Here is a 115,343-nt window from a genome sequence, read left to right on the forward strand (position 1 = left end):
GAGCTGATCAAAAATTATCCCGGCTTAAGCAAAAACTAGTGCTGTTGACAAATCATGCCTGTCGCTCTGAAATATTCCCTGCTTTCTCTTTCGTCAACTCGTAGCAAATAAATACCTTAGCGGCATGCGGTATCCTATATTTCTTTTGCTGACCTTATTAATCATCAGCTATGTATCGGCTCAAAATAACAATTCGTTCTATATCATAAGCAGTTCCAAAGTTTATGATATGCCCAGTACAAAAGGTAAAGCTATCGGAGTATATGCCAGAGGTGGAGTAGCCACAGAACTGAAAAAATTTAACAATGGCTGGAGCGAGATACTGGTAGAGAATGGAGATAAAGCTTATATCCCCTCGCGGTTCCTGGCTGCAAGCCTTAATGCAAGAGACAACTATGAACCAGACCCGGATGATTTCGTTTTACCGGGTGAAGCTGATGCGGAATACGGAAGCCCCCATTTATTTATAACCGCAGCAAGCGTAAAAGCGAGGGCTCTGTTCGCCAAAAATAAGCCCGTGGCTAAAATATATCGTACGAATGAACCTGTTCCGGTAAGTTATCTCCCTTATGACTCTAATAGGTTGGTAAAAATAGGTGGCGGTGTATTTGCGGGCGACCGCTCGGCCTGGCTTTTTACACAAAGACGATTCCTGGGACGTAAACTAAATTTTGAAAAAACAGTAAGTGAGTATAATACACTACCCAAAACAGATACGGCGAAAAGAAAAATGCTGGCCGAAAGAATTTATGAAATGAGCTGGCGTGATAACAAAAGTAATAATTTACAAGGCATCCGGCTGTTTAGAAATCACCAGAAAGAGACCGGCAATAACCAGCTATATCAACAGCTGGCATTTGATGAGTTTTTACTGAAAGCCACACAGGAAGCGGAGCAACAAAAGTCTACAGCTTTTGACGAATCTCCTATAAGGTTCACCATTTCGGGTAAAATGCTGCCTGCGCATTTTACTGAAAAAGATATATTAGACATTCCGCTTTCCCGGAAGATCATTACCAATGGAACCGGCTACCCCGAGTGCGGCGTTGAAGTAACTAAAGAGTATGCTTTCGACCATTTTAAAGTATATCATAGTCAAACTGAAACACTCACTTATTTTCCGCAAATCAGGTTTCATCAAAAAGAGATAGCTATCACCATTGCCGGATTTGTGATTGACGGAGACACCACAGAAGAAACGTTCCTGAAAAAGCTGGGGAAGTTTGTGACCTACGATTGGCTGGATAAGCCACATGTTTACTATATCAGCGGGGACGGCGATGCCCTGGCGCTCACTTTTAAAAACGGGAAGGCTGTGCTTTATGAATATTGGTTTTATTGCTGAGATAAGCTAATTGTGCGTGAAGACACGCGCAGAGCTTAAGGTTGCGGCGCCCATCTTTCTAGTTCCCAGACTTCATGGTGATAATCTGCAGTTGCCTGAATGATCATTCACTGGTACTCCTTAGATCAAAATTTTAACTAAGTATTTTCCCCGGCGTATTTCTGTCAGTGCCTCTCACCGGTGGTAGGCCTATTTGTTTGCTTACTTCGGTCCAAAAAAACGCTTTGCAGCATCTTTCGTTCTCCACCTTGCTGATAAAAGTATATATACCAATTTATCGTTTATATGCTTTTATTGTAATAAGTAAAAGTATGCTATCTTCAGGATCTTAACCGCTACATGAAATGAAAATCCGATTAATTGCCTTGTTATTGATTTTTTGCAACCTGGCTTTTGGGCAAAAAAAATTTTCTCATAAGGAACTGTTTGAAGACTTAGCGTTTTTTGGCAACCTTTTAATTAATAATGATCCGATATCAACTATAGAAGAAAAACAGGCAAGCGCAGCTTCCTTGGAAAAAGCGCTTAACAGTTTCGATAAGACGAACCTAACTACTGCAGAATTCATTAAATATTTAAGAGGCCTGAAATCTCTCACCAAATACGACATGCATGCCGGCATATCTTTTACCGACACGATCCCTCCAACAAATTTATTCCCCTTACCCGTAATTGCGATAGACAAAAAATTGTTTGTTAATGCAGAGAATGACCTGATACCGTTTGGAAGTAACATTCGCAGCATAAATGGTATTAGCACCAGCGAAATTCTATACCAGCTTACCGGAGGTGATACTACAAATACATTCAAATTAGAGAAGTTGGTGAATGATTTTTTCTACCTGTATTACCTGTTTTTGGGAAATCCTGAGCAGTTTGTTATCGAATACTCTTTAAGTAATGACAATGAATCGAAAACAATAACTGTTAAAGGAGTTTCGGTATTTGAATACCTGGAAACGGATGCCAGGAAAATATTTCCGTTACATCGCGACTTTGTGTTTACACAGTATTATCCGGAGATAAGCACTTATTATTTGAGTCTCAACTCTTTTCTCTGGCCCGCTGTTAATGATACAAAACTAACTACCAATCCTTTCCAACATTTTTTCGACAGTTTGTTTATCGACATAAAAAATAAACAGGTGCGCAATCTGATAATTGATCTCAAATACAATCCGGGAGGGGATATAAGCGTACCACCTTTATTGTTTTCCTATTTCATAGATAGTAGCCTCGCTATAAATGGTACTTTTAAATACCCGGCTTTCATCCCCTTTCAAAACCTGGTTGCCATTAATAATATACCAATTGCCGATAGTTTAGCCAGGACAACGCTAAATAAGTATCAACACCATAGCATTATTGAGGGCGAATATGCGAAAGGCACCACGGTGCAGAAGCTATTTCCCAGCCCTAATAAATCAATGGAAATCTATACGTCCTCATAGGTGGGACTACTGCTTCTGCATCAGTAGATTTCACAGCATTAATAAAAGCTTATAACAAAGGAATGCTTATCGGGGAAAGTGTTGGCAGCTCCATACACAATACTACTGCAGGCCTCATTCTCACCTATCGGCTACCTCACACCAAATTAGAAATTAATACTCCTATTGTAAATTTGGATTTTAGTGGTGAAATCATCAAAAAACTCCCGGAAAAATATATTAGTCCCGACCTAAAATTTCCAATTGAACTCAGGTACAAATACTTTCTCCAAAAAAAGGATGTCGACCTTGAAGAAACACTCCGGCTTATACGACAAAGACAGTCAGAGGAGAGCAACTGATTCGCACCGTATCACTTACAGCAATGATTTTTCATCACCCGCGTTGACGCGTGTCCGCACGCGTCTTCTATTTACAATAACTGATTCGTCTGCTTCACTACGCCCATCACAAAAGTGCTCTGTACATGCCCCACATTCTCTACCTGGCTGAGCTTGTTTACATGAAAATCGTAATAGGTTTCCATATCTTCAGTCAGCACTTTCAGCAAAAAATCAAACTCGCCTGAGATACTGTAGCACTCCAGCACCTCGTTCATTGCAAGAATGGACTTGATGAATTTGGAGCCGGCAATCTTATTATGTTCTCTTAACGATACATGGCAAATTACCATCAGCTTTTTGCCCAGCTTTGCAGCATCCAATATAGTGGTGTAGTGAGATATAATACCCGACTGCTCCAGCCGCTTCACGCGCTCGTGTACCGGCGTGGTGCTTAAATGAACGGCATCGGCTATTTCTTTGACCGTTACCCTCCCATTTTGTTGCAACATCCGGAGTATGTCCAGGTCTTTGCCATCCAATGTCACCGACAAACCAGTTGGTTTTTCTTTTGCATATTTATTTACCGCCATAAAACAGTATTTTATGCTATCAAAGATAATTTATAAATCATTTTATCCTTAAATATTAATTTTAACCTATTGTTTTATCCTGTGAACTACCTTTGCATCTCCTGTTCATGAGCCTTTACCGGCAAATATGAACTTTTATTCATCTCAAATTATAAACAATATATATGTCTACAGTTACAAAAACTCAGATTGACTTCGACCTGAAATACAAGGTTGCTGATATTTCACTGGCTGAATGGGGCCGTAAGGAAATTCGCCTTGCTGAAGCTGAAATGCCGGGCCTGATGAGCATCCGTAGTGAGTACGCGGCCTCTCAGCCTTTAAAAGGAGCACGTATTGCCGGTTGCCTGCACATGACTATTCAAACCGCCGTTTTAATTGAAACGCTGATTGCATTAGGTGCTGAAGTAAAATGGAGCTCCTGCAATATTTTCTCTACACAGGATCATGCTGCTGCTGCTATCGCCGCTGCAGGTATTGGAGTATTCGCCTGGAAAGGTCAAACACAGGCTGAGGCTGACTGGTGCATTGAACAAACTTTATTTTTCGGCGCTGCCGACCGCCCCTTAAATATGATTCTTGATGATGGTGGTGATTTGACCAATATGGTATTAGACACTTATCCTGAACTGGTACAGCATGTAAAAGGTATCAGTGAAGAAACAACTACAGGCGTTCACCGTTTATATGAGCGCGTTGCAAAAGGCACTTTACCTGTTCCTTCTATCAACGTTAACGACTCTGTTACCAAATCTAAGTTCGACAACAAATATGGCTGTAAAGAATCTTTAGTTGATTCCATCCGCCGCGCGACAGATGTGATGCTGGCTGGTAAAATTGCAGTTGTAGGTGGTTACGGTGATGTAGGTAAGGGCTCTGCAGCTTCTTTGGCTGGTGCCGGTTGCCGTGTTATTGTAACCGAGATCGACCCAATTTGTGCTTTACAGGCTGCTATGGACGGTTTTGAAGTGAAGAAAATGATTGATGCGGTGAAAGAAGCGGATATCATCGTAACCGCTTCGGGTTGCCGCGACCTGATCACCGGCGAACATTTTAAGGCAATGAAAGACAAAGCAATCGTTTGTAATATCGGTCACTTTGATATTGAAATTGATGTTGCCTGGTTAAATGATAACTATGGCAATACCAAAGACACGATCAAACCACAGGTAGATATTTATAATGTAGATGGCAAAGACATTATCCTGTTGGCTGAAGGTCGCCTGGTAAACCTGGGCTGTGCTACGGGGCACCCCAGCTTTGTAATGAGTAACTCCTTCACTAACCAGACTTTGGCTCAAATTGAACTGTGGACTAACCACGACAAGTATGAGAACAATGTATACGTGCTGCCTAAGCATCTGGATGAAAAGGTTGCCCGTTTACACCTTGCTAAAATTGGTGTAGAGCTGGATATACTAACTGATAAGCAGTCTTCCTATTTAGGTATTCCTGTAGAAGGACCCTTTAAGCCTGAGTTATACAGATATTAAGAAAAGTTTTTTTCATATAGCTTACAAAACCGTCTCAAAAATGAGGCGGTTTTTATTTTGTTGATAAACTATGATTTGCAAAAAATAGTCAGTAATTTATACATAATCTTTTGTTGAGATTTCAATCCGCTCATCATTTTTAAAGAAAAATTAAACCCTAGTTATATACCAGTTATCCTTTCGGGGGCCAACTTGCCATTTCAATCACATTAAAATAATATTTAAATTAAATACAATTATATATAATAACACAAGTTGCTTGTTGTCAATTTATTAAACGACATATTTTTTGTTATTACATTGTTATTCTAATGAAATTTTAATCTGTAACGGGGTAAAAAATGTTGTCTATTTTGTACCTTTATAATATAAATGAAATTGCGTTATCTATATATCGTTGCTTCTTTCCTTTTATCGGTATTCGTATCGAAAGAGGTGATAGCTGATGTGCGCCTTATTCATGATACACAAAAAGAAATCTGTGACAATTGCGAGTCCAGGAGCAGCGAAAAAAGCGCTGAAGAAAGAGGCTTCGAGCAGGAACAGAAATTGCTGGCTATCAATCCATCTCTCCCATTGCCAGTAGTAAGCCATCTTTTTGATAAAATAGTCTATAAAGCTCCCTATATACCTGCCATCGAACTTGGTATTCTGACACCACCTCCCAAATTTGTTGCTTAGACTTCTTATCACCCCCAGGTGGTATCTCCGACTTCTGCGGTATATAAGTATACTGCTTCCATCCATTTTTAGAAAAATAGTACATCCATAAAAGGGATTAGTACTCTACATATATTAACTACTATAAACCTATAATTATGAAAAAAGTAATTATCGCTTTCACAGCTATTTTATTCTCTGCTTCAGCAGCTTTTGCCCAGGTAACAGATCCTCAGAAAATGATCAAACTAGGCTCTGATGCACATTTCATAAATGAATTAAATCTTGAAAAAGGGAAAGAATATGGCTTCCTGGCAAAAGATCTTCAGGAATTATATCCTTCATTGGTAAAAGAAAAGAGAATCAGTGAGCGTTTTGGTAAAAACGCATATCGCACCAAAGTGATTAAAGTAATTGATGAAAAAGAGTTAATTCCTGCGATGGTAGCTTCTATCAAAAAACAAAATATTGAGATCCAGGATTTGAAGAAAAAAATGATTACTATCGAAAGTAAAATGTAGTCAGTATAAAAAATAATACAGTCTCTCAAAAGGCCGCCTTATGGCGGTCTTTTTATTTGCCTGCAACTTTTTAAAACGGTAGTACGTCAAGTAATTAAAAATGATACTTTTATGAAAGCCCTGTTATTTTTATTCCTCCCCCTGGTAATGGTTGGTTGCACCAAAAACAAACTGGCCAAATTTAATACCCGCATTGTAGGCAGCTGGCAGCTGGTAGAGGTTAATACCTTTGGATTAGGTAGCAGCCATATTGTGTTCAATGGCGGAAATTTTACTTTCAATAGCGATAATACGGCGAGTTATTACGACCGGAATAATAACACCTACTATGGCTCCTGGTATATTGATGCCTATATGTATACAGATGATGAAGGAGATTCGGAAACTGATTTTATATTAAGTGTAGATGTAAAAGATGGCAGCAAAATGAAATTCGACCGTTTCGAAATTCCCCGTTTTGGCAATTCAAACAGATTTAAAGCTAAAGTAAGAAACGGGCTGAACGTGGTTACTTATGTTTTTGAACGCAGGTAAACTTAGAAGGATCATACCAGGAAACCTGCTTGCTTTTACTGCCGGCTACCCAAAAGAAAATTCTACCGGTTGCTGTAGTCCCGATAGCTACATATTAAGCGTATCGGCTTTCAACTTTCTCTGAGACGTTGGATATATACGTTTCATACAGAGAGAAGTTGCCAGGCAGTGTACCAGTTGTAAGCTTTTGCGCGGGCAATGGCAAGCAAAACATACAGATTTACCTATAGCCACAGCTTTCCTTTCTTCGGGTATCTATTAAATATTGAATCTTCCAGCCAGATGTCAGTCGCACCAGCTGAAAGGAATTGACCCCGCAATGACTGAATTTGCCTTTGTAATAAAAAGAGTAGGGCGTCCAGACGCTGGCTAAATCTCCGTCGATTTGAATAGCTTCAAACTTTATTCTTTCATCCGCATTCCCCTTAGCTTCTTTGCTTATAAATGCAGCGAAATCATTTGCATGGCTGGAGCGAATTATGAGTGTATTGGAAGGCGACTTGATTATGGTTTGTAGTATTGCACTATCTGCGAAACAGGCTGTAAGCTGCTTTGCGTCTGCGTTACGCATGGCATCAAAAAGGTTGTTGATCAGCCGGATAACCGAATCCCGGCTGTCCTGCGCGTTTATTAAACAAGAATTGAATATAAACAGCACTAAAAACCAGTATTTCATGTGTATGCTTTTTATTAATTGGGGGGCACATACCCGCCTGACCGGACGGGCAGGGAATTTCGCAGTAAGAAAATACTCATTATACCCGGTATCAAAATAAATATTTCCTTATGCTACATTTCTCCGTTCATTTTGTTAAAGATCTGCCATAAAAGGTACAATTGGCATTAAATTCCCGTCTAATAAAAGATGTTGTATTTTATGCAATTTCTCTTATCTATTAATCTTTATTAAAAATACGAAAGATGAAAAATTTAACACACATAGGCTGCCTTCTTATATTGTCGATTCTCGCTTTTTCATCCTGCGCCTCGCAAAAAACGGTAACAGCTACCGAGCAAGACTATGCAGCGCTGATCAATAACCGCAGGTTTACCTTTGTGGCCCGTACCGTAATCCCTACGGAAGATAGCCGGTTTAATCCCCGGTTCATGTTTCCCAACGGCAATAATCTTTACCAGCTTACGTCGGGCTACGATGTGAAGATCACTCCTGATTCTGTCACGGCCTACCTGCCTTTTTTCGGCAGATCGTTTACCGCTCCCCTTGACCCTACAAAAGGAGGCATTCAGTTTACGTCTACCGATTTCGATTATAAGCAGTCCATCAAAAAAAAGAATTACCAGATCACCATCACACCCAAGGATAACCGTGACATCAGGAACCTGCTTCTCACGGTTACGCCCTCCGGCTATGCATACCTCCAGGTGTTGAGTATGAATAAAACCCCGATTTCATTTAATGGTGTTATTGAAAAAGATCAATAAATGAAGGTTTTATAAACACCTGTTAGTAACTCTAGCCACCCCCATCCACCTCATAAAAATAAAAGGTTGTAAGTTTGCCGGATGGTTGATTTAGATAAAAAGCAGGTTCGTATTGCGGTTTTAGATTTGAATGCAGGATATCCCAACCAGGGAATGAGGTGTATTAATGAGATCGTACACAGCTGGGCCGAACAAAAAAACTATTCAATTATTTACGATGTTTTTGACGTGCGGGTTAAAAACGAATTGCCCGATCTCTCTTATGATGTATATATATCAAGCGGGGGCCCTGGTGATCCGCTGAGTACCCGGTTTGACGACTGGGATATTAACTGGAACCGTTGGTTTAGCGACGTCCTGCGTTGGAACGACAATCCGTCCAGTAACACCAAAAAGTTTGTTTTTTTGATTTGTCATTCGTTTCAAATGGCCTGCCGCCATTTTAATGCCGGGTTGCTCTGTAAAAGGAAGTCAACATCGTTTGGGGTATTTCCTATGCATGTAATGCCTGAGGCCATTGGCGATCCGGTGTTCAAGAACTTAAAAAATCCTTTTTTCGGTGTGGATAGCCGGGATTTTCAGTTAATACAACCGAACCTCGACCTGTTGCACGATATGGGCGCCTATATTACCTGTATTGAAAAAGAACGTCCTCATGTACCTTATGAACGCGCGGTGATGGGCATCCGTTTCAGCGAATATGTTTTTGGTACCCAGTTTCATCCTGAAGCAGATGCTACCGGTATGAGCCAGCATTTTCAAAACGAAGAAAAGCGTGAGATGGTGATTAAAAACCATGGGGAGGCTAAACTGACCATTATGCTGGAGCACCTGGAAGATCCGGATAAAATTCACTGGACCAATAAGAACCTGATCCCTAATTTTCTAAATGAGGCCTATAGCCATTTGATGGTGGAAGAATTGATGGAAGCGTAACTAAGCAGAAGTTAATAAAAACAAAAAAACTCCTGAAATTTCAGGAGTTTCCTTATCTGCAATATCATTAACTACTCAACACCAATAAATTCAGTCTCATATAGGCTCAACCAATTACTGGGTTCTATTCCCCATTTCGAATTAACAGATATTCTTAACCAATAGAATATAGTACCCGGAACTCCCGCACTTGACAACATTACCTGTGCTTTGTTTGAACCAGCGGGGGTTGGCGTAATGGTGCAAGGAATGACAGGATCGGCGTTCCAAAGATAAGGCCCGGTTAATCCTAAAGAATGTGTACTCATACCCGGCGCCAGGTTTTTGAACCTGGAACCAAAGCCATCATAACAAGGCCAATATCCAATCAGGTTAGTATATTTTGGATGTTTTGAAAGATCTTTTAAGCATAGATTGTTGCGCACTTCTTCATCCGTTAAAGCCGTGTTGAAGATTTCAAAGTCAGCAACATTAAATGTCATAGCCCCAAATCCGGTATCATCGCCCCACCCTATCATTAGTGGGTCTGAAGAGCTAATAGAACCAGGGTTAGCGCCCAGGTTCCGGGTACCATTATCGTCCTGAATTCTTACACCGTCCATAAACCTTTTGACCCATTTACTACCGGCACTATCATAAATTACTGCAGTAACGGTATGCCAGCTATTATCGAATAAATTGGGAGTTGTTACCTGTAATCGCTTTTCACTGGTGTTGCTGCCTCTTATCGAAAAGCACCAGGAGCCACCACTATTGGTAAACATAGTCCATCCTACTTGTGTAAACCGGGTGGTTTTACCCATAAAATGCGGCCAGTTAAAAGGTCCGCTTCCCTTAATTTTTATTTGAATAGTTTGACTACCTGTACCAATATCATAAACCCTCCCATCTGCAACTGTTGCCTTTACTGTATTGCCGTCTCTGCCGTTAATGACAACGGAACTGTAGTCTGCTTTTACAAATTCGGTAGATTGCATTTTTTCATGGTAGTAAATAGCCGGTACCATTATTTCTTCATCGCTATTGCCTCCATATGCATTGCCCTTACCGCCATGCGTACCGGTAACAATAACCAACCAATCTTCTTCTTTGTTATATAGGGGCCTTGCCTTCAGGGCTGTCATTATATCATTAATATAAGTATCTATTTTAAGTACAGCGGCTTTATAACCATTATCAGAAGCAGAAAAAGCGCCCGCTTTGCCGGCAATACTCGCTCCGTTGAAGTGAGCTACCAATAAGTCATCATCGTTGTTTTTTACCGCAGCCACAACTGAATCCTTAGTCGCCGCATCATTTTGGGTGGCTACTTTAAAGGATGCTTCCGGTGTTAGTGACGAAAGCATTTCGGGCCAGTCGGATACAATGCGACTTTGAAGATCAGGCCGGGCTGATCGTATTATAAAATAAAAAAGACTTGGATAATTGGTTCCTACCTGGCCTTCTTCAGGTTGTTCCAAAGACTCGAAGGTACTGTCCCTTACCATGTGCTTTGCAAAGCTCACACCTGATAACAGTGTTTTCCAACTGGCAGCGTCAGTGGTAACTGCATCATCTACCGCATTTACCAGGGTATATTTGCTTTTTTGCAACATACCATTCAATGCAGGCAGGTTCAGCGCTTTAAACTCCTTCCCCGAAAGTCCGTCAATACCTATAAGTAATACTTTCCTTTTCCCTACTACCGCTGCGGTAGAATCATCCTCAAAGTAAGGAGGCGGATCTGCATACTTTTTACAGGAGCTTAGAAAAAAAAGCGTACCTATAATCGCCAAAAGAGGTAAATATATTTTTATCATCGGAACTAAATTGTTTGTAATTTTTTATTTAAACACTGCAAATTCGGCAAGGGCACAATTAGGATTATCCCGAATATCTTCTGCATTATATTTTAATCTTAAATACCTTGCTTTAACAGGCGATGAAAAATTAAATGTCTGAAACCCGTTTATCTCTGCCAACGCAAACGGACTACCCGGCGTTTCGGTCCAGTTCGTTTTGTCATTGCTCACTTCAATATGCACTCTGACAGCAGGCCTTGATACGCCTTGCCTATGTGCATATTTAAATCCGGCAATCGTAATGGGTAACCTGGTAATAGTACTTAAATCCATATCAATTGTATGGGGCGGTTGCCCGGTTCCCCCAGACCATTGGCTATGCCAGAAAGTATTTAAATCGCCATCAATAATGGAAGAGGCTAAACCATTGGGTGGGCCTTCGCCCGTTTTTTCTTCAGAGCTAACGGCGATAACGGACCAGGCATTGCTTGCGAATGGATCTATAAAAGTATTACCGCCGGTTTGGGTGTATGGATTATACTTCCAGATTTCCTGTAACATTACGGGGTAGTTTTTAGCGGCTACCCGATCCATAGCGGTAGAACTTAAAGTAATTCCCCACTGACGGAAAAATAACTGCCAATCCATACGTGTATAATCCGACACCGTTTCATAGACAAAATCATGTTTGGCTAATGTAGTAGACGAAGGTCTTACTGCCCTGCGACTTCTCTTATATAGTTCGGTCATAATGCCCCATCCATCTTTCTGACCCGGATATCCCCAATCCGCAGGAATTTTGTCGAACATCTGCAGAAACGGCACTAACCGCGCAAAAGGATTATCGCTAATTAAAGGATCGGAACTGTTGTCAAAATCTTTAGAGTTTGATGAAGCCGCGAACTGTAAAGCAGGTCCAACAGTTTCCTGCAACGCCGGGTGTTTGGCAGGCCAGGTACCTAAACCTAAATCGCTCATACGTTTAGCAAGTTTAAAAATAAAAAGGTTATTGGTTGTTTCTCCTAAAGTAGACCAGCTCCAATAATTTCCCTGTTGGAAATTATGACCAATTTCATGGTATAATCCCCATACGTCTGAACTCCTTAAATTGACAATATCTGTTATAGTTGTTTGCCAGTAAGTATCATTTATAGCCATTATCGGAAACCCGGCGTGCCCGTAACCCGCAGAAATGTTCACATCCAATACGATCCGATATGGAAGTTGAGGCGACTTGTCTTCAGGTGATAAAGGGTTTTCTTCCAGGCCCGTCCAACCATAAAAATCTTCTTTAATTCCTCTGTCCCACTCCGTCATTAACACCTGAGGATCAGCAACAGGATAACGAACAATATAATCTCTTCTTACTGTAAAAATCATGTATTTACTTCTGAGTTCCAGATATGGAACACAGGAAGCAGCGACCTTTTGCTTCCATTGTACCGGATCGGTAACACCCAAAACGAAGTCAGGCGATTCTACGACATTATCAAAAGTTATGGATACCGGTGAAGTTCGGGGACTGCTTGGAAGAATATAAATATGTCCGCCGTAAAGATTGCGGACCTCATTTTTTCCCGGGATTAATTTAGTTTGAGAATAAATAACCGGATCACGCTGCGCATTTTCGATATGCCCTACATTGTCGGTCCATGCACCAACCTGTGCCACAAGATCATAAACACCTTCGGGAACAGTAATAGTAACCAGCTCTCCGGGAGCCGCATAAAACCCGGTACTGAACTGGGGCCTGGGTAGCACGCTTATACGCAGATCTTCCGACTTTACATAAAACAAATCTAAATTGATCGTTTTCGTAACCCTGGGTTCTTCTATGCAAACCAAACCGGGGAAAATAGACGCCTGCAGGTATTTAGATTTGTCAACGGCTCCTCGTGAAGTGTCCACCGCGACATGAGTAGAGTCTACTCCCTTGTCTAATTCGGATGCATCCAGCAGGTAGCCAAAATCACTTTTTTTGCCGCAAGAAGCAAATATTGCAATACTCAGGGTTATTGCTACTGCTTTATTTACCTTATTTAATAATTTCATATACCTATTTGATTTTATTGACAGGGGCAGAAGATCATTCCATATTATTGTACTCACATGATCAGCCTTTGTCATACCAGTTATCGTTTTATTCATTTTTTATTCAGCCAGATCAACGTATTTAGGCACCCAGGACTGACCATCAAGGCTCCAGTCCGAGTTAATTGTATGCCCCATCCACAGGTATACCTGCGTAGCCACATCAACACCACCTGGTACCGTCCTGTAAGCAACATCATCCACTAAAGGGCATGCATTAGGCGTAACTTCACTAAAAGAGATAATACTGGGATTGGTAAAGTATAAATGATTGGCCCCGGTCGTATAGTCTCTTAAAAACGGATTACCTGAATCATCATATTCTACTGTAGTGCTTGGCCAGAAGCCCACCAAAGAAGCATCCGTTAAATCGGCATCTGTACGGCAGTAGTTATTCGCAATTTCGGCATCGGTAAGCGCCCTGTTGTAAATGCGGATATCGGTTATCGTCATTTGTATATCACCACCGTTAGAGCCATCCCTCCATCCTACAGCAAAAGGTGAAGTAGTATTCAAATCCCTGGCTCCCACATTGGTGGTAGCATTTTTTGCGCCATCGGTATAAACGGTTATATTCCTTGCGGTTCCGCCGCCCTGTCTTACCACCAAATTCAAATTATGCCAATTATTGTCGGAAACTTTGGTACCTCTTGCCTGTGTATTACCACCGGATCCGTTAGCGCCGTTGAAGTTAGCCTGCCAATCCGTTCCTTCCAGGAAAAACACCCATCCATGATCACCGGCACCGGTTGCAAATGCTCTTCTTTTACCAAGGAACGAAGGATAATTAAAATTTCCCGACGGGATCTTCACCTTACATTGTACCGAGAAATCACCCGTCGTTCCGAAATTATACTTCGCCGCGTCTTTCACCTCTGCATAGCGGCGGCTGGTGCCGGTTACATTACCAATACGGTACGAATTGGTAGTTCCATAGTAAGGGAAAACGGACGGCTTTTGCTTATTATTGTAAGCAAATCTTGGGTTGGCCATTATTAAAAAGCTATTATGTCTGCCATCGTCAAAGGCCGACCAGGGTTTGGCAACAGGATTATAAGGTGTACTGTTGCCTTTCGGAGAAGCGATCACAACGATCCAGTCTTCGTTTGGCGCGTTGCTCCTAGCCTTCAAAGCAGTTAATATTTCCCCAACATACTGGTCAATTTGAAGCACCGCATTTCTATAAGTTGCAGAACTAGCTAAATAGGCATCGGTCATACCAGCCTGATCTGCCGCAGTAAACTGTACATACAAAAATGATGGATTGCCGGAATTCAATTCGCTCAAAGCTGCGTCTTTCGCTGCGGCATCAGAACTGACCATTTTTTTTTCTGTAGCATCTGCAGCCATTATGTTCACAACATCAGCAGATGAAGAAATAGCTACGGTTCTTGAACCGGGAGAAAGTTCCTTTAATTTGGAAAAAATAGTGGCATACTGGTCGAAATTATTATTAGTTACATTAGTGATAACCCCATGCTTACCCGGGTTAACTCCCGTGAGCATGGTAGCCACGCCCGCCTCATTACTTACAGTAGTTATATTTTCGGTAGTATTAATGGCATCCCAGGAAAAAATAGAATTTTCCGATAAATCGGTCATCACCGGAGGAGCTATTTGTTTTACCTCAGACCCCTTGCCTCCGTCCATAACAATCATTAGAACCTTACGCACTTTAGCTTGCGGGTTGGCTGCATTCTCGGGACTGTCAAGTGCATTATTTGCTGTTTTATTGCAGGCATTAAAAACAAGTGTAACTGTCAATGCAAGCAACAAGAAGCCAGAAATATTCTTATTTTCTCTAAAAAAACTGGTCATCTTACTCATTTTAAATCTCTTAATTATTGTTTAATACAATTTTTACGATGTTGCCCACTTCTCTATTATCAAACCTGTCAAAGTTTCCAACTAAGTAAAGGGCTGTAGCGCCAAAAACATCTTTTTCTGCATGACCATATATCCTGCCTCTGAATAATCCGGTATTATTATACCCGCCGGCTAAAGTGCCATCCTGGTTCAGGATAGCAAACCCCGAGCGAACGATATTGTCATATTTTACAAAAGTTCCACTAATAATAAACCTGCCGTCGTTCAATTGAGCACAATAGGTGGGCACTCCGTCGGCCATTGGTTTGATTAAAACATCAGTATCTAATGAGCCGTCTTCTTTTACTACGGCGACCCCATTTACGGCAACCCCGTTATAAAGTTTAAAGTTTCCGGTAATCACCAACCGCTCTGTATTGACATTATAAGTTATTTTATACACCGGCCCATCGGTACTGCCAGAAAATGCATTGCTGATTAAACCGGTAGCGGGATCAATGCAAACTAATCTGGATGCCGGTTTTCCATGAAATGTAGTAAATGTTCCTCCTAATACTATTTGTCCTTCGTACAATTGAGCAGATGTTATTACACTGCCATTTGCTCCCGCAAAGCTTTTCTTGGTTGTGTAATCATAATTAAAGGTGGAATCGAAATTTCCCAGTTCGTCCATTTTTGTTAATCCTAATGATGTAATCACATCCAGCTGCAAGCTTCCAACCGTGCTGTTTGGATAATAAATAGAAGAGTACGTATTGTAATTTCCTACTGTAATATATTTACCGTCTGTATCCTCATAGGTATTTAAAACGCCGCCCGGATTACCTCCATTGATTGCCGATCCTGCTTTGAAACTATTCTGAGGTTTGGTTTCGGGATCAGGATTTGCTACTTCATAGTTCGAAAAATCTAAAGTACGATTCGTTAAAAAGCGGGCTACACCGTTTACATTACTCATTGTGTCATAGGTCGAAAAATTCCCGGAGACCAGGTACATCCCATTATCAAGTATCTTTATATCATTTACAGCACCATTCAAACCTAATTTTCCCATCACAAACTGGCTTTCAGCTGCCAGTGCTTTACCCGTATTGTCTATCACCTGGATATTTTTTGTAATGTTGGTAGCTACAATGGTATTGCCGTATTCATCAAAATTTCCATAAATTAAATAATTCCCATCTGGCCTGGCTGTGATGCCGTTAATAGAAGCGAAAGAAGGGCTTCCATTACTTAAAGCCTTATTAGATCCGATGCCGGCAAGAAAATCATCAGCTATTTGAGTATTGCCACGTACTGTAATACCGGGTCCGTAATAAATTTGTCCATCATCGAAAACCACGGATGCGCTTCCCGAGCTCGCATTTACAGGAACCCTAACCGAAATATAAGTATCAGTAACTTCCTGAATACCGGCTTCCATCTGGTTAATATAAAACTTGTACCGACCCTGAGGCACAGCCTTTAACCCGGAAATGCCATATTTTACGATCGTGCCCTCGGACACGACAGAAGGCTGCGGAGCATCGGTTCCGAAACTAATGTCAACTTTAGCGTTTGGCTGATAGATATCCGTAGTGGAAAAATTGGTTTTCTGACAGGATAACACAAACATAGTGCAAACCGTTATTACCAGTAACCCAATGCAACTCCTACCATATTGATTTGAATTAACCATCTTATTTATTTACAGATTGTAAAAAACTAATTATTATAAATTAAATCGTTAGCAAAATCAAGTGATCTGAAACCAAACTCATGAATATCAAATTGAAGTGCATGAATATAACCATTAGATGCCTTGATGTTAGAAGATGCGACAAATGCAGACCACCATGTAGTATAATCTCTCGGCGTAGCGCTATTTACCAGCGAGATAAGCAAATACCTGTATCCAGCATATTTTACACCGTTTGCATCAGTAAAATTTACGCCCACATTCATGGGAACACCATCGTAAGAGGCATACATCTGGCCAGAATAAGCCGATAGATTACCAATATCGATTTGAGGATAATCGGATAAACTTTTGGATCCTTTAAAAACATATCTGGATAAATATTTTCTCCATATTTCAGGTTTAACATCCGTTATTTTGGTAATAACCGGTTTACCGGCGAAAGGAATAAGTAAATTCGTTATTTCCAATGTTCTCCTGATGCTGGAATCAGCCGGAGCAAAAAAAGTAACCTCCTCGCTACTGAGAACTGTTTCCATACCTGCATATTTTATCACGTCAACCAATTGGGCAAATACATCGGGCCTGGACTCCAGGTACTGCATTATGGTACCCTTGTAGGTTCCATCTTCGGTACCGCCATCTATGTAATAACCTTTTTTATTACATGCAGACAGTAATAGCAAAAAAGCTGCAGTGATAGTATAAATTCTTAATGCCTTCATCTCTATTAATTTCTTTATGATATTTTATAACCAGTAGCTGTTTAGTGTAATACCCGGATTATTAATACGGTTATCAGGATCTATAGGCCAGGTCCACGCACCTGCATTAAACTGACTTACCGAACAGTGATAACCAAACTTATAATTGAGGTTAATAATACGTTTCGTTCTTACTACATCGTACCAATACTGCCCCTCGCCCATGAACTCCCGGCAGCGTTCTAAAAATATTTGTTCTTTCAAATCGTCACCATCAGCGGTAATATTAGGAGCAATAGCCCTGGCTCTTACTATATTTAATTTTGTACGTGCTTTTTCATATTCGCCCAATTCGGCCAGTGCTTCAGCCTGTAGCAAATAAGCATCAGAAAGCCGGAAGACGGTTTGATTATCATCAGGGTTCACATCCTCTGCCTGGTCGTTCGCATATACGTTAGCAAATTTTAGCATCAGGAATTTATTTCCCCCGTCGTATAAATACTCTTCGTCGTACCAAGTAGATTTCCTGTTATCGCCTACCTCTCTCGGGAAAACAGCTTCCATAAAATCGGTTTCGTAAGACATATAACTATTGGTAATTCTAAAATTTTTATACGGCGCATACAATACATTATCAGAAAATGCTGACCACCCAAAACTTTCGCCATAGTTCACATTCTGAGGAATTTCAAAAAGCCCTTCCCTTGTTCTTCCTTTAAATATTTCCTTGGTACGACTAAGCGGCAACAATGCATAAGCTCCGTTATTCTGATCAAGCTCGGTCCCCAGATTGTCTACATTTCGATAATAGGCATCCTTATTAGTTCCATCAAAACAAGCCAGCCACATATTGATGTGCATCATTAAAACAATTGCCGAACCTTTCATTGACCTCACTGCTACATGTGCGGGATTGGAGTAAGTCCAGGGCAACCCGCTTTTGGCCTTTTCCATATCGTTTAAAAGATTCTTTAAAACCGCCACTTTATCCATCCGGGTAAGATCTCCGGTAAAATAAGGTTCGGTATAATATGGAACATCTCCCCATAATCTCACCATAAAAAAATAGCAGATATTTCTTATAAAAATGGCTTCTCCTATATACCTTGCCTTATCAGTTTCAGAAAGGGAAGGGTCGGAAATATCGGGTATCACATCAATCGCAATATTTGCCGATGCAATTGCTTTAAAGAACCGATCCCATTGTGTAAATCTTTTAATGTTAAATAAGTTCTGATAATCGGGCGATCCGCCATTTACAAGAGACCTGATATTATTATTAGCAAGCAGGTCAAAATAAGTACGGTTGCTGCCGGTACTTGGGTTTCGCTGAATGGGAGCGCCGCGCATATCGCCACTCCAGGCAAAAAACGGGAACTCATCTGTTCCGGGAGCAGCAGTCATATCCGCTCTAAACACCGCAGAACGGAATAGTGAATAAAGTCCGTTAATATAGCCCTCAACATCATCCTTATTACGCCAAAAATTATTACCCGACAAATTACTGGGAGGATCGAGGCTCAAAAACTTTTTACACCCGACAGGAATCGTTACTATCAGAAACAATGTTATTATGTATATAAAACGCTTCATGAGTTTAAATTTAAAATTGAACACTAACACCAAAAGAAAACTGTTTAGCATTGGGATACCCATTAGACACATCACGTCCTAAAGCAGACACCTGTTCCGGATTAGCTCCTGTGTATTTAGTTAAAATAAGGAGGTTGTAAGCGCTGAAACTAAGCCTCAAAGACGACATCCCATATCTTGAAATCACATTCATCGGCACATTATATAAGAGCGTAACATCGCCTAACTTCCAGTAAGAACCATTTTCTAAAAACATCGTTTGATTGGTTCTAAAACTTCCCAGGGAATTGGCTCTTCTAAAATCGAAAGGATTCGGAAAATCGGCTCCTGCCGTACCATTACTAAGATCACCTGAGTGGGTAGGCTTCCAGTAGTTATAGTCAGCAATCGACAACATTGCAGAAGGAGTCAGAGGTTTTGTATAAGCCTGAAATCTTTGCGCTGCCGCCATATTAATTACATCACGACCAATAAAATACTGGATACCAAATCTCAGCGTAAAATCATGCACTATTAAATTGGAATTAATACCACCAAAAAGCCTGGGTTCGGGATTTCCTAATGGCACAAGGTCTTTTTCGTCTATTATATAATCTCCGTTCACGTCCGTCCATATCGGGTCTCCGGCTTTAAAGTATAAGCCCTGACTGTTGCCAAACTGTTTTCTTAACCCGGTGGCAGGATTAACAGGAACATCGGCGTCACTCGCGTAAACCCCTTCCGTACGGTACATTAAATTAGAGAACTGGTTTCTGCCTAAACGCAATACAACGGGAACCTCTGAGTTGGCATCATTAAAGTCGCTGATAACATATTCTCTTAGCCCATCTGGCAACTGGGCCATAACTGTTCTATTAATAGATGCATTGGCGCTAAGTGTCCACTTAATTTTAGGTAAATCTATTGGTCTGCCGGTGAGGGAAAAGGAGTGACTATATTTAGCAAGGCTGCCGTCGACAGTTTTTAGCCTTGTAAAACCGTTAGTATTGTTTAATGATATATCTAACGTTAAATTGTCAACAGTTTGATATTTGTAAAGATACTCGATAGTCAGGCGGTTTTGAAAAAGCCCAAGTTCGGCTGTGAAACTTGTAGTAGTGTTTTCTTCAGCTAAAAAGTTAACATTAGGTATGGTTTCGAAGTCAAGCAGATAGGTGGGATCATTGTTAAACCTTGAGCCAAAAACGTATTTTCCATATACATCAAAAATGCTGCCGTTGGGTTTAATGGTTTGCCCCCAGCTACCCTTTAAGGAAGCAGTAGTAAGCCACTCGGACCAGTTTTGAGCAAATTTTTCATTATGGATATTCCATCGGGCTGCCACAGAAGGGCTTACCTGGGCTCCCTGATTAGGACCGTTAATAGAAGTTCTATCCGTACGATAACTCGCATCAAAAACATACTTTTTATCAAAATTATAGCTACCATAGACTCCATACCCATGAATTCGTTCATCCCGTATGTTGTTTAATGTACCTCCTTTAGTGAAAGTAGCATTGTAACCAAAACCACCCTCTATTTGATCGCTTGGGGTTTGAACAATTTGTACGGCTTCTGCCCTCGAACTGGTGGCATTAACTTCATTAAAAGCCGATAAACTAAAAGTGTGTCTTTCTATTATTTTGTTCCAGGCCAGTTGGGTTCGGTTATTAAAGTCTTTGTCCCTGTCGTTATATAGATAGCCATAATTAGATCCCCCTCTTAAAAATGCCGGGGTAAAAAAGTCCATAACACCAGTTGCAAACCGATAGCTAAACAAATTAGACACACGCAAACCTTCAATAAACTCATAGCTGATATCAAAGCTGGATAGTAAACTCTTAGATGTGTTTTCACTTTTAATATACCCGTTAGCAATAGCTGCCGACTGGTCGGAGTATTGAGAAGGTTTAGGGAAAAGCGAACTTAAGTTAGACAAGCCGGCTAAATCACCCAGGGTAGCCCCTGTACTTGACCCCGTTTGAGTTTCTCCAAACTGGCCGTTCAGAGACATCGCCATTCTGAATTTGTCTACTGGAATATATTCGGCAAACATGGACAAACCATACCTTGAAAATCCAGTATTTCTTACTATATTTTTATCATCATAATAAGTGATATTCGTTTTATAATTAAAAGACCTGGCGCCACCCAAAATGCTGAGATTATGGTTTTGGCTCCAGGTTGGGGCTACTACATAATCCTGCCAGTTAGTAGAATTATTGAAATACGGGTTCAAACTATCCGACAAAAAGGAAGAAGAGTTTACTAAAGCTTTTGACACTTCAGCCGAAGCCGTATCGTAATTAAGAATCGTGTTAATACGCGTCCAGCGTTCCTCTGCCCCTCCTACCGTTTTCCTCATCGGCGGCGGAATCTTATAAGTCAGGTTACCAGAGTATTGAATTCTAGGCACTTTAGACTTTCCACGTTTAGTAGTAACTATAATTACCCCGTAAGCGGCTCTTGCTCCATATAAAGATGCCGCAGCGGCGTCTTGTAGTACTTCTATCTGCTCAATATCTTCCGGTGGTATTAAGGATAAGGGGTTAATACCCGCGCCTCCTGACTGAAATCCATACTCATATTTTGAATTAACATCAACCTGCACACCATCAATAATAAATAACGGCGAGGTGGGCGATAGAAAACCATCACTACTGATATTAATAGAGGAGCTACCGTTTAATGTAATAGTTGGACCGGCCCCAGGGCTAGATAAATTATTCTGTATATTTAAACCGGCTACTTTACCTTGTAATAAGGATACCACGTTATTAACAGGAATATCCTGTAAAGCTTCTCCTTTTACCACAGTACTGGCGCCAGTTTGCAACTCCTTATTTCTTTTAGTAAAGCCTTGCACCACTACATCCTCCTCGACCTTGCCTTTATTTAACGCTAATGTAACTTCCAAAATACTATCGGCCGCCGACACTTTATGAGTATAGGCCAGAAATTGAATATGAGTAAATTCTATTACAGTTCCTGCAGGTATTGTAATACTGAATGATCCGGTATTACTAGTTACAGCTAAATTCACCTTCGAATCTTTGTTGGTAACGGATACCCCCGATTGAGGATCACCCAATTCATTTTTGACTACCCCCTTGACCGTTACACGATTCTGCGCGTAGGTTGTAGCAGTTATTATCAAAACAAATAGTACACTTGTCAGATATTTTAACCTTCCCGCAGCATGTTGTTTAGTTACTTGCATGTTACACCTCATTATTCAATGTTATTCGTTTGAAAACTTTGGATTGTCTGTTACAAATTGGAATAGTACTTCCCAATTACCTGATTCATATATGGCGAATGGAAATCTAATTATTGCAGTCTCAATTACTCCTCCAAACCCTATTCTTTCATAACTAAAAGTCACTACTGCTCTATCTCCGTCTGTAGTAGTATACTCCGTTTTGATTTTTACTAAAGGAATAGGATAAAGCACATCATAAGTTACCCCGGTGCTTGTTATTACCGGATTAAAGCCATGTACGAGATTGTTCCAATTTGTTTTAGAGAACTTATCAGGGTTAATTAATTGACCATTTTTATCTAAAAAACGAAAGGTAATTTTGCTGTCATTGCTTCCTTCCATTCTTTTCATAGAAATCATTAAGTCTCCTGATGACATATAGCGGTTGGTACTATCTCCTTTTACATTTAATAAGGATGCAGCAAATACGCCGGGTGAAAGCTCATGGCCATTGGCAGCATCCCTGTTAGAGGGTTCTGTTGGACGTTCTCGATAAGGCATTAATTTTAAATCCCTGAAAAAACGCCGACCTCCTGAACTGGAAACTTCTATATCAAATAAATAACCGGAATCAGGTAAAGCCCTGATAAAATTAGAACGTGCTGTATTCCACACAATAATATCTCCGGAATATTGAGCTACTTCCAATACAGGCCTGTTTTGAACTTCCTGCTTAGCTTTCAATTCTTCAAGGGAGGTTTCCTTTCCGGTATAAGCGTTTTTCCAAACCGTAACCGGCAAAACGGACTGCAGCTCCGGTGCAGGCTCACCGTTTCTACGCCTTATATTTCTAATCTGGAACGTTGCCGGATAGGTTGTAGTTCCCTTGAAAAATGCGCTGTACGAATTATTGCGACCAAGCACCGGCTCGAACAACTCTTGAGTATACTGAGAATCTTCGCCTATATTTTCACGCTCTTCGGGAAAATATTTATCGCAGCCCCAGCCTAGTCCTATCAAAATCAATAGAACAACGATTTGCGGTCTAAGAATATTTTTACTGCTTTTCATCATAATACAAAGTGTTTGAGTTTCTATCTTTTGTTCACAGCTCTGATAAATGTGCTTCCAAAACCAAAATCATGGCCGGAGGTCAAAAGGTTTATTACCGCATTATCTGCAGAAATATCGATGGTAGAGGTTTGTGTTGTGATCCAATACCTGGTAAATATGGATCTGTTTCTATCGCTAAAATTTATAAGCTTAGGGCCACCGGCAACATACCCATTTGCATTCGTGAATAAGAGTTTCATGTTCATAGAATATCCGTACTTTATGGTTTCAACGTCTATTCCATCAGATAAAGAAGAATATAAATCGCTGCTTTTTATTTTACTCCGTATCATATACTTGCATAAAACGCTATCCAATACGTCCACATCAACAGAGTTAATATCTGCAAGGGGCATTTGCGGAACAGAATCCATCCTGGCCTGATTAATATTGAGGAAGGCCAGTTCAAAGCTTCTGTTATTAGCAGCAAACAATGTAATGTTCCCGGTTTTAAGGGTATCCTCTAAACCCGGAACGCGGCTGATTGCTTTTAACAAAGAGTCGTATACGCCTGTTTGAGATTGAAGATACTCATACGCATTCCCACGAAAATTAATTTCAGGCGCTTTCGCACTTTTATAGGTGTTGTCTATTTTAGTACAGCCCCCTATAGCAAATACTATTAAAGACACTATAATTGCATTTAGTTTCATTTAAATTCTATTTATCTTCAGAAATTATGCTTTAGTAAATATGTGTACGACCAGCGATTTACCGACCTAACCAGTAACTATTTTGAACTAATGTGGTGTTATTGTTCAATACTTCCTGCGCAAGCGGCCAGTAAATACCATCACGGGTAAGGAGTTCGTTAAAAGAGGCGTTATTTTTTAATAAGCGATTTTCTCTTACTAAGTCATACCAGTGCCATCCCTCTCCTACAAGCTCCCTTCTCCTTTCCTTAAAAATCTCTTTAATTATTTCTTCAGGATCAGTAGAAGTGCCTAATACATTATCCAGCCCCCGAGAAGTGCGTACACTATTGAGCAATGTAGTTGCATCCGTATACTTACCTAATACGGTTAATGCTTCTGCCCGCAATAGTTTGATTTCTTCCAGGCGCGTAAATACCAACGAAGAGGTAAATTGAGCAAACATGCCGGTTGCAGCGCCATCATCTACTATCCTTATCTTTTTGAATACGGGAATTTCTGCATTGTAGTTTTCAAAATAATTAGTTAGCAAAGACCCTTCTTCTGTCGCAGTTGGGTCTACACCAAATCTTTCGTCCTTACCGTTGGTATGGGCGAACATGTCTACAATTGCCGTTTTAGGTATATAAAGATCTGGCAACAATTTAGACATAGGAAAGGACGGCGTATTAGCCAGCGTTAACTGCTCTATATGTCCGTTAAAAGTAGCTTCGCCATCTTGCTTAATAAACGAAAAAGAAAATATAGGATAGATATCGGTGCCATTTGTTCCCCTGTTAAAGAGGCCGGAATTCGAAGAAGATACCATGGTATTGGTAGATACGGTAGCTATTCTGCTTTTGGAATAGTTGTTCATGATAAACTCCGTATAAATAGCCGCATTTACGTAATCTTCTTTCCAGGCAGAAATATGCGCTAATATGGAATAAGCGGCAATCCGGCTAAAGGGCCTTCCTCCCCATTCGGCCTGGGAATAATCATAATAATTATTAGGGAATTTAAAATCTTCCCCGGATACAGAGTATAAATAAGGTAGATTGGAAGCAACAGCAATAAGTTCGCTCTCAGCAAAACTCAACACGGCATTTTTGTCAGTGCGTGTGATTTCCGGAAAATTTTGTCCTTCGCCCGAAGTAGTGATCAATGGGACATCGCCCCATATACGCACCATATAAAAATAAGCAAATGCTCTTAAAGCTCTTGCCTGGGCTATATCCAAATTCAGATAAGACTCTGTATATCTTGCATCGGCAAGGCAACCTGCTACGTTTTCAATAAATACATTGCTGGCATTTATCATTGCATAAAATTTCCTCCAGTTGCTTGCCTCATCAATTAAACGGTACGATGCATTAAGCTGTCCGTCAATTACGGCCTTTAAATCGGGTCTTGTTACAGCCTTAAAATCACCGCTGCGTAACTCGCCATATATCCAGTGCGCATTATTGTTAGCCACTGCAGCACGAAATAACCCATATAGACCAATAAGCCCGCCACGTGCATCGTCATAGGAGTCCCAACTGGCGGCTTCGGTAGCTACACGGGTAGAATCGACATCTAATTTTTTATTGCAAGACCAACTGCCGGCCATTATTGCCGCCCAAATAAACAGGCAAATGATTCGTTGTATATATTTTTTTGAGGAAACCATTTTTTTCATTTTACAGTTGGTTAAAAATCAAGCTTAAGTCCTACAATTACCGATTTGGGCAAAGGCAATCCATCGCCCCGGTAATAACCGTTGTAATTGACCAATTCCGGATCGTCGCCATTAAATTTTGTAAACGTCAGTAAGTTGGTGCCGGTTACGTAAAGCAGGCTTCTTTTAAAGGCTTTACCTCTCAGCATTTTAGAAAAATCGTAGCCCAGGGAAAGCGACCTTAATTTTAGAAAAGAAAGATTTTCAAGAAAGATGTCCTGGTCTGACCTATATGGAGAGGTATTGCTCCAAACGTTGTACACCGGGTAGATGCTTAAATCCTGTTTTTTCTCCCAATAGGTAATTTCCTTTACGGAGTTGATATCCTGTACAGCCTCGGAATTAATAAAATCCATCCTTTTGGAAGCGTAATAATTTAGTGCTTTGTGCCCAAGTGCGTAGTACAATTGTACATCCAGCGTAAAGGATTTTAAAGCTATTGAAGTACCAAGCCCCCCTGAAATTTTGGGCATGTAATTACCTTTTAGTACTTTATCTTCATTATCAATTGTGTTATCGCTGTTTACATCAACCCATTTGGCATCACCTACCTTTACCGGCACTCCCCGTACCGTAAGGCCTGCGGGAATCTCACTGGTGTTATTATAAATTCCTGCATTTTGCAATATCCAAAACTGATCGGCGGCCTCCCCTACTTTTAGTTTATTATCCCCGATGACAATTTCGTCAAACCCGCCGGGCAATGCTTTTAACACATTCTTATTATAATTGGCATTCCAGCTAATGTCCCAATACAAATCGCTTGCTTTGCTCCTAACCAAATTAGCTTTAACTGTCAGGTCAACTCCTTTATTGTTTACATGTAACCCCGATTTATAGGCACTGATGTAGCCCCATTCGGCGGCAACAGGAACGGGGAATAACCCGTTTTTATCATCTTTATTATATATATCTAATCCAATCGTTAGCCGGTCCTGCATAAAACCGATCATTGCCCCTACTTGCAACTTATCTACATATGACCAGGGAATGTCATATCCAACCCACCCTGTTGTGTAAGGCCTGGACAAACCGGCAATACCGGCATAGGATCCTATAGTGGGCTCATTGCCCCAGCCAAGATCCACACGATATTGAGGTCCGGCCTGATACCTGTCATCCGAAAATGTTTTACCGAGTCTGCTCCATGCAGCATTTAAAGAGAAAGCAGAAAAGCCATCCCTCTCTTTCATTAAATGATTTTTGATATCCCAGTTTGCTCCCGCACCATATCCTGTAAACCATTTGTGTGTTACCGGCATGGCTGAAGAACCATCTCTACGAATCAATGCATTAACTGATAAAATATCGCTAAGTTCGTACGTAGCATTTCCTCCTAAAGAAAACAGGGCGGTTCTCATTTTGCTGGGGAAATAATGAACAACTACAGGGGGTTCCAAATAATCTCCGGCATTCCTATCTCCGTTCACGATTACCGACTTGATAAAATCATTAGGCGTATTATAGGCGTATGCATAGTTATAACGGTATATATCACTATTAAAACTTTGCAACACACCTAATTTCAAACGCTGATCATTTGAAAAATCAAAGGAATAATCAAGAGAATGATTGGTAATTAGCCGCTGATTATAGCCAAAATAAGCGGACGTAAAATTATTTGTTTCCAAAAGCGTACTGGGCCAAAAAACATCTCTTAACCCTTCATTATAGTCGAACCCTATTTTTCCCAGATAATGGAATCCTTTTAAGGAAGCTTCCAATGCTAAATAGCCTTCCAGTGCATTGTTAGCATTCTTATCAATAGTAATTCTCTTATCAAATTGGGACAAGTAAGCTGAATACATGTCTTTATTAGGCGTAAGCGGATTGGCCAGGTCTGGGATATAACGCTGCTCAGCCAGCCGATCTCTTATACTACGGTTTCTCTGACGTTCCAAACGATTATAGGAGATCATACTTGATACCATTAGCCATTCCAAAGGAGCTACATTCAGCATAAAATTGGCTCCGTACTTGGAAATGGAGGTATTGTCGGCGCTATTGGCATTTTTTGCCATACTTCCAAAAAATCTGTAATTAGCTCTATCTGTTCCCGCGCTAATTCCAAAGTTGGCATTATACAAAGCAGCCGTTTTGTAATATTCATCAGTCCAGTTAGCGGCCCCATAGTAGTCGTTATTGGTTGAATCCCGTAGGTATTGAGGGTAGTTTAGCGCATCATTCAATGTGCCATACTTGTTATAAAACTGTTGTCTGAACTGGTTTTCATAACTTGCGTTAATGGGTGTAACCCGGTTTGCCGCTACTATTCCATAATAGGAATTGATAGATAAATCGAAAGAAGAACTTTTTTTGGTAGTGATCCAAATAGCGCCGTTTGAAGCAATAGGCCCCAAAGACGCCAATTCAAGTGGATTCTTAAGTATTTCTATAGATTCAATGTTGTCAGCGTCTACTATTGTCATCAAATTAGTAGCCGGTCCGATACGGTTAAAATCGTATTTCTGAATATCATAAGCAAAAGGATTATCTGTGAGCAGCGGTAATCCATTTACATAAACTGCCGGTTGCTGATCATATAAATACTTCTTGTTCAGCAGGGGAGCAGACAAACCGTGAATAAACACATTTTGAGCTACGCCTGGTTCCCCGGTTGGCTCTTGTATATATGTTCCTGCAGCATTTCCCTTAATATATTGCTGAACGGATATATACGGGTTTCTGGTAACATTATCTAAAATTAATTTATTATTAGCTGAAGAAACTTTAGCGTACTTAATACCAATAGTCGGTGTTAAGATCAAAGAATCGACGGTTGAAGATGTATCGCTGGTATCTCTTGTCTGAGCGCTAGCCCCTATCGAGCAGCCAATAAGAAATAATTGAAAAATAATATTTCCTAGTAAACCTATACCTTTTACTATTCTCATCTAGTTAATTGTTTTTAGTTTATTCGTACGCCGGCAATTGTTAAATTTTCAGCCCTGATATTTTTTAACATTTGTATAAAAGGCGCTGGAAACTTCGTTAGAAACTATACAGCCAATGCTAAGCTATCTGGTCTTGAATGTAAATGTATAGACTAAAAATGCGTAAAATAATGCGCAACCGTATGCGCAAAATTTAACAATTTAATATTGTGGCAATACGAGGACGTTGAGCAAAAACGTTTCAGTTGTTAATTTTTTGCTTCAAAATACGCAGTTCTTTGGGGTAATAATTGTTGATTCTATTGGGCAGCACATTCATCCATCCTAAGGCATGATTGTTATAGGTAGCGAGTTGCCAGCCGCTGGTCCAGCCGGTATTTTCTATGGTATTTTTTTGAAGATAAGAAATAGATTCGGAGAGCTGTAATTCAGTGCGACCAATTGCTTCCCCTACCATTCTGCTCATAGCCAATGCATGATCCGGAATTAGCTTTTTATGGGCCAGCTCTCCCAATAAAGTACCGGAATAAATAATTCTCAGATGTTGTAATATGAGATCAAAGTCTCCAAACAAAGCAGCAGGCCATGCATATATTTTATCATTCACCTGTATCAACTCGTTGTTATCAGGGTTAGCCCATGCAGCAACCAATGGCGATAATTGTTTTGTTGCAGCCTTTATTGCATGTCTGTTTTTGTTCTTGTAAATATCGCCTTCATGGAGTTGGAAAGCGGCTAAAAAAAATCCTTCACCTTTTGCAAGATGCGGCCAGAAACGATAGCCCCTATTTCCTGATGAGGTTACAGCTTCAGTTATATGCCAATCATCCTGTATCTTGAAGGAGATATTAGATAAAGCAAACTCACTGGTCAACCAGTCAGCAATATCTTCATCTTCCTGTTGAGAATAAGAGCAGGTGGAATAGATTAGCACACCGCCTTCTTTGAGCGCCGGCAGCACATCGGCTAAAATCCTTTGCTGACGCTGGCTACAGAGCACCACGTTATTTTCGCTCCACTCATCAATGGCTTCTTCATCTCTGCGAAACAAACCGCTGCCGCTACAGGGAGCATCTACCAAGATCACATCAAAATATCCTTTCAGCTTTGAAAAATCTTTGGGATCATTATTCGTAACAACCACACTGCTACTACCCCACTTTACGATATTATCTTTTAGTATGTTAACGCGTTGCCTGATCACCTCATTGCTCACCAGCAAACTTCCTGGAGATAGAAGCGATTGCAGGTGGGTTGATTTGCCGCCAGGCGCTGCACAAAGATCTAAGACACGTAAAGGATTCGACACATCAACAGACTGTTGTAGTGCCTGCTCCAGAAACATACTGCTGGCCTCCTGTACATAGTAAGTGCCAGCATGAAATAAAGGGTCAAAAGTAAAGGATGGCCGTTCAGACAAATAGTATCCGTTGCTGGTCCATGGTATCGGCATGCAATTGATATCTCTGTCGTTAAACGATTGCAAAACAACTTCCGGCTTTGCAGGATTTAATCTTATAGAAGTAACAGGTATATCAGCATTATGTATGTCTACAAATTGCTGTTCATTAAAGCCGGGCAGTCCCTGTAAAGACTGTATTAAAGCGGAAGGTAATTGCACCCCGCAAAAATAAACAAAGCACGACAAAACTTTATTTGACCGGGCTTTAATATTTTGTACAGAAAAAGAATGAGACGGCTATAGCCTACTACACCCGCACAGTAAAACTCTGTTTTTCTTTGAACTCTTTTCTGAAGCTAACGATGCCGATATAAAACAGATCTATATCGCAGGATACGGCTTCATGTTGAACGATATTTTTCCAGGCTGTTTCCATTCCCTTGCTCCAATGTATATCATCAAAAACCAAAAGCGTGTCATTGTGTACGTGGGGCAGCAGTTGCTGAAAATACCTTTCAGTAGGCTCCTGACGATGATTGCCGTCGATAAAAGCCAGATCAATACGTTGATTCGTACCTAATACATCATCCAGCGTGGAATCGAAATTCCCACGCACCAATTCTATATTCCGAATATGAAGCTGCCGAAAATTATCCAGTGCTTTGTCAGCTACGCTGGATGCGCCTTCCATAGTAATCACTTTTGCTGAGGGATTGCCCAAAGCTAAATAGCTGCTGGTAATACCTAATGATGTTCCCAGCTCAAGTATCGTTTGTGGCTGGTAAAATTTTGCCATCCGGTATAATAACTGTCCGAACTTTTTTGGCTTTGCTGCATTTTTTGCAATAGAGCTAACAGTTCTTCTATCAGAGGATGTAGCTGATGAGCCGGCTCCCATATCTTCAATCAGCAATTCAGTGGAATCGGAGAGCAATTGCTTTCTGAGCTGCTCTACTTTTTCATATGCTTCATACTTCGTAAAATCATTCATCACTTTCGTGATAAACTCATATACAAAAGGAGAATGCATACCATGTCCCTTACTGTTGGCAGCATGAACATAATACTTAAAATACTTAGCGGCAGCTTGTAAAGGAGAATAAACCATGGGAAATAATTTTGATATTGGATACTGGATGCTGGATATTGGATGACCGGTGATGGATCGTACATCACACTCCGTAGATAGAGCTGGGTGACAAATAACGGACGACGGGTAAAGAACTACTTCCTGCTCCCTGTTCACTTCCGCTCCCACACTTCATAAGTGTAATCAAAAGCATGTTTATCGTCTGCCTTATTTTGAATCGAGCTCACCAGCTTCCATTCTTTTTCTTCAATTACGGGGAAATGGGTATCGCCCTCTATCACCGTATCAACACGTGTCAGATAAATCCTGTTAGCTTTGGGATAATACATTTTATATATTTCTCCCCCGCCTATGACCATCAGTTCTTTTACATCGGCTTCTTTCATCATAAATGCTACATCTTTCACACTGTTTAAAACAATGGCGCCATCGATCTTTAATCCCTTTTGATTACTCAACACGATATTCTTTCTACCGGGCAACGGTCTCTTAAAGCTTTCAAAAGTTTTGCGCCCCATTACAACCGGCATTCCCCAGGTAACATTTTTAAAATGCTTCATGTCATCCGGTAAACTCCATACCAGGCGGTTGTCTTTGCCGATTACATTGTTATTAGATGCTGCCACTACTAATGAAATAATCATAAGAATATAGAATTTTGAATGTAGAATGTAAAATGTATAACGTAAGATGCAAGGAGTATTATTTATTATTTGAATTCCTTTTAGCAGTCTCTCTGCTTGCAGTAAAGATAGCAACGAGTTCGTTACATTCCTTAAACGCCGGCAATAGAATATCGTTCACAATTACAGGTTTTTCTATAATTATTCTCAGATTAATCTTTGTTTCCCGCAACTCTTTCAAAAGTACTCCCATTTTATGTATGAAGTCAGCCTTTGACTCTGCAGCTTGTACCTCTCCATACAATAGAGCAGGTGCCGTTCCGCTTTTACATAATTGATGCGCTAAATTGCTCCCTGTTTTAGTAAATGGCAGGAGGTCGCACACATTAAGCATCATGATTGCAAACTAAACCAGCCTGCCCTCAAGATTATATACTCGTTCCATAACCGGATGTACTTCCGTTGACATTTCATATTTAACATTCTTCATTTCATTCATACTATACCGCAACAGGTGCCTTTATAGCAGGATGACTCTGATAATTTTCCAGTTTGAAATCATCATACTGAAAACCAAAAATATCCTTTACTTCAGGATTGATCTTCATCACAGGTAACGGGTAAGGTTCGCGACTCAATTGTAAATTTACCTGTTCGATATGATTATTGTAAATGTGGACGTCGCCAAAAGTATGTATAAAGTCTCCCGGCTCTAAGTCGCAAACCTGAGCTACCATCATAGTTAACAATGCGTAGGACGCAATATTGAACGGCACTCCCAGGAAAACATCAGCACTACGTTGATATAACTGGCAGCTCAACTTTCCGTCAGCCACATAAAACTGGAATAAGGTATGGCAGGGCATCAACGCCATCTCCGGCAATTCGCCTACATTCCATGCACTCACTATTAAGCGGCGACTATCAGGCGTCTTTTTGATCTGGCTGATCAGGTCGGCAATCTGGTCGATTACTTTTCCATCTTTTCCCTCCCAGCTGCGCCATTGTTTGCCATACACAGGCCCCAGCTCACCTTCTTCATTTGCCCATTCGTCCCAAATACGTACGCTATGCTCTTTCAAATAAGCGATATTGGTCTCGCCTTTTAAAAACCAAAGTAATTCATGTATAATACTTTTCAGGTGAACTCTTTTCGTTGTCACCAGCGGAAAGCCTTTTTGCAGGTCAAAACGCAGCTGGTATCCGAAAGTGCTGATCGTACCTGTGCCGGTACGATCCGTTTTCTGCGTACCGTTATCCAGGATATGGTGAAGTAAATTTAAATACTGTTGCATAGTGCAAGATAGTTAATAATCCCTTCCATAAAAATCCCGCCGGTGGTATGTGCGAAACGGGTTAATTTAAAAAAGGCCTGAAACTTGCATTATTCAGATGATTTACTTTTAGCGGTATATTAATTTGTTTTCCCTTTAAACAACATTGATTATCATTGCTGTTACAAGTTGTATACCTTTACCACAAGTCAGAAATCAATCATAATGAAAGCTCAGAATTATAAAAATCACATCAGATATTATCCTGCACATCATTTTGTGTTTTACCCGGTGGCGCTGATACTCTCCTTCGTGGCAGGATACAAGGCTATTAAGGCTGAAGGGGAACTTCAATCCATCTGGCTATTTATTTTGCTGCTATTGATACTCATTATCTGGGTTTCATTTATGTTGCGCCAGCATTACGCGCTGACCCTGCAAAACCGGCTGGTTCGCCTTGAACTGCGCCATAAATATTCGATGCTTACCGGAAAGGATTTTGAACCGATCGAATCAAAATTATCTTTCGGACAAATTGCTGCACTTCGTTTTGCCCCGGATGAAGAATTAGTGCCGCTGGTGATGAGGGCGGTTAAGGAAAACCTTTCACCTAAAACTATAAAGGAAAGTATTATTAACTGGAAAGCAGATGAAAGAAGGGTTTAAAGCTGCCTGCGTCGCTTCAGTTCTTTTTGAATCAAACCCAGCTCCCGACCGGTTTGTCCCTTAACCGAGGTATTTTCCTGTGCCCGGCGCATGAGATAAGGAATCACATCTTCAATAGGTCCGAAGGGAAGATACTTGCTCACGTTACAACCCGCTTTAGCCAGGTTAAAGGTAATGTTATCACTCATACCATATAGCTGACTAAAGCTTACATGAGGGTGGTTAAGAGGTATGTTTAATTGCCTGAGTTTATCCACTGCCAGCATATTACTATGTTCGTTGTGCGATGCCACGAGGAGACTTACTTTTTCTAAATTTTCTATACAAAGCGCTACACCCGCATCGAAATCGCGGTCACTGCTGGCTTTATCGGGCTGAATGGGAGACGGGTATCCCTTTTCTTCTGCACGTTTTCTTTCTTTTTCCATATAGGCGCCGCGTACCAGTTTCACACCCAAAATAAAACCTCGTTCCTTTCCGGCATCAATACAATCTTTTAAGAATTGTAGCCGGTCGTGCCGGTAATGTTGCACCGTGTTATAAATCACTACACGTTCCTTGTTAAAAGAATCCATCATTAACATCACCAATGCATCTACCGGATCCTGGATCCATGTTTCTTCTGCATCTACCAGCATTCCCACATTGCTCTCGGCAGCTTTCTCACAAACCCGCATCATTCTTAAACGAACCTGGTGCCATTCTTCGCGCTCTTCAATGCTTAATTCTTCCAAAGCGCCCAGGTATTTCTTAATAAGTGAGCCATGTTTGCGGTGCATAAGCTCATCTAATTTTTCCAACAAGGCAAATCGGGTGAGACCGGTAACCTTCACGCTCATAAAAGGTATATTGGGCTGTGTTGCTGCATAATCGATTACCTTTATAAACTCGGTAGCAGCCTGATCATATTCCGCATCGCCCCCTTCTCCACCTTCTACACCATAGTCAAGTATGACATCCACGTTATACCTACCCAAAGTCTGCGCTACGCCAGCTGTTTGCTGCAGTGTTTCGCCCCCGGCAAATTGTTTAAAGATCGTTCCACGTATTAATCCTTTAACAGGCAATTTGGCCCTGATAGCCCAGGGGGTGAGCCGCGTACCCAATTTTACCAGCATGGGATTACCCATCAAACCAAACAGGGTGCGGGCCTGCTTCAGCTCTTTGTCTGATTTATATTGAAAAGCAAATTCTGTATTATTAAAAGATATTCCGGGTACGCTCATGGCGGCAAAAATAGCATGAAGCATTTTATTTTAATGCAATTGTTTGCACAACCGTTTGAGCAAACGAGCTCCCAGCTTACTACTTAAGCACTCAGGTACCATTTCGCTGATGTACGGCTACAAGCCTGTATAAACGGCAATAAAAAATGCCATGCTTTGACACATGGCATATAAAACAAATAAAACAGATACGCTCTTTTATAATAGCCCTGCTAATTCCAGGCTCTTCTTTCTCAGTTTCCGCTCCTCAATGCTTTCCAGTATAGGATCCGGCTCAAGAATCAAAGAAGTGCCGTTTTCTTTCCACCAGGTGCTGTTCTTCAACTTTTGCAAGGCTATTACCCCCGACAAATACTTTCTATCTTCCTGTGCATGCCACTGCTCAATCCATTCAAAATCTTCAGTGGGAACGTTCTTAACATCACTGAAACTCACATAAACCTTCAAATAAATATCGTCGTTTAATTGATTAGGCTCATGATGGTACAACTTCTTATATTCATACTTATAACCATATCGCAGTGCGGACAGATCGCTCAAAACAGCAGAAGCTGTAGGGAAACTGCCGGCCCCTTTACCATAAAAAAACTGTTGGTCGGCAAAGCCACTTTCAATAACAACACCATTGTACTCATTCTTTACAAAGGATAACGGATTATCTGCCGTAACAAACTGGGGTAACACAAACGCACCCACCCCACCACCGGTCAGCTTTTTAGCCTGAGCTACCAAACGGATCTGTTGCCCGCGTGCTTTGGCTACCGCCGCGTCCGACTTGTGAATATTCTGAATTCCCGTGAATAAGATCTGGTCGGGTGTTGTAATAATACCATAAGCATGACAAAGGAAAATCGCCCATTTGTTCAAGGCATCAAATCCCTCCACATCAAGGGTAGGGTTGCTCTCGGCAAAGCCTAATTGTTGCGCTAACAATAAAGCTTCTTTGAAACCCAGATTTTCATCGAACATTTTAGTAAGAATGAAATTCGTGCTCCCGTTTACAATGGCACGTATGCTATGTAGTAAATCATTGTCGTAATATTCCTCCAGGTTACGGATAGCAGGTATAGAAGCACATGCCGAAGACTCATACAAAAAGGACTTTCCTGTTTTTTGTTGTAAATCCAGCAACTCCTGGAGATGCTCGGCAATCATCTTTTTACTGGAGCTCACCACCTCTTTTTTATTTTTCAAAGCGGTCTTTACGATTTCGAAAGCAGCAACAGAGTCATCAATCACTTCCACTATCACGTTAATCTCTTTATCTTCCAGCAGGTCATTTTTATCTGTAGTAAAAAGCTCATCCGGCGCATTTCGTTTCTTACCCGGATTTTTAATACATACTTTTTTAATAGAAGCACTTAAAGACGGGGTTTGCTTCAGTACTTTATATAATCCTTCCCCTACCACTCCAAAACCAAACATCCCAATCACCAATTGTCTATGTTTACTCATTATATTATAGTTGTAAAATTTTAATTATTCATTGCTCATTACCTGTTCTTTCTCCAGAAAATGGCTGATCGCCTCCGTGAGTTGTTCAAACTCCAATAAAAATCCGTCATGTCCATAGTCGGATAAAATCAATTTCACATGTGCTTCCGGGATATGACTGGCTATAAATTCCTGCTCATAGGGAGGAAACAGGATATCCCCCTCCATACTCAATGCCAGGGTTTTCGCTTGAATGCTGTTTAAAGCGGCTACCACGCTCCCCCTGCCTCTGCCCAAATTATGAGAGTCCATACTTTTGGTTAAGGCATAGTAACTAAAAGCATTAAATCTTGCCGAAAGTTTTGAACCCTGGTATCGCTGATAGCTTTCGCTCTTAAATCCTTCGATCAGCTCATCACTGGCTTCCGACTGGGTTTTATTATAAGCCAGATCGGTTCTATAAGACAGCAAAGCTATGCTCCGGGCTACTTCTAAACCCTTTCTACCGGCATCATCTGCCTCATTCTGCCAGCTGGCATCAGCTTCAATGGCCAATCTTTGTGAGGCATTGAAGGCTTTCCCCCAGGGTGAATGCACCGCATTGGTAGCTATCGGAAAAATGTATTCAAAAAGCTCAGGATCCTGCACGGCCCACTCCATCAGCTGTTGTCCTCCGGTACTTCCGCCTATTCCTACTTTGATCTTTGTAATTCCCAAACGGGCTTGCAACAGGCGGTAAGCATGTACCATGTCCCTTATCGTAAAAAAAGGAAATTGATGATAGTAAGCCGTCCCGGTTGAAGGATTAACATCGAGGGGACTGATGCTGCCGTAGCAGCTACCCGGCATATTTACGCAAATAATAAAGTGTTTGGCAGGGTCGAATACCCGTCCCTGCCCTATCATGTCAGGCCACCACTCATGCGGACAGCTATTAGCTGTTAACGCATGAAATATCCATACGATATTATCACCTTTCTTGCTTAACGTTCCATACGTAGTATAAGCCAGGTGCAGGTTCTGCAACACTGCTCCACTCTCCAGTACAAACAACCCGCTATACTTAAAAACCTCTTGCTTCATATTGATAAAAAACTGTCTCAACGCTATTGCCCTGAGACAGTTTTAATTTGTGTTATGCGAATACAGCAGCAAAAGCCTGCTCAAAATCCGCTTTTATATCATCTATATATTCTATACCGGCACTGATGCGTATCAGGTTATCCAATACACCCGCGCCTTTTCTTTCTTCATCGCTCAATTGCTCGTGCGTAGTAGAAGCCGGATGAATAGCCAGCGTTTTAGCATCACCCACATTAGCCAGGTGGCTTACCAACTTTAAACTATCAATAAACTTCTTGCCGTTCTCTATACCGCCTTTTATTCCAAACTGCAGTACGCCTCCAAAACCATTGGTCAGGTATTTTTTAGCCAACTCATGGTATTCGTTGCTTTCCAGGCCCGGATACCATACAAATTCTACCTGATCGTGTGCTTCCAACCACTTAGCCAGAGCCAATGCATTATCGACAGTGCGTTGCACCCGTAACGATAAGGTTTCAATTCCCTGTAATAGCAGGAAAGAATTAAAAGGACTCAGTGCCGGACCAAAATCTCTCAATCCTTCCACGCGCGCCCTGATAGCAAATGCAATGTTAGGCAGGCCGAGCGGATTACCTTCCCCAAAAACTTCCCAGAACTTCAGACCATGATATCCATCTGAAGGCTCCGTAAAATGTGGAAATTTACCGTTCCCCCAGTTGAAATTTCCCCCATCAATGATAACACCACCAATGCTTGTACCGTGGCCGCCTATCCACTTTGTGGCCGAATTCACTACAATATTAGCTCCATGCTCAATGGGTTTGAACAGGTAACCGCCGGCTCCAAATGTATTGTCAACAATCAATGGGATATCGAATTCCTTTGCTAATGCCACGAACTTTTCAAAATCCGGTATATTCAATTTGGGATTGCCAATGGTTTCCAGGTAAATAGCTTTGGTTTTATCGTCAATTCTGGTCCGGAAGCTGTCCACATTATCACCTTCTGCAAACCGCGCTTCAATACCCAATCTTTTAAAAGCAACCTTGAACTGGTTATAAGTACCACCGTATACAAAAGATGTGCTTACGAAATTGTCCCCTGCTTCAAGGATATTGGTAATGGCTAAAAATTGTGCGGCCTGTCCTGAAGCAGTCGCAACCGCAGCCACACCCCCTTCTAAGGCTGCCAGCCTTTGCTCAAATACATCCGTAGTGGGGTTCATGATACGGGTATAGATATTTCCAAACTCTCTTAATCCAAAGAGATTCGCCGCATGTTCGGCATTTTTGAACTGGTAAGAAGTAGTTTGATAAATGGGCAAAGCCCGGCTTCCGGTTGTGGGATCGGGTTGCTGACCGGCGTGTAATTGTAAAGTGTCGAAATGTAGTTTCTGGCTCATAAAAATGTTTATAAGAATGAAGAATAAAATGGAATAACCGCAAAAAATAGTATGGAAAGGCCTGAGCCTTAGAAGATATATTATGCCCGCAGGGGCATACAACGCATACAGCAACACATTGCAAAGGCAATGGTAGAAGAAGATCCTGTATGTGTTTGTTGAAACATCTCCTCTAAAATATTTCCATTTTTTGTTATTACAAAATAAAATTCATTTTGGCTTTCCATTCAGGTAATATACCCGGCAAGAAAAGCAATAAAAAAGCCCGCCAGATAAGCAGGCGGGCTTCACATATTAATGAGATGTTTGAATTTGAAACTACCGGCTTATCTTTCTCCGAATAAAATCCGGAGTTGGAATTGGCACCTTGTTCCATTAAACCGGGAACAGGTTGCCAAGGCTTCACAGGGCCATACCCTCTGCCTTTCTTGATAAGTATATAAAAGAACGAGGCGCAAATATAAAGCAGAAATATCAAATAAAAAACTGTTCTGTCAAAGAAACCAATTTAAAATATATAGCCTACTGAAAGGCCAAAACCAATATTTCTTAGCTTGTTAGTAGATGTAACACCTTTATTGTCGGGATAAATATTGGCTAAACCCAGCTGCGCATTAACCTGGAATGATAGTCGGTCATTAAACTCATATCCTTCCAATATCTGAACGCCATAATCCCATGTTTTACCATAAGCCCATTTTCCCTCTTTAAGGTCGGCTACATCGTCCAGAAATTGGAGGTTAGCGCTTTGATCGTTCCGTACCACAACTCCTTCTTCTATTTTTTTATCATAGTTCTGTCCTCTGCCACCAATGCCATAAGCGATATACGGCCCTGCTCCCAGTAAAAGGCGGCCTTTCCCAAGCCTGGGTGCATACAGGATGTTTACCGGCATTTCTATGTAATAGGGATTCATATAAGATTCAAAAGAAGCAGTCTCTCCAACATTTTTGATGCGATAGCCTTTGGTGCTAAACAAGACTGCAGGCTGTACATAAAAATTATTCGCAATCAGATAATCATAGGTTACACCTACATGAAAACCCGGATTCAGCTTGGGATCTCCATATAACTCATTGCCATTTCCATCCCTGGAGATCACATTATAGGCGTTAAAACCGGCCCGAACACCTAGCTGAGCCTTAGCGGAACCAAAGATTCCCAAAAAAGAAGTCAGCATCAGCACCAATAAAAACGGTCTTAATCTCATAAGCTTTAAATTTTAAGTTAACTGCAAATATAAACGATGTTGGCGTCTAAGACGCAGTAAGATTTAGATCCGCAACAGTGCTACAAAAAGTTAAAATTTAGCCTGTTAGCTATCCAAACAATAAAGCCTTCGGCTGTAACCGAAGGCTTCGAATATCCAGATATTATTGACTTAGAATTTGTATCCAACCGTTACTCCGAACGAAGTGTTGTTGATAGTCGCCGGGTTATCAGTATCAGGCAATTTCACCAGTCCCAAATTAGCATTCAGGTTTAAAGAAACTCCATTGCTAAGTTGATACCCTGCCAATAATTTTCCACCAGCATCGAATTTCTTAAAACCTGCCTGATCCCAATCTCTTTTTATCGTCAGATCACCGCCGGTTCCCTTAACTTGTCCAATGCCCAGCCCCACATATGGACCAACACCTAACAGGAGATGGCCATTACCTAATTCTGGCTGATATTGGAAAGTAATAGGCAATTGAAGATAATTCAATTGTACTTTCGCGTCAAAACCGTCTATTTTAGCACCATTCTGCACGTAGCTCAATCCAGGTTGAACAACAAAATCATCGGCAATACCTATATCATAGGTTACACCAGCCTGAAATCCTGTTTTTAATTTATATGCATCCGGAGCATCTTTCCCGGTAATATTGGAGAAATTAACTCCTGCATTCACACCAAAACGGCCTGCCTGCGCATTCGATTGTAACGCTGTTAAACTAAACGCTGTAAATAACAAACCTCCAAATAGTAATTTTTTGAGTTTCATCAGTATAATTTTTTATGTAATAAATGGTCTGATGGAGCTTCGCACAAAACGCTGCGAATATAGTTCCATAAGATACGGATTAAAAATGCGAACCGATTGATCAGGTAAACGGACAACAAGACCATTTACCTTAAAGTTTTCTGATTATTTTGTGCCTGCTTCTTTAGCGGCGTCAGATTTCATCTTGTCGTTTGCAGTGATCAGGAATTCCACACGACGGTTTTTAGAACGGCCGTCGGGTGTATCGTTTGAGTATTTAGGATTTCTCAAACCATACCCGATAGTGCTTAACCTTTGCAGGCCAATTCCTTTATCTGCCAGATAATTGGATACAACAGAGGCCCTTCTTTCAGATAAGGCCTGGTTGTACTTTTCTGTACCGGTATTATCGGTATGCCCCTGTATTTCCACATCTGTATCAGGATATTTATTCAAAATGGTGATCAGGTCGTCTAAGGTAGATTTGGATGCAGTAGTTAGTGCAGCCTGGTCAAAACCAAATAATACGGCACTGCTGAATTCTACCACGATGCCTTCTTCGACCCTTTCCACTTTCGCACCCGGTACCTCCTGCTTGATCTCTTCCGCCTGCTTATCCATTTTTTTTCCAATAATAGCTCCCGCAGTACCACCAACAGCGGCACCAATGATAGCTCCTAAAGCTGTGTTACCTGTAGCTTTACCAATTACCGCGCCTACGGCAGCACCACCACCAACACCAATGGCCGCACCTTTTTGAGTTCTGGTTGCACTTTCGCAACCTGCTAAAGTTAAACCTGCAAAAGCAGTGGCGAATAATGTTGTTTTAACAATTTTCATCGAATAAGTTTTTAAGATTTATAATATTAAAGCTGCAAAAATAAATGCTAACATCAAACATATATGCTTTTATTTTCACCTGACCCTAATCTTCTCATGTCCCTAACAGGCAGTTAACAAACTACGTGCCAGTGAATTTTGAATATAGACAAATGAACATATAAAAAGGTTGCCTTACGAGGCAACCTTTTACAAATTTTTATAGGACATTGTTTACTGCTGTGTGTTAACAGGCGCTGCAGCTACTTCTACAACTTTGGTCAACACATAATTGGTTCCCTTGGCAAGGGAAGTTTTTTTCTTATCTTTTTTCTCTGACTTTTTTGCATTTTCTTGCGTTGCATCAACTTCCTCAGCTGAAACCTCCATTGCAGTACTATCGTCCGCTGTCATTTCAGGGAATATAGCTGCAGGATTTTCTTCATCAAACTTAGCACCTACATTCACATATAATTTATGACTCGCTGAATCAAAAATCAACGTACCCTCTTTTAATGATTTGCCTGAGTATCTTGGCGATGGTTTTCCGGTTCCATCAGTAGTAGCAGCATCATCAGTAGCCACTACACCGTCTACATCATTCTGAAGTGTTTTCTGTACCGGGATTTTATAGGTACTGGGTGATAATTTCAGATCTGCTTTAAATTTACCCTGTGGCATACCATTCACCCAAACAACCCCTTTATTTTCAGCATCCCTCGTTATAGTAACACTTGCAACTGCTCCCTCTTTATCTACATAGTCGTACTTACCCAGTACCGGAAATATCATTTCATCCGTTAATTCCCCGGGCATAGGAGCTAACTCCTTAGGCTGTGGCTTGTAATTCCGGGGTACTTCGGGCGTAGCAGATGTTTGAGCATAAGATGTGGCAGCTATAGTTAAAGAGAGCACCGCTGCTAAAAGAAAGTTCTTTTTCATTTGTCGTTTTTTTACGGTTTTAATGGTCACACCAGGATTGGGTTAAAAGCTACCTGCATCCCGGTCTTGTTTATATTAAAATCCAATAAGGTCCCGTATCACCGTATGACGCTATTGGAATCAATCCATCTAAAAAGAAATTATTATGCCAAAATTTATTTACCGTCGATTAAACCTTTATTTTAGATTTTAGTTATGATTTAGATCCGCACTAATTTTGCACGTACTAAATTCACAAAAAACGAGGGGAATAAATTGAAAAATAAAGACTTAAATACGATTGATGTTACCGGTGCAAGGGTCCACAACCTGAAAAACATCGATATATCTATACCCAAGAACGAATTGGTAGTTATCACCGGCATTAGCGGCAGCGGGAAATCCTCCCTGGCATTTGACACCATTTATTCAGAGGGGCAACGTCGTTATATGGAAACATTTGGCGCCTATGCACGCCAGTTTATTGGTGATATGGAGCGGCCGGATGTGGATCAGATCACAGGCCTTTCCCCTGTAATCTCAATTGAACAGAAGACCACCAATAAAAACCCCCGATCAACAGTAGGTACCGTTACCGAGGTATATGATTTTTTCCGTTTGTTTTATGCACGGGTAGGCGAAGCCTATTCCTACAACACGGGCAAAAAAATGGTGAAGTGGAGCGAAGAAGAAATCGTGGAAAATATTTTCGATCGGTTTAATGGCAAAAAAATAAACCTGCTGGCTCCATTAGTAAGAGGGCGCAAAGGCCATTATCGGGAACTATTTGAAGATGTACGCAAGAAGGGATTTTTAAAAGTTCGTGTCGATGGGGAGATCAAAGACATTACAGCAAAAATGCAGGTAGATCGTTACAAAATCCATGACATTGAATTGGTAGTGGACCGGCTGCAGGTAACAGGTGATTTAAAAGCACGACTGAGTCAGAGCGTTCAGCAGGGTTTAAAGCTAGGCAAAGACCTGCTCTTTGTATTGGTGAATGATGAAACAGAAGTTACCCAATATTCAAAAATGCTGATGTGTGAAGACACAGGGATCGGTTACGAAGAGCCTTCTCCTAACTCCTTTTCTTTTAATTCGCCCTATGGTGCCTGCCCCTATTGCCGTGGCCTGGGCACCAGTTCGGTGATCAATATGAACCTGGTGCTGCCCGACACTTCCAAGACTATTAAAGAAGGGGGCATTGCTCCGTTAGGCGAAGAAAGGGAAGCCAGTGTATTTAAGCAGGTAGAAGCTTTTGCCAGAAAACACAAGATCAACCTGGGTAAACCCCTTAAAGATATACCACAAGCCCAGCTCGACCTGTTATTATATGGGGATGGAGATGCCGTTCAGTCATTACATCTTGACGGAACAGATGAGTCCATTCCTGATTATTATTCCGGAAGTTACGAGGGCATTATTCCGATGCTCAAGCGCTGGTATCTTTCTACGCAAAGTAATGAAGGGTTACGCGAGTGGGTAGAAAAATTCATGGAACTGCAGCCCTGCCCTTCCTGCAACGGCGACCGTTTAAAAAAGGAAAGCCTCTGGTTTAAGATCGATAATAAAAATATTGCTTATTTAAGCAACCTCAACCTGGATAACCTGGCGGCATGGCTGGATGGCATTGAATTGCGCCTGAGCAAAAAACAAAATGCGATCGCAAAAGATATCCTCAAAGAAATAAGAGAGCGTTTAGGCTTTTTACTGGATGTAGGGCTTACCTACCTATCGCTGAACCGGCCCAGCAGAACCTTGAGTGGTGGTGAGTCGCAAAGGATAAGGCTGGCAACACAAATAGGATCACAATTGCAGGGCATCACTTATATATTGGACGAGCCCTCTATTGGTTTACATCAAAGAGACAACCAGCGTCTTATTCACTCTTTACAAAACCTGCGCGATATTGGCAACAGCGTTTTAGTAGTGGAGCATGATAAGGACATTATGCTGGCAGCCGACTACCTGATCGATATCGGCCCTCGTGCGGGGCATCATGGGGGGCGCGTAGTAGCACAAGGAACACCTGAAGAAATTTTAAAGCTGGATACCATCACCGCAGGGTACTTAAATGGGCATCTAAAAATAGAAACTCCAAAGGAACGCCGCAAAGGCAATGGAAAATTTGTAGAACTAAAAGGTGTAACCGGTAATAATCTTCAGGGTGTAAGTGTGAAACTCCCCCTGGGTAAAATGATTGTAGTTACCGGCGTAAGTGGCAGCGGCAAGTCTACATTAATTAATGAAACCCTTTATCCTATTTTAAGCAATCATTGTTTCCCTGCCAGCAAAATGCAGGCGATGCCGCATAAATCAGTAAAAGGATTGGAGCATATCGACAAGGTGGTAGAGATTGACCAGTCGCCCATTGGACGAACACCGCGCAGTAATCCTTCTACTTACTGCGGATTTTTTACTGATATCAGGACTTTATTTGCCTCGGTACCTGAAGCCAAGATACGCGGGTATAATGCAGGCCGGTTTTCATTTAATGTAAAAACCGGCCGCTGTGATGTTTGTGAAGGCGGCGGTATGCGTGTTATTGAAATGAATTTCCTGCCCGATGTATATGTGCCCTGTGAGAAATGTAACGGCAAAAGATATAACCGGGAGACGCTGGAAATACGTTATAAAGGCAAATCGATTTCAGATGTATTAGACATGACCGTTGATGATGCTGTTGTATTCTTCCAGGCAGTGCCCAATATATTCAGGAAAATAAAAACCTTACAGGACGTAGGTTTGGGCTATATTACATTAGGGCAAAGCGCCGTAACACTCAGCGGCGGTGAAGCACAACGGGTAAAGCTCAGTACCGAGCTTTCAAAAAAAGATACCGGCAAAACTTTTTATATCTTAGATGAACCGACTACGGGCCTGCATTTCGAGGACATTAAGCACCTGATTGCTGTTTTGGATAAGCTGGCCGACAGGGGCAATACGGTATTGATTATTGAACACAATATGGACGTGATCAAGATCGCAGACCATATTATTGACCTGGGACCGGAGGGCGGAGATGGCGGTGGTCAGATCTTATTTGAAGGCACGCCTGAAGGACTCATAAGATGTAAAGAAAGCTATACTGGCCATTTTCTTAAAACCGAACTTAATTAAACACTATGCATATCGACAACCTGAGCGATCTGCCCGACTGGGATGATGAAAGACTTCCGCTGGATGATGAAGAAGGTGAAGAATGGAAGCCGAACCCCACCAGGGAAGCCTGCAAAGCACTTTACCAGAAATGGAAGGAGATCATGCTGATGCTGAAAGGCGCTTTGGACACTACCAAATCTGAGGAAGCCGAAAGCATTTCTTACACCGACGATTTAAAATACATGGTGTTAGGCGATGCATACGAAGTGGGTGTAAAGATCAGGAGTTCTGAAGTGGGAAGCATGTATGTGCTTCGTATGGAGAATGCTGCTATCATTCGTAAGAATGCACAACACGTAGCCAGCTCGCTGCTTACTCTGGGTGCTGAAGATGAGACCGAAGAGCAATATGTTGATTTGATCAGGGCAGAGATTGACCAGTTCAGGGAATTGTTCAAAATATGGATCGGCACTTTTGAAAAAGATGAATACACAGATGACTGGGGGCTATTTGTATAAACAGCCCCAATCACCACTATTTTTGGTTGATCACCGTTTCAATGATCAAAAATTCACTTTCCTCATTGCAATCAATAGAAATTTTATCGGTATCCCAGATGCCAATAGCATCACGCCCAGGTACCGGCTGGCCGTTTACAGTAATGTCACCTGAAATATTGAATACAAAGAGACACATATTCTCCGGCCGGAACTGGTAGTTAATCTGTTGGCCCTTTTCAAAATAACCCAGGGAAAGTTTAGCATTCTGGTTGATCCAGCAATGGGCCAAACCTTCTTCACTTGAAATAATGGTAACCAGCTGGTTCTTTCTTTGTGCTTTTGGAAAGCTGCGGGTTTGATAACGCGGACTGATATTTTGTTGTTTGGGATAGATCCATATCTGCAAAAAATTCACATTCTCTTCACCAATATTATATTCCTCATGCTTTAGGCCGCTACCGGCGCTCATAATTTGCACCCCACCTTCTTCAATCACAGTGCTGTAACCCATGGTATCTTTATGATTCATCTTTCCCTTCAATAATATCGAGATGATCTCCATATTAATATGGGGGTGGATACCAAACCCCTTTCCCACTTGCAGGTAATCATCATTAAAAGCGAACAAAGTACCGAAGGCACTTTTGACCGGATTATAATAATTACTGAAACTAAACACAAAATTACTGCGTAGCCAACCGATATCTTTGGTACCGCGATCCACCGAAGGAAATAAAACTGTTTCCATATTTTTTGATTTCTTTAATAATTTAAGTAAAACGTTTCAAGCCTAAGACCTTACTTAAAAATAAGGCTGTTGGCCAGGCTGATCTCATCAGTGTTGATGGTATGTCCCATGCCGGGATATATCTTCTCCGTAACATCAGCCCCCATTGATTTCAGCAAGTTTACGGAATCGTGCACCCGTTCAACCGGCACATGAAAGTCGGGATCACTGGTCCCGATGAAAACCGGTGTTTTATCAAAATTACCTTTATAATGATCGCTATAAATACGGTCACCGATCAGGCCGCCGGTAAAAGCCACTGCTCCGCCATACCTTGCAGCATTGCGGGTTATATATTCCAGTGTTAAACAGGCCCCCTGGGAAAAACCTGCAAAATAGATTTGCTCTTTCGCAATGCCTTTGGCTATAGCAGCTGCCACGGTGACCTTTATCAATGCCAGGGCGCCATCCAGCCATGGCTGGTTCTGCGCAAGAGGTACGATAAACGATTGGGGATACCAGCTGTTGTTAGTGGCCTGCGGGGCTAGTAACAAGTAATCTTTTACATTGAGATGATCAGCCAGTGATAAGATATCTGCTGCCCTGGCGCCCCTGCCATGTAATAGGATTAACGCCTTTGAAGGTTCATTAATATTTCCCGCTGTTATAATGTTTTCTGAATGCATAATATGCTTTTAAAAAATTATTGAATTATCCGGGTAGAACACACTTGGACATTTAAGCGCGGTTTGAATCCCGGTTTAACCACGAAGACATCAGGCCGCCGAGCCACGCTAAAGTGTCTCTCCACTTTTCCTCGCGCCGTAGCACCCTGGCGGTTAAATACCCAACTCACTTCAGCACCGGTAATACTTTCTCTATCTCGCTTCTGGAAGGCTCATACTGTTTAGGCAGCTTCAATGCAGTACCCAATTCAGCTAAGGGCTCATCTACTGTAAAACCGGGATTATCCGTAGCTATTTCAAAAAGCACACCACCGGGTTCGCGGAAATAAAGGGAGTAGAAATAGTCACGGTCTATCTTAGGGGTTATCTGGTGACCCGCACTTAAAATCTTTTCACGGAAATTCATCTGCACCTGGTCGTCTTTTACCCTGAATGCAATATGGTGATTGGTGCCACCTGCGTTGTAGCCGGGCTTGGCAGACTCATCTAACGATATATCAATGATGTTCGCCTCATGAACAGCATTGGTCATAAACCTGTAGCGATTCCCTTCCTGTTCCGTTTGCTGGTAGCCGAATATATCGGTAAGAATTTTCGCTGTTGGCTCTAAACGGTTCAAGGTTAGTGTGGTATTATAAAAACCTTTGGTGGCTACTTCCTGCGCTACTGCCGGCGTTGCATACCCTTTACGGCCATCTGTAGATTTGGGCACAATTAAGCTCAGGTTCAGACCATCCGGATCGGTAAAAGGTAAATATTGCTCACCAAAGCGCTCTGTAACATCACCCGTTTCTACCTGGTAGCGGTTCAGTCGTTCTTTCCAAAACTCCAGGCTTCCTTCAGGAACAGCATAAGCGATCTCCGTTGCCATACCTGCTCCTGTCCGCCCTTTAGGTATTCCCTGCCAGGGAAAAAAGGTTAAGATAGTACCCGGAGCGCCTTCTTCATTACCATAATAAAAGTGATAGGTACCCGGATCATCAAAGTTGACGGTTTTCTTTACCAACCTCAATCCTAACACCTGTGTATAAAAATTAAAATTTTCCTGTGCATTGCCTGCTATCGCAGTGATGTGATGCAGTCCTAATATTTTATTGTCCATAATTATTGTCCTTAATTGTTCCACAAAATTGAGACAATAACAGTTGAAAGGAAATAAGGTAGATTAACTGCACCACTTAACCTGGTTCAAGTGATTTTTCAGGAATTTACCATTTCAATATGATCAATACCTGCATCGTCATAAATATCGCTGCATTGTTCAAACCCAAGTAGCTCATAGAATTTTTTCAAATGATATTGCGCTCCGATCTTTATAGCGGCCTTTCCAAATATCTGATTGCTTCGGGCAATGCTCTCCTGCATCAATAGTTTTCCTGTTCCCGATTTGCGGGCTTCCTTTTTCAATACCACCCTTCCTATCGACTGTTCCGTATAACTTACGCCCGGGGGAATTAAACGTGCATACGCCAATAGTATTCCATCTTTCCATCCCATCAGGTGGTAGCTTTTGGGGTCCTTGCCATCTACATCCTGGTAGTAGCAATGCTGCTCTACCACAAACACCTCGCTACGCAGCTGCAATAGGCCGTACAGCTCTTCCAGTGTGAGTTCATTAAATGATTTGCAAATCCAATTGATCATAAATTCAGGTTGACTTTTTAATACTACCGTTGGCAACATAAAAAATAAATCGCAAACAATTAAATTTATACCCTAAAGTGTATTTGATGCAAAAATTATTTTTCCTTTTCATTTTTAGCTGCTATTTTCCAACTGCTTCCGCCCAAAACAAGCTGGCGCCTCTAACCGTACAAAAAATAATGCGCGATCCGAAGTGGATGGGCAGTTCGCCTTCCCAACCTCAATGGAACCGCACCGGGGATACTTTGTATTTTTTATGGAACCCTGACAAAAAACCTGCGGACTCGCTTTATTTTATCACGCTCAACAATCGCAAACCGCAAAAAACTACCGTTGCGCAAAGGCAGTTCTTATCAAGACCGGGCAGCTACGTGTATAACCTGGCCCGCACCCGTTATGTATTTGAGAAGAATGGCGACATTTTCTTTACAGATATCGCCGCCCGTATTACCAGGCGCGTTACGAATACCATCGAAGCCGAGAGTAACCCGCAGTTTAGCTTTGGAGAGAAAAAGATCGTTTACACCCGTAACAGTAACCTGTATGCCTGGGATATTGCAACCGGCGAAACTGAACAACTCACCAATATCGGCACCGGTAGTAACCATTTTGGAAGCAAGCCAACAGGAGGAAAAGAAGAAGAGTGGTTAAAAAACGACCAGCTGGTAAACTTTGACGTGTTAAGAGAAAGGAAAGCAAAAAATGACACCAGCGACGCTTACCGCAGGGCCTTACCCAAGGAAAAAGCACTTCGTTACCTGCTGGTACGTGAAGGATCTGTAAGAGGCTTAAACATTAGTCCTGACGGGCGTTTTGTAAGTTATCGTGCATTTAAACCGGCAACCACCAAAAATACCATCATTCCCGACTATGTAACAGAAAGTGGCTATACTACTGATATCTCCGGCAGAAATAAGGTAGGCGCTGAACAGGGCAGTTCAGCTTTTTATATTTACGACAGGAAACAAGATACAGTGCTAACACTGCCCCTTGAATCTATTCCCGGTATCAGGGACTTGCCCGATTACCTGAAAGATTATCCTAAAGCTTTTGATAAAAGAAAAAAAGAAGGTGCACTAAGGTCAGTTTCCGTTTATGGTGTTTCCTGGTCGTCCAAGGGTAAGCACCTGGTAGTTGAAATTCATTCGGATGATAACAAGGACCGCTGGCTGATGCATTGGGATATGCAGATCAATAAGCTGATACTGCTTGATCGCCAGCGTGATGAAGCCTGGATCGGCGGTCCCGGTATCAACGGCAACAGCATGGGCTGGATCAATGAGGATCTATTCTGGTTTCAATCCGAAAAAACCGGTTACTCACATTTATATACCATCAACCTGTTGAACCTGCAGCAGAAGGCGCTCACATCCGGTAACTATGAAATACAGGAAGCTATTCTTTCGCAAAACAAAAAATTCTTTTACATCACTACCAATGAGGTGCATCCGGGCGAAAAGCATTGCTACCAGCTCCATATTGCTACGGGTAAAAAAGAACGTATCACTACAATGACAGGTGCTAATGAAACCAGCCTGTCACCAGATGAAAAAAATATCGCTGTATTGCACTCTTATTCCAATAAGCCCTGGGAGCTATACCTGCAGCCTGCAAAAGCAGGCGCGACTGCTCAGCAAATAACTTTTAAAGCACAAAGCGAGGAATTTAAATCCTACACCTGGAGAGATCCTGAAGTTATTGCGTTTAAAGCCGCTGATGGGGCACTGGTATATGCCAGAATTTATAAGCCTGCGAATCCACATCCCAATAAGCCGGCTGTATTATTTGTACATGGCGCCGGTTACCTGCAAAATGCACATAAATGGTGGAGCAGCTATTTCAGGGAATTTATGTTTAATAATATGCTGGCTGACAATGGTTACTATGTAATGGATATTGATTACCGCGGCAGCGCCGGTTATGGCCGCGACTGGCGTACCGGAATCTATCGCTATATGGGTGGTAAGGATCTGAGTGATCATGTGGACGCTGCCAAATACCTGGTAGATACGTATGGAGTGAATCCTCAACATATTGGTTTGTACGGTGGATCCTACGGAGGCTTCATGACCTTAATGGCAATGTTCAACCAACCCGAAGTGTTCAAAGCAGGGGCAGCTTTAAGACCCGTTACAGATTGGGCCAATTACAACCACGGGTATACCTCTAACATATTAAATGAGCCCTATAACGATAGCCTGGCCTACTACCGCAGTTCACCCTTATATTTTGCCAACGGGTTAAAGGGAGATTTATTGATCTGTCATGGAATGGTAGATATAAACGTACATTACCAGGACGCCGTAAAGCTGGCACAACGCCTGATAGAACTAGGCAAAGACAATTGGGAGCTGGCCGGATACCCCATGGAAGATCATGGTTTCGTAGAACCCAGCAGCTGGACAGACGAGTACAAAAGAATTTTTAAGCTGTTTGAAACAGTGTTGAAGAAATAGCATCGCAATGATTTCTGCATTATATAAAAGCCAACGGTTAAACCGTTGGCTTCATTGTTATATACTCAGGTCTGACAGCTTCCAACCACCTCAGGCTAATTTACTTAGCGCAAAAGCAGCGCTGGCACTGGAATCCAGCTCATCCAATTGCCGGTAGCCGTCCACATGCAGTGCATTTACATAGAGGCTTTGTGTGAATGCGGCTCTTCCTCCGGCGGCGCAGGTTTGCATCAACTCATCAGGACTAAATTCCAGGTCTGGCGAGTCATCCGGCATATATACTCCATCCACATCTCGTACGTATCTGCCAGCATCACCTATTACCATCCCGCTGATACTGGCTACCGTAGGATAAGCCCCGGTGCCTGCATTACCCCTGCCCACACTAAAAGAAAAATCAGCAAAATTATTGGCCTGGTAGGCTTTAAACGGAATGGAAATATTCTTATCTCCGCCGTTGGTATAATCCAGGAAGCCGCAGGGATTCGATACTTTATAGGGTCCGCCCGGGCCACTGGTGAGTCGTACAGGATATATTTCCGCGACCGTTTTATTATTCAGGCTATCAATTCTCATCACCATTTTGAAAGCATTCATGCCATTGCAAACCCCGAAATATTCACCTGATGCCGTTTCACTACTATTAAAGTTGGCGGCTGTTGGGATCTGGAAAAAAGCCTGTGATGGATTCACGCGGTTTCCCGCCTGGTCAAATATTTCCAGCCAGAATTCATAGAGCCCATCGCCGGCGAGTGTACGGGTATCCAGGTCGGTTGTAAACACGCCCATGCTCATCCAACCAACCGAATCGGTGATCCCCTCAAACCCTATAGGATTGGCAGGTGGAATGAGGTACAAAGCTTTTCCATTGACAGCTTGAGGTCCCAACAATACCGAACCTACATCGAAATGCTTAATCATACCTTCCATCCGCTCTACCAGGTAAGGACGATGTATATTAGCAGTTAAAGCAATGTCTGCTCCTGATTCGGGCACCATAGCCTCATTGTGCGTTTTCTTACACATCCACCGGAAATATTTTGCACCAGACAAGGGCAGACCGCTTCCGAAGATCACAGAGAAATTCAGCTTCGCGCTGGTTGCTGTTGTTGCGAATGGAGAACGATGATCGGTGCCATACCTAAACAAACCTTTTCTTTCAAAAGAAATGCCCTGGACGGGTGTATTATTAGAAGTCTGTAATACATCTCTTACAGAAAAATTCCCAATGGTTCGTATCCATACCGCTTCACCAGCCAATGCAGGACCACAGTTCGGGGTAACTCTGGGATCTGTAATACTGATATGGATTTCCGATCCGCATACGTAGTCCCAACGGGTATTACAGGCAATGGCCGGGCGGTATACTGTTTCCCACACACCATTGATCAAACATTCTATCCAAATATAAATATCGGGTTTGTCACCATTGGTGAAATAAATAATATTGGTATCAAAGCGACCATTCTCATCAGTGTAGGTCGTTTTAATTTTATCGCAGCGATAAAAATAAGGCCACAGCCAGGGAATGCGACAGAAATGAGGGATGAGCAATTTGAAATTATTTACCAGCTCATTCCGTAGTACCGGGATATTGGCAGTGTTGAATCTCGCAGCTATCGCGGGTTCCAGCTTAATGATCGGCTCGGCAACGGGTGTGGTGTTAGCGGGCCGTACTAATATATTGGGCCGGGTGATCTGCGGGTTGACTAAAACATTGGGTTTGGGTATATTTAGTTTTGGAGTTACCCTGAAAAGTTCCGGTATCCGCAGAATAACGGAGTCGGGGATTTTCCTGATCAGCCAGAATATTTTATCTACTTCACAGATATTTACCCGGGCTTTACAAACGGGAAGCTGTACCTGGTTGTTACCAATAAGATATGTTTTAGTTAAACGTCCCAGTACCCTGCAAAAACGAAGCAGCCAATACTCTGTAAATATGGGAGGTATGGGTTTTATAAGAGGCCTGTTTCCTTCACTCCAGTCGATAGATGAAATGTAGGGCCGGAAGCGCTCCAGCTGCTGCAAATGTGTGACACCTTCCAGGCTGTCTTCCGTATTAGGGAGAACGACTACCTGAAGGTTGCCTCTTTTTAGAAGAGCTTCATCAAAGCTGGCGTCTCCCTTTTCATCTAGCGGAGATTGTTGGATAATGTTTCCCTGCGCATCGGCCAGGATAACAGAGAGGTTCACCGGTTCCTGCAGTGGTTTTTCAAACTGCACCGGCATTTTAAAGGTTGCCATAATATGGGGTGTTTTTTATGTTTAGAGTATTTAATTACTCCCGGAATTTGTACATACAAATATACCCTGGCGACCAGTGCCTGGCAATACCTAATAGAAGCTATGCGAGAGCGGCGGCTTCATGGTTTAATAATATAAATATTAAGGAGTTTAGGTTAGTTAAAGCCTTATGCTGCCTAACACTTCTCTTCATGCACCTTAATTCCTTCATGGTAAAAAAAACATTAAGGGGTTAAGGTTAGTTAAGATAATCCCTATTCACCATTCACCCCTCAATATCCATACTTATCCTTCCAGAGTTTTTTCAAATAATTGCGTAGCTCATTCTCGCGTGGATTGTTGCCCGGATCGTAGAACTTAGTTCCGGCAATGGCATCAGGCAGGTATTCCTGTTCTGAAAAATTATTATCATAGCTATGAGAGTACTGGTAGCCTTTCCCGTAATCGAGGTTCTTCATCAGTTTAGTGGGCGCATTCCTGATATGCAACGGGACGGGCAAATCACCCGTCCTGCTTACAGTCGCCATAGCCTCATTAATCGCCATATAAGAAGCATTGCTCTTGGGCGACGTAGCCAGGTATACGGCACATTGCGACAGGATAATCCTCGATTCAGGATGGCCGATTTTATTAACCGCATCAAATGCAGCATTGGCCAACAGCAAGGCATTGGGATTCGCATTACCGATATCTTCACTGGCCAGAATCACCATCCTGCGGGCAATAAACTTCACATCCTCTCCGCCCTCAATCATACGCGCCAGCCAGTAAACAGCGCCATTCGGATCACTCCCCCGCATGGATTTTATAAAGGCCGATATAATATCATAATGTTGCTCCCCGCTCTTATCATACAAAGCCACTTTCTTCTGGGCAATCTCCATCACCAGGGCATCGGTCACTTCTACTTTATCCCTTGCAGTATTACCAACCAGTTCCAGCAGGTTTAACAGTTTACGGGCATCGCCGCCACTGATATTTATTAAAGCAGCGGTTTCTTTTAAGTTGATCTTTTTCTTTTTGAGCACCTCATCTTCTTTGATCGCTTTATGAAGCAGGGCAATCAGGTCATTCTCTTCCAGCGATTTTAATACATATACCTGGCAACGGCTCAGCAAGGCACTGTTAACTTCAAAAGAAGGATTCTCGGTGGTAGCGCCAATCAACGTGATGATACCTTTCTCAACAGCGTGTAATAAAGCATCCTGCTGGCTTTTATTGAAGCGATGAATTTCATCTATAAATAAAATGCTCTGGTACTCGTGTTTGGCTTTTTCTATAACCTCGCGAACTTCCTTCACACCGGCATTTACGGCACTCAGCGCAAAAAAGGACATAGAAAGTTCCTGTGCAATAATATTCGCCAATGTAGTCTTACCCGTTCCCGGCGGTCCCCAGAAAATAACAGAACCGAGAGACTTATTTTCTACCGATTTGCGCAACACACTGCCTTTCCCTATCAGGTGTTGCTGACCTACTACATCATCCAGGGTTCGGGGCCTTATCCGTTCAGCTAAAGGAATCATGCCACGAATTTAGGGCACATTGGTGGTAAGAAAATCATCGATAAGTCTCATAGTGTCTTTCCAAAGTGCCGGATCAGACCAGCCATGGGTTTGATAAGGAAAAGAATAATAATCGCCGTATACAGTTGCAACTCCAGCTGCTTTTAGCTTAGTGCTTAAAGCTAAAGATTGCGCTTCAGGTACTGTATCGTCTTTACCACCATGCATGATAAGCGTGGGCGGTGATTGTGCATTAACAAAATTAATTGGACTACTGCTGTTGTATAAAGCAGCGTTGGACGAAGGTGTGCCGCTCATCAGTTTCTCAATTAATGGCGCCAGATCACCATCGGCTCTATGAAAATTATACAAACCTGTCATATCTGTTGGCCCATAAAAATCTACAACTGCCTTTGGCCTGATGGGGGAATTGTTTTTATATGCCTGCAATAACGCCATGTGAGCGCCCGCACTCATACCCATAAAAACCCATTTATCCGATATTCCAAATGCCTGGCGATTATCATAAATATATTTTACTGCCGTAGCCATATCATTTTCCAGTGCAGGGAAAACATTTTTCCCGCTGAATGTTGCCAATCGGTAATTCATATTAAATATGGCCCAATCAGGATATCTTTTCCTTACGGAATCTAAAAGGATTTTAATATAGGGGTCATCATCGTTACCATTTTTATCGCCCAGTGCCCAGGCTCCGCCATGTAGTAAAAGAATTACTTTGGTTGTACTGGCAGACCGGTTAGCAGGCAAATAAATATCCATCACCTGCGCAGCGTTATCATCCTTACCATATATTTTGTTGAGCTCGGTTTTAGCCTCAGCGAAGTTGCCCGGCACCGCAGTGTCCGGATCGCCTTTCTTTATTTTATCTTTTCCACAAGAAAAAATAGTGATGGCTATCAGAAATACAAAAACCTGCTTCATGTAAGGGTGGCTTTTCATTTTTAATCGTATTTAATCCGGATTAAACTTAATCATTTTTAATACTATAAATGCTTTTTGCTTTTTCTCCCATTTTCGCGTTACTTTGTGCAAAGTAATTTTATCAAAAAACTTTATAACATATCTTCTTTTTTACAGCAGCATCTCGACCTGCTGAACCACTGACGGCTGATGTTTTCATCTGAAACCCGTTTACTCATTTTTAAAAGAAACTGATATGTCTTTCGCTACACAGCAAGCGTCTCCCTATTTTATGGAGCTTGAAGAACAATATGGCGCTCACAATTATCATCCTTTACCTGTTGTTTTGTCTAAAGGGCAGGGCGTATATGTATGGGATGTTGAGGGCCGGCAATATTATGATTTTTTAAGCGGCTATTCTGCAGTCAACCAGGGTCATTGTCACCCGAAGATCGTAGAAGCCCTCATTAAGCAGGCCCAAACACTGACCTTAACCAGCCGCGCTTTTTATAATGATAAGCTGGGCGAGTTTGAGAAATACATTACCCAACTATTAGGTTATGACAAGGTATTGCCCATGAATACAGGTGTTGAAGCGGTTGAAACCGCTATCAAGCTTTGTCGTAAATGGGCCTATGAGGTAAAAGGAATTCCTGAAAATGAAGCCAAAATTATTGTATGTAATAACAATTTTCATGGCCGCACTACTACCGTGGTATCTTTTAGCAGCGATCCTTCGGCAAAAAACAACTTCGGGCCATTTGCCGGCGGCTTTATCAGCATACCTTATAATGATATTGTAGCATTGAATAACGTGCTGAAGTCGGAAGAAAATATTGCGGGCTTCCTGGTAGAACCTATACAGGGAGAAGCAGGGGTGTTTGTTCCCAAAGATGGATATCTCAGCCAGTGCAAAGAACTGTGCGAGGCACATAATATTTTATTTATTGCCGACGAAATACAAACGGGCTTATGCAGGACCGGCAAAATGCTGGCTTGCGATCATGAGCAGGTAAGACCCGATATCGTATTATTAGGTAAGGCGCTGAGTGGCGGCATGCTGCCCGTTAGCGCTGTATTGGCCGATGATGCAATAATGCTGACCATTAAACCCGGGGAACACGGCTCTACCTATGGCGGCAACCCACTGGCTAGTGTTACCGCTATTGCTGCACTACAGGCATTGCTGGATGAAGATATGGCCGGGCGGGCAGAAAAGCTGGGTATTTATTTCAGGGAAGCATTAAAAAAAATGGCATCACCTTTAATACAAACAGTAAGGGGAAAAGGGCTTTTAAATGCCATTGAGATCGACAGCGACAATGAAAATATGGCCTGGGAAATTTGCCTGGCGCTGAAAGAACGGGGACTACTGGCAAAACCTACACATGGAGATAAAATAAGATTTGCTCCTCCACTGGTGATTACGGAGGAACAATTACAAGAATGCACTGTTATTATTCAACAAACCCTACAATCCTTTGAGCAGTCCTAAACCATTTTATGATTTTTTACCAGCGTTTATCGTTGGCGTTATCGAAGGGGTGATCGTTATACTGTCTCTTTTTTGCTTTCTGTTGGCAAGAGGTGTTGACACCTACCTGATTTTTATTTACTCGGGTATTGCCCTTGTTTTCATAGCGGCGTTATTAGCGGCCGGGGCCTATTATACCCGTAAAGAAGAAATGGACAACAGCGGTGGAGAAAGCAAGATCCTCAAGATTTATCAATCCCTGGATATTGACGACCACCTGAAAAAAGCCATGGTGGATGACACTGTACAGGAAAATAAGGTTTGGGAAAAAGAATGGCAGGAGGGCGGCAATGCCACCAGCAGCCTGATGCCGAAACAATACGCCCTATCGGTGTTCTGGGGATTTCTGGCAGGAGGTATCATTATCCTTATTAACAATTACCTGATGCAATTGCCTGATTACGCTGCCCTGCTGATCCCGTTTTTATTGTTGGCTGCACTGGGGTTTTATAAATACAAGTTATCCAACCAGAAGCCGGTCAATGGTATGCTATTGATTTCCTTATCGGGTATGGCCGCTGCTATCGGAGCGTATTATGCCGGCGGATTTTTCTAGAGTTGTGTACCAGTCGTTACTTTAACAGGCGGCTCCTTAGGAAACAGCGCCGTGATCATTAAAACAATACTGGCTATTAACAGCAGGTAGATACCCGCCAGTTTTTCGGGGCAAACTCCGGCTTCGCAATGTGGAATCACTCCAAAGTTCCTGATAGCCCAGGCGAGGTTCAGGGCTGCAAATAATAATCCCAACCTTTTTGCCCATATTTTGGGAATGAAGGCGCTACCTAATATAAAGACCGCTAAAATAAAATGGGTTAATGCAGGTTTACCATACCTGGTCCCGGTTGTATCTACACCTGATATGGTTAAAGCGGGATCTTCAATTCTCATCCAGGGCATAAAACATGCCACCACTAATACTATAACGCCTAATACCGTAAAAATTAAGGAACGATTCATCCATATACTGTTTAGTGCGGCTTCGCCGCGATTATTTTTGCCGGATACCTGTCTGCCAACAGGCAGGTAGCGCCTTGAATTATACATTCCCCTATCTGTGAAAATGTTACCCGGCGCGTTTCATGGCTGCAAAAATAAATGAGCGCCACCGTAAAGAAGCGCTCATTTTTAAAAATCTGCTAAATATCTTTAGAAATAAAATACACCGCTAACACCCAGGGCACGATGCTGATTACTTTTATTAGCATTATCATTAGTTCCTTCACCAGGTGTTGTATTGGTTAATCCCAAACCATATTGAGCATGTACACCAAATTTACCAAAATCAACGCCCCCGATAATATTAGCTCCGAAGTCAAACCTTTTAAACTGGCCCGATCCACGGTTACCCTCTGTATTCAGGTCATCGTCGCCCCATTTAATTTTATCCTCAGATGATGTTTTCACGCCTGCTACAGTATTTTCCCACTTATTTTTACCAGCAATTCCAACGGCTCCGTAAGGACCTGCGCCTATATAAGCTTTTACTTTTTCATTGAATGGCAGCATAACGGCGAGATTTACCGGCAACTCCAGGTAAAGTGGATTTGTTTTGGCAAAACCTTTCCCAGCTGCGTTATCCCAGCTTACTTCTGTACCTTTCGATTGCAGGTCAAGCCCGGTTCTTATTTCAAATGTTGAACCCAGGGGAATGGCTCCAACCACACCTGCATTGAAGGTATTCAGTCTTTTAGATTCGTCGGTTTCACCGCTGCCGGTATTAGTGATATTAGTAGAGTTCCATCCACCTTTGACACCAAATTTTGCTTCAGCAAAGCCTTGTGCGTTTGTAACGCCGGCGGTAGCTAATAATGCTACCGCTCCAATAATCATTTTACGTTTCATAATCTTTCGTTTTAAGTTTACTTAGGATCAGATTAATTTTCTGCCCAACCATCTTAAAATACTGTGCCAAAAACTGTCAATTTCAGCAAAATTGCCGCGGAAACATCTGACACAACTGATTATAAAACAGTTATGTTTTATTTTTGAGAAAGAAAACGCAGCGCAGGTTCTTTTTTATTATTTCCCGAAATAGCTTCTCCATCATTGTTTTTGTTGATGGAAGACACTCTTTTAACCAGTTCTATCAGCTCGGCACGATACCCCTCCCTATCATTTTTTGCCAAAGGAGTTATCATATTCAGAACCAGATTGTAATTTCCACTCCCCTTGTATGCTGAATTGCGCAACAGCATTCCAAACTGTGCTAAACCAGCAGCCAGCTGCATATTTTCACTGGCACTGCTCAATTTCACAGGACTACCCGCAATTACTTTTTCAAGTAATAAACTTAGCCCCTCCTCTGGCTCCTTATACCTGAACTTTACCGTCATTACTTCATTACTATTGCTAAAGCCGGATGCTGCACCTTCTGTTTTCTGATATTTTAAACCATCTGTGTTTTTTAATTCAGGCGCGTCAATGCCAACAGGAATAATTTCATATAAAGCGGTCACAGTATGTCCACTGCCCAGTTCGCCCGCATCTTTTGTATCGTCATTAAAATCTTCTTTGGCGAGCATGCGGTTCTCATATCCAATCAACCGGTATCCCTGTACTTTAGCGGGATTAAATTCTACCTGCAGCTTGACATCTTTTGCGATCGTAAACATCGTACCACCAAACTGGCTGATCAACACTTTGCGGGCTTCACTTAAATTATCAATGTAAGCATGATTGCCATTTCCCTTATTGGCCAGCTTCTGCATTTTCGCATCCTGGTAATTGCCCGTACCATAACCCAAAACGGTCAAAAAGATGCCGCTTTTCCTTTTTTCCTCAATCATCCTTTCCAATGCATCATCACTGCTTTGCCCTACATTAAAATCACCATCCGTGCAAAGCACAATCCGGTTATTACCATTTTTTATAAATCCTTCCTGCGCTATTTTATACGCCAGTTGTATACCTGCACCGCCGGCTGTAGAGCCTCCAGCCTGCAAACGATCAATCGCATCTTTTATTTTAATCGTTTCATTTCCTTCAGTAGATGGCAATACCACTCCTGCGCTGCCTGCATAAACTACCATAGCAACCCTATCCTGGGGTCTTAGCTGATCGGCCAGCAATTTCATAGAAGCCTGAACCAGGGGTAATTTATCGGGCGAAGACATACTACCGCTCACATCAATTAAAAAAACAATATTGGCGGCGGGTAAATTTTCAGTTGCTATTTTTTTTCCCTGAAGACCAATAGATACCAGCTGATGCTTTTCATTCCATGGACAAATAGTGTATTCCGTATTGATGCTGAAAGGAACATCCCCTGCAGGTTGAGGATAGTTATAGCTGAAATAATTGATCATCTCCTCAATACGAACCGCTCCCCCGGGTGGCAGCTGCCCGTTGTTAATAAAGCGACGGATATTACTGTAGGATGCACCATCCACATCAATTGAAAAAGTAGACAGTGGATTATCCTTTGACCTCAGGAACGGATTTTCGGTAATATGGTCATACCCTTCACGACTAAAATCTTCATGTCCTGGCCAACTCTTTTTACGTAATTCTGATTGGTTGGGGATATTATAATTTTTTGCCTCTAGTGTTGTAACTCCCCTTATTCTGATGCCGGGTGCGGTTTGATGAACAATACCTGCTACACTACCAGTTAATTGACTGGAACGTTGTACACCCATGGCAGTCACCACCACCTCTTCCATTTTTTGTGTAGCCGGCTCCAATACAATTTTAAGGGATGATTTACCGTTCGTTCTGACTTCTTTCTGGTTAAACCCTACCGCAGTAATGATCAACACCGAACCGCTTCCATTTACAGAAATCGAAAATTTCCCTTTTGCATCAGCACTGGTTGAGTTGGAAGTTCCTTTTTCCTGTACAGTAGCATGAGCAATTGGCTGACCACTTGTATCGGTAACGATGCCCGTTATCGTCACATTTTTTTGAACAAAGGCTAAAAAGGTCAATATGGCTAATGATAAAAACATCCATTTTAAATATTTCATGGTGCTATTTTTAATGATTAAAGAAAGAATTGAATTTCCTATGAGCGTCCGGCCGATACCTCAGGATATTCTAGGTAAGGATGACAGCCAGCCAAAAAATGCATAAAAAATAAAAAAAATAAATGGCGTGTGTATTTTTCCGAAGAAACGCATCTAATGTATATAAACAAACAGCCGTTTAATACTTGCTATGTTAAAATACGCATTTCTAATATCCGTTTTTCTATCCCTGTCCGCTGCTGGCTGGGCAAAAAAGATGATACGACCGATCGAATATGTGGCGAGCGTTGCCGACCTGATTGTTAACGGAGAAATAGTTGCTGCAGCAAATGGTGTTTATCTATTTAAGGTGGACGAAACATTAAAAGGGAAAAGTGCTGCTGTAATAAGGGTTCAGCAATTTAACGAATGGACCTGTGATATTCGTTATGCAAAAGCAGCAAAGGGACAGCGTTTGATTTTATTCTTAAAAAAAGTAAATGACCAACTTGAAATAGTTAACGGGAGTACTGGAGAAATCCCCCTTATTAATGACAGTGTAACTTTAACCTACGAAAGTTACAGCCCAACCAATTACACCCGGCCTTATCAATTAAATGCAAAAGAATTTTCCGAAGGCATTAAAGGTTTTATCAATCTGTTCGCACTGACTGGAAACAATAAAGAACCCGGCAGCGTATGTTTCCGGCAAAACGGCAGCGATGGCGAACTACAAAAATTTATAGCCGGCAACAGTTTTTCAAAATGGATGTATGAAAAAGTACAGAGGAATTATACAATAGTAAAATCATAGTATATTAGTATAAATTTACAGGTTAAACACTTTATTTGACGCTGGTTGTAAAAATATCGTCTTTAAAAGAAGCTTCTGACGAACAGCTGTTAGCGCAATTTAAGCAAACGGGTGATCAGCAGTTTTTGGCCGAGTTATACCTGCGCTACAGTCAATTATTGTATGGCGTTTGCCTGAAATACCTGGAGGACGCAGAGGAAGCCAGGGATGCCGTGATGAATATTTACCAGGAATTGCTGGTAAAAGTACCCCGGCATGAAATTCAGAATTTTAAAAGCTGGGTATATGTACTTACCAAAAATCACTGCCTGATGCATTTGCGCAGCGCGAAAAAAAATATTACGGTAAGTTTAGAACAACATACTGTGCAATCGGACGATTTCTCGCATCTGGATAGTGTAATTGAAAAAGAAGAGGCTTTTAAGCGGCTGGAAAAATGTATCGAAAAGCTACCGAGAGAACAACAACAAAGCATTCAATTATTTTATTATGAGAACAAATGTTATAATGAAATAGCTGAAACCACCAGTATGGACTGGAATAAAGTACGCAGCCTGATTCAAAACGGCCGCCGGAATCTTAAAATTTGTATGGAAAAAAATGCAGCAAAATAATTCAACATATCCGTTTTATGGGCCTGAAGATATCAAAAGGTATCTGAGCGGCAGCATGAGCGCGCAGGAAATGCACGATATGGAAAAAGCTGCATTGAAAGATCCGCTGCTGGCCGATGCCATTGACGGTTTCAGAGGCGCCGACCCGGTGATTACCGATACGCACCTGAATGCCATCAAAGCCTCTATTCTCGGGTTATCTCAACAGGAAAAGCCGGCAGCAATACCTTTAAATCGCTCATCTAAATCCCATTGGTGGCGCTGGGTTGCGGCCGCCTGCAGCCTTGCATTGATTGCGGGAGCCACCTGGTGGGTGACCCAAAATGTTGAACCGGGAGCTATTCAACCTCTGGCTAAAAACGAAACCAGTCAGCCTGCTGATACAGTCCCGGCCATAGCAACAGCTCCTCAGGTGCCGATTAAGGAACCGGTTCAGGCAGATCAGGCAACGACCCCGGAAAAAAGGGCGCCCATCGGCATGAACTCTAAACTACCGGAACAACAAGGCGCATCAGCAAAAATTCCAGCAACGACAGAAACATTTCAATCCCCGGCTGCTGATCAGCCAGCTGACAATTTAATAAATACGCCCCTGAAAGAGGTAATGAGCGCTGAGACGAAATCCCTAAAAAAAGAACAAACTAATAGCTACCCGTATTCCAGGGAAGCCATTTCGGCGGCACCTCCGGCTCCGATCGTTAAAAGTCCGGATCCCTCCCCTGCCAATGCAAAAAGGATGATGGGCTTTCAACCGGTAGCTTATATCCAGGGGCAGGTAGTTGATAAAGAAGGCGCTCCTGTTGCTAACGCATCTATTTCGGTACCAGGCCGCAATAAAACAACCGCCAACGACGACGGAAGCTTTGTGTTACCGGTTTACGATAGCAGTTTTGGCGTGTCGGTAAACAGGGTTGGCTACCAAAATACGACAGCGTTACTCAACCCTGGAAAACAAAATAAAATCGTACTAAATAAATCATTCGCGAGCCCGGACGAAATAGTGGTTACAGGAATGGGGCAAAAAAGGAAAAAGCTTACCGCTTATATGGAGGATGCCCGAAAAGCACAGGCGGCTGCTGTAAGTGCCAGTGAGGTCATTTACCCGGAAGATGGTTGGAGTCATTTTTACGAAGAGCTGGGTACCAGCCTCGGGGTTGATAAAGCCAAAAAGACCAAAACCCTCCAGATCAAATTTACTGTGGACGATAATGGAGACCCGGTGGACTTTGAAGTGGTCGAAAGTCCGGATGCTATCATGGCGAAGAAAGCCATTGAGTTTATTAAAAAAGCAAAGTGGAAAAACTTTAAGCTGGACAAAAATGCCCTGGTAAAAATTGAGGTGAATTAACACGAACCCTTAATATCGGAACCTGGATCAATGATATCGGATGCCGGGTCTGTTTATCGGGATAGATATTCAGTGCCTAATAATATTGGACAGCAAGTCTAACTCAGCCATGTGATTATTGCCTCAACTAAATGACACATTGGGGTTCTCCCCATGTTTTTATATTACCTGCAAACCAGCACCGTTTCAACACATTCGAACCTCCAAAACTGCTGGTGGTATAATGACACTACAAGTCAAGGTCGCCGACCCCCTGAAGCTGCTTTGAAAACTGAACCCTGCTTTACAGCTGCCATAACGACATTCATTTATTTTTTTGCATTCGCCTACCACTGTCAAATAAACTCCGTTATCAAACGCTAAAAATCGGTCCACCATGGAAGGGTAGGAGATCCTATCGTATCGCTCAGGCTTGGAGTATAAAATACAGCGACTCAATTCACCTATAATTAAACTTAAGATAACCCTCATTTTAAATTCTAAAATCCTGCTTGAAATTCTTAAAATCGCTAAAACCAAGCTCAACTATTGATTGAGGTAACCAAAACGGATATAACTTAGTAGTCATTTCTTTTTTATGCTTGATTTTCCTACAAATAGCATCTATTAATAGGTTAATTATCAAACAATTATTTATAAAAATTATCACAATTTGCAAGCTTCCAAAATATTCCTGACATAAAGTAAAAATGATCGGTTTTTTTATTTAATTTTAATTCATGCAAATTATATAAAATGATAAAAATAAAACATTTAAAATAAAATTTATTAGCTAATATACTTAGCCTACACCTTCGGCAGTTTTAAAATTCGGATTACTAATTAATTTAGTATTATTTTTACTCTCTGGTTAATTTTTACCAATACCAAATATCACTTACCAATGCTACCCCCTGCTTACTTTACGTTATCCAGTTATGAAAATTCATTTTTCGACGCCGATGAAAATCCATCCAGCTAATGGGCATAAAAAATCCCTGCAAGAAGCGGGGTCAATGCTGCTTGCAGGGATGAATATATTTTAGGAAAGAAAAACTTGCCGGCTAAAATGAGGGGACTGTTACTAAAAACGAGTCCTTAAACACCTGTCCAATTGGCAGGATCTTCCCGCCATTGCAATAACTGCACGGCTTGCTCCGGTTGTATCATTCCCTTTTCCTGGGCTAATTCGAGGAGCATGGGGTAGCTGGTGAGTGGATGATATTTTAATCCCCGGGCTTCAAAAGCTTCTTTAGCTACTGCAAAATCATAGGTAAAAATAGACACCATTCCTACAATTTCCAGTCCGGCAGCAACCAGTGCATCCACTGCCTGCAGGCTGCTTTTTCCAGTGCTTACCAGGTCTTCGATCACCACAATTTTTTGTCCCGGCTCATACCTTCCCTCGATCTGGTTCCCCAAACCATGGTCTTTGGGTTTGGGACGAACATATAAAAAAGGCAGTTTCAGCTGGTCGGCAGCCAGGGCTCCCCAGGCGATGCCGGCAGTGGCTACACCGGCTAAAGCATCAGCTTCTCCAAACTGCTCGAACAAAACATTACACATTTCACTCTTGATAAAATCGCGGATAAAGGGGTAAGACAACACACTGCGGTTATCGCAGTAAATGGGGCTTTTCCAACCACTGGCCCATGTAAACGGATTTTCAGGGCTTAATTTTACCGCGTTGGCCTGTAATAATTTTTCGGCCACAACTTTTGCATCGTTCATACCTACTACCTATTTTTAGGCTGCGAAAATAAAAGTTTCCCGATACCCGGCCTCAAAACGCCACTTTTTATAATCCACATAGTTATGCAGATTACCGTTTACATTCACAATAAACCTGTCCATTTGTGCGACATTTTGGACGAACATCTCGAAAAATTACATCATCAACCCGACACTATTTTTATTGATGAGCTGGATAGCCATACGGTAAAAGCCATGCTGAAAGAAATCGACCTGCCCGAAATTAGCCGGGGCATTTTCCTGCACCCGGACCTGGAAGAATTGAAAAAGCAGTTTTTTAAGAAATTTGAAGTACATGTAGCCGGGGGCGGATTGGTGATCAATGAAAACGGCGAAATGCTTATGATCTTCCGCAGGGGAGCCTGGGATCTGCCGAAAGGACACCTGGATAAAGGCGAAACCATTGAGGAATGTGCCATACGCGAAGTACAGGAAGAAACGGGGTTGAAGCTTGTGGAATTAGGACAATTTCTAACTACTACCTATCATAGCTATGAGCAGGGAACCCATCATATTATGAAAGAATCGCATTGGTTTTTAATGAAAAGCAGCCTGAGCGAGAAGCTGGTTCCCCAAACCGATGAGGATATTGACAAAATTGAGTGGGTAAAGGAAACACAGCTGGAGCAATATTTGCCCGAGGCATATCCTTCTATCAGAAATGTGCTGCAGGAATACCTGCAACTGAAATAGGATACCAGATATTAATTATTTCATAAAAAAAGGAGCCAGATTAAAAAACTATCCGGCTCCTTTTTACTTATAAGCAGTATTTCTTATTAAATCTATGTCTTAATGATCTAATAGCCATTTGACACCCACTACAAACATCACGATAACCGCAAAAACATATTTCAATTTAATAGCCTGGTTTTTACGATAGGTGTAAATAATACCTATCGACATAATAGTAGCAACGGCAATAATAAACCACCCGAAAGCGGACGCGTTTCCCAACTCAATACTCATATGCTGAATTATTTTGGCTAATTCTTTTCAATAGTTACATCTGTTATCTGCAGGGCAAAATTGTCTGCCCTCCTATCTGCTTCGGGTTTATCAAACTCAGCGTAATGAACCTTCCCCTTTATTTTAAAAGACTGATGCTGATCGAGATTGTATTTTTCGCCCTTATCGTCAAACACATTAAAATTTTTCAATGTATATTTTTTTTCATTGGGTCCTAACTCAAGCGTCACACTGTTTTTATCAGCTCCCTGTGGCAATACAATATCAGAGATGCTTTCTTTTTCGGAACTCATAGCACCGGGTTTTACCACAAAAGCCATAGGAATGGTCTTTGACTGTCCCGAACTGAAAGTGAAAAAAGGTGCGTCAAACTCGCCTGTCAATTCCACCGTTTTGCCTTCATACTCATAACTGTTTTGCAATTTTTTGGCGATTTCCACGGATTCGCTACTGCAGGAAAAAAGCGACAAAGAAAGAGCTGTCGCTACTGTAACAATAAGATTTACTTTTTTCATTTGATGGGTTTTGATGGTTGAAACGGTTTTACGGGCAGGATCCCTATCCCCTATTTACAGGACAAGAATTACTTTCCAATTTCAAATAAATACTATAACCCGCATATTGGTATTACCCGGTTACAATTCGAGTGGTTCTATTTACAATTCGCTGTCAGATACCAACTACTCAAAAAAATTGAACGAAAAGAGGCATCCATAGATCGAATTATAGCGGGCACTTATCGATATTAAGAAAATTTTCTCCTCAAATGGCATTTGTTTTGGCATATCATTTAAAACAATTTTTATGACTACCCACGAAATAATCGGCCTTGGTTTCCAGAAAGCCAATTCTATTGCGGTAAATGAATATGTGAATGGCCTGGTAAAGGTTCAAACGGAGGACAATAATGTAACCGGTGTGTTTGTTACCAACATAAGGGTAAACAGTATCAAAAGCATCGAAGAGCTGCAATACCTGTGCAAGCGTCTTAACATTACTGCCTGAGCGTAGTGTACAATATCCGGGTGGTTAGTGATACGGTATTATAACCGGATTGCTGCTGCTACCTGTTCCATTTCTTTTATAGTACCCACACTTAGGCGTAGCCATTTTGAGCTTTCTTCAAAGCTCCTGGCGCCTATAATGTTCTTTGCCTCCAAAACAGCTTTAAAGTCTTTGGGGTATTTTGCAGTATCGAAATAAACAAAGCTGGTAGCTGATGGTATATATGGAATGCCATTTCCATCCAGGGCCTGATAAAAAAGATTACGGGCCTTTGCGTTCTCCTTTTTGCACATAGCCACAAATGAAGTGTCCTCCAGTGATGCAATAGCGCCTGCCAGCGATACGCCTCCCGCTCCTGCATTAGCCCAGGGTTGCAGATTATTCAATTGTTGAATTGTGTTGGCATGAGCTAAAGCATAGCCTACCCGGGCTCCTGCCATTCCATAAATTTTAGAAAAGGTTTTAGCCACTATCAAATTCGGATATTCATTGACGAGGTGTGCTACACTCTTTGTATCTTCAAATTCGGTATAAGCTTCATCTAATAATATAATAACAGACGGAGCAAGGTCCTTAATAAATGTCTCTAATTCGTTAGGCGCCAATACGGTACCGGTAGGATTATTGGGATTACAGATGTACACCATACGGGTATCAGCATCGATCGCTTCTTTTAAACGCTGCAGATCTACGGCCTTTTGCTCGGTTAAAGGCACCAGTTTAACCGGCGCGCCTATTTTCTTTGCCGCGGGTATCCACAACCTGAATGTGGGATCGGGCGCCACTATATTGCCCTTTTTCAAAGCAGCCAGAACAGACGCCAAACCCAGCAACTCTGAAGAACCCGCTCCTATTATTACGTTTTCCTTGGCTAATTGATAAGGTACCGATATTTTTTCTCTGAGCAAAGTAGTGTTTTCCCAGGGATAACGGTTACAACTATTTACTGCTTCACTCATTGCCTTTCGCGCCTTAGGAGATGGGCCGTAAGGATTTTCGTTGGAGCTGAGCTTTATGATATCAGCATCATGATTGTTATACAGCAGTGTTCTCGATTCTGTAGCAAAGATGTCCCTGCTCAATCCAAAGGCAGCTACAGCCAGGGCGCTCTGCTTTAATAGTTCACGACGATGCATAAAAATAGCTTTGATAGCAGGAAGTTACGCGAATTCTATGTAATTGATAAGGGTATTTAGTAGTGTTTATTGATGCTTCCTGAGAAACTTATCCCCAAAAGACAAAATACTTAGCAAAGAAATGCTAAGTATTTTAGTATTTAATTACCTTTGACTATATGATTATGGATAATGGACAAAGGAGTGCTACATACCTTACAGCAGGAAATCCTTTCCCTGCAGGGCTATAAGCCTCCTCCTGCACAGGCTCAATCATCAATGGGATTGGGCCTTATAGAGACGGCATTCCCCTACAAAGTTTTTCCTACCCAGGTTGTGCATGAATTTAGCAGCTACAATGAAACAGAAGCGGTAGCTACCAATGGGTTTATAGCGGCACTGCTGGGTAAAATGGTTAACCATTCTAAAAAGTGTATGTGGATTGCACAGGAACAACTAATTTATCCTCCTGCTCTTAAAAGCTTTGGCATTGAACCGGAGCAGGTCATCTTTGTGGAAGCACGAAAATCTAAAGATCTGCTATGGATCATTGAGGAATCTTTGAAATGCGAAACTCTCGTGGCTGTGGTGGGCGCCACCGATCATCTAAGTTTTACCGAATCCAGGCGTTTACAGCTGGCAGTGGAACAAAGCCATGTTACCGGTTTTATACATAGAGTATCACCCAGGCAACAGGAAACGGTAGCTTGTGCTGCCCGCTGGCATATTCGTCCTTTGCCCAGCATTACTGAAGACAAATTGCCAGGAGTGGGATTTCCCCAGTGGTATGTAGAATTGGTGAAAGTACGTAATGGAAAAACCGGTCAATGGCCGTTACAATGGAAATCAGGCCAATTCTGCTTCCTGGAAAAAGAAGCCCCTACTCTACCCGCTTACCGGCAACTACAAACAGGATGATATGAAAAAGCGCTATGCATCGATATGGTTTCCCTGCCTGCTGGCTAATCGTAAAGTGCGGCAGGATGCTACATTGGCCCATACCCACTTTGTAATAGCGGCTCCGGTACATAGCAAAATGGTGGCTAAAGCTGTATCCCCCGATGCCAAAGCAAAAGGCATCCGGACCGGTATGGTGGTGGCGGACTGTAAAACTATTCTTCCCGAACTGGAGGTTTTTAAATGGGAGGAAAATTCGGAGCAGGAACTATTGAATGCCCTGGGTGAATGGTGTATACGGTTTAGCCCGGTAGTGTCCATAGACCTGCCGGATGGGTTGATCATTGAAACTACGGGGTGCACTCATCTCTGGGGAGGTGAAGCACTATACCTGCAGGACATCGTTCAAAAGTTCTCCCGCATAGGTTATCAGGTAAGGGTGGCCATTGCCGGTACTATTGGAACGGCATGGGGTATGGCCCGGTTCAGTCCCTCAACCTTTATCGTACCACCGCAGCAGGAAAAAAGCGCCCTATTATCATTACCCCCCGCGGCTTTGAGGCTGGAAGCACCTGTGTTGGAAAAACTTTCGAAGCTGGGCATGCATCGCATTGATACGTTTATTAACATGCCCGGATCGGCCCTTCGCAGGCGTTTTGGTAAAACTTTTTTACAAAGACTCCACCAGGCATTAGGCCTCGAGCCGGAATTGATAGAGCCGTTGCAACCAATAACTCCTTACTTTATTCACCTGCCCTGCCTGGAACCGGTACGAACCGCCAAAGCCATTGAAATAGCGCTTCATCAGTTATTGGAAGAAATTTGCCAACGATTGAAAAAAGAAGAAATGGGTATACGTGCCTGTGTGTTCACTACCCACCGCATAGACGGTAAACAGCAGCAGTTAGCAATTGGCACCGGCCGCCCATCGGTAAACCTGCAGCACCTGATGAAGTTGTTTGAGCATAAACTGTCATCCATTAAACCAGGATTGGGCATTGAAGTTTTTACACTGGAAGTGACGCAGGTAATGCCCCTCGCTCCTACCCAGGATGCATTATGGCATACCACAATAACTCAGGATGATACAAAGCTGGCGGAGTTGTTGGATCGTATTGCCGACCGGGTAGGTCAGCAAAGTATTAAAAGATACCTGCCTGATGAACATTACTGGCCTGAGCGATCGGTACGGCTGGCGGTATCGGCTAATGACAGCAGTACTGCGCAATGGCCTACTGGCCTACGCCCCCTTCACTTACTGGCAAACCCTGTATTGATTGAAGTAATGGTATTGCTACCTGACTATCCACCCAAGTCTTTTAAATACCAGGGAAAATTGCACACAGTAATTAAGGCTGACGGACCCGAACGTATTGAGCAGGAATGGTGGCTGCAGCAAGGCCAGTACCGCGATTATTATTGTATAGAAGATGAAACCGGCGCGCGTTACTGGATATTCAGGTTCGGACATTATGATGATATTCATCAGCCCCAATGGTTTATTCATGGCTTCTTTGCCTGAGCAATTAAAAAATAATGATGTTATCATATACCGACCTTCAGGTTACCAGTAATTTCAGTTTTTTAAGAGGCGCTTCGCACCCTGAAGAGCTGGTGCAGGAAGCAGCAGCTCTGGGTCATACCTGCATTGCCATCACCGATCATAATACTTTAGCAGGTATCGTACGGGCTCATGTGGAAGCAAAAAAAACAGGCATCCGGTTGATTATTGGTTGCCACCTGGTATTGCAGGACGGGCCGGATCTATTGGCCTACCCCACAGATAAAGAAGCTTATGCCCGGCTGTCTACGATGCTATCAGAAGGAAACCTGCGAACAGAGAAAGGGCAATGTCTTTTATATAAAAAAGATGTGTATAGACACAGCAAAGGACTTAAGTTTATTGCGGTCCCGCCCCATCAATTAAATAAGCATTTTGATTTTGATGATGATTTTAAAAAACATTTACGGGAGTATAGTCAGTCCCTGGGCAGTGACCTCTATTTGGCGATGACCCGCTCTTACCAGGCTTATGATGATAAGAAATTTTACCGCCTGGCACAATTGTCTAAAGATTGTAAAGTGCCATTGGTTGCCACCAATGATGTATACTTTCATAACCGGGAACGAAGAGAGCTACAGGATCTGCTGACCTGTACACGTGAAAAATGCACGATTCATAACGCAGGATACCGGCTTTGGCAAAATGCAGAGCGGCATTTAAAAACGCCCCAGGAAATGTATCGCCTGTTCCGGCATTATCCGGATGCCCTGGCGCGGATCCGGGAAATTACGGATGCCTGCCTGTTCTCGCTGAGCAGTCTGAAATATGTATATCCTGAAGAGATCACTACGGAAGGCCGTAGTCCGCAGGAAGAACTCGAAATGCTTGCCTGGCAGGGTGCAAGAGAAAAGTTCAACAATAAGATTCCCGACAAAGTAAAGAAAAGCCTGGATTTCGAGCTGGACTTTATGAAGCGAAAAAATTATGCTTCTTATTTTTTAACGGTGTATGATTTTGTTCGTTTTGCCAGAAGCCAAAACATTCTTTGCCAGGGACGTGGTTCTGCGGCCAACTCCGTGGTATGCTATTGCCTGGGCATTACTTCGGTTGACCCCAAAGAATTTGATTTGCTCTTCGCAAGATTTATGTCAGACGCGCGGGATGAGCCGCCGGATATTGATGTTGATTTTGAGCATGAACGCCGCGAGGAAGTGATACAGTATATCTACAACAAATATGGCAGGCACCGGGCAGGCATTGTGGCTACAGTAACCGAAGTGCATGATAAAGGAGCTGTGCGTGATGTAGCCAAAGCCATGGGACTATCGGCCGATGCGGTAGATCGCCTGGCTAAATCGATGTGGGAGCTTACTCCCGAATGGCGACAAGGCACTGCTATTTCTTCGGAAGGTTTTAACCCTGCCGATCAGCACCTGCAAAAAATACTGGCCCTTACAGAAGAATATGTAGGTTTTCCGCGGCAGCTGGGCCAACATACCGGCGGTTTTGTGATCACACAGGGAAACCTCGCGGAGTTATGCCCTATCCTGAATGCCCGTATGGAAAACCGTACCTGTATTGAATGGAATAAGGATGATATTGAAGCACTGGGTTTTTTAAAGGTAGATGTGCTGGCCCTGGGTATGCTTACCTGTATCCGTAAAGCGTTCGACCTGGCTAAAGACCATCATGGTGAACAATTCACACTGGCCAATATTCCACCTGACGACAAGCCTGTTTATGATATGATCTGCAATGCAGATACTATTGGAGTGTTCCAGATCGAAAGCCGGGCGCAAATGAGCATGCTGCCCCGGTTACGTCCGGAAAAATTCTATGACCTCGTAATAGAAGTAGCCATTGTAAGACCCGGACCTATACAGGGTGATATGGTACATCCTTATTTAAAAAGAAGACAAAATCCTAGCCTGGTAGAATATCCTTCCCAGGAATTGAAAAACATTTTACAGCGAACATTAGGTGTGCCATTATTCCAGGAGCAGGCCATGGAGATCGCCATTGTTGCAGCCGAGTTCACCCCTGCACAAGCCGATGGCTTAAGGCGCAGCATGGCTACTTTTAAAGCCAAGGGAAAAGTAAGCGATTATGAAAAAATGTTGATCGAGGGAATGGTGAAGAAGGATTATACAGAAGAGTTTGCCCGTCGTATATTCAGGCAACTGGAAGGATTCGGAAGTTATGGATTCCCTGAAAGTCATGCAGTCAGCTTTGCTTTACTGGTATATGTTTCTGCCTGGCTAAAATGCCATTACCCCGATGTATTTGCCTGTGCCTTGCTCAACAGTTTGCCCATGGGATTTTATCAGCCCGCCCAGATCGTGATCGATGCCCAAAAGCATGGTGTTCGGGTAAAGCCCGTGGATATTAATTATTCTGACTGGAACCATACTCTTGAAGATAAAGCTGGCAAATTCTGCGTGCTGCGCCTGGGATTCAGACAGGTAAAGGGTTTGAACCTGGAAGAAATGGAAATGCTGATCAAAGCCCGTGAGCCAGTTATTACCACTATTATTGAATTGAAAAATGCGGGGCTCAGTGTATCTGCATTAGAAAAACTGGCCGATGCCGATGCTTTCAGAAGCCTGGGCCTGGACAGAAGACAGGCGTTGTGGGAAGTATCTTCTTTAAGCGATAGTGCCACGGGTATGTTTAAGGGGCAATCATTTGTTGATCCCAAAGAGCAGGCAGTACAGCTGCCCCTGATGGCTTTACCCGAACACGTGATGCAGGACTATAGTGTTACTGGTCTTTCGGTAAAAGCACACCCGGTAAGCTTTCTACGCGACCAATTAAGTGCTTTGCGTATTGTAAGTACCAGCCAACTCAATACGATGGAGAACGGAGCAGCAGTGCAGGTAGCGGGACTGGTTTTGGTGAGACAAAGACCGGGTACCGCCAGCGGCATTTGCTTTATTACTATTGAAGATGAAACCGGCACCGCCAACCTGGTGGTGTTCCAGCAGGTATTCGACCAGTTCCGGAAAGAAATTCTAAGATCAAAACTGTTGATGGTATCGGGGACCGTTCAAAGAGAAGGCCAGGTAATACATCTGGTGGCCGGCAGCTTTTACAATCTTTCAGGGCTATTTACCAACCTGGTGCTGCCACGCTTAGAGGGAAGAAATTTGCTGGGCCCTTATGGCCATGAGTCCAACAAGAATACTAACGAAACCCAGGCTGCAACCAATGTATTTCATGAGGGAAGGAATTTTAAGTAACCTGAAAACTACATCGCCGTCTAAGAGTGGTTGGAGAGACTGCAATTATAGCGAAAATCTTTTTCTCGCCGTTGCAAGTGTTTTCACCTGCAATTTACAGTGCAAACTACATCGCCGTCTAAGGATAGTTGGAGACAACTCCAACCATGGCGAAAAACTTTTACTCTTAAGATGTAATTTTATAGATTTACAAGAGTCTTATATCGTTTTGAACAAACCAAAACTCATCAACAGCCGAACGGTATTTGTAAGTACTGTGATTATTGTCCCGGTGCTCTCGCTTATTGTTTATTTATCAGGTTTGCAAAGTCATCGGTCACTTTATCTGAACTCGTTGGTTTCCACAACCATTCTGTCGTTAACATTTTTCATTTTCATTACTACTGGTTTATATAACGGTTGGAAATTAAAAGATAGCTATGGTAATTTCCTGAAAAAATTTTCCCGTTGGAAAAAACCCGGCTCTTCTACTCTGGATATTCCGGACCTGGATTTCGATAGCATTGAACCAGTTGGCTGTATCGTGTCATTATTAATATGGCTGATACTGGCAGTCTTTGGTTCGATCATACTTTGGACTATCGGAGCTATGGTGTGGGCCATCATCCTTGTAATCGCAGGATTGCTTTACTGGATCATCTTTCGTGCTTACCGGCTAATATTTCTCAATTCACCGAGATGCAAAAACAACCTCAGTAAAAGCATGCGCATCGCTTTAACTTATACAATTCTATACAACTGCTGGATTTATGCTATCATTTTCGGTGCTCATTACTTACAAGAAAACTTCATCCAGCATCCTTATATGTAAAGTAGTGTGACCAAACTCGTCCTTCTGAACCGGGTAATATCATCACATCCATTTATACGGCGTATTCGCTAAAGGATTATTGCCCTTCCAGTCGCCATCCTTATAATTACTCCACCATTGCCGATATTGATCGCTGATCATTAGTATTTCTACACCCGTAACGCCCTTGAATCTTTCCGGAATATCCTTCGAGGTATCGATCAGGTAGGGATCCAGCCAGCCCTTCTCTCTGATAATTTCAACAACAGCTAACAAACACTCGCCCAAAATAAAATAATCCCGACCCTCCGGATGTGGCCTTCGCGACGATATAGGATTGGTCGGAAATTTTTCAATACGGGCGGTATCTTTAGATAATTCAATCAACCGGGCAACATGCTTATGCCCAAACCGCGGCATTTTAAGCCATAGGGGCTTTCCGTCATCGCCAACTTCTCGCTCATTATAGCTACCGCTTTTTAATTGGCTAACAAATAGGTCTACATCAGGATTATTAACGTCAAAACCGTTTTTCTTACAACCCAGCAAGAAAAAGAACGACATCGAAAAAAGCAGGAGTTTATTCATAAGCAGTCTTTATATAAAGATACCAAAAAATCAGAGCACAACGCCCCATTCTGCGGCATGGTAACCGGTTCGCGGCACTGTATTTCGTATAACATGTGGTTTTAACGGGGATGGCGTATCGGTACCCTTTACTACATAAAACAACCTAAGAAAGTTTTCCGGTGCTGATGAAAAGCGAACTTTGATCAGCTCTTCGATCACTGGCCGCTCCTGCGGGTAGATATGGTAATAATCATGATCCTTTAAAAGGGGGACCCAGTAATCAATAAAGTCTTTGATCTCGTTGATCTTGAAATGATAGGCAGCTAAATTGCTTTTAAAGAAAATCTCCAGGCTATCCTTTGCAACGGTCCAGCCTGTTTTATATTGCCACTCATCCGGCTGCTCACTCTCATAAAATAAATAATCATACTGACCGTTTATTTTCCCTTCAGGAGTTACGGTTACATTCCATCCTGCTCCATAAAGAGGAATAGACTCCACTACCCTGCCACCTTTCGGAAAATCGAGCGCTACGCTAAGGCTCAACGTTTGTTTGGGATAGATATAAATATTGGGCTTGTATACAACTATGCAGTCTTTGCATTTTTTAGGGTCATCGTCCGGTTTTTTACGACACCCAGCTATATGAAGTGCTGATAAGATAAGCAACAGAAAAGCAATCCGGTAAAGTTTCATCTGCATCGTTTTTAGTTTATTTTGGTTGAACGTTGCCGGAGATCCAAACGCAACAGTCAGCGCCGATATTCATCAGAACGCTAACTATTGCGTCAATTTCTATCTATTGTAGAGGTTTCAGCTTCGCCGTAAAATGCCTGAGCAAGGGCGCTTCTTCTGTAATCTCCAAGCCCTTAATCAAATCCCGGCGCTGAAATACATCAATCACCACTTCTGATACATAATCAATATGGCTTTGTGTATACACCCGCCTCGGAATCGCCAAACGTACCAGCTCCATTGCCGCCGGGATGAGTTCGCCCGCTTCATCATATTTACCAAACATTAAAGAGCCTATTTCCACCGACCGGATACCACCCGCCAGGTACAATTCACAAACCAGCGCCTGTCCCGGGTACTGTGCTACCGGTATATGTGGCAAAAAAGCCTTACTATCGATATAAATAGCATGTCCTCCCGCCGGACGCATTACCGGCACTCCGGCAGCATGCAGCTTATCGCTTAGGTATTCTATACTGCGGATGCGATACTGCAGGTATGACTCTTCCATTACTTCTCTCAATCCTATGGCAATAGCCTCCAGGTCTCTCCCAGCCAATCCTCCGTAAGTAGGAAATCCTTCAGTAATAATTAACAGGTTGCGACACTCTTTCGCCAGCGCCTCACTATGCAATGCAAGGAAGCCACCAATATTAGCAAATGCATCTTTTTTAGCGCTCATGGTAGCTCCGTCAGCATAAGAGAACATTTCTTTCGCGATATCCTCAATACTGCTATTCTGATAGCCATCCTCCCTGAGTTTAATAAAATAAGCATTTTCTGCAAACCTGCAGGCATCGATATAAAAAGGAATTTGGTTGGCGGCGCAGATGGCTTTGACTTCTTTGATGTTTTGCATACTTACCGGCTGTCCACCTCCCGAGTTATTGGTAATAGTAAGGATGACGGCTGGTATAGTTTCTGCACCTTTCTCTTTTATAAATTGTTCCAAAGCCACTGTATCCAGATTCCCCTTAAATGGCGCCGGTATAGCCGGATGCTTTCCTTCTTCACATAATAAGTCAATGCCAGTGGCACCGCTAAATTCTATATTGGCTCTTGTAGTATCAAACAAGGTATTGCTTACGAAAAACTTCCCTTTACCACCCAGTATACTGAACAATATTTTTTCAGAGGCGCGCCCCTGGTGCGTAGGAATAATAAAAGGCATGCCTGTTATCGACTTTACTACGCTTTCAAAGTGAAAAAAACTACGGCTACCTGCGTAAGATTCATCTCCCTGCATGATGCCCGCCCATTGATGGCTACTCATCGCACTGGTGCCACTATCGGTAAGCAGGTCGATTAAAACATGTTCCGCATTAACCAAAAAAGGGTTGTAAAACGCTTGCTCCAGGATTGCTTTTCTTTCTTCGGGAGTAGTTACAAATATGGGTTCTACCGACTTGATACGAAAAGGCTCTATAATTGTTTTCATGTATATTTTTTTTATGGTTTAAATGGTCACATAGAATTCCGCAGGAAGAAAATATTCAATCAACTAGGTATGAAAATGAATATTTTCTTATGCTACATTTCATGATTGTTTTTTTTGATAAATAAGAAGATATGCCTGAACCTCTCTCAGGAAGTTTGACGTACAGACAACAGGATCCATGACTAACGATCAGCCAGGGAATTAAAAAAAGTGACGGGAAATAAAAGCTTAAGAAGGGCGGCGGATAATATTGTTCCACAAGCCATTGCATTTAATGGCTGCTAACTGATAGCGGGATATATATTCAGTAGTGGTGAACATGATACAAAAATAGGGAATTCAATACCTTCAACATGCCTGTTTTCCCAGGAAATGAGTCTATCTCCGGGAATTCACGGACTTGCACCGAAAACTTACAAATACTCACTAAAACATAAATGCTGTGACCTTTTATGCGATTGGTAAGAAATATTATGGCTCACAGAAAAAGCATACTTGCACAGAAAAATCGCAAGTAATCATCAACTCATAAAAAATTCTGTGATTTCGGTGCCGTCTGTGACAAAATCCTCCCCTAAAGCCAGTTTTACACAAGCTTTCAACCAAACAGCGCCGGGTATTGACAGGGATTTTCAATTCCCCTATTTTTGTCGCCCATGTCTAAAGCGAAAAAGAATATTGAAGAAACCCCGATGATGCAGCAGCATAAGGCTATTAAACAAAAATATCCTGATGCGGTATTGCTATTTCGCGTAGGCGATTTTTATGAAACTTTTGGCCAGGATGCCGTGATTGCTTCGCAGGTTTTGGGCATCACTTTAACCAAAAGAAATAATGGCGCGGCAGCGTCTTTAGACCTGGCGGGATTTCCGCATCACGCATTGGACACTTATCTGCATAAACTGGTGAAAGCCGGTTACCGGGTGGCTATTTGCGATCAGCTGGAAGATCCCAGACAAGCCAAAGGTATTGTTAAGAGGGGTGTTACCGAAATGATCACACCGGGTACCGCTATTAATGACAAACTGCTGGAATATAAAAGCAATAACTTTTTGGCGGGCATACATTTCGTAGCCGATAACCAGTTTGGCCTGGCTTTCCTGGACCTGTCTACCGGGGAATTTTTAATAGCAGAAGGCGACAAGGAATATGCTGATAAATTGTTGCAAAGCTTCTCCCCTTCGGAAGTGGTTTTCCAACGCCATCAACAAAAGAAGTTCAAAGAATTCTTTGGTGGCAAGATGTATGTGTATACGTTAGATGAATGGATCTTTGATGAGAACTATGCACAGGATACGCTGCTAAAGCACTTTCAAATGCATTCTCTAAAAGGCTTTGGGATTGAAGAGCAGAAAAATGGATTAACAGCAGCCGGAGCCATCATTCATTATTTAAGAGACACGGAGCATCCCAACCTGCAACATATTACATCCCTGCAAAGCATTCAACGTAATGATTTTTTATGGATGGACCGTTTTACCATACGTAATCTTGAACTGATTTATGGCGTTAACGAAGGAGATCATACACTACTAAAGGTATTGGACAACACGGCTTCGCCCATGGGCGCCCGTATGTTAAAGCGCTGGCTATTATTTCCGCTGATCGATATCAATAAAATAAATGAGCGGCTGGAACTGGTTGAAACCCTGATCAAGGAAACCGACCTGAGGAATGAGCTGGTACAAGCCATTAAACTTTGTGGCGATATAGAAAGGCTGGTAGCCAAAATTCCTACCAAAAAAATTAATCCTCGTGAAGTGCTTCAACTCGCTAAAGGATTACAGCAGGTAAAAATTGTAAAAGAACTTTGTACAGCACATAGTAGTGATTACCTGCAACGTATAGGTGCCGCTTTAGATCCCTGCCCGGAGATTGCAGAAAAGATCTTTAAAGAAATCATGGAAAATCCTCCGGCAGTTGCTGTCAAAGGAGGATTTATTAATAATGGCATTCAGGCCGAACTGGATGAACTGCGTGACATTTCGCAAAGCGGCAAGGCTTACCTGGCTAAGATGCAGGCGGCCGAAGCAGAGAAAACAGGCATCACTTCTTTGAAGATCGGCTTCAATAATGTATTTGGTTATTACCTGGAGGTGACGAACAGTCATAAGAGCCGCGTACCTGAAAACTGGATCCGGAAACAAACCCTGGCCAATGCCGAACGATATATTACACCCGAATTAAAGGAATACGAAGAAAAGATAACCGGTGCCGAAGAAAAAATATTAGTGCTCGAATTGCGGTTATACGATGAGCTACTAAATGAATTATTTAAGTACCTGCAGCCTGTGCAAACCAACGGTAACTTACTGGCGGTGATTGATTGCCTGGCATGTTTTGCGCATAACGCCATCCATTACCAATACCGGAAACCCGAGTTACATGAAGGAGACGATTGGTTATTGAAAGAAGCAAGGCACCCGGTAATTGAACGCCGCCTGCCGGTTGGCGAAAGTTATATACATAACGACACGGAGCTCAATAAAACGGATCAGCAGATCATCATTCTTACCGGGCCCAACATGAGTGGTAAATCGGCCTTGTTAAGGCAAACAGCGCTGATCACTTTAATGGCGCATATAGGTAGTTTCGTTCCGGCCACAGAGGCTAAGATATCTTTAACAGACAAGATCTTTACCCGTGTAGGCGCATCGGATAACTTAAGCGGTGGCGAAAGTACCTTTATGGTAGAGATGAATGAAACCGCTGCTATCATTAATAATATTACGCCACGAAGCCTGATCCTGCTGGATGAAATTGGTCGCGGTACTTCTACTTATGACGGTATCTCTATTGCCTGGAGCATCGTAGAACACCTGCATCAATCACCACATCAACCCAAAACATTATTTGCAACGCACTACCATGAGCTGAACGAGCTGGAAGAGAAGTTTGCGCGTATAAAAAACTATCATATTACCAATAAAGAAGTAGCTAATAAGATCATCTTCTTAAGAAAACTGGCGAGGGGCGGCAGCACCCATAGCTTTGGTATTCATGTGGCAAAAATGGCAGGTATGCCGGCATCCTTAATTCAGCGGGCGAATGAAATTTTAACGCAGCTGGAAAGCCAGCATGTTGATGAGGGACAACCTGGAAGTCAGGAAAACGAAAAGTCAGATAGTCCGAAAGCGCTCCATACAGATCTTTCTGAAAAAGTAAAACGACTGAACGATCCGAAATTCCAGCTATCGATATTTGATGCGCATAGCCAGACTTTTGACGAGATCAGGCAATTACTTTCAGATATAGATATTAACCGTTTAACGCCGGTGGAAGCTTTGTTGAAACTGCAGGAGATCAAAGGTAAGCTGCATTAAAAGTTTAAGATTTAAAGTTCAAGGTTTAAGGTTCGATGTATTTCCCCAGCCTTAAACTTTAAACCTTGAATTTGCCTTATTCCAACCAGATCATCGGCGTAAAAGCCCCGTTGGCTGCAATATCCCAGGCTTCGATGCGCACCCATTTTTTTCCGGTGAGATCTACAGGCCAGGAAAATTTTTGTTTACCAAAAGCCGTGGTATGATTAAGGTTGATGCGTTCCCGGTACACTTTTTCTCCATCTCCTGAAACAATCTCTGCAAAATTCATAGGAAAATTCCATTGCAGGGCAGCGTCAATATTTACTTTTTTTGCACCGGATAATTTTAATACATCACCCGATTCTTTCCCATTGATGGTGAAGTTGGGGATCAGCACTTCGCCCGTGGAAACGAAAAATTTTCCATTACGCATGGCATCCAAAACGGATTGCCAGCCTTGTTCATAAGCAGGCAGTTTGTTCATTTTTAAATAGATCACATTTAAATGCGCATACATTTCATTTTGATTGGTAATGGTGAAAATATCCGACTCCGCAATCGCATGCTTTTTATGTCCCCAGTTGGCCATATCATCTACCAGCTTTAACACCCGCTCACTTAGCTTAGGCCATGAAAGATCCGCCGGTATCGACTTCCAGGCGGCACCCAGGTAGGTATCTGACTTAAAAAAAGCTTCGTCCTTATATTTATCAGGGTAGCCGGTTGAAGCTTTGGTACGCGCATGCGCCACCCAGGCCAGTCCTTTTTCTTTCTCCAGCAGCTTCAGCATTTCTTCTTTGTTACCCACCCGGTACACGGTACCATATTGAGGATCTTTTGTTTCAAAAGGGGCCTGTTCTTTTCTCGACATAATCCAATAAACCGGTTTAGGAAAAAATGCCAGCCAGTGCCCTCCATAAAAATTATTGGCTTCTTCCCCTGGCAACAAAAGAAAGCTGCTATCGGACAAGCGTTTGGTTTGATCAAATAATGCTTTTAGCTCTACCAACCTTATTGAGTCTGGTCCTTTGGGATGGCCAGGGCCATGAAACTCAGCGAGCTTTACAATATCCAGTCCATGCTTTTTCAGCACATCCACAAACTCTGGTTTTTCAGGAACAGGTTTACCACTCAACACCACATCCATTATAAACTCATTGTGAAAATGGGTGGCCATTCTTTTATGCCCGGCTAATTGTGGAAACACATCATTATTGGTGAATTGCTTCACTAGTTCTAAAGTAGCTTTCGCATTTTTACTGCTGGCCAGGCAAAAGAAATTCAAGCGCTGCTGTGTTTGAGGCGGCGCATTGAACCAGGGCACAAACCTCCTGTCCCCGGTTGGCTCCTGCCGGATACCGATTCCAAAATCAGGTACAAGATCTAAATAGTTTTTCCCATACCAGGTAAATTTTAAATTGAATGCTTCATCCAGCGGATAGAAGTATTGATGCGGGGCAGGAAAAACAGCCAGGCTTCCTGTTGCATTTTCGCCGATCACCGTGCGGTACTTCACTTCTACATCCGTCGACGGGGTACCCGCTGCAGGCTCCATTTTCAGCATCGTATTTTTAACATCCGACCAGGCCACATTTTTCCACAATGCTTTTTTATTCACCAGCCCGGCATCATATAAAATGGCTGTTGAATCTTTATCGGTTGCTATAACGGCTGCTATATTAAACAAAGGACTTCCATTGTAGAACGTAATCTCAATATGACCCGAAAAATCCCTGGAATTCACCTTATTAATTTTCACCACTGTAGATGCCCCGATCGTATGCACACTAGCGGTAGATTTATCTAGCCGTACCAATTCGGTTGTGTAAGGTCTGTTAGGTACTCTATCAAAGAATACATCCCAGCTACCGCTTGAGGGGCTCAAAGTTCGTGTACCCTGCCTCAATATAAAAGCGGGATCTAACCCTTTCACAATGTCTACAAAGCGCCCATTCTCTTCTTCGCCTATACTGTAAAACAATGGTTGATTTTTTTCAAGATCAAGCACAACCCGGGAGAAAGCAGATGCTCCGCCGGGCCATTTTATGGTGACCCGTTTTTGATCTATACTCACCACTGCCCCGTTGCTCTTAAATGCATTCAGATCGACTAAAGGCTGCGCCTGTGCATACAGGCTGAAAATCAACAATAAAAAAAACAGTATTTTTTTCATATATATAAACTTTGACAACACAATCAACCGAAAGATAATAAAAAGTTTGCAAAATCAATTTTGCAAACAGTTCAAGCCCGTCAATGACCAATCTTTCGTTTCTTTGCACACCATGAAAATTCATAAAAAGATAATATGGATCAGTGGCCTTCTATTCAGTTCCTACGCCGATGCGCAGGAGGTAGTTGCCGACACATCCAAACAGGAGAAAACCACAGTGGCCTTTAATGACAAAGGGCTTCAATTCCGGAAAGGTGATGATTTCCTGATGACATTTCGCTTCCGTACACAGCTCAGGGCCGGCTATTTCAGTCGTCTAGACAATGCAGATGAGCCCGGTTTTGAGGCGCTCGTGCGAAGAATGCGGCTGCGATTTGAAGGTTATCTGCTATCGCCCAAGCTTGAATACCGGTTGCAACTGAGTTTTGCCAACCGTGATATGGATTTGGAAAGCGGCTCCCCACAAATAGTAAGAGATGCAGTTTTTTATTACAAACCCAATCAAAACTGGTCTTTCGGACTGGGGCAAACCAAATTGCCCGGTAACCGGGAACGGGTGAACTCATCTGGCGAGTTGCAAATGCCCGATAGATCTATTGCCAACGGAGAATTTACGGTGGATAGGGATTTCGGGATTTTTATAGATCGAGATTTTGAGTTAAAGGACCATATCATACAGCTGCGGACCGCAGTTTCAACCGGGGAGGGGCGCGGACAATTAAAAACCGATAACGGGCTGGCTTACACGGGTCGTGTTGAATATATGCCTTTCGGCTATTTTAAAAATAAGGGCGATTATTTTGAAGGCGACCTGGATTTTGAAGAAACTCCTAAAGTTTCAATAGGACTTACTTACACTAAGAATTTCAAGACAACGCGCACGGGAGGACAGCTGGGAACTCCTATGGTTAGCGCATATAACGAAGACGAAAGGCTGGCAGCCGATATACGGACGATCATGCTCGACGGTGTGCTAAAGTATCGGGGCTGGGCGTTTTTAGGAGAATACTATGACCGTAAGGTCGACAATTTTTCGGTTGCGGATTTTGCCACAAGGCCCGATGACCGGCTTATCTTTTTAACCATGCCGGCAGGCACTGCCATTAATTTCCAGGGAAGTAAAATGGTGTCAAAAAAGGATGAAGTAGTAGCTCGATACACTTATGTTAAACCACACCAGCAATTGATCCCCTACCAATATTTACTACGAACCAAGGCTATAGGTTACTCCCACTACTTCAATAAACATAAATTTAAGATACAGGGGTATCTCGGACTCGACGACCGAGAGGGTGAATCAGAAGAGCTGGATGATGCATTTGAAAATCGTCTAAATGCAATGATTCAGCTTGAAATAGGTATCTAAAATTGTTTTTTGCCTGCCGCCGTCAAACTTTTGAATTAAAAAACTGTTCTGTACATCATGAAATTAGACATTCTGGCAATTGGAGTTCACCCCGATGATGTTGAATTAGGCTGTGCAGGTACACTGCTAAAAGAAATACAACGCGGAAAAAAAGCAGGTATTGTTGACCTGACACAGGGAGAATTAGGCACCCGGGGTACCGTGGAAACGCGTTATACAGAAGCTGCCGAAGCAGCCAGGATCCTGGGTGTTTCGGTGCGCGAAAACCTGAAAATGCGGGATGGCTTTTTCAAAAATGACGAAGATCATCAGCTGCTGTTAATAAAAACCATACGGAAATACCGGCCGGATATTATTTTGGGTAATGTGTTGACAGACCGTCACCCTGACCATGGCAGAGCCGGCAACCTGATCAGCGATGCCTGTTTTCTTTCAGGGCTTGCCAAAATAGAAACTACTGACGATGAAGGTAATACACAGGAGAAATGGCGTCCCCGTTATTTTTTGCAGTATATGCAGGACTGGTATCATGAGCCGGATTTATTGATAGATGTAAGCGATGTGGTAGAGACCAAAATGAGATCGATCGACGCTTATATTACTCAGTTTCATACATCTGAAAGCGAAGCGGGCGGACCACAAACCTATATTTCTACCCCCGACTTTAAAGAGAGTCTTTTGGCCCGTATGCGCATGATGGGCAAACGGATCGGTGTTAAGTACGCAGAGGCGTATATTACTCAAAAACATATCGGCTTAAGCAACCTGGAAGGACTTATTTTACAGGAAACCTGATTGTTGTCAGTTTTGCATTTTTTTACCTTATTGACGGCATAAAAATAGTTACCTTTGCAACCTTAAACAACAAGAAATTATTATTGAATGTCAGTACCGAAGTTTGCTACGCCACCTCCGCCCTCTTTTCATACGGTTTTAAAAACGCGTATCAATGACTACTTTAAGCAGCAGGGAAAGCCCAGTACCGGTAATTTCAGGCTGTATTCCAAAGCTATGTTTCTTGTGGTTGGTTTTTTGGCATTATACGTACACGTTATATTTTTTACGCCTTCTGCAGGATGGGCAATTTTTGAGTGCTTACTTTTAAGCCTTTTTACCTCGGCTATTGGGTTTAATATTATGCACGACGGGGCTCATGGCAGCTTTAGCAGCAAGCCCTGGGTGAACACTATAGCAGCGTCATCGCTAAACTTCCTGGGGGCGAATACATTTATGTGGAAAATGAAACATAATGTGATTCACCACGCCTACACCAATATCGACGGTATCGACGATGACCTGGATGCTAAACCGTTTTTACGGCTATGCGAAACTCAAAAACATTATAAATTCCACAAATATCAGCACCTGTATTTCTGGTTTGCTTATTCGCTCCTTTACCTGTTCTGGATATTCGTTTCTGATTATAAAAAATATTTCTCGAAAAAAGTAGGCGATATTCCGTTGAAGAAAATGACGGCAAATGATCACCTGACTTTTTGGGGCTTTAAGCTGCTCCATATCTGCCTGTTTGTAGTGATCCCCATTGCTATGGTAGGTGTGGGTCCCTGGGCAATCGGATTTGTAAGTTATGCTTTATTTGCCGGTTTTGTTTTGAGCATTGTTTTCCAGCTGGCTCATACGGTGGAACATACACATTTCCCTGTACCTAATGCTGAAACTAATAAAATTGATGATGAATGGGCGATCCACCAGCTTAAAACGACGGCTAATTTTGCCACTAAAAACAGGCTGGCCTGCTGGTTTATGGGCGGTTTAAATTTCCAGGTGGAGCATCATTTATTCCCCAAGATCTCTCATATACATTATCCACGGATCAATAAGATCATTACCGCTACCTGTAAAGAATTTGATGTACAGTATATAGAATATAAAAAGGTAAAAGACGCGGTGATTTCGCATGTATCTTACCTCAAGCAACTGAGCCGCCCTACGCTGGTACATGCGCATTAAAAGCATAAAATATTTATTGAGAAAGCTGGTGTTATCAATACCAGCTTTTTTTTTCCTGTAAAACATGCCAACCCGCTTGTCGCAAATCAATAAATGTCGCGGAAGAATACTTTAAAATCTTTTATTTGTCACCACTAGTTGATTTATTATCAAACCTTTTACTGGGTTGCGTCCGTTTTTTCGTCACATCTTATTTAAAAAAAACCGCTATTAATATATTATTTGACAATTTAGTAGGTTAACTTTGTATTAACAAGCCCATATTAAGCCCTCAAAATACACAGCCCCTGAATTAACCTGTCCCTTTTTTGAAATACCGGTTTGTAGTAATTAATAGTAGTCAATAGCGAATTGGAATTATAGCTTTTTAAGTTTTAATGCTGATGGTTAAGCTTCTGCATGTAATATTCTATGCGTTGTTTGTTTTACCAGCTGCGTCTCAGCACGTAGAGGCTAAAGCCGATATGCAGGTACTGATACGGGACTTCTTCCAGGTAAGCAACCTTGCTACACAGGGTCAGATCATTACTTTAGAGCTCAATAATGAAAATGATATAGAAACAGGTATTAATAAAGAAATCAGGTCGAACCTGATGGTTACCTCCACGGTTGATTATAATCTTTTTGCCCGTGCTGCTTTCCCGGTATTTTACAACCAGCAGAGCAGGAAAAGCTTCCCTTCTTCGGTATTAATGCTGGAGATCATTAATACCGACCTTAGCTTAAACGGGACCGCCATAGAAAAAGTCCTCAATTTAAGCACCCTGAACCAACCTCTTATCTCGGAAGGTAAGCCCCTGTTTAAAAACGCTATTGATATACGTTACAGTATCCCGGCCGAACACACTAAAGAGTACCTGGTAAAAGCGGGTTCAGGTGTTTACTCCAACACAATTATTTATACAATAAGTCCTCAATAATTTTAAAACAAAAGCAATACAATGAAAAAGTGTATCCTTTTATCAGCACTGGCCCTATCCGGTGTACTCATTTCGGGTTCTGCCTTTTCGCAGGCTACCTCATCCACCAATGTTAAGATTGTTCTTTCTGATTTTATCACAACAGAAAACGGAGCCGGAACCACTGCAGGACAAACACCCGGCGCGGGCGCCGAGGTTTTGTTTGAGTATCCTGACGCAGCATCTTATACAGCTATTAAATCTGTTAACCAGCCAGGGCACCTTAGGGTAACCGCTACAAAAACTTTCCAGGTTACAGTAAAAGCAATGGGTACCAATTTTGTACATTCTACTACCCCTGCCAACGTAATACCCGTGAATGTAGTAGACATTGTGCCTACAGCTCCAGGAAGTGGTACGCCATCAACAGTAACATTGAGTGATGTAGAACAGGTTATTTTAAGTGGCGTAGATCCAGGTATTAAAACAATCGATGTTGAATACCAGATCCCGGCGGCCAGAGCTCAGGCAGACATACTGGGTAAACCCTCGGGAACGTATCAACAGGTAGTAGTTTATACGTTTTCACAGCCCTAATATTTTCATAGCCCTATTTTCATTGAGGCAAAATTAAGCCCTATAATATGCCTAAAAATTTATACGCATCAGCAGTAATCATCCTGCTGATGATTGGTCTATCACCTGGTCTTTACGGCCAGGGAATTACCGTATCCCCTACCCGGTTATTTTTTTCGGGTGAGCCGGGTTCCGTTCAGAAGCAATCAATAGTGATTACGAATGCAGGTAAGGAGGCCGTTGCCTTTAACGTATCGCTAAACGACTGGTACCGGGATTCCATTGGACAAAAGGTTTATTTACCCGCCAACAGCACCAGCAAAAGCAATGCAGGCTGGATAAAGACATCAGCCAATGTCATCAACATTCTCCCCGGTGGCTCACAGGAGTTGGTGGCAACCATGCAGGTGCCGTCGCATCTAAAAAATGACTCTATCAGCAATTCGATGTTAATGCTTACGCAGATTGCCAGGCAGGAAGACAGGTACGTGAAGCAAAATAATGTAGGCATAAAGGTTCTTTTTGAGTTTGCCCTGCACGTATATTTTACACCTGCGGCGAATAAAACCGAAGACCTCGACTTTGTGGCTATAGATACAATGTCCTCCAATAATGCTCCCGGTAAAAGAATTGCTGTTAAAGTAAAAAACACAGGGAATATTATAAGTGATGCAATGGTAGAATTTGAGTTTGTTCATAAAACCACAGGACAGGAAAGCAAGCTGGCGCCGGTTGCTATATCCATGATGCCCGGCGCCAGCCAGATCATTTATTTTGATGTACCCGGAGATTTGAAAGGTGCCTTTAAAGGTGTTTCAATTTTGCGCATAGGTGATGCTTCCAATGTAAAAGTGGGAGAAAAAAACCTGGTATTCTAACATGATGGTTTATACGAATCGTGTCATTATAGCATTAACTTTCTTCCTGTATCAGCCGTTCTCTGTTGAAGGGCAGGTGGTATTAAGCCTTACTGAGAATAATGTTATCAATCACCAGGAGTATAACAGCAATATTACAACCGGGCAGCTGGCGGTACCCGCTCTTTCGGGGTTACTGTATGCTGCCTGGTATAGCACTACGGCACTGGAATCTGTACAAATGGGTACCGGAAGTAATCTGCTATTCACTAATGGTGCGTACAACTTTGCTATTGGCAATATACGTTACCAGTTGGTGAGCATGGGTGGCGCAACACCCGGGTCAGCCGGGCTACCCGGTACCCTTGCTCCCGAAGCACCGATGAGCGGCCCCCTGCAAACTATTTTTACTCCGGAATCTGCCACTGCAAATGCCACTTACGGCGCCATCATCATGAAGTATCGCATACTACCCGCTGCTTTGTCTGCAACCGGGTTTATAGCAGGAACTTATACAGGTGTGTCTTTAATTCACAACCAACCTAACAGGGGTATCCTGGGACTGGTGGGCTACCGGTATATTACACCCGCATCTATACCTGTAAGCATCAGCATACCGGCAATCAATAAATGGGTTACTGCCACTACTTCTTTTACAAGAAACTACACCAGCGTCAGCTCTTTTACAACTGCCGCTGATCTTGATTTCAACCTAAGCACTTTTACTGTAGGACATACACAACCGGCGTTTATAGAAATAAAAGCACAGGGACCGGTTACCTTCACGCCACATGGAGGTGGCGCCTCCACTACAGTTCCCGTTAACATAGTACAGGCACTGGGCTCCGGGCTCAATACCATTTCCCTGTCTACAACCTATGCAGCATTGAACACAACGGGGCTTCCGGTACCGGCAGGCAATATCTCCACCATCCCCTTAACCATCAGGATCAGCGCAGCAAATGTGGTTCAATACCTTTTCAAAGCAGGCACTTATACTTTCAATATAGACCTAAGAACACGTAATTCCGGCAGTTCCGTTTCGGACGTGAAAACAATTACCTTTACCATTACGACAGATCCGCTGAGCAGCATTGCGGTACAGGGAACACCAGATATCAATTTCAGTTATGGTAGCCTGGCTGATTATCAAACCTCGAAGAGCGTCAATATGCCCAATCACCTGCTGATCACCAATAATAAAAATTACGAGGTTTATGTGAAGAGCGGCACGGCTAACTTCACCCGCAGCAGCATTGCCACCACTATCCCCGCATCTATTGTACAGGTTCAAAACGGAAACGGAGAAACCGCTGTAACCAGCAGGACTCTTTCCACCACATCACAGGCGATCATTAACAATGCGGGTTCTGTTATCAACAGGCAACTGTCAATAAAGTATACGATTCCTGCTGCTCAAACTTTGCAGTTCCTGGGTAAACAAACAGGTACAACACCTTATATTCTTACTGTTATTTACAGCTTTACCAGCTTGTAACAGGCATTTATGAGCTTTTTAAAACCCATAGTATTTTATTTATTACCCTTATTGTTTTTAACGAACGCAATAGGACAAAATACTCATGGCATTATTACTGCTTTTAAAATGGACAGCATTGCTATAGAAGCAGGATTAAGCTTCTCCAATGATCTTGTGATAAAGAATACAGGCACACAAACGATTCAAATTGATAGTATTCGACCAGCTGAATTATTGCCCGGCATTTTATTCACCCCTGAGTATGCTGAACCTTTACCTTTTAACCAACAGCAACTGCTAAAAATAAAAATGATCGCTGATAACGCACTAATGCGCTCAACTGTCCGAAAGATTGAATACTATATTTATTACACTGAAAATGCCACAACAAAAATCAGTAAAGCGAGTTTCTACATCGTACGCCCGGCTTCCAATTATTTGGTAATTGGCACGTCGTCGGGTGAGGCCTATTTCAACCCTTCCATAAGTGAAAACTTTATTAACCTGTTCGTTGAAAATCCCGGATATGAAACCAAAAATATTACTTTAAAATTCCAACTACTGCCGGATGAATTTTTAACTACTGCAACACAGCAGGAGCTGGTATCGCTGGCGCCTAAAGAAAGAAAGCTTATCCAGGTACGACTGCTCACCCGGAAAAAAAATGCTTTTTATCCCGACTACAGCCTTTCTGTAACGGCCCATGAAACAGGAAGCACACAGGCTATATCTGGTACCGTTATTCCTGTTCGCACGCTTGCTGAAAAAAGAAATATGAACTATAGCGGAGGTAGCAATATGTACAAGAACTACCTCGAACTTCAATTCAACCGGTCGAATCAAACGAATGAGTTTATACAGTTCAGGTCTAATACAGAACGAAAGGCGGGATCCGGCAAAATGATAGCGCTCAATGCTACCGCTGATTACTTTATCAATTACCGCTTTCTGAATCTTTACGATACCTGGCTTAGTTTTCAAACTCCTAAAACATTTTCCCGTGTGGGTAATATCAACGCACAGGGTTATGATATGAATATTGCAGGCAGAGGTGCTTTATTTCAATATAAAATCACGCCTAAAACACAGGTAGAAATATTAGCCACTAACAATAGCTTTTTACTGTACAGTTCTGGTGCACATCTTTCTGATCCCGGTTATAGCATTGGCACCCGGTTTAATCATAGTGTCAATGCTACTACTATGATGAATGCTTCCTACGTTTTTAACCAGAACAATTTCGCGGGTGTACAATCCCACCTGGCAACCGTTAATATCCCCCTTGTAAACGACTCTATCCACTCCTTACTACTTGAAGGAGGGGCCAGTACCACCGAAGGCATACACCAGCGAAAGAAGTTTCCCGGGGGGGCATTAGGCCTGTCTTACAGCCTTACCCGGAAACAATTTTCTTTCATATCCAACAATTATTTCAGCAGTCCTTATTACGCGGGGCTGAGAAAAGGAGCGCTGAATCTCTATGAGTTGGTTCGCTACCAGTTCACTAACAGTAGTAATATCTTTTTCCTTTACAGCGGGTCGATAAACAAACCCCAATTTGTCGTGGATGATTCATCATCTTTTCTTTTGTACCAGGTAAATAACAATTTTACTACGCACCAGCTGGAAACCGGTTATGGCAGAACCGTCAATGGGTATACATTTACCCTGGCGCCTAATTATAACTACCAGCTATATGCTTTACCTGGTATAATGGAATACGAAGCCTACAGGACCAAGCTGAATATTGCAAAACTGTATAGCAAACATGCCCTGAACTTTACGATCGACTACGGGATCGGTAAAATTATTGATACTGATAGAAGTTTTCATTCGACCCGGCTTTTGCTTAACTACAGAACAGGCCCGTTTTATATAGACGGTATGGCCAGTATTAATCCATCTAATGTTTACGACGTCATTATGGCACGGGATAATGATCGCTTTAGAAACTACTCTTTAACGACGGGATATAATTTGAATTCACCAGGCAGCAAATTGTCGGGTAATGCATATATCGGTTATAACTATATCAACACTTATAAAAGCCGGAACTATTTCAGTTCAGCGCTGCTATCTTACAAAATAGGTAGTGACTGGTATGCTACAGGCAATGTTACTTACTCGAGTTTTCAAAACAATCGAAGCAGTTCGGGATTCAACAATTTTCAATTTAGCATTGGCCTTAAAAAAGCGTTCACCCGGTGGTCTTCTGCAACCGGTGATGAAAATAATATTATCCTGGAGGTATTTGAAGATCATGATCAAAACGGGAGGAGAAACGGCAAGGAACCTTTGCTGCCCGGAACTATTGTACAGCTCAACAAAACAACCGTTGCGATAACTGATTCCAAAGGCAGCATCAAACTCAACCAGGTACCGGCAGCTACTTACTATATTACCGCTCAAAGAAATGATCAGCGTCTTGACATCCTTACGGGCGACAGCATTCTTATCGAGAATAACGGAACCATTGCTATACCGGTTATCAAAACTTATATCAGGAATGGATCCCTCCGGGAAATTAAAGCTGAGTACGATATACAGGTGCAGGATGCCTCGGGTATTACAATATACGCCCAAAACACACAAACCGGCAAAACTTATCATACAGTAACCAGTTTCGAAGGCGATTTCCAGCTTAAATTACCAGCGGGCCATTACCTTATCCAAATTCGTAACGACCGCTACGAAATCACCAACAATAACCAGGAAATAACAGTAGGCAACCTAAACCAGGATACGCCCCTGATCTTTCATTATAAAAACAAAGACATAAGGATCGATGTGAAGCAATTCTAAGAGGACTTATGTATTACGGCCTTAAAATTACATTTACCATGATTTCGTTGATAGATTGCTTTACCCGACGGCATGTAATGCTTCTCCACACCACAGGGACCGACGTCACATTCATCACAGGCTGCCTGCCGGGAATACTCCTTGTATAATTTTCTATTTATGTAAACACGGTTATACTCAATATAGGGCGTAAAGTCGCAGGTATTATTTTTTCCCGACTCGTACCGGGTAGTTCTTTCTAATTCCAGGTTGCCTGATTTATCAAATCGCCGGTATTGCAATTCTTTCCAGCAACCATTAATCATTTGTTGCCGGCTCGTTGAAAGAAGCACACTATCGATACCATATTCTTTTAAGACCCGCACCGTATCTGAATCGGGCGGCTTTGAAAGCCTCCCGGCCTGGCCCTGACAGTTGGAAGCCAGGGAAGACAGGAAGATCATATGTAAGACTGCTATGATAGCTTTCAACCGGATAATGATTAATAATGACCTCTGATCAGTTCTTTTATCTGATCGTCATACAATGCCCTCAATTGCTGGTGGGTTTCTTGTGTAAGCGCAGGTAAGCCAGATGCGTTAACATTACTAATAACCTGTGATATTTTCGAAGCGCCCGGTATTACTGTTGTAATTTCCGGATGATCCAAAATCCATCGTAAAGCCCATTGAGCCATCCTCTCGTCGGGCAATAAAGCTCCTATTTGCCTTGCAAGTTGCACGCCCTTCGAAAACTCGATACCTGAAAAGGTTTCTCCGGCATTAAACGACTCACCGTTCGCATTATAATTACGGTGATCTTTCCCCGCAAATGTTGTTTGCTCATTGAACTTACCCGTTAGCAGGCCGCTGGCTAAGGGAACTCTTACAATAATAGCAATATTTTTTTCCCGCGCTTTTGTAAAAACCTCTTCGGCAATATGCTGACGAAAAAGATTAAAGATGATCTGAAGCGATGCCAATCCTTCCTGCTCCATGCAAATAAGCGCTTCTTCTGCTGTTTCCACGCTGGCGCCCCAATATTGTATCAGGCCCTCTTCTTTAAATTTCCGGAGATGATCAAAAACTTTTCCAGAACGCATCTCTTCAGTAGGAATGCAATGCAGTTGCTCTAAGAAAAGTGAGCTCATGCCCAGCTTCTCCAGCGAACTTTCTATATGCTGCCTCATCAAATCGTAGCTAAAATTCTGAGGCCACCCATTAGGGCTGTCCTGTCTCCGCCCCAGCTTGGTTGCTACAAAAACGTCATGGTCGATCGTTTTTAAAAAACGTCCTATCAGCGATTCACTGATGCCCATACCATATACATCGGCGGTATCAATAAAATTCCCGCCGGCATCGGTATAGGTTTTTAAAATGGAGAAAGCTTCCTCTTCGTTTACCACTCCCCAATCTGCACTTCCCAGTTGCCAGGTGCCTAATCCGATCTCTGAAATATTTTGTTCTTTAAATGCTCTGTAATTCATGAGGTCAAACCTACATTAATTTTTTATCATCAGAAAAATTAAGCATGTATTAAGCTAAGTACCAGATTATCTTAATTTAAGTTAGCAGCTTCATTAACTATACTCAAAATCCGCTCTTCGCTTATTTCCGGATCATCATTCGAATCTATATACTGAACGACACCTTGCTGATCCACTAATATTAAATATGGTATAGAGCTAATATCAAATGAACGCCCTATCTCATTATACTTATCATAAACATTTCTCCAGTTCAATTGATGTAAACGAATGTCCTTCTTCATAGCTATTGAGTCTGAAAACTGGCAAATGCTGACAATGGCCAACTTCCCGGGCGACGCATTGTTCTTTACACGCTGTAGCATAGGAATTTGCTTTTTGCAAGGAATACACCAGGTTGCCCAAAAGTGCATTAACAGGTATTTTTCATTGATGCCTGAAAGGACATTCACTTTTTTATTTATCTGCTTAAAATAAGGGGCAACCATGCCAATTGCAATTCGGTTAGGCGTAATCATTCTGTTTAAAATCTCAAGTAAGCGCTGCCCTTCAAGACCATGCGTATATTTCTCAGGAAAGGTATCTAAGAAATCGTTGATCAGCCTTCTGAAATAAGATGTATCATTGCTAAAACAGTAAGCAGCCTGATCAACGATTTGCTTTTTGAACCACCAAAAGGAAAAATACTCCTGGCTATGAGACTTAAAAAACAAAATGGCTTTACTGTTCCATTGCTCTGTTGCATCTTTTAATATAATTGTAGCAGAATCATTCCGCCCGAATTGTTCACCATACAACTGCCAGGATTTTTGCATGTGAATAGCTTCCTTTTCAATAAACTTAACTAGTTTACCATAGAGCCGATTCTGCGCTGTATCATATAAACTCACAGCATTGGTCATATTCTTTACGAAGAATTTAGCGCCTTTTCCGTTTTCATCAAACTTAAAATCTATAGAAGCCGGCTTACTATCAACAAAAAAGCTCTCGCTGTACCAAGTTTCCTGAGTAGGAATATACTGAACGGTGAGAATGGCATTTTCCGAGTAATACTCATCACTAATATTCACAAGATGGCTTAAACTATCAACACGAACAGGCACTTCTATAATACCATTATAGTAGTGAAAACTTGTCTTCTCCAGGTTAATTGACGGATGGAGATTTACCGTAACACTAAACCTTTTTTGTGCGTTCAAACAGATCGTTACAAAAAGTAAGAAAATCGTCCAATACTTTCCCATGGTTTTGATTTTTGGTGTTTCATTGGCACACGCTAATGAAATGGGAGCTTTGCTATTTAATACATTACATGTTCAATAAAAATAAGTAAAAGGTAAAAAATAAAAATTGGCCCCAGTACTTTTAACAACATATTACGATAGCCGGATAAGCTAATATAATCGTACGAAATTTCAGTTAGTTCTATTTCCTTAACTCATCTTATATATAAAGATTCCGACATTTTATCTGAAGCAATAATCCTTCCGGCTCTACGCAAAGAAATACTTCTTTTGCTGTTTCCACGCTGCCCCAATGTGTATCAATCTTTCTTCCTGAAATCTTCAAATACTTTTCCTGAGTGTATCTCTTCTGCAGGAATATAATGCAACTGCTCTAAAGATGAAACTGACGCCGAACCTCTTAAGGAGCACTACATATGTCACTTCATGGAGTCCCACTAAATTCTGAGGCCGGTCTTTGGCCCATGATGTCTGCGACTGGCCTGGCGGCTAGAAAAACTTCCGGGTCGATCCTATTAAAAAATACACCCGATCAACGATTCGCTGATGCCCATGCCATATACATTGGCGGCATCAATAAAATTCCTGCCGGCATCCGATCGCTGAAATATTTTGTTCTTTAAATGCTCTGTAATTCATGAGGTCAAACCTACATTAATTTTTTCATTACCGAAATGTATAAAATATAGCCATTAAAAACTATGAAGCGCACTTTTTACAGAGATATCAATAAGTGAAGGAGGTAAAAAGCTTGTTTAAGCTTTCCAATGTCCCGTCCCTATGACTCTAATGAACTTGTTCACCAGTGTTGTTACCAATATAAAGTCACGAAGGGACAAAACATTGGTAGAGAAAAAAATCATTTACGAACATTAAGACTCGTAGAGGCGATATATCATTCATTCTAAAAGTTCAAACAAGTTCGAAAGCAATTGTTATTGCAAAGCCATGGATCCTTGCAGTTAGAGCAAGTTTGTCAATCAGCTATTAACTGTGCTGCCATTATGCTTGTTGGCAAAAGTTGCAAATTGCTCAAGGACTTTCTGAGACGCTGTTGAATGAATATCCGTAAACGGCCATACGTGCTGCTCGTCGTCAAAAGAAGTCAACTCAGCATCGACACCAGCCTCCACCAGTTGCCGATGCAAATGAATACTGTCATCTGCCAATATTTCCGCGGTACCATATACAATTAAAGTTGAAGGAAGATTTGTCAGGTTCGCTTTCACAGGAGATAACAATCCTACCAATATATTGCTGTTGCCGGCATATAAGCCTGCAGCCCATTGCAGGAATTCGCGGGTTAAAATGGAATCCTCTGATTTATTTATATTATAACTTTCATTTACGCATGTAAGGTCTACCCAGGGAGATACAACGATACTGTATCGGGGCATAGGTCCTCCCTGATCGCGCAATTGTATTTGTGTGGCGATGGTCAAACCACCACCGGCACTATCTCCCATAATACCGAACTCTATGCCGGAGTTGGCAGCAAAGAACTTCGTGATCACCCCAACACAATCGTTCAGTCCGGCAGGATAGGGATGTTCAGGCGCCAGTCGATATTCAATCATTAATATCCGTCGCTTCAAAGCCCCGGCAATATGGGTTACCATAGCAGTGTGAGACTGAAGAGAGCCGTATATAAAAGCACCACCGTGTATATATACCAGCACTTCATTTTCGATAGCGTCATCTGGTTTAACCCATCTACAGCTAACATCATTGATCATTATATCATCAAAGTCAACATTAGGGGCTTTAGGATAATTATTCCCTATCTGTTCAAAACTAATACGCCCTTCAATAACAGCTTCCATTATTAATATATTTTACCCTGCAAAATTGTATAAGGTGAAGCTAAATAAAAAATTGATAGCTTTTTTGCAAGACAATCAACATTACGCTAGCTGAGGACATCCCCTTTATTGATGAAAGATCCGGGAGTGAAACCGCTTTGCTTCTTTAACAGATAGTATTTATGCTTGTCTGCTGCATTAGTTTGCTGACCTCAACAAGGCTTTATAATGCGAACCTTAACAACTTCATAACCTAGTGGCAAAAGACCGTTTATTCTGCCATTAAGTAAATAGCAATTACCGCAAGACAAAGGCCTGTTATAACTACCGGGTCAGGTATTTTTCCGTAAAAAATAAGGGAGATAACAATAGTGATAACCGGAGCCATTGCGGTTACCGGCACCACAATAATAGCTTTTCCATACCTGATGGCGTATACCAGAGTGAGCGCACCAATAGCGTTGAGGAGCTGAATACCGCCGGCGAGCCAGGGTCCGTTAAATTCCCAGTTGACAGGCTGACTAAAGTCAGTCATGCCTATGGCCACGGGGACCAGCGAAAGGCCGGTTAGCATCATATAAAAGAAAATACTTTCAGCCTGCATGGTTTGGTTGGCCTTCTTCATAAAATAAGCCTGTACTCCCCAAAGCAGGAATACCAGGATAGCCAGAGCCAGCCACAGGTAGCCTTTTACCGAAGTATCAGAAGGCGATATGTAGGATAGCAGTAAGATTGCTATTAGCGCAATCCCTATACCCCACCAATGCTTGCGGGTAGTCGTTTCGCGCAACAGAAAAACAGACAACAATATGGTAACTACCGGCGATAAGGATATAACGGGGAAAACGATATAAGCTGGTCCGTCACGCAGGGCCTGAAAAAGGATCAGCTGGCCGCCTGCACCCGTCAAACCGACAATGCTACCCAACAAAACGGAGCGCGGATTTCTATCCAGCTTCCAGCTATTTATTTTAAGCGCAACAATAGCGCAGGGGATCATGGTAAGCGCCCATACCGAATATCCTAAAGTGGCGGGGAATCCGTTTTTTTCGGGAAGTTCAATAAAAGCCCCCCATACACCCCAGCTAAGGGTTGTTACTAAGGCAAAAAGCTGCCACGGTTTTTTTTATTCAAAGTAAATTAATTGTAGCGATCTTATACGATGATCACTTTAATACCGGCATTCTCCAGTTTTTTACGATCCTCTGCTGGTATCTCTGCGTCTGTAACAACGGCGTGGCACAGAAGAACCGGCTATTGATAATTTCAGGCTTTTTGATGGGATCAGCCTGCCGGTTTGCTATTCTTTACTTCAAGGAACAGGAAATGGATGATGTTTGTTGCTTTGGGCCTGATTGTATTTATTTCATGCAGTAAAAGTATTACTGACAACGAAGACAATCCGTTGTTTATTCGTATAGGCCAGGTAGATAAAGATGGCGGCAGCACCTACTCAAAAGTTATTGCGGCTATCCAAGAATAGCAAAAGAGGATAGACAGTTCATTTAAGAAACGGCCCGCAAATTCCGGGCTGTTTCTTTTATTGGCGAATAATAAAATGATTGGAACCGCCTGTGTAAAAGGCTTTAACATACATTTATGGGAGTTCCCTGATTTTTATATTTTTGAAATTTACGCCGGTAGCCCAGTTCTGCAAAACGATCCGCCCTTTGGTTCGCTTACCAAATTCAGGCGTTACTTTGAATCCGCTGTTGGCAACAAGGGTGCGCCACTCTTCAGATTTAAAATCCATTGCTGCAGTTTGTACCCCATTGAGGAAAAACTTCACCAAACCATTGTTCTGCTCTATCCTGGAGTGGTTCCACTCACCGCTACCTTTCATATCTACTGCATTCTTTAAAGGACTTATCCCATACAGGCAACCTGCACGCTTCAACGGGAGTTGGTAATCCTTGTGCGCACTATCTAATAATTGGTACTCTGGCCCGGTAAACCATGCTGCTGTCAGGGTGTCAATCTCCAGAACATTAATGAATACACCACTGTTGCCATTTTCCGGCAACTTCCAGTCAAACACCAAATCATAATTTTCATATTCCTTATCCGATGTGAGGTCTCCGGCCCTATCTGAACTTGTGGGGTCGCAGAATATAGTACCATCCACTACCCTCCACTCTGACTTTTGTTTACCGTGATTATAAGCATGCCAGTTATCAAGTGTCTTACCATCAAAGAGTAACTTCCAGCCTTGCGCCTCCTCGGAGCTGGTTAGCGTGTTAGTTGTATCACCGGGGTCAGAACAGGCAGATATAAATAGTAAGACAGACAGGATCAGGGAGGAAAAGGTTTTCATGATGACATTTTTTTGTTGAAATGAGTTTGAAGATAGCAAAGATTATTAAACCAGCTGATGCAACGCATTAACACTTGCCAATGTAACATTTTCATCCGGCACTTTCCCTGTCAGCTCAACCCAATATCTACAGCTCATTTTAGATTTATATAGAACGTTACGTTTCATCGCTTCTTCATGCGTTGCATACCCGATGCCTGAACGGCCAGTCGCCGGCCCTCTCGACGTAAAAGAAGAAAATCCTGAAGTATAGTCCTAACGCCGCTTATTTATACCAACGTCGTAATCGACATAATATTTGTCCGGCGAAGCAACCTTAATGACGGTATACGATCAGCATAAGTCCCCCAAAAAATAAAAAAGCCCGGTTTTTACCGGGCTTTTTAGTGGAGGATATCGGAGTCGAACCGACGACCTCTTGCATGCCATGCAAGCGCTCTAGCCAGCTGAGCTAATCCCCCTTGCTCCTGAGCGGAGAGCGAAATTAAAGGAAACAATTAATTTATCCAAGTTCATTCACAGAATCTTACGGATTAATTATCTGTTTTTCTCCGGAAAGATCAGGTATCTCCGCCTCTCTGAGCTTTTGGGCAGTACTTCTAAGGGTAGTGGCTATTTTTTTATCGGCCTTGCTGCCTATGAGCCGGGTAGCTACCTCCCTTACTAAAAAAGGCACTACCAGCTTGGGAAGCCAGCCGGCTTTCTTCAATAGCACTTTACCTATCAGGAATTCGCTGGCACGCTTTATACCAAACTTCACCAATGGATTGGTGGTGCTGGTACTAAACGCATCCTGCGCAGTTTTCTTTATATTGGAGAAGGGATTGATCTCTTCTTTTATATCTCCAAAAGATTGCTTAATACTTGCCTTACTGGCTTTCAAGCGCGCCTTAAGACGCTCCTTCTCCTCCATTAAATCTTCGTAATTATCGATCTGAGGTTTAGCCATAAATCTTATTTATGATAATATTTCTAATGAGGTTAATTACTTTCTTTTTAAGTAAAATGATCAGGAGCAGTACCAAAAACAATCCTCCTGATACAATAAAGAAGCCCAATACATGGTTATCCAGTTTTACACCCACCCACCAGCTCAATCCGAAACACGCAAAGAAGAGGGCGAAAAATAACAAGGCAAATAGCAAAACGGTAATTAATAGAGAAGCTCCGAGTTTGCTTCCTTTATCAGCGACTTTTACTACAGATAAGCGGTAATAGGTTTTTGCAATATCTTCTACGTTATCTACTATATCCTCTACCTTATCTTTTATGTCGAACATAGATTTAGTTTATGTAGTTAAATAAAAAAGGTTGCCTGCGAAATTGTTCACAATAATTGCTATTATGAAAAACCTACGGGCAACCCCATTAAAGCTAAAAACAGAATTAGCTCGAATATTCTTCAGAAGCACCGGAATAAGCATCCTGCGCTTTGCTTTTTACTTTTTTAAACCGATCTTTCGCTTTGTGAGAAAGGTCAGACAGATTTTCTTTTCCTGACTCTATTAAACTTCCCAGGGAATCGGCCCAATCGCCGGTGGTGTTCCTGATTTTTTTTCTGGCTTTTTTACCCTCTTCGGTATAAAACAGTAAACCAATGGCTACACCTGCCGCCGCTGCGCCTAAAATACCCAGTAAAATCTTGTCTTTATTTTTCATAATTTAACTTTTAAAAGTTTTCAAACAAATAATTTATTTAATTAAAGTACCTAAAAAACCGTACCAAAATGAACTGACTGCTAAACAATTAATAATTTACCTGTAAATCACTTATAAAAAAGCAGTTTAATCCCCCAGGTTTTGTACTTCCTTGTTTAACCAACGCTTTACGGCTGCGGTAGTTACCGATTTAGGACGCTCTAAAGGCATGCTTAACGCACGATCCCAGCAAAGGCTGGAAAGCACACCCAATGCACGGCTTACGGCAAACAATACTGTGTAATATTCATATTCTACCATGCCATAATGCACCAGCAAGGCGCCGCTATGCGCATCTACATTGGGCCATGGGTTTTTAACTTTGCCTAAAGACTGCAAAATTGGCGGTACGGTTTCATAAATTCTCCATACGGTATTTACCAACGGATCGTCTGACATATGTTTTTTGCCAAAATCCATCTGGGCAGTAAATCGGGGATCTGTTTTGCGGAGCACCGCATGACCATAGCCGGGCACCACTTTACCTTCGGACAGTGTTTTTTCTACATATTCTTTTATCTGCTCCGCTGTAGGTTCTTTGGTCTGAAGCTGTTCCTGCATTTCAAATATCCATTTGATCACTTCCTGGTTAGCCAGGCCATGCAATGGTCCTGCCAGGCCGTTCATACCCGCAGCATAGCTAAGGTAAGGATCACTTAATGCAGACCCTACCAGGTGCGTGGTATGGGCCGATACATTTCCCCCCTCATGATCGGCGTGTATCACCATATATAAGCGCATCAACTCTTTAAACTGGTCATCATCATAGCCCAGCATGTGTGCAAAGTTGCCGGCCCAATCCAATAATCCGTCTGGCTGCAAAGCTTTTCCCTGCTTGTATTTTCTGCGGTAAACATAAGCAGCTATATGTGGTAAACGCGCAATCAGATCCAGGGTATCCTCAAAAGTAGCAGCCCAGTATTCTTTTTTGTTCATGCCTTCAGCATACTTTTTAGCAAAAGTACTTTCACCCTGTAAAGCCATAACACCTACAACAAACATGGTCATAGGATGGGTTTCTTTAGGTAATGCGCTCATTGTTTCAAACACATAGGAGGGCACATGGCTGCGACGCTGTAAAATGGAGGTCAGGTTTTCCACTTCTTCCTGGGTAGGAATTTCCCCTACCAGCATCAGGTAAAAAAGGCCTTCAGGTAACGGCTCGCTGCCTCCATTGGCTTTAGGTAGTTTATCGCGTAATTCATCTATCGAGTGCCTTCTAAAACGTATTCCGTCCTGGGCATCCAAAAGCGATGTTTCTGTAATCAACGCTGTCATGCCGCGCATGCCCTGGTAAACCTGGGCCAGTGTTGTTTGACCAATTACTGTATCACCATGTTCTTTCAGTATTGCTTTAATTTCTTCGCCCAGCTTATCAGCCTGGGCTTTAAACTTTTGTTTCAGCATTTCCATAACACGTAAAAAATTTGTACTTTGATTATTCGGGTAAGCATTCGCGCTAAAGATAAATAAAGGCAAGTGGTTCAGCAAATTATATTACCTATTTAACAGCAATGTAATTACGGGAACGTTTGCGCTGTGTTTTGGCGGTCTTAAAAGTATGAAAAACAATACAGACAAGCCTTCCAGTGTTTCATAAAATGATCAGAAGCGCATGAGTTTACAGACCCCAAACGCGGGGGCTTGCAAAATCATTCCTAAAATATATAACACCTTACATTAAGTCTTAAATTTCATCTATTTTTGGCGGCTGAATGAAAATACTTGACTGGTTCATATTAAAACGTCTGCTGGTAACATTTGTGTTTTGTATGCTATTGTTTACCGTTATTGCTGTTGCGGTGGATAGTAGTGAAAAAACCGACGATTTTGTAAAAACCGGGTTGAGTAACTGGGAGATTTTTAAGCAATATTATGTGGGCTTCATTCCTTTTATATGGAGCTTACTGTTTCCGTTGTTTGTATTTATTGCCGTGATCTTTTTCACCAGTAAAATGGCCATGCGCAGTGAAGTAATTGCCATACTGGCCAGCGGCACTTCTTTCAACCGCTTTCTAAGACCCTACATTATAGGAGGTATATTGCTCGCAATAGTATTATTTATTGGACGCTATTATTTCATACCTAAGGCTAATGTACTGTATACGACTTTTATGCAGCAAAAGCTGGACAAGCATAACCCGCTTAAGAACCGCCAGGAAACCAGCTGCAGTAATTGCTTTTACAAACGTATTGACAGTTCATCTTATATGGGAGTCAAAAATTACAACCCCGAAACACAAATGAGCGGTACCTTTTTTATGGAGCGTGTTAAAAAGGGGAAAGTAATTTATAACCTGCGGGCCGAATCCATTAAATGGGATACCACCAAAAGAAAAAAAAGATGGATGGCCAATAAAGTGGTGGAGCGCTTTGTTGACAGTCTTGGGGAACGGATAAAATTCTATGAAGAGAAGGAAGTAAAGCTCAATATTCTTCCTACAGAATTGATACGCGATGAATACCAAAAAGATAAGCTGACCACTCCCCAGTTAATCGATTTTATAAAAAAAGAACAGCTACGTGGTACGGAAGGATTAAATACCCTGAAGGTGGAACTCTACAAACGGTCAGCCACCCCCTTTACAGTTTTATTGTTAACCTTGATAGGTGCTGTGATTGCCTGCAGGAAGACAAGAGGCGGTAGTGGATTGCACCTGGCTTTGGGCATCCTGATCGCGGCTATATTTATTATTGCCGACCAGTTTTCTACCGTATTTGCCGTGAAAGGGAACTTTTCTCCCTTCCTGGCTGCATGGCTTCCGAATATTGCATTCCTGTTTGTAGCATTACGATTATATTTTACGACGCCTAAATAGATGTAATTTTTACCGCTGGCTTTTAAATATCCTTTTCCACCAGCATGTTTTCTTCACAGTATGATACGCTACCACAAAAACCAGCCTGATTTTTCCTGATCACGTCCAAAACCTGGCTGTCCGCTAAATCGACTAGATCAATAACCGTTTTCTGACAGGAATTACAAAACCGCCCAACCCTGGCAGCGTCATTGGGCCCTTCACATTACATAAATCTAAAGTCTTGTTTTTAATTTAACGACCATCCCGGTCTTCCAGCTGGCATAATCACCGGCTATGATATGCTTACGGGCCTCTCCTACCAGCCACAGGTAAAAACTCAGGTTATGAACACTGGCAATCGTTAAAGCCAGTATCTCCTGCGCTTTAAATAAATGCCTTAAATATGCCTTACTGTAATAAGTGCTCATTTCGCAAGGCAATCCTTCATCGATAGGTGAAAAGTCGTACTCCCATTTTTTATTGTCTATATTGATAACGCCATTGGTAGTAAATAACATGGCATTGCGACCGTTGCGGGTGGGCATTACGCAATCAAACATATCTACCCCCATGCCTATACACTCCAATATATTCCAGGGTGTGCCAACGCCCATCAGGTAGCGCGGCTTTTCCTGGGGCAAATGCTGGCAGCACCAGTCACATATTTCATACATGACCGGTTCAGGCTCGCCTACACTCAATCCGCCGATGGCATTTCCAGGCGCGTCTTTGGAAGCTATAAATTCGCAGGACTGCCTGCGAAGATCTTTAAAAGTAGCGCCCTGCACAATCGGGAAAAGGTTCTGGGTATAACCATACTTATCCGGGGTGGCATTAAACTGCGCCAGGCACCGGTCTAACCAGCGGTGCGTTAACTGTAAACTTTTATGCGCATAACTGTATTCGCTGCCCCCTGGCGGACATTCATCAAAAGCCATAATGATATCGCCTCCAATACTGCGTTGTATATCCATCACCCGTTCGGGGGTGAATAAATGCTTGCTGCCGTCGATATGCGACTGAAAGGTTACCCCCTCCTCTTTGATTTTGCGTGTTCCGGCCAGGGAAAAAACCTGGTAGCCGCCGCTGTCGGTTAAAATAGGTTTATCCCAATGGTTAAACTGATGTAATCCTCCAGCCTTCTCCAGCACATCAGTACCGGGTCTCAGGTACAGATGATACGTATTGCCCAAAATTATCTGGGCCTGCACCTCTGTTTTAAGCTGTTGTTGCGAAACGGCCTTTACACTGCCAATGGTACCCACCGGCATAAAAATGGGTGTTTGAATTTTTCCATGATCAGTGGTTATTTCACCAGCCCTTGCGTTAGATGTATTGTCTTTATACTGAAGATCAAAATTGAGTGTTGCCATTGCCGCAAAAGTAACCACATTAAAGCAGTTGGTCATTGTACAGCTGCAGGAATTACTAACTTTGTTGACCGCCATCAGGTTCTTATGGATCCCCGGCTATTATACCACTAAAAATGACAGAAAACAACCCAATACTGCCCGGCTTCCCTGAAAAAGAATCCGCAGATCTGTTACGCATATCCAACATTAAATTAGTGAAAAAAGATGAATACTTTATTTCGGAAGGACAAATACCCAGGAAATTTGCTATTGTGTTAAGCGGTTCTTTCAGGTACTATTATGTAAACGAAAAGGGCGATGAATTCACTAAAGGATTTATTTTAAAAAATGCCATACTAAGCGCCTATTCTGCAATGGTGCAGCGCAGTCCCTCCTTGTTCAATATACAGGCGCTTGAACCTGCTCAGATCCTTGAAGTCAATTATCAAAGCTGGTTACAGCTTCGCTCGTCGAATGGCTTTTGGGATCGTTTTTTAATCAGGGCTCTTGAAAAAGGATATTTTGCAAAAGAAAAAAGAGAAAGGGAGCTTTTATTATTGGACGCTGCCAGCCGGTATCAAATATTCCTGTCGGAATTTCCGGGATTGGATAAAAAAGTCAAACTTCACATTATTGCATCCTATATTGGTATACAACCCGAATCACTGAGCAGGATCAGAAAAAAACTGGGAAACTAACATAGATCAATTTTCACCGGCCTCACTGCATTTACTTTTGGGTATATTAATAACTACATTATGGTACTCACAAAAAATACGATCCTCATTACAGGAGGCAGCTCCGGCCTCGGATTGGAAATGGCAAAAAAGTTTTTACAGATGGGAAACAAAGTGATCGTTTGCTCGAGAAACCACGATAAACTCGAACTCACCCAAAACAGGCTGCCCGAAGTGATTACGTTTCAATGCGACATTTCTGTTGAAGCAGAACAAAACAAATTGGTTAACTGGATAAAAATATACCATCCGGATCTTGCCTTATTAGTCAACAACGCGGCCATCGTTAACCGAACGGATTTCATTACAGATAGTGAGAGTATTAATAAGCTATCCGGTGAAATAGCTACCAACCTGACTGCCCCTATCCATCTCATCAAACTATTATACCCGGTACTTGTAAAAAACAATAATGCTGCCGTCCTTAACATAACAAGCGGCCTGATTTACACCCCCAGGAGTATTTACCCGTTTTATAATGCCACCAAGTCGGCGCTGCATGCCTTTACACAGGTACTACGCCATCAGTTAAAAAATGAGCCGGTAAAAATAATCGAAGTCATGTTTCCAGTTGTGGATACCCCATGGCATCAGGGAAATACACCTAAAAGCAGCATTTCTGTTGAGAAAGCAGTATCAGAAATGATAAGAGGCATTGAACGCAACCAAAGGGAAATTAAAGTAGGTGCGGTAAAGCTGCTATACTACCTGTCGCGTATTGCACCAAAATTTGCATTCAAAAAAATAAATGCATTGCAGTAATAACCGCTGGTTTACGATAAGTAACTAAGTGATTTTGTAAACCTGCAGCAGGATTAATAATAAACAGGTTTCAAAATTATTATTACATATAGTTTACCCTCTCCTTCCATCCAGTGGAGACACTGGCCGGGGCTATGTTAAGGTTTGTGTCTCTACAAACCAGTTGGATGCAATCAATAAAAATGAGGTCGGTTTATTATAAGCGTAGAATACTGTCAACTTTTTTCAGGATGAACCATTTTGTGTCATAAAAAACTGTGTCACCAATTATGGCACAAAAGAATATGTCACAATAAAGGTGGGTCACAATTGGACGCTAATAAAAGAAGTAACACAAAAGAAAGGCTTAAGTACAGGGCGTCAGTATACTAACTTTACCTTTAAACCGATTAAGCGTGGGTAATTCTTTGGTGATTATATTTGCCGATATGTTTTCCACTACGGCTCCGCTTATTTTGATTTTATCGCTTTTCGTAACAGTAGTACTATTATTCTATTATCTGTTTTTTTTCGCCCGACTGGCATTCTTTAAAAATAAAACAGTAAAAGTATCATCGGCGCTTCCGCCGCTCAGCACCATCGTCTGCGCTAAAAATGAGCAATACAACCTGGAAAAGAATATACCGGAATTGCTTCGACAACAATATGAATCTCCTTTTGAGCTTTTGCTGGTGAATGACAACTCGGAAGACGACACCAAACATGTCATGCAATGGATGTCGAGAGATTACCTACAGCTCAAAGTGATCAATATGGAAAGAAAGAATAAGGAAAGTGTAGGCAAGAAATATCCTCTATCCATTGGTATAAGAGAGGCCAAACATGAGCACCTTTTATTAACTGATGCCGACTGCCGGCCGGTTTCGGAGCAATGGGCTGCTAAAATGGCCAGTGCTTATCAACCGGGTATTGATATTGTTTTAGGTTACGGGCCTTATGAAAAGCAACCCGGTTTTCTCAATAAAGTGATCCGGTTCGAAACCTTCCACGCTGCGTTACAATATCTTTCCTACGCATTGGCGGGGCATCCATATATGGGTGTTGGTCGTAACCTGAGTTATAAAAAGGACCTCTTTACACAACACAAAGGATTTGCTTCTATCAATCATATACCTGGTGGTGACGATGATCTCTTTATCAGTAAAGCGGCCAACCCGAACAACACTGCTATAATGATCGATACAGACGCCTATACGGTGAGTGTACCCCCAAAAACATGGGCAGCCTGGAAACATCAAAAAACAAGACATTACAGCACATCCAAATACTACAAACTAAAGCATAAATTTTTTCTGGGCCTGTACAGCCTCTCTCAGTTTTTGTTTTACCCTCTGCTTATTACAGCAGCAGTTGTATATAGCTGGTCAATTGCTTTGGCCATCCTGGTAATAAAATCTACTATTCAGTACCTGATATTTTCAGGAGCCATGAAAAAACTGAATGAAAAGGACCTGGTGCGCTGGATTTTTTTAATGGATCTCTGGATGATGGTGTACTACCTGATGTTCGCCAATACCCTCTGGAAAAAAGAAAAGAAAACCTGGTAACGGTTACCAGGTAACAGGGCACAATTATTTCATTTTTTATGGAAGCCTTTATGAAGCCCCTATTTAGTTATCCGCGTATACTTCTATCCTGCAATTAGGAAAATCAATAACTGTATGATACTGCTTCAGAAAAGGAATACCCAGCAAGCCGTCTATTGCTGTATCCCGTCCCTGGTTGATCTGCAGGAGACTCTCATTAGCAAATGTAAACCTCATATCCCTGTAGGGAATATTGACCACCGAAAAGTTCCCCGATACTTCCTTCAGCTACCATAACCGGGGCCCCTCCTCCTCTTAATATGGTATTACGAAGATCACTAATACCTTTTATCTCTGCCAGCAGTTTAGCAGATATCAGGTTAGAAGAAGCCGCACAATCGATACCCATTTTTATCTTTTTGTCCTCGATCACACAGTCAATTACCGGCATATGCCCGCTAAAAATGAAAGGTATTACTACCGGCGCAAGGGTACTGTCTGGTGTGGGCGCCGCCACCCCACCTTTTGTAAAAAAAATAAGATTATTTTTAAAATCAAAAGTTAACCGGTACTCTTTATATATACGTCCAGCCCTATCAATCCCCAATACTGTCGCCCAGGTGAGGAAGATCAGCGGCGATCACTTTAAACTGCTGTTTTTGCAGGCCCTGCCAGTTAAAAGAATCCATCAACGCAACGCCTGCGTTTACTTCGCCGCTCACACCCCTGGCTTTAGCGGAACTATCCTGCTGTACCCCGCTCTTCCAATACCGGCTATTAATCACCAGGTAAGGGCAGCCATTATCCTGCCGTGACCCGGATCAGTGCATCTTTTACCTGAAATGCTACGGCAAAACTGTCGGGCTTTTGCGCATTTGGAAAAAACAAAGTCTGCCTGGGCTTTTGCCGCAGCAACTGCCAGGAATAAACTAAGAAATATACCTGTTCTTATCACTTTCCTCATATCAGCTATTGAACCGTTGCAAACATCGCTATTATTTCAACATATCACACATTACCGGTCATTAAACAACAAAGAAAAAGGTTGCATAAAATATTTTATGTAGGTTTGTTTTAATGGAAATGGTGCTTAAATATTTTTCTGAATTTACCGAAACGCAGCTACGGCAAATAGCGTTGTTAAAGGACTTATATACCGACTGGAATGAAAAGATCAATGTGATCAGCCGTAAAGATATCGACAGCCTTTATGAGAAGCATGTGCTACATTCGCTGGCTATCGCCGCAGCATTTAGCTTTGATGAGGGAACAAAAATTGTAGACCTTGGTTGTGGTGGCGGATTCCCCGGCATACCGCTGGCTATTTTTTTCCCAGGCGTGCATTTTCATATGGTGGATAGCATCGCAAAAAAGCTGAAAGTAGTGGAAGGGGTAGCAGAAGCCGTAGGATTAACTAATGTAACGGTACAGCATTCCCGTGTGGAAGATATCAAAGATAAAAAATTCGACTATGTTGTTTCAAGAGCCGTAGCCCCCCTACAGGATCTTTGGCGTTGGGGCAAACCGCTTATACAAAAGACCAATAACGCAACCCGTAGCGAGGATGCACCTGCTCCGGGGCTTATTTGCCTTAAGGGTGGCGACCTGGCCAAAGAAATACAGGAAAGTGGCACCAAACCTTACATTACTGCTATAAAGGATATTTTTGAAGAGCCTTTTTTTGAAGAGAAATATATTCTTTATGTACCCAAGTGATCATAAGCAATAGTTAATGGTTCAGAGATCATCAACCAATGGAACAACTGATTCAGCATCTTAAAAGCTATTATCCCCTCAGTGACGAGGCGAGTAAGGCGTTGAGCAATTGCCTGGAAAAAAAATGCTTTGCCAAAAACGACTACCTGATCAAAGCGGGACGGATATGCCGGTATTTTTACTTTATGGAACGCGGCGCTTTGCGCGGATTTTACAATCTGAACGGTAAGGAGATCACGCATTGGTTTGGCTTCGAAAATACTTTTATCACGTCCTTCCATAGCTATATAACAGAGCAACCTTCAGTGGAAAACATTCAATTTATGGAAGGCAGTATAATGTGGGCTATCTCAAAAAAAGATCTCACCGGTTTGTTTGACCGGTATCACGAACTGGAGCGCCTGGTTCGTATTATCTATGAGAATTACTATATAAGATTGGAAGAGCGCTATGTGAACGCCCAGTTTAAAACCGCAGCCGAATTATATAGCGACCTGATGGAGAAATCGCCCCATATATTAGAACGGGTACCATTGGGTTATGTATCATCCTATTTAGGCATGACGCAGGAAACTTTAAGTCGTATCCGGAAACTGCATTAACAAATCCTGTGATAGTTTTTGATAAATATCAAATCGGAAGCGGCTCCGTCGCCATTAGCTTTGTTTCAACAAATCAAAAAACATGGAAACAAAGTATTATCAAAAGCCTTCCGGCGCATTTATCGGCGCTTCATGGATGGCACTTCTGATCGGTTTCACCGCTTATATCATTGGTTTATGGAATGCAGAAATGCAGCTCAATGAGAAAGGTTATTATTTTACGGTGTTGATGTTCGGACTCTTTGCAGCTATCTCCCTGCAAAAGGCAGTACGTGATCAACTGGAAGGCATTCCTGTTACCAACCTCTACTACAGCATCGCCTGGTTTGCCACTATATTATCTGTTGTGTTAATTACCGTAGGACTTTGGAATGCTGATATTACCCGCAGTGAAAAAGGGTTTTATGCGATGTCCTTTATATTGAGCATCTTTTCAGCGATTGCTGTGCAGAAAAACACCAGGGATGCCAAAGCCAGTGAGACCTCCAACGCTGATAAAAATCATTCTAAAAATGAATTTTAAACAACGGATGGGCTATACACTAGTATTTTGCGTCATTATCTCTGGAATCTTCTAAAAAATCGTACTCCTTGTGCTTAGGCTTTATTATACTTTTTATAAAAATCAAAAATCCGATTGCCTGTATAAAATAAATTGTGCTTGACACAATAGTAATCATTGACAAAAGCCTTGTCTTATCAGTTTCAGTATCATCCAAAAGCACATAATTTTGCCAAAAGATCAGAATGGGTGTAACTACACTAAACCCAAATAGCACATAACTAAGGATAGATTTTGTTTTAGTAAGATATAAAAAACAAGCACTTGCAATTATTAACGCTGGTGCATAGTAAATGAAACTCAATATCATAATTTAAAAACTTTCATTTTAACACGGTGGTGATAAGTTTTCATCTTAGGTGCGTTTCTGAAAGCGTCGAAACTCACTACATTGTTTATCAAAAGTAAAAAAATAGTCCGCAAGCAACTATCTGCTTACGGACTGTTCACCATTTTATATTCCTTTTGGCTGCTATTAATCCTTCAGGTCCAGCTTTATTTGCAGCTCGGTAAATTGTTTATCGTCTATAGCCGATGGTGCATCGAGCATCACATCGCGGCCACTGTTATTTTTAGGGAAGGCGATAAAATCGCGGATACTTTCGCTACCACCCATGATTGAGCATAACCTGTCGAAGCCAAAAGCTATACCACCGTGTGGCGGCGCACCATACTCAAATGCCCCCAGTAAGAAACCAAACTTATGTTGCTGTTCTTCGGCATCCATACCCAGCGCTTCAAACATTTTCTGCTGTAACTCTTTTTGATAGATACGGATGCTTCCGCCGCCTATTTCATTTCCGTTTAATACCATATCGTAAGCGTTGGCTTTGATATTGGCATAAGGATGTTTCAGGTATTCTGCTGCGTTCTCAATAGCCGGGTTGTTATTGATCATGGTATCAATATCAGACGGCTTGGGAGACGTAAACGGATGGTGTCGGGCCACCCAGCGGTTCTCTTCTTCGGCATATTCAAACAGCGGGAAGTCCAGTACCCACAGTAGTTTAAACTCATCATCTTTTCTAAAGCCCAGGCGTTTGCCCATTTCCAGGCGTAGCTCACTGGTAGCTTTGCGCGTACGTTCTTCGGCACCGGCCAAAATCAACACCAGGTCGCCAGCTTTAGCGCCCGCTGCATCAGCTATCGCTTTTAACTTCTCCTCACTATAAAATTTATCTACACTGCTTTTATATGTACCATCGGCATTGCATTTAATGAACACCAGACCTTTCATGCCAATCTGCGGACGTTTTACCCACTCCGTCAACTCATCCGTTTGCTTACGTGTATATTCACTGCAACCCGGCACCGCAATAGCAATAACAGTCTCTGCTGCATCAAATACCTGGAAATCAGCACCATCTACCAGGTGGGCATTTTCTTCTTTATCGGCAAACACATGCCTGGGGTACTTGATGTTGAGCAGCTTCATACCAAAGCGAATATCCGGTTTATCGTTGCCATATTGCCACATAGCTTCCTGCCAGCTCATACGCTCTACTGCTTCGCTGTAATCAATACCCTTTACCGTTTTGAAAATATATTTGATCAGGTTTTCAAACATGTTCAGTACATCCTCCTGCTTCACAAATGCCATCTCACAGTCTATTTGCGTAAACTCAGGCTGGCGATCTGCGCGCAGGTCCTCATCCCTGAAGCATTTTACGATCTGGTAATACCGGTCATAACCGCTTACCATCAGTAATTGCTTAAAAGTTTGCGGAGACTGGGGTAAAGCGTAAAATTCACCCGGGTTCATACGGCTGGGCACCACAAAATCCCTGGCGCCTTCCGGTGTAGATTTGATCAGGAATGGCGTTTCAATATCCATAAAATTTTGCTGATGCAGATAGTCGCGCGTAGCCCGATTCACGGCATAGCGCAGTTCCAGGTTTTTCTTTACCGCATTACGACGCAGATCCAGATAGCGATATTTCATGCGAAGATCATCACCACCGTCCGTATCATCCTGTATGGTAAACGGTGGTGTAACGCTTTTATTCAGAATAGTGAAGCTTTCTACCAGCAATTCTACATCACCGGTAGGAATATTTTTATTTTTATTGCTGCGTTCGTTTACTTTACCTGTAGCCTGCAGCACAAATTCACGTCCCAAAGGATTTTCATCCAGTTGCGCATTTAATGCTTCAGAAAACAGCAATTGGGTGATACCATAGCGGTCCCTCAGATCCACAAAAGTGATACTACCGAATTTACGAACGGTTTGTACCCAGCCAGCCAGGGTAACTTCTTGATTTACGTCAGCGGCTCTTAATTCACCACAGGTATGCGTACGAAACATGAAATATTTGAAATTTTTAATTTGAAATGCCTTTTACGGGCTGCAAATATACCATCCTTAGCGGATTTAAAGCCCACCGCAGATGTTTTTTGAATTAAGAATACCCCTACGTTCAATCCAATACAGCAACCGGGCGCATTTTTGCAATGGCCTGTATGGTATGTTTCTCAATGCTTTGGATTGCTTTGCAATAACTTTGAGAAGATGAACCTCATCGTTTCCGGCAGGAATTTGTCCTGTATAACAACGTCCCGGCATACTTTTATACCAACTAAACGGACGCAATCGGATATTTATCGCAGTAAAACTGTATTTTGTAGTATTAAGTTATGCGTGTCAATAAAAAAGAAGCAAGGTTATTAGAAGAGGCCGTTGACCAATGGCAAAAAGATGAATTGCTCGACCGCACTAAGGCCGACGAACTTAAAAAATCGATCTCTTCTTACAGAAATGAATTTGACTCGGTGGCTTTTTATGCAACCATAGCAGCAGTATCCTGCGCGTTGCTGGCTTTTGGAGCCCTGGTACTGGATGAAAAATGGATAGAACGCCTCCGGAAGCTTTTCGCTTTTTCTGAAATTTTTATAGGTTTTTTGTTTGGGGCGGTGGC

The 115,343-nt window shown here is 42.2% G+C and carries 101 protein-coding genes, 1 tRNA gene, 1 pseudogene and 1 riboswitch (2 of these 104 running past the window's edge); of the genes and pseudogenes, 42 read left to right on the forward strand and 61 right to left on the reverse strand.

Features of this window, described 5'->3' with window-relative positions:
* The 4 genes from U0035_RS06725 to U0035_RS22915 form a co-directional block, all read left to right on the forward strand.
* Positions 1-39 carry the 3' end of a polysaccharide deacetylase family protein gene (locus U0035_RS06725; RefSeq protein ID WP_114789244.1) on the forward strand. The gene continues 834 nt to the left of window position 1, outside the view, so the window shows 39 of its 873 coding nt (coding positions 835-873); the start codon falls outside the window, past its left edge; the stop codon is at positions 37-39.
* A gap of 85 nt (positions 40-124) precedes the next feature.
* Positions 125-1,345 (forward strand): SH3 domain-containing protein, encoded by a 1,221-nt coding sequence (locus tag U0035_RS06730; RefSeq protein ID WP_114789245.1) that lies wholly within the window; start codon positions 125-127, stop codon positions 1,343-1,345.
* A 344-nt stretch (positions 1,346-1,689) separates the two neighbouring features.
* Complete coding sequence (locus tag U0035_RS06735; RefSeq protein ID WP_114789246.1) at positions 1,690-2,796, forward strand: S41 family peptidase; 1,107 nt, start codon at positions 1,690-1,692, stop codon at positions 2,794-2,796.
* Positions 2,793-3,137, forward strand: coding sequence for a hypothetical protein (locus U0035_RS22915; protein WP_394365416.1), 345 nt, complete (start codon positions 2,793-2,795; stop codon positions 3,135-3,137). The genes U0035_RS06735 and U0035_RS22915 overlap by 4 nt, the downstream gene beginning before the upstream one ends.
* Before the next feature lie 71 nt (positions 3,138-3,208).
* Here U0035_RS22915 and U0035_RS06740 read toward each other — a convergent pair whose 3' ends face one another.
* Positions 3,209-3,709, reverse strand: a complete 501-nt coding sequence (locus U0035_RS06740) for an Lrp/AsnC family transcriptional regulator (protein ID WP_114789248.1) — start codon at positions 3,707-3,709, stop codon at positions 3,209-3,211.
* A 164-nt stretch (positions 3,710-3,873) separates the two neighbouring features.
* Between U0035_RS06740 and ahcY the strand changes: the two genes are divergently transcribed.
* From ahcY to U0035_RS06760, 4 genes are all read left to right on the forward strand, one after another.
* On the forward strand, positions 3,874-5,202 hold the full coding sequence (gene ahcY / locus U0035_RS06745) for an adenosylhomocysteinase (protein WP_114789249.1): 1,329 nt from the start codon (positions 3,874-3,876) through the stop codon (positions 5,200-5,202).
* 372 nt (positions 5,203-5,574) lie between these two features.
* On the forward strand, positions 5,575-5,883 hold the full coding sequence (locus tag U0035_RS06750; protein WP_114789250.1) for a hypothetical protein: 309 nt from the start codon (positions 5,575-5,577) through the stop codon (positions 5,881-5,883).
* A gap of 137 nt (positions 5,884-6,020) precedes the next feature.
* A complete protein-coding gene (locus U0035_RS06755) occupies positions 6,021-6,383 on the forward strand; it encodes a hypothetical protein (RefSeq protein WP_114789251.1) in 363 nt (120 codons plus the stop codon).
* Positions 6,384-6,494: 111 nt separating this feature from the next.
* Entirely contained in the window at positions 6,495-6,917 is a 423-nt protein-coding gene (locus U0035_RS06760) for a hypothetical protein (protein ID WP_114789252.1), read from the forward strand.
* A 220-nt stretch (positions 6,918-7,137) separates the two neighbouring features.
* On the opposite strand, the gene U0035_RS06765 is transcribed toward U0035_RS06760, so the two are convergent.
* Positions 7,138-7,593, reverse strand: coding sequence for a Cif family virulence factor (locus U0035_RS06765; protein WP_114789253.1), 456 nt, complete (start codon positions 7,591-7,593; stop codon positions 7,138-7,140).
* A gap of 245 nt (positions 7,594-7,838) precedes the next feature.
* Between U0035_RS06765 and U0035_RS06770 the strand changes: the two genes are divergently transcribed.
* Positions 7,839-8,360, forward strand: coding sequence for a DUF4251 domain-containing protein (locus tag U0035_RS06770; protein ID WP_114789254.1), 522 nt, complete (start codon positions 7,839-7,841; stop codon positions 8,358-8,360).
* 81 nt (positions 8,361-8,441) lie between these two features.
* Positions 8,442-9,296 carry a type 1 glutamine amidotransferase gene (locus U0035_RS06775; RefSeq protein ID WP_114789255.1) on the forward strand — a complete coding sequence of 285 codons (855 nt, stop codon included), beginning with the start codon at positions 8,442-8,444 and terminating at the stop codon, positions 9,294-9,296.
* A gap of 71 nt (positions 9,297-9,367) precedes the next feature.
* Here U0035_RS06775 and U0035_RS22920 read toward each other — a convergent pair whose 3' ends face one another.
* The 16 genes from U0035_RS22920 to U0035_RS06850 form a co-directional block, all read right to left on the reverse strand.
* Positions 9,368-10,303, reverse strand: a complete 936-nt coding sequence (locus U0035_RS22920; protein WP_394365414.1) for a LamG-like jellyroll fold domain-containing protein — start codon at positions 10,301-10,303, stop codon at positions 9,368-9,370.
* Positions 10,304-11,119: 816 nt separating this feature from the next.
* Complete coding sequence (locus tag U0035_RS06785; RefSeq protein ID WP_162817745.1) at positions 11,120-13,129, reverse strand: M60 family metallopeptidase; 2,010 nt, start codon at positions 13,127-13,129, stop codon at positions 11,120-11,122.
* 99 nt (positions 13,130-13,228) lie between these two features.
* Complete coding sequence (locus tag U0035_RS06790; RefSeq protein ID WP_162817746.1) at positions 13,229-14,986, reverse strand: LamG-like jellyroll fold domain-containing protein; 1,758 nt, start codon at positions 14,984-14,986, stop codon at positions 13,229-13,231.
* Between the two features lie 19 nt (positions 14,987-15,005).
* Entirely contained in the window at positions 15,006-16,673 is a 1,668-nt protein-coding gene (locus U0035_RS06795; RefSeq protein ID WP_114789259.1) for a DUF5008 domain-containing protein, read from the reverse strand.
* A 26-nt stretch (positions 16,674-16,699) separates the two neighbouring features.
* On the reverse strand, positions 16,700-17,398 hold the full coding sequence (locus U0035_RS06800) for a fasciclin domain-containing protein (protein ID WP_114789260.1): 699 nt from the start codon (positions 17,396-17,398) through the stop codon (positions 16,700-16,702).
* Between the two features lie 24 nt (positions 17,399-17,422).
* On the reverse strand, positions 17,423-18,970 hold the full coding sequence (locus U0035_RS06805) for a RagB/SusD family nutrient uptake outer membrane protein (RefSeq protein ID WP_211316336.1): 1,548 nt from the start codon (positions 18,968-18,970) through the stop codon (positions 17,423-17,425).
* A gap of 10 nt (positions 18,971-18,980) precedes the next feature.
* The gene (locus U0035_RS06810) at positions 18,981-22,169 is read right to left on the reverse strand and encodes a SusC/RagA family TonB-linked outer membrane protein (RefSeq protein WP_162817747.1); all 3,189 of its coding nucleotides are present in this window, start codon (positions 22,167-22,169) and stop codon (positions 18,981-18,983) included.
* 21 nt (positions 22,170-22,190) lie between these two features.
* Positions 22,191-23,225 (reverse strand): DUF5007 domain-containing protein, encoded by a 1,035-nt coding sequence (locus tag U0035_RS06815; protein WP_114789262.1) that lies wholly within the window; start codon positions 23,223-23,225, stop codon positions 22,191-22,193.
* A gap of 20 nt (positions 23,226-23,245) precedes the next feature.
* The gene (locus tag U0035_RS06820) at positions 23,246-23,917 is read right to left on the reverse strand and encodes a fasciclin domain-containing protein (RefSeq protein WP_114789263.1); all 672 of its coding nucleotides are present in this window, start codon (positions 23,915-23,917) and stop codon (positions 23,246-23,248) included.
* A 58-nt stretch (positions 23,918-23,975) separates the two neighbouring features.
* Positions 23,976-25,577, reverse strand: a complete 1,602-nt coding sequence (locus U0035_RS06825; RefSeq protein ID WP_114789264.1) for a RagB/SusD family nutrient uptake outer membrane protein — start codon at positions 25,575-25,577, stop codon at positions 23,976-23,978.
* An 11-nt stretch (positions 25,578-25,588) separates the two neighbouring features.
* On the reverse strand, positions 25,589-28,510 hold the full coding sequence (locus U0035_RS06830) for a TonB-dependent receptor plug domain-containing protein (protein ID WP_114789265.1): 2,922 nt from the start codon (positions 28,508-28,510) through the stop codon (positions 25,589-25,591).
* Between the two features lie 241 nt (positions 28,511-28,751).
* Positions 28,752-30,131 (reverse strand): RsmF rRNA methyltransferase first C-terminal domain-containing protein, encoded by a 1,380-nt coding sequence (locus tag U0035_RS06835; RefSeq protein WP_114789266.1) that lies wholly within the window; start codon positions 30,129-30,131, stop codon positions 28,752-28,754.
* A gap of 88 nt (positions 30,132-30,219) precedes the next feature.
* Positions 30,220-31,020: an O-methyltransferase gene (locus U0035_RS06840; protein ID WP_114789267.1), complete on the reverse strand. Its 801-nt coding sequence runs from the start codon at positions 31,018-31,020 to the stop codon at positions 30,220-30,222.
* Between the two features lie 134 nt (positions 31,021-31,154).
* Complete coding sequence (locus U0035_RS06845; protein ID WP_114789268.1) at positions 31,155-31,646, reverse strand: dihydrofolate reductase; 492 nt, start codon at positions 31,644-31,646, stop codon at positions 31,155-31,157.
* A gap of 58 nt (positions 31,647-31,704) precedes the next feature.
* Complete coding sequence (locus U0035_RS22925; protein ID WP_211316337.1) at positions 31,705-32,022, reverse strand: four helix bundle protein; 318 nt, start codon at positions 32,020-32,022, stop codon at positions 31,705-31,707.
* 103 nt (positions 32,023-32,125) lie between these two features.
* Positions 32,126-32,920, reverse strand: coding sequence for a thymidylate synthase (locus tag U0035_RS06850; RefSeq protein ID WP_114789269.1), 795 nt, complete (start codon positions 32,918-32,920; stop codon positions 32,126-32,128).
* A 204-nt stretch (positions 32,921-33,124) separates the two neighbouring features.
* Here U0035_RS06850 and U0035_RS06855 point away from each other — a divergent pair, with 204 nt between their 5' ends.
* A complete protein-coding gene (locus U0035_RS06855; RefSeq protein ID WP_114789270.1) occupies positions 33,125-33,565 on the forward strand; it encodes a DUF6526 family protein in 441 nt (146 codons plus the stop codon).
* Here the strand turns inward: U0035_RS06855 and U0035_RS06860 are convergent.
* The 8 genes from U0035_RS06860 to U0035_RS06895 all read right to left on the reverse strand — a co-directional run bounded on the left by U0035_RS06860 (position 33,562) and on the right by U0035_RS06895 (position 42,398).
* On the reverse strand, positions 33,562-34,815 hold the full coding sequence (locus U0035_RS06860; RefSeq protein ID WP_245957589.1) for a proline dehydrogenase family protein: 1,254 nt from the start codon (positions 34,813-34,815) through the stop codon (positions 33,562-33,564). The two genes, U0035_RS06855 and U0035_RS06860, sit on opposite strands and share 4 nt — an antisense overlap.
* 174 nt (positions 34,816-34,989) lie before the next feature.
* Positions 34,990-36,246 (reverse strand): homoserine dehydrogenase, encoded by a 1,257-nt coding sequence (locus U0035_RS06865; RefSeq protein ID WP_114789271.1) that lies wholly within the window; start codon positions 36,244-36,246, stop codon positions 34,990-34,992.
* Positions 36,247-36,270: 24 nt separating this feature from the next.
* Positions 36,271-37,308: a homoserine O-acetyltransferase family protein gene (locus U0035_RS06870; RefSeq protein WP_114789713.1), complete on the reverse strand. Its 1,038-nt coding sequence runs from the start codon at positions 37,306-37,308 to the stop codon at positions 36,271-36,273.
* Positions 37,309-37,360: 52 nt separating this feature from the next.
* Positions 37,361-38,671 (reverse strand): O-acetylhomoserine aminocarboxypropyltransferase/cysteine synthase family protein, encoded by a 1,311-nt coding sequence (locus U0035_RS06875; protein ID WP_114789272.1) that lies wholly within the window; start codon positions 38,669-38,671, stop codon positions 37,361-37,363.
* Positions 38,672-38,994: 323 nt separating this feature from the next.
* A riboswitch (SAM riboswitch) is annotated at positions 38,995-39,109 on the reverse strand.
* Positions 39,110-39,179: 70 nt separating this feature from the next.
* Positions 39,180-39,881 carry a porin family protein gene (locus U0035_RS06880; RefSeq protein ID WP_114789273.1) on the reverse strand — a complete coding sequence of 234 codons (702 nt, stop codon included), beginning with the start codon at positions 39,879-39,881 and terminating at the stop codon, positions 39,180-39,182.
* A gap of 171 nt (positions 39,882-40,052) precedes the next feature.
* Positions 40,053-40,658, reverse strand: a complete 606-nt coding sequence (locus U0035_RS06885) for a porin family protein (protein WP_114789274.1) — start codon at positions 40,656-40,658, stop codon at positions 40,053-40,055.
* Positions 40,659-40,802: 144 nt separating this feature from the next.
* Positions 40,803-41,477 (reverse strand): YiaD family glycine zipper/OmpA-like lipoprotein, encoded by a 675-nt coding sequence (locus U0035_RS06890; RefSeq protein WP_114789275.1) that lies wholly within the window; start codon positions 41,475-41,477, stop codon positions 40,803-40,805.
* A 213-nt stretch (positions 41,478-41,690) separates the two neighbouring features.
* Positions 41,691-42,398, reverse strand: a complete 708-nt coding sequence (locus U0035_RS06895; protein ID WP_114789276.1) for a hypothetical protein — start codon at positions 42,396-42,398, stop codon at positions 41,691-41,693.
* A 255-nt stretch (positions 42,399-42,653) separates the two neighbouring features.
* Here U0035_RS06895 and uvrA point away from each other — a divergent pair, with 255 nt between their 5' ends.
* Together uvrA and U0035_RS06905 are read left to right on the forward strand one after the other, a co-directional pair.
* Positions 42,654-45,497: an excinuclease ABC subunit UvrA gene (uvrA, locus tag U0035_RS06900; protein ID WP_114789277.1), complete on the forward strand. Its 2,844-nt coding sequence runs from the start codon at positions 42,654-42,656 to the stop codon at positions 45,495-45,497.
* 5 nt (positions 45,498-45,502) lie between these two features.
* Complete coding sequence (locus tag U0035_RS06905) at positions 45,503-45,997, forward strand: hypothetical protein (RefSeq protein WP_114789278.1); 495 nt, start codon at positions 45,503-45,505, stop codon at positions 45,995-45,997.
* A gap of 16 nt (positions 45,998-46,013) precedes the next feature.
* On the opposite strand, the gene U0035_RS06910 is transcribed toward U0035_RS06905, so the two are convergent.
* The 4 genes from U0035_RS06910 to U0035_RS06925 all read right to left on the reverse strand — a co-directional run bounded on the left by U0035_RS06910 (position 46,014) and on the right by U0035_RS06925 (position 49,036).
* Positions 46,014-46,727, reverse strand: a complete 714-nt coding sequence (locus U0035_RS06910) for a pirin family protein (protein ID WP_114789279.1) — start codon at positions 46,725-46,727, stop codon at positions 46,014-46,016.
* A 50-nt stretch (positions 46,728-46,777) separates the two neighbouring features.
* Positions 46,778-47,392 carry an alpha/beta hydrolase gene (locus U0035_RS06915; RefSeq protein WP_114789280.1) on the reverse strand — a complete coding sequence of 205 codons (615 nt, stop codon included), beginning with the start codon at positions 47,390-47,392 and terminating at the stop codon, positions 46,778-46,780.
* 166 nt (positions 47,393-47,558) lie between these two features.
* Positions 47,559-48,494: a ring-cleaving dioxygenase gene (locus tag U0035_RS06920; protein ID WP_114789281.1), complete on the reverse strand. Its 936-nt coding sequence runs from the start codon at positions 48,492-48,494 to the stop codon at positions 47,559-47,561.
* A gap of 98 nt (positions 48,495-48,592) precedes the next feature.
* Complete coding sequence (locus U0035_RS06925) at positions 48,593-49,036, reverse strand: GNAT family N-acetyltransferase (protein ID WP_114789282.1); 444 nt, start codon at positions 49,034-49,036, stop codon at positions 48,593-48,595.
* Between the two features lie 86 nt (positions 49,037-49,122).
* Between U0035_RS06925 and U0035_RS06930 the strand changes: the two genes are divergently transcribed.
* A complete protein-coding gene (locus U0035_RS06930) occupies positions 49,123-51,492 on the forward strand; it encodes a S9 family peptidase (RefSeq protein WP_114789283.1) in 2,370 nt (789 codons plus the stop codon).
* Between the two features lie 90 nt (positions 51,493-51,582).
* Here U0035_RS06930 and U0035_RS06935 read toward each other — a convergent pair whose 3' ends face one another.
* From U0035_RS06935 to U0035_RS06945, 3 genes are all read right to left on the reverse strand, one after another.
* Positions 51,583-53,739: a hypothetical protein gene (locus U0035_RS06935; protein ID WP_114789284.1), complete on the reverse strand. Its 2,157-nt coding sequence runs from the start codon at positions 53,737-53,739 to the stop codon at positions 51,583-51,585.
* Between the two features lie 272 nt (positions 53,740-54,011).
* Positions 54,012-55,265 carry a replication-associated recombination protein A gene (locus U0035_RS06940; protein WP_114789285.1) on the reverse strand — a complete coding sequence of 418 codons (1,254 nt, stop codon included), beginning with the start codon at positions 55,263-55,265 and terminating at the stop codon, positions 54,012-54,014.
* 9 nt (positions 55,266-55,274) lie between these two features.
* Positions 55,275-56,189 (reverse strand): alpha/beta hydrolase, encoded by a 915-nt coding sequence (locus tag U0035_RS06945; RefSeq protein WP_162817749.1) that lies wholly within the window; start codon positions 56,187-56,189, stop codon positions 55,275-55,277.
* A 235-nt stretch (positions 56,190-56,424) separates the two neighbouring features.
* Here U0035_RS06945 and rocD point away from each other — a divergent pair, with 235 nt between their 5' ends.
* Positions 56,425-57,663 (forward strand): ornithine--oxo-acid transaminase, encoded by a 1,239-nt coding sequence (gene rocD, locus U0035_RS06950; RefSeq protein WP_114789287.1) that lies wholly within the window; start codon positions 56,425-56,427, stop codon positions 57,661-57,663.
* Entirely contained in the window at positions 57,650-58,258 is a 609-nt protein-coding gene (locus tag U0035_RS06955) for a VIT1/CCC1 transporter family protein (protein WP_114789288.1), read from the forward strand. Before rocD ends, U0035_RS06955 begins: the two co-directional genes overlap by 14 nt.
* Here U0035_RS06955 and U0035_RS06960 read toward each other — a convergent pair.
* From U0035_RS06960 to U0035_RS06970, 3 genes are all read right to left on the reverse strand, one after another.
* Positions 58,255-58,749 carry a hypothetical protein gene (locus U0035_RS06960; RefSeq protein WP_245957591.1) on the reverse strand — a complete coding sequence of 165 codons (495 nt, stop codon included), beginning with the start codon at positions 58,747-58,749 and terminating at the stop codon, positions 58,255-58,257. The two genes, U0035_RS06955 and U0035_RS06960, sit on opposite strands and share 4 nt — an antisense overlap.
* Before the next feature lie 102 nt (positions 58,750-58,851).
* A complete protein-coding gene (locus U0035_RS06965; protein WP_114789289.1) occupies positions 58,852-59,547 on the reverse strand; it encodes a porin family protein in 696 nt (231 codons plus the stop codon).
* A 137-nt stretch (positions 59,548-59,684) separates the two neighbouring features.
* Positions 59,685-61,670, reverse strand: a complete 1,986-nt coding sequence (locus U0035_RS06970; protein WP_211316338.1) for a vWA domain-containing protein — start codon at positions 61,668-61,670, stop codon at positions 59,685-59,687.
* A 256-nt stretch (positions 61,671-61,926) separates the two neighbouring features.
* Here U0035_RS06970 and U0035_RS06975 point away from each other — a divergent pair, with 256 nt between their 5' ends.
* From U0035_RS06975 to U0035_RS06985, 3 genes are read left to right on the forward strand one after another with little or no spacing between them, the layout of a single operon-like run.
* Positions 61,927-62,463, forward strand: coding sequence for a hypothetical protein (locus U0035_RS06975; RefSeq protein ID WP_114789291.1), 537 nt, complete (start codon positions 61,927-61,929; stop codon positions 62,461-62,463).
* 35 nt (positions 62,464-62,498) lie between these two features.
* Entirely contained in the window at positions 62,499-63,077 is a 579-nt protein-coding gene (locus U0035_RS06980) for an RNA polymerase sigma factor (protein WP_245957593.1), read from the forward strand.
* Positions 63,064-64,425, forward strand: a complete 1,362-nt coding sequence (locus tag U0035_RS06985) for a carboxypeptidase regulatory-like domain-containing protein (protein WP_114789292.1) — start codon at positions 63,064-63,066, stop codon at positions 64,423-64,425. The genes U0035_RS06980 and U0035_RS06985 overlap by 14 nt, the downstream gene beginning before the upstream one ends.
* Positions 64,426-65,502: 1,077 nt before the next feature.
* On the opposite strand, the gene pyrE is transcribed toward U0035_RS06985, so the two are convergent.
* Positions 65,503-66,135 carry an orotate phosphoribosyltransferase gene (gene pyrE, locus U0035_RS06990; RefSeq protein ID WP_114789293.1) on the reverse strand — a complete coding sequence of 211 codons (633 nt, stop codon included), beginning with the start codon at positions 66,133-66,135 and terminating at the stop codon, positions 65,503-65,505.
* A gap of 123 nt (positions 66,136-66,258) precedes the next feature.
* On the opposite strand from pyrE, the gene U0035_RS06995 reads away from it, so the two are divergent.
* Complete coding sequence (locus U0035_RS06995) at positions 66,259-66,849, forward strand: NUDIX hydrolase (RefSeq protein WP_245957594.1); 591 nt, start codon at positions 66,259-66,261, stop codon at positions 66,847-66,849.
* Positions 66,850-66,948: 99 nt separating this feature from the next.
* Here U0035_RS06995 and U0035_RS07000 read toward each other — a convergent pair whose 3' ends face one another.
* Positions 66,949-67,125 (reverse strand): hypothetical protein, encoded by a 177-nt coding sequence (locus U0035_RS07000; protein WP_170138293.1) that lies wholly within the window; start codon positions 67,123-67,125, stop codon positions 66,949-66,951.
* Between the two features lie 17 nt (positions 67,126-67,142).
* Positions 67,143-67,640, reverse strand: coding sequence for a hypothetical protein (locus U0035_RS07005; protein WP_114789295.1), 498 nt, complete (start codon positions 67,638-67,640; stop codon positions 67,143-67,145).
* Positions 67,641-67,929: 289 nt separating this feature from the next.
* Here U0035_RS07005 and U0035_RS07010 point away from each other — a divergent pair, with 289 nt between their 5' ends.
* Positions 67,930-68,130: a hypothetical protein gene (locus U0035_RS07010; protein WP_114789296.1), complete on the forward strand. Its 201-nt coding sequence runs from the start codon at positions 67,930-67,932 to the stop codon at positions 68,128-68,130.
* A gap of 38 nt (positions 68,131-68,168) precedes the next feature.
* On the opposite strand, the gene U0035_RS07015 is transcribed toward U0035_RS07010, so the two are convergent.
* Positions 68,169-69,266: a pyridoxal phosphate-dependent aminotransferase gene (locus U0035_RS07015; RefSeq protein WP_114789297.1), complete on the reverse strand. Its 1,098-nt coding sequence runs from the start codon at positions 69,264-69,266 to the stop codon at positions 68,169-68,171.
* A 171-nt stretch (positions 69,267-69,437) separates the two neighbouring features.
* Between U0035_RS07015 and U0035_RS07020 the strand changes: the two genes are divergently transcribed.
* The 4 genes from U0035_RS07020 to U0035_RS07035 are packed head-to-tail and all read left to right on the forward strand — an operon-like array spanning position 69,438 to position 75,696.
* The gene (locus U0035_RS07020) at positions 69,438-70,163 is read left to right on the forward strand and encodes an ImuA family protein (RefSeq protein WP_114789298.1); all 726 of its coding nucleotides are present in this window, start codon (positions 69,438-69,440) and stop codon (positions 70,161-70,163) included.
* Positions 70,057-71,664: a Y-family DNA polymerase gene (locus tag U0035_RS07025; RefSeq protein ID WP_245957596.1), complete on the forward strand. Its 1,608-nt coding sequence runs from the start codon at positions 70,057-70,059 to the stop codon at positions 71,662-71,664. Before U0035_RS07020 ends, U0035_RS07025 begins: the two co-directional genes overlap by 107 nt.
* A gap of 14 nt (positions 71,665-71,678) precedes the next feature.
* Positions 71,679-74,885 (forward strand): error-prone DNA polymerase, encoded by a 3,207-nt coding sequence (locus U0035_RS07030; protein ID WP_114789300.1) that lies wholly within the window; start codon positions 71,679-71,681, stop codon positions 74,883-74,885.
* Positions 74,863-75,696, forward strand: coding sequence for a hypothetical protein (locus tag U0035_RS07035; RefSeq protein ID WP_114789301.1), 834 nt, complete (start codon positions 74,863-74,865; stop codon positions 75,694-75,696). The genes U0035_RS07030 and U0035_RS07035 overlap by 23 nt, the downstream gene beginning before the upstream one ends.
* 42 nt (positions 75,697-75,738) lie before the next feature.
* Here U0035_RS07035 and U0035_RS07040 read toward each other — a convergent pair whose 3' ends face one another.
* The 3 genes from U0035_RS07040 to U0035_RS07050 all read right to left on the reverse strand — a co-directional run bounded on the left by U0035_RS07040 (position 75,739) and on the right by U0035_RS07050 (position 78,418).
* The gene (locus tag U0035_RS07040; protein ID WP_114789302.1) at positions 75,739-76,263 is read right to left on the reverse strand and encodes a DUF4943 family protein; all 525 of its coding nucleotides are present in this window, start codon (positions 76,261-76,263) and stop codon (positions 75,739-75,741) included.
* A gap of 30 nt (positions 76,264-76,293) precedes the next feature.
* Complete coding sequence (locus tag U0035_RS07045; protein ID WP_114789303.1) at positions 76,294-76,941, reverse strand: hypothetical protein; 648 nt, start codon at positions 76,939-76,941, stop codon at positions 76,294-76,296.
* A gap of 103 nt (positions 76,942-77,044) precedes the next feature.
* Positions 77,045-78,418 (reverse strand): tryptophanase, encoded by a 1,374-nt coding sequence (locus U0035_RS07050; RefSeq protein WP_114789304.1) that lies wholly within the window; start codon positions 78,416-78,418, stop codon positions 77,045-77,047.
* Between the two features lie 656 nt (positions 78,419-79,074).
* Here U0035_RS07050 and mutS point away from each other — a divergent pair.
* Entirely contained in the window at positions 79,075-81,741 is a 2,667-nt protein-coding gene (mutS, locus tag U0035_RS07055; protein ID WP_114789305.1) for a DNA mismatch repair protein MutS, read from the forward strand.
* Positions 81,742-81,817: 76 nt separating this feature from the next.
* Here mutS and U0035_RS07060 read toward each other — a convergent pair whose 3' ends face one another.
* Positions 81,818-83,896, reverse strand: a complete 2,079-nt coding sequence (locus U0035_RS07060) for a CehA/McbA family metallohydrolase domain-containing protein (protein ID WP_114789306.1) — start codon at positions 83,894-83,896, stop codon at positions 81,818-81,820.
* Positions 83,897-84,008: 112 nt separating this feature from the next.
* Here U0035_RS07060 and U0035_RS07065 point away from each other — a divergent pair, with 112 nt between their 5' ends.
* From U0035_RS07065 to U0035_RS07100, 8 genes are all read left to right on the forward strand, one after another.
* A complete protein-coding gene (locus U0035_RS07065) occupies positions 84,009-85,262 on the forward strand; it encodes a porin (protein WP_162817750.1) in 1,254 nt (417 codons plus the stop codon).
* 57 nt (positions 85,263-85,319) lie between these two features.
* A complete protein-coding gene (bshB1, locus tag U0035_RS07070; protein WP_114789308.1) occupies positions 85,320-86,057 on the forward strand; it encodes a bacillithiol biosynthesis deacetylase BshB1 in 738 nt (245 codons plus the stop codon).
* Positions 86,058-86,144: 87 nt separating this feature from the next.
* The gene (locus tag U0035_RS07075; protein ID WP_114789309.1) at positions 86,145-87,233 is read left to right on the forward strand and encodes a fatty acid desaturase family protein; all 1,089 of its coding nucleotides are present in this window, start codon (positions 86,145-86,147) and stop codon (positions 87,231-87,233) included.
* A gap of 383 nt (positions 87,234-87,616) precedes the next feature.
* Positions 87,617-88,153: a hypothetical protein gene (locus U0035_RS07080; RefSeq protein ID WP_162817751.1), complete on the forward strand. Its 537-nt coding sequence runs from the start codon at positions 87,617-87,619 to the stop codon at positions 88,151-88,153.
* 21 nt (positions 88,154-88,174) lie between these two features.
* Positions 88,175-88,729 carry a peptidoglycan-binding protein LysM gene (locus U0035_RS07085; RefSeq protein ID WP_114789311.1) on the forward strand — a complete coding sequence of 185 codons (555 nt, stop codon included), beginning with the start codon at positions 88,175-88,177 and terminating at the stop codon, positions 88,727-88,729.
* A gap of 47 nt (positions 88,730-88,776) precedes the next feature.
* Positions 88,777-89,586: a hypothetical protein gene (locus U0035_RS07090; RefSeq protein ID WP_114789312.1), complete on the forward strand. Its 810-nt coding sequence runs from the start codon at positions 88,777-88,779 to the stop codon at positions 89,584-89,586.
* 1 nt (position 89,587) lies between these two features.
* Positions 89,588-91,063 (forward strand): hypothetical protein, encoded by a 1,476-nt coding sequence (locus U0035_RS07095; protein ID WP_114789313.1) that lies wholly within the window; start codon positions 89,588-89,590, stop codon positions 91,061-91,063.
* A gap of 9 nt (positions 91,064-91,072) precedes the next feature.
* Positions 91,073-93,847: a carboxypeptidase-like regulatory domain-containing protein gene (locus tag U0035_RS07100; RefSeq protein WP_114789314.1), complete on the forward strand. Its 2,775-nt coding sequence runs from the start codon at positions 91,073-91,075 to the stop codon at positions 93,845-93,847.
* On the opposite strand, the gene U0035_RS07105 is transcribed toward U0035_RS07100, so the two are convergent.
* From U0035_RS07105 to U0035_RS07160, 12 genes and pseudogenes are all read right to left on the reverse strand, one after another.
* Positions 93,844-94,317 (reverse strand): hypothetical protein, encoded by a 474-nt coding sequence (locus tag U0035_RS07105; protein ID WP_162817752.1) that lies wholly within the window; start codon positions 94,315-94,317, stop codon positions 93,844-93,846. The genes U0035_RS07100 and U0035_RS07105 overlap by 4 nt on opposite strands.
* 11 nt (positions 94,318-94,328) lie before the next feature.
* Entirely contained in the window at positions 94,329-95,312 is a 984-nt protein-coding gene (locus tag U0035_RS07110) for an aldo/keto reductase (RefSeq protein ID WP_114789316.1), read from the reverse strand.
* Positions 95,313-95,383: 71 nt separating this feature from the next.
* Positions 95,384-96,556: a TlpA family protein disulfide reductase gene (locus tag U0035_RS07115; protein ID WP_114789317.1), complete on the reverse strand. Its 1,173-nt coding sequence runs from the start codon at positions 96,554-96,556 to the stop codon at positions 95,384-95,386.
* Positions 96,557-97,536: 980 nt separating this feature from the next.
* The gene (locus tag U0035_RS07120) at positions 97,537-98,379 is read right to left on the reverse strand and encodes an alpha/beta hydrolase (RefSeq protein WP_114789318.1); all 843 of its coding nucleotides are present in this window, start codon (positions 98,377-98,379) and stop codon (positions 97,537-97,539) included.
* Positions 98,380-98,629: 250 nt separating this feature from the next.
* Positions 98,630-99,112 carry an EamA family transporter gene (locus U0035_RS07125; RefSeq protein WP_262510695.1) on the reverse strand — a complete coding sequence of 161 codons (483 nt, stop codon included), beginning with the start codon at positions 99,110-99,112 and terminating at the stop codon, positions 98,630-98,632.
* Positions 99,089-99,466, reverse strand: a pseudogene (locus U0035_RS07130) (EamA family transporter); the annotation flags it as partial. The gene U0035_RS07125 and the pseudogene U0035_RS07130, both read right to left, overlap by 24 nt.
* Positions 99,467-99,955: 489 nt before the next feature.
* A complete protein-coding gene (locus U0035_RS07135) occupies positions 99,956-100,672 on the reverse strand; it encodes a 3-keto-disaccharide hydrolase (protein ID WP_114789319.1) in 717 nt (238 codons plus the stop codon).
* Positions 100,673-101,059: 387 nt separating this feature from the next.
* Positions 101,060-101,133, reverse strand: a tRNA-Ala gene (locus tag U0035_RS07140).
* Positions 101,134-101,198: 65 nt separating this feature from the next.
* Positions 101,199-101,621, reverse strand: a complete 423-nt coding sequence (locus U0035_RS07145; protein ID WP_114789320.1) for a hypothetical protein — start codon at positions 101,619-101,621, stop codon at positions 101,199-101,201.
* Complete coding sequence (locus tag U0035_RS07150) at positions 101,614-101,952, reverse strand: phage holin family protein (protein ID WP_114789321.1); 339 nt, start codon at positions 101,950-101,952, stop codon at positions 101,614-101,616. Before U0035_RS07150 ends, U0035_RS07145 begins: the two co-directional genes overlap by 8 nt.
* 106 nt (positions 101,953-102,058) lie before the next feature.
* Complete coding sequence (locus U0035_RS07155; RefSeq protein WP_114789322.1) at positions 102,059-102,331, reverse strand: YtxH domain-containing protein; 273 nt, start codon at positions 102,329-102,331, stop codon at positions 102,059-102,061.
* A 126-nt stretch (positions 102,332-102,457) separates the two neighbouring features.
* Positions 102,458-103,783: a citrate (Si)-synthase, eukaryotic gene (locus U0035_RS07160; RefSeq protein ID WP_114789716.1), complete on the reverse strand. Its 1,326-nt coding sequence runs from the start codon at positions 103,781-103,783 to the stop codon at positions 102,458-102,460.
* Positions 103,784-104,085: 302 nt separating this feature from the next.
* On the opposite strand from U0035_RS07160, the gene U0035_RS07165 reads away from it, so the two are divergent.
* Positions 104,086-105,189: an LptF/LptG family permease gene (locus tag U0035_RS07165; protein WP_114789323.1), complete on the forward strand. Its 1,104-nt coding sequence runs from the start codon at positions 104,086-104,088 to the stop codon at positions 105,187-105,189.
* Positions 105,190-105,404: 215 nt separating this feature from the next.
* Here the strand turns inward: U0035_RS07165 and tgt are convergent, their stop codons facing one another.
* Positions 105,405-106,580 carry a tRNA guanosine(34) transglycosylase Tgt gene (tgt, locus tag U0035_RS07170; protein WP_317048831.1) on the reverse strand — a complete coding sequence of 392 codons (1,176 nt, stop codon included), beginning with the start codon at positions 106,578-106,580 and terminating at the stop codon, positions 105,405-105,407.
* Positions 106,581-106,657: 77 nt separating this feature from the next.
* Between tgt and U0035_RS07175 the strand changes: the two genes are divergently transcribed.
* The 3 genes from U0035_RS07175 (at position 106,658) to U0035_RS07185 (ending at position 109,569) form a co-directional block, all read left to right on the forward strand.
* A complete protein-coding gene (locus U0035_RS07175; protein ID WP_114789324.1) occupies positions 106,658-107,221 on the forward strand; it encodes a Crp/Fnr family transcriptional regulator in 564 nt (187 codons plus the stop codon).
* 60 nt (positions 107,222-107,281) lie between these two features.
* Entirely contained in the window at positions 107,282-108,022 is a 741-nt protein-coding gene (locus tag U0035_RS07180; protein ID WP_114789325.1) for an SDR family oxidoreductase, read from the forward strand.
* A 395-nt stretch (positions 108,023-108,417) separates the two neighbouring features.
* Positions 108,418-109,569, forward strand: a complete 1,152-nt coding sequence (locus U0035_RS07185; protein ID WP_245957598.1) for a glycosyltransferase — start codon at positions 108,418-108,420, stop codon at positions 109,567-109,569.
* A 63-nt stretch (positions 109,570-109,632) separates the two neighbouring features.
* Here U0035_RS07185 and U0035_RS07190 read toward each other — a convergent pair whose 3' ends face one another.
* The 3 genes from U0035_RS07190 to U0035_RS07200 form a co-directional block, all read right to left on the reverse strand.
* Entirely contained in the window at positions 109,633-109,785 is a 153-nt protein-coding gene (locus U0035_RS07190) for a hypothetical protein (protein ID WP_162817753.1), read from the reverse strand.
* Entirely contained in the window at positions 109,766-110,065 is a 300-nt protein-coding gene (locus U0035_RS07195) for a pepsin/retropepsin-like aspartic protease family protein (protein WP_162817754.1), read from the reverse strand. Before U0035_RS07195 ends, U0035_RS07190 begins: the two co-directional genes overlap by 20 nt.
* A 79-nt stretch (positions 110,066-110,144) precedes the next feature.
* Positions 110,145-110,333, reverse strand: coding sequence for a hypothetical protein (locus U0035_RS07200; RefSeq protein ID WP_114789327.1), 189 nt, complete (start codon positions 110,331-110,333; stop codon positions 110,145-110,147).
* Positions 110,334-110,625: 292 nt separating this feature from the next.
* Here U0035_RS07200 and rsmG point away from each other — a divergent pair, with 292 nt between their 5' ends.
* From rsmG to yiaA, 3 genes are all read left to right on the forward strand, one after another.
* The gene (gene rsmG / locus U0035_RS07205) at positions 110,626-111,264 is read left to right on the forward strand and encodes a 16S rRNA (guanine(527)-N(7))-methyltransferase RsmG (protein ID WP_114789329.1); all 639 of its coding nucleotides are present in this window, start codon (positions 110,626-110,628) and stop codon (positions 111,262-111,264) included.
* Positions 111,265-111,302: 38 nt separating this feature from the next.
* The gene (locus U0035_RS07210; RefSeq protein WP_114789330.1) at positions 111,303-111,866 is read left to right on the forward strand and encodes a Crp/Fnr family transcriptional regulator; all 564 of its coding nucleotides are present in this window, start codon (positions 111,303-111,305) and stop codon (positions 111,864-111,866) included.
* Between the two features lie 82 nt (positions 111,867-111,948).
* Positions 111,949-112,389, forward strand: a complete 441-nt coding sequence (yiaA, locus tag U0035_RS07215; protein ID WP_114789331.1) for an inner membrane protein YiaA — start codon at positions 111,949-111,951, stop codon at positions 112,387-112,389.
* Positions 112,390-112,903: 514 nt separating this feature from the next.
* Here the strand turns inward: yiaA and aspS are convergent.
* On the reverse strand, positions 112,904-114,733 hold the full coding sequence (aspS, locus tag U0035_RS07220; RefSeq protein ID WP_114789333.1) for an aspartate--tRNA ligase: 1,830 nt from the start codon (positions 114,731-114,733) through the stop codon (positions 112,904-112,906).
* Between the two features lie 329 nt (positions 114,734-115,062).
* Here aspS and U0035_RS07225 point away from each other — a divergent pair, with 329 nt between their 5' ends.
* Positions 115,063-115,343 carry the 5' portion of a DUF2157 domain-containing protein gene (locus tag U0035_RS07225; RefSeq protein WP_114789334.1) on the forward strand. It continues 754 nt past the right edge of the window, so the window shows 281 of its 1,035 coding nt (coding positions 1-281); it begins with the start codon at positions 115,063-115,065; the stop codon falls past the right edge of the window.

It is taken from the genome of Niabella yanshanensis (assembly GCF_034424215.1).
Taxonomy (GTDB): domain Bacteria; phylum Bacteroidota; class Bacteroidia; order Chitinophagales; family Chitinophagaceae; genus Niabella; species Niabella yanshanensis.

Coding starts and splice junctions, on each gene's coding strand:
- U0035_RS06730 (WP_114789245.1), top strand. CDS start 125: ATGCGGTATCCTATATTTCTTTTGCTGACCTTATTAATCATCAGCTAT.
- U0035_RS06735 (WP_114789246.1), top strand. CDS start 1,690: ATGAAAATCCGATTAATTGCCTTGTTATTGATTTTTTGCAACCTGGCT.
- U0035_RS06740 (WP_114789248.1), bottom strand. CDS start 3,709: ATGGCGGTAAATAAATATGCAAAAGAAAAACCAACTGGTTTGTCGGTG.
- ahcY (WP_114789249.1), top strand. CDS start 3,874: ATGTCTACAGTTACAAAAACTCAGATTGACTTCGACCTGAAATACAAG.
- U0035_RS06750 (WP_114789250.1), top strand. CDS start 5,575: ATGAAATTGCGTTATCTATATATCGTTGCTTCTTTCCTTTTATCGGTA.
- U0035_RS06755 (WP_114789251.1), top strand. CDS start 6,021: ATGAAAAAAGTAATTATCGCTTTCACAGCTATTTTATTCTCTGCTTCA.
- U0035_RS06760 (WP_114789252.1), top strand. CDS start 6,495: ATGAAAGCCCTGTTATTTTTATTCCTCCCCCTGGTAATGGTTGGTTGC.
- U0035_RS06765 (WP_114789253.1), bottom strand. CDS start 7,593: ATGAAATACTGGTTTTTAGTGCTGTTTATATTCAATTCTTGTTTAATA.
- U0035_RS06770 (WP_114789254.1), top strand. CDS start 7,839: ATGAAAAATTTAACACACATAGGCTGCCTTCTTATATTGTCGATTCTC.
- U0035_RS06775 (WP_114789255.1), top strand. CDS start 8,442: ATGGTTGATTTAGATAAAAAGCAGGTTCGTATTGCGGTTTTAGATTTG.
- U0035_RS22920 (WP_394365414.1), bottom strand. CDS start 10,303: ATGGTACCGGCTATTTACTACCATGAAAAAATGCAATCTACCGAATTT.
- U0035_RS06785 (WP_162817745.1), bottom strand. CDS start 13,129: ATGAAATTATTAAATAAGGTAAATAAAGCAGTAGCAATAACCCTGAGT.
- U0035_RS06790 (WP_162817746.1), bottom strand. CDS start 14,986: ATGACCAGTTTTTTTAGAGAAAATAAGAATATTTCTGGCTTCTTGTTG.
- U0035_RS06795 (WP_114789259.1), bottom strand. CDS start 16,673: ATGGTTAATTCAAATCAATATGGTAGGAGTTGCATTGGGTTACTGGTA.
- U0035_RS06800 (WP_114789260.1), bottom strand. CDS start 17,398: ATGAAGGCATTAAGAATTTATACTATCACTGCAGCTTTTTTGCTATTA.
- U0035_RS06805 (WP_211316336.1), bottom strand. CDS start 18,970: ATGAAGCGTTTTATATACATAATAACATTGTTTCTGATAGTAACGATT.
- U0035_RS06810 (WP_162817747.1), bottom strand. CDS start 22,169: ATGCAAGTAACTAAACAACATGCTGCGGGAAGGTTAAAATATCTGACA.
- U0035_RS06815 (WP_114789262.1), bottom strand. CDS start 23,225: ATGATGAAAAGCAGTAAAAATATTCTTAGACCGCAAATCGTTGTTCTA.
- U0035_RS06820 (WP_114789263.1), bottom strand. CDS start 23,917: ATGAAACTAAATGCAATTATAGTGTCTTTAATAGTATTTGCTATAGGG.
- U0035_RS06825 (WP_114789264.1), bottom strand. CDS start 25,577: ATGAAAAAAATGGTTTCCTCAAAAAAATATATACAACGAATCATTTGC.
- U0035_RS06830 (WP_114789265.1), bottom strand. CDS start 28,510: ATGAGAATAGTAAAAGGTATAGGTTTACTAGGAAATATTATTTTTCAA.
- U0035_RS06840 (WP_114789267.1), bottom strand. CDS start 31,020: ATGGTTTATTCTCCTTTACAAGCTGCCGCTAAGTATTTTAAGTATTAT.
- U0035_RS06845 (WP_114789268.1), bottom strand. CDS start 31,646: ATGATTATTTCATTAGTAGTGGCAGCATCTAATAACAATGTAATCGGC.
- U0035_RS22925 (WP_211316337.1), bottom strand. CDS start 32,022: ATGATGCTTAATGTGTGCGACCTCCTGCCATTTACTAAAACAGGGAGC.
- U0035_RS06850 (WP_114789269.1), bottom strand. CDS start 32,920: ATGCAACAGTATTTAAATTTACTTCACCATATCCTGGATAACGGTACG.
- U0035_RS06855 (WP_114789270.1), top strand. CDS start 33,125: ATGAAAGCTCAGAATTATAAAAATCACATCAGATATTATCCTGCACAT.
- U0035_RS06860 (WP_245957589.1), bottom strand. CDS start 34,815: ATGCTTCATGCTATTTTTGCCGCCATGAGCGTACCCGGAATATCTTTT.
- U0035_RS06865 (WP_114789271.1), bottom strand. CDS start 36,246: ATGAGTAAACATAGACAATTGGTGATTGGGATGTTTGGTTTTGGAGTG.
- U0035_RS06870 (WP_114789713.1), bottom strand. CDS start 37,308: ATGAAGCAAGAGGTTTTTAAGTATAGCGGGTTGTTTGTACTGGAGAGT.
- U0035_RS06875 (WP_114789272.1), bottom strand. CDS start 38,671: ATGAGCCAGAAACTACATTTCGACACTTTACAATTACACGCCGGTCAG.
- U0035_RS06880 (WP_114789273.1), bottom strand. CDS start 39,881: ATGAGATTAAGACCGTTTTTATTGGTGCTGATGCTGACTTCTTTTTTG.
- U0035_RS06885 (WP_114789274.1), bottom strand. CDS start 40,658: ATGAAACTCAAAAAATTACTATTTGGAGGTTTGTTATTTACAGCGTTT.
- U0035_RS06890 (WP_114789275.1), bottom strand. CDS start 41,477: ATGAAAATTGTTAAAACAACATTATTCGCCACTGCTTTTGCAGGTTTA.
- U0035_RS06895 (WP_114789276.1), bottom strand. CDS start 42,398: ATGAAAAAGAACTTTCTTTTAGCAGCGGTGCTCTCTTTAACTATAGCT.
- U0035_RS06905 (WP_114789278.1), top strand. CDS start 45,503: ATGCATATCGACAACCTGAGCGATCTGCCCGACTGGGATGATGAAAGA.
- U0035_RS06910 (WP_114789279.1), bottom strand. CDS start 46,727: ATGGAAACAGTTTTATTTCCTTCGGTGGATCGCGGTACCAAAGATATC.
- U0035_RS06915 (WP_114789280.1), bottom strand. CDS start 47,392: ATGCATTCAGAAAACATTATAACAGCGGGAAATATTAATGAACCTTCA.
- U0035_RS06920 (WP_114789281.1), bottom strand. CDS start 48,494: ATGGACAATAAAATATTAGGACTGCATCACATCACTGCGATAGCAGGC.
- U0035_RS06925 (WP_114789282.1), bottom strand. CDS start 49,036: ATGATCAATTGGATTTGCAAATCATTTAATGAACTCACACTGGAAGAG.
- U0035_RS06930 (WP_114789283.1), top strand. CDS start 49,123: ATGCAAAAATTATTTTTCCTTTTCATTTTTAGCTGCTATTTTCCAACT.
- U0035_RS06935 (WP_114789284.1), bottom strand. CDS start 53,739: ATGGCAACCTTTAAAATGCCGGTGCAGTTTGAAAAACCACTGCAGGAA.
- U0035_RS06940 (WP_114789285.1), bottom strand. CDS start 55,265: ATGATTCCTTTAGCTGAACGGATAAGGCCCCGAACCCTGGATGATGTA.
- U0035_RS06945 (WP_162817749.1), bottom strand. CDS start 56,189: ATGAAGCAGGTTTTTGTATTTCTGATAGCCATCACTATTTTTTCTTGT.
- rocD (WP_114789287.1), top strand. CDS start 56,425: ATGTCTTTCGCTACACAGCAAGCGTCTCCCTATTTTATGGAGCTTGAA.
- U0035_RS06960 (WP_245957591.1), bottom strand. CDS start 58,749: ATGTATAATTCAAGGCGCTACCTGCCTGTTGGCAGACAGGTATCCGGC.
- U0035_RS06965 (WP_114789289.1), bottom strand. CDS start 59,547: ATGAAACGTAAAATGATTATTGGAGCGGTAGCATTATTAGCTACCGCC.
- U0035_RS06970 (WP_211316338.1), bottom strand. CDS start 61,670: ATGAAATATTTAAAATGGATGTTTTTATCATTAGCCATATTGACCTTT.
- U0035_RS06975 (WP_114789291.1), top strand. CDS start 61,927: ATGATACGACCGATCGAATATGTGGCGAGCGTTGCCGACCTGATTGTT.
- U0035_RS06985 (WP_114789292.1), top strand. CDS start 63,064: ATGCAGCAAAATAATTCAACATATCCGTTTTATGGGCCTGAAGATATC.
- pyrE (WP_114789293.1), bottom strand. CDS start 66,135: ATGAACGATGCAAAAGTTGTGGCCGAAAAATTATTACAGGCCAACGCG.
- U0035_RS07000 (WP_170138293.1), bottom strand. CDS start 67,125: ATGAGTATTGAGTTGGGAAACGCGTCCGCTTTCGGGTGGTTTATTATT.
- U0035_RS07005 (WP_114789295.1), bottom strand. CDS start 67,640: ATGAAAAAAGTAAATCTTATTGTTACAGTAGCGACAGCTCTTTCTTTG.
- U0035_RS07010 (WP_114789296.1), top strand. CDS start 67,930: ATGACTACCCACGAAATAATCGGCCTTGGTTTCCAGAAAGCCAATTCT.
- U0035_RS07015 (WP_114789297.1), bottom strand. CDS start 69,266: ATGCATCGTCGTGAACTATTAAAGCAGAGCGCCCTGGCTGTAGCTGCC.
- U0035_RS07020 (WP_114789298.1), top strand. CDS start 69,438: ATGGACAAAGGAGTGCTACATACCTTACAGCAGGAAATCCTTTCCCTG.
- U0035_RS07025 (WP_245957596.1), top strand. CDS start 70,057: ATGGAAAAACCGGTCAATGGCCGTTACAATGGAAATCAGGCCAATTCT.
- U0035_RS07030 (WP_114789300.1), top strand. CDS start 71,679: ATGATGTTATCATATACCGACCTTCAGGTTACCAGTAATTTCAGTTTT.
- U0035_RS07035 (WP_114789301.1), top strand. CDS start 74,863: ATGAGGGAAGGAATTTTAAGTAACCTGAAAACTACATCGCCGTCTAAG.
- U0035_RS07040 (WP_114789302.1), bottom strand. CDS start 76,263: ATGAATAAACTCCTGCTTTTTTCGATGTCGTTCTTTTTCTTGCTGGGT.
- U0035_RS07045 (WP_114789303.1), bottom strand. CDS start 76,941: ATGAAACTTTACCGGATTGCTTTTCTGTTGCTTATCTTATCAGCACTT.
- U0035_RS07050 (WP_114789304.1), bottom strand. CDS start 78,418: ATGAAAACAATTATAGAGCCTTTTCGTATCAAGTCGGTAGAACCCATA.
- mutS (WP_114789305.1), top strand. CDS start 79,075: ATGTCTAAAGCGAAAAAGAATATTGAAGAAACCCCGATGATGCAGCAG.
- U0035_RS07060 (WP_114789306.1), bottom strand. CDS start 83,896: ATGAAAAAAATACTGTTTTTTTTATTGTTGATTTTCAGCCTGTATGCA.
- U0035_RS07065 (WP_162817750.1), top strand. CDS start 84,009: ATGAAAATTCATAAAAAGATAATATGGATCAGTGGCCTTCTATTCAGT.
- bshB1 (WP_114789308.1), top strand. CDS start 85,320: ATGAAATTAGACATTCTGGCAATTGGAGTTCACCCCGATGATGTTGAA.
- U0035_RS07075 (WP_114789309.1), top strand. CDS start 86,145: ATGTCAGTACCGAAGTTTGCTACGCCACCTCCGCCCTCTTTTCATACG.
- U0035_RS07080 (WP_162817751.1), top strand. CDS start 87,617: ATGGTTAAGCTTCTGCATGTAATATTCTATGCGTTGTTTGTTTTACCA.
- U0035_RS07085 (WP_114789311.1), top strand. CDS start 88,175: ATGAAAAAGTGTATCCTTTTATCAGCACTGGCCCTATCCGGTGTACTC.
- U0035_RS07090 (WP_114789312.1), top strand. CDS start 88,777: ATGCCTAAAAATTTATACGCATCAGCAGTAATCATCCTGCTGATGATT.
- U0035_RS07095 (WP_114789313.1), top strand. CDS start 89,588: ATGATGGTTTATACGAATCGTGTCATTATAGCATTAACTTTCTTCCTG.
- U0035_RS07100 (WP_114789314.1), top strand. CDS start 91,073: ATGAGCTTTTTAAAACCCATAGTATTTTATTTATTACCCTTATTGTTT.
- U0035_RS07110 (WP_114789316.1), bottom strand. CDS start 95,312: ATGAATTACAGAGCATTTAAAGAACAAAATATTTCAGAGATCGGATTA.
- U0035_RS07115 (WP_114789317.1), bottom strand. CDS start 96,556: ATGGGAAAGTATTGGACGATTTTCTTACTTTTTGTAACGATCTGTTTG.
- U0035_RS07120 (WP_114789318.1), bottom strand. CDS start 98,379: ATGGAAGCTGTTATTGAAGGGCGTATTAGTTTTGAACAGATAGGGAAT.
- U0035_RS07135 (WP_114789319.1), bottom strand. CDS start 100,672: ATGAAAACCTTTTCCTCCCTGATCCTGTCTGTCTTACTATTTATATCT.
- U0035_RS07145 (WP_114789320.1), bottom strand. CDS start 101,621: ATGGCTAAACCTCAGATCGATAATTACGAAGATTTAATGGAGGAGAAG.
- U0035_RS07150 (WP_114789321.1), bottom strand. CDS start 101,952: ATGTTCGACATAAAAGATAAGGTAGAGGATATAGTAGATAACGTAGAA.
- U0035_RS07155 (WP_114789322.1), bottom strand. CDS start 102,331: ATGAAAAATAAAGACAAGATTTTACTGGGTATTTTAGGCGCAGCGGCG.
- U0035_RS07160 (WP_114789716.1), bottom strand. CDS start 103,783: ATGGAAATGCTGAAACAAAAGTTTAAAGCCCAGGCTGATAAGCTGGGC.
- U0035_RS07165 (WP_114789323.1), top strand. CDS start 104,086: ATGAAAATACTTGACTGGTTCATATTAAAACGTCTGCTGGTAACATTT.
- tgt (WP_317048831.1), bottom strand. CDS start 106,580: ATGACCAACTGCTTTAATGTGGTTACTTTTGCGGCAATGGCAACACTC.
- U0035_RS07175 (WP_114789324.1), top strand. CDS start 106,658: ATGACAGAAAACAACCCAATACTGCCCGGCTTCCCTGAAAAAGAATCC.
- U0035_RS07180 (WP_114789325.1), top strand. CDS start 107,282: ATGGTACTCACAAAAAATACGATCCTCATTACAGGAGGCAGCTCCGGC.
- U0035_RS07190 (WP_162817753.1), bottom strand. CDS start 109,785: ATGAGGTTTACATTTGCTAATGAGAGTCTCCTGCAGATCAACCAGGGA.
- rsmG (WP_114789329.1), top strand. CDS start 110,626: ATGGAAATGGTGCTTAAATATTTTTCTGAATTTACCGAAACGCAGCTA.
- U0035_RS07210 (WP_114789330.1), top strand. CDS start 111,303: ATGGAACAACTGATTCAGCATCTTAAAAGCTATTATCCCCTCAGTGAC.
- yiaA (WP_114789331.1), top strand. CDS start 111,949: ATGGAAACAAAGTATTATCAAAAGCCTTCCGGCGCATTTATCGGCGCT.
- aspS (WP_114789333.1), bottom strand. CDS start 114,733: ATGTTTCGTACGCATACCTGTGGTGAATTAAGAGCCGCTGACGTAAAT.